The sequence below is a fragment of the Synechococcus sp. W55.2 genome (assembly GCF_047461635.1).
GTDB lineage: Bacteria > Cyanobacteriota > Cyanobacteriia > Thermostichales > Thermostichaceae > Thermostichus.
In genome coordinates, this window is the sequence record NZ_JANSHM010000001.1 from 1 (window position 1) to 111,149 (window position 111,149).

At 58.4% G+C, this 111,149-nt stretch carries 110 protein-coding genes, 2 tRNA genes and 1 other RNA gene (1 of these 113 running past the window's edge); 68 read left to right on the plus strand and 45 right to left on the minus strand.

The window, feature by feature from the left end:
* Nucleotides 1–258: 258 nt before the first annotated feature.
* The 3 genes from NW828_RS00005 to cobU are packed head-to-tail and all read right to left on the minus strand — an operon-like array spanning nucleotide 259 to nucleotide 1,872.
* Nucleotides 259–816, minus strand: a complete 558-nt coding sequence (locus NW828_RS00005; RefSeq protein ID WP_414380791.1) for a hypothetical protein — start codon at nucleotides 814–816, stop codon at nucleotides 259–261.
* Complete coding sequence (locus tag NW828_RS00010; RefSeq protein WP_011432033.1) at nucleotides 798–1,277, minus strand: CRR6 family NdhI maturation factor; 480 nt, start codon at nucleotides 1,275–1,277, stop codon at nucleotides 798–800. Before NW828_RS00010 ends, NW828_RS00005 begins: the two co-directional genes overlap by 19 nt.
* Before the next feature lie 37 nt (nucleotides 1,278–1,314).
* Nucleotides 1,315–1,872 (minus strand): bifunctional adenosylcobinamide kinase/adenosylcobinamide-phosphate guanylyltransferase, encoded by a 558-nt coding sequence (gene cobU / locus NW828_RS00015; RefSeq protein WP_414331153.1) that lies wholly within the window; start codon nucleotides 1,870–1,872, stop codon nucleotides 1,315–1,317.
* A 79-nt stretch (nucleotides 1,873–1,951) separates the two neighbouring features.
* Between cobU and NW828_RS00020 the strand changes: the two genes are divergently transcribed.
* From NW828_RS00020 to NW828_RS00035, 4 genes are all read left to right on the plus strand, one after another.
* Nucleotides 1,952–2,230, plus strand: a complete 279-nt coding sequence (locus tag NW828_RS00020; protein ID WP_414380792.1) for a hypothetical protein — start codon at nucleotides 1,952–1,954, stop codon at nucleotides 2,228–2,230.
* A gap of 57 nt (nucleotides 2,231–2,287) precedes the next feature.
* Nucleotides 2,288–3,091 carry a hypothetical protein gene (locus NW828_RS00025; protein ID WP_414380793.1) on the plus strand — a complete coding sequence of 268 codons (804 nt, stop codon included), beginning with the start codon at nucleotides 2,288–2,290 and terminating at the stop codon, nucleotides 3,089–3,091.
* A 103-nt stretch (nucleotides 3,092–3,194) separates the two neighbouring features.
* Complete coding sequence (locus NW828_RS00030) at nucleotides 3,195–4,412, plus strand: RNA-guided endonuclease InsQ/TnpB family protein (protein ID WP_414380872.1); 1,218 nt, start codon at nucleotides 3,195–3,197, stop codon at nucleotides 4,410–4,412.
* 67 nt (nucleotides 4,413–4,479) lie between these two features.
* Nucleotides 4,480–4,680: a hypothetical protein gene (locus NW828_RS00035; RefSeq protein WP_414380794.1), complete on the plus strand. Its 201-nt coding sequence runs from the start codon at nucleotides 4,480–4,482 to the stop codon at nucleotides 4,678–4,680.
* Between the two features lie 97 nt (nucleotides 4,681–4,777).
* On the opposite strand, the gene NW828_RS00040 is transcribed toward NW828_RS00035, so the two are convergent.
* Nucleotides 4,778–5,506 (minus strand): SDR family oxidoreductase, encoded by a 729-nt coding sequence (locus NW828_RS00040; RefSeq protein ID WP_414380795.1) that lies wholly within the window; start codon nucleotides 5,504–5,506, stop codon nucleotides 4,778–4,780.
* An 84-nt stretch (nucleotides 5,507–5,590) separates the two neighbouring features.
* Nucleotides 5,591–6,826 carry an anion transporter gene (locus NW828_RS00045; RefSeq protein ID WP_414380796.1) on the minus strand — a complete coding sequence of 412 codons (1,236 nt, stop codon included), beginning with the start codon at nucleotides 6,824–6,826 and terminating at the stop codon, nucleotides 5,591–5,593.
* Nucleotides 6,827–7,127: 301 nt separating this feature from the next.
* Between NW828_RS00045 and thrB the strand changes: the two genes are divergently transcribed.
* Nucleotides 7,128–8,054, plus strand: a complete 927-nt coding sequence (thrB, locus tag NW828_RS00050; RefSeq protein WP_011433497.1) for a homoserine kinase — start codon at nucleotides 7,128–7,130, stop codon at nucleotides 8,052–8,054.
* A gap of 24 nt (nucleotides 8,055–8,078) precedes the next feature.
* Here thrB and NW828_RS00055 read toward each other — a convergent pair whose 3' ends face one another.
* Genes NW828_RS00055 through eda form a run of 3 tightly spaced genes read right to left on the minus strand, consistent with a single transcriptional unit; the run spans nucleotide 8,079 to nucleotide 9,838 of the window.
* A complete protein-coding gene (locus NW828_RS00055) occupies nucleotides 8,079–8,624 on the minus strand; it encodes a diacylglycerol kinase family protein (protein ID WP_414329599.1) in 546 nt (181 codons plus the stop codon).
* Nucleotides 8,608–9,099, minus strand: coding sequence for an rRNA maturation RNase YbeY (gene ybeY, locus NW828_RS00060; RefSeq protein ID WP_414380797.1), 492 nt, complete (start codon nucleotides 9,097–9,099; stop codon nucleotides 8,608–8,610). Before ybeY ends, NW828_RS00055 begins: the two co-directional genes overlap by 17 nt.
* 25 nt (nucleotides 9,100–9,124) lie before the next feature.
* Nucleotides 9,125–9,838 (minus strand): bifunctional 4-hydroxy-2-oxoglutarate aldolase/2-dehydro-3-deoxy-phosphogluconate aldolase, encoded by a 714-nt coding sequence (eda, locus tag NW828_RS00065; RefSeq protein WP_414380798.1) that lies wholly within the window; start codon nucleotides 9,836–9,838, stop codon nucleotides 9,125–9,127.
* 686 nt (nucleotides 9,839–10,524) lie between these two features.
* On the opposite strand from eda, the gene NW828_RS00070 reads away from it, so the two are divergent.
* Entirely contained in the window at nucleotides 10,525–11,640 is a 1,116-nt protein-coding gene (locus tag NW828_RS00070; protein ID WP_414380799.1) for a murein hydrolase activator EnvC family protein, read from the plus strand.
* Here the strand turns inward: NW828_RS00070 and NW828_RS00075 are convergent.
* Entirely contained in the window at nucleotides 11,631–12,281 is a 651-nt protein-coding gene (locus tag NW828_RS00075) for an ABC transporter ATP-binding protein (protein ID WP_011433492.1), read from the minus strand. The two genes, NW828_RS00070 and NW828_RS00075, sit on opposite strands and share 10 nt — an antisense overlap.
* 168 nt (nucleotides 12,282–12,449) lie before the next feature.
* On the opposite strand from NW828_RS00075, the gene NW828_RS00080 reads away from it, so the two are divergent.
* The 5 genes from NW828_RS00080 (at nucleotide 12,450) to NW828_RS00100 (ending at nucleotide 17,484) form a co-directional block, all read left to right on the plus strand.
* Nucleotides 12,450–12,632 carry a DUF3285 domain-containing protein gene (locus NW828_RS00080; protein WP_414352125.1) on the plus strand — a complete coding sequence of 61 codons (183 nt, stop codon included), beginning with the start codon at nucleotides 12,450–12,452 and terminating at the stop codon, nucleotides 12,630–12,632.
* 226 nt (nucleotides 12,633–12,858) lie between these two features.
* A complete protein-coding gene (locus tag NW828_RS00085; RefSeq protein ID WP_414380800.1) occupies nucleotides 12,859–14,016 on the plus strand; it encodes a histidine kinase in 1,158 nt (385 codons plus the stop codon).
* A 580-nt stretch (nucleotides 14,017–14,596) separates the two neighbouring features.
* Nucleotides 14,597–15,697 (plus strand): serine hydrolase, encoded by a 1,101-nt coding sequence (locus NW828_RS00090; RefSeq protein WP_414380801.1) that lies wholly within the window; start codon nucleotides 14,597–14,599, stop codon nucleotides 15,695–15,697.
* A 129-nt stretch (nucleotides 15,698–15,826) separates the two neighbouring features.
* Nucleotides 15,827–17,233, plus strand: coding sequence for an NAD-dependent succinate-semialdehyde dehydrogenase (locus tag NW828_RS00095; RefSeq protein ID WP_414380802.1), 1,407 nt, complete (start codon nucleotides 15,827–15,829; stop codon nucleotides 17,231–17,233).
* Nucleotides 17,233–17,484 carry an RNA-binding S4 domain-containing protein gene (locus NW828_RS00100; RefSeq protein WP_414347935.1) on the plus strand — a complete coding sequence of 84 codons (252 nt, stop codon included), beginning with the start codon at nucleotides 17,233–17,235 and terminating at the stop codon, nucleotides 17,482–17,484. Before NW828_RS00095 ends, NW828_RS00100 begins: the two co-directional genes overlap by 1 nt.
* Before the next feature lie 5 nt (nucleotides 17,485–17,489).
* Here NW828_RS00100 and NW828_RS00105 read toward each other — a convergent pair whose 3' ends face one another.
* From NW828_RS00105 to NW828_RS00115, 3 genes are all read right to left on the minus strand, one after another.
* The gene (locus NW828_RS00105; RefSeq protein WP_414380803.1) at nucleotides 17,490–18,017 is read right to left on the minus strand and encodes a hypothetical protein; all 528 of its coding nucleotides are present in this window, start codon (nucleotides 18,015–18,017) and stop codon (nucleotides 17,490–17,492) included.
* A gap of 9 nt (nucleotides 18,018–18,026) precedes the next feature.
* Entirely contained in the window at nucleotides 18,027–18,413 is a 387-nt protein-coding gene (locus NW828_RS00110) for a plastocyanin/azurin family copper-binding protein (RefSeq protein ID WP_414380804.1), read from the minus strand.
* A 234-nt stretch (nucleotides 18,414–18,647) separates the two neighbouring features.
* Nucleotides 18,648–19,313: a DUF4439 domain-containing protein gene (locus NW828_RS00115; RefSeq protein WP_414380805.1), complete on the minus strand. Its 666-nt coding sequence runs from the start codon at nucleotides 19,311–19,313 to the stop codon at nucleotides 18,648–18,650.
* Between the two features lie 247 nt (nucleotides 19,314–19,560).
* Here NW828_RS00115 and NW828_RS00120 point away from each other — a divergent pair, with 247 nt between their 5' ends.
* From NW828_RS00120 to NW828_RS00160, 9 genes are all read left to right on the plus strand, one after another.
* Nucleotides 19,561–20,310, plus strand: coding sequence for a WecB/TagA/CpsF family glycosyltransferase (locus NW828_RS00120; protein WP_011433483.1), 750 nt, complete (start codon nucleotides 19,561–19,563; stop codon nucleotides 20,308–20,310).
* 40 nt (nucleotides 20,311–20,350) lie between these two features.
* A complete protein-coding gene (locus tag NW828_RS00125) occupies nucleotides 20,351–21,190 on the plus strand; it encodes a cell division ATP-binding protein FtsE (RefSeq protein WP_238376738.1) in 840 nt (279 codons plus the stop codon).
* A gap of 93 nt (nucleotides 21,191–21,283) precedes the next feature.
* The gene (locus tag NW828_RS00130; protein ID WP_414380806.1) at nucleotides 21,284–22,195 is read left to right on the plus strand and encodes a cell division protein FtsX; all 912 of its coding nucleotides are present in this window, start codon (nucleotides 21,284–21,286) and stop codon (nucleotides 22,193–22,195) included.
* A 61-nt stretch (nucleotides 22,196–22,256) separates the two neighbouring features.
* Nucleotides 22,257–22,859 carry a hypothetical protein gene (locus NW828_RS00135; RefSeq protein WP_414380807.1) on the plus strand — a complete coding sequence of 201 codons (603 nt, stop codon included), beginning with the start codon at nucleotides 22,257–22,259 and terminating at the stop codon, nucleotides 22,857–22,859.
* Between the two features lie 57 nt (nucleotides 22,860–22,916).
* Nucleotides 22,917–24,101, plus strand: a complete 1,185-nt coding sequence (locus NW828_RS00140; protein ID WP_414380808.1) for a pyridoxal phosphate-dependent aminotransferase — start codon at nucleotides 22,917–22,919, stop codon at nucleotides 24,099–24,101.
* Between the two features lie 124 nt (nucleotides 24,102–24,225).
* Nucleotides 24,226–25,026: a ParA family protein gene (locus NW828_RS00145; protein ID WP_414351212.1), complete on the plus strand. Its 801-nt coding sequence runs from the start codon at nucleotides 24,226–24,228 to the stop codon at nucleotides 25,024–25,026.
* A 1-nt stretch (nucleotide 25,027) separates the two neighbouring features.
* Nucleotides 25,028–25,861 (plus strand): hypothetical protein, encoded by an 834-nt coding sequence (locus tag NW828_RS00150; protein ID WP_414380809.1) that lies wholly within the window; start codon nucleotides 25,028–25,030, stop codon nucleotides 25,859–25,861.
* A gap of 294 nt (nucleotides 25,862–26,155) precedes the next feature.
* Nucleotides 26,156–27,781 carry a peptide chain release factor 3 gene (locus NW828_RS00155; protein ID WP_414380810.1) on the plus strand — a complete coding sequence of 542 codons (1,626 nt, stop codon included), beginning with the start codon at nucleotides 26,156–26,158 and terminating at the stop codon, nucleotides 27,779–27,781.
* Between the two features lie 176 nt (nucleotides 27,782–27,957).
* Nucleotides 27,958–29,178 (plus strand): aminotransferase class V-fold PLP-dependent enzyme, encoded by a 1,221-nt coding sequence (locus NW828_RS00160; protein WP_414380811.1) that lies wholly within the window; start codon nucleotides 27,958–27,960, stop codon nucleotides 29,176–29,178.
* A 422-nt stretch (nucleotides 29,179–29,600) separates the two neighbouring features.
* Here NW828_RS00160 and NW828_RS00165 read toward each other — a convergent pair whose 3' ends face one another.
* Nucleotides 29,601–30,596, minus strand: coding sequence for a hypothetical protein (locus NW828_RS00165; protein WP_414380812.1), 996 nt, complete (start codon nucleotides 30,594–30,596; stop codon nucleotides 29,601–29,603).
* 321 nt (nucleotides 30,597–30,917) lie between these two features.
* On the opposite strand from NW828_RS00165, the gene NW828_RS00170 reads away from it, so the two are divergent.
* Entirely contained in the window at nucleotides 30,918–31,931 is a 1,014-nt protein-coding gene (locus NW828_RS00170) for an ATP-binding cassette domain-containing protein (protein ID WP_414380813.1), read from the plus strand.
* A gap of 127 nt (nucleotides 31,932–32,058) precedes the next feature.
* Nucleotides 32,059–32,913, plus strand: coding sequence for an ABC transporter permease (locus NW828_RS00175; RefSeq protein ID WP_414380814.1), 855 nt, complete (start codon nucleotides 32,059–32,061; stop codon nucleotides 32,911–32,913).
* 24 nt (nucleotides 32,914–32,937) lie between these two features.
* Here NW828_RS00175 and NW828_RS00180 read toward each other — a convergent pair whose 3' ends face one another.
* On the minus strand, nucleotides 32,938–33,153 hold the full coding sequence (locus tag NW828_RS00180) for a hypothetical protein (protein ID WP_011433464.1): 216 nt from the start codon (nucleotides 33,151–33,153) through the stop codon (nucleotides 32,938–32,940).
* Between the two features lie 116 nt (nucleotides 33,154–33,269).
* On the opposite strand from NW828_RS00180, the gene NW828_RS00185 reads away from it, so the two are divergent.
* From NW828_RS00185 to NW828_RS00200, 4 genes are all read left to right on the plus strand, one after another.
* Nucleotides 33,270–33,920, plus strand: coding sequence for a class I SAM-dependent methyltransferase (locus tag NW828_RS00185; RefSeq protein WP_011433463.1), 651 nt, complete (start codon nucleotides 33,270–33,272; stop codon nucleotides 33,918–33,920).
* Between the two features lie 114 nt (nucleotides 33,921–34,034).
* On the plus strand, nucleotides 34,035–35,057 hold the full coding sequence (gene thiL / locus NW828_RS00190; protein WP_414380815.1) for a thiamine-phosphate kinase: 1,023 nt from the start codon (nucleotides 34,035–34,037) through the stop codon (nucleotides 35,055–35,057).
* A 201-nt stretch (nucleotides 35,058–35,258) separates the two neighbouring features.
* Nucleotides 35,259–35,852, plus strand: coding sequence for a hypothetical protein (locus NW828_RS00195; protein WP_414356811.1), 594 nt, complete (start codon nucleotides 35,259–35,261; stop codon nucleotides 35,850–35,852).
* Between the two features lie 89 nt (nucleotides 35,853–35,941).
* Nucleotides 35,942–37,465 (plus strand): S10 family peptidase, encoded by a 1,524-nt coding sequence (locus NW828_RS00200; protein ID WP_414380816.1) that lies wholly within the window; start codon nucleotides 35,942–35,944, stop codon nucleotides 37,463–37,465.
* A 370-nt stretch (nucleotides 37,466–37,835) separates the two neighbouring features.
* Here NW828_RS00200 and NW828_RS00205 read toward each other — a convergent pair whose 3' ends face one another.
* On the minus strand, nucleotides 37,836–39,806 hold the full coding sequence (locus tag NW828_RS00205) for a protein kinase domain-containing protein (protein WP_414380817.1): 1,971 nt from the start codon (nucleotides 39,804–39,806) through the stop codon (nucleotides 37,836–37,838).
* Between the two features lie 141 nt (nucleotides 39,807–39,947).
* Here NW828_RS00205 and NW828_RS00210 point away from each other — a divergent pair, with 141 nt between their 5' ends.
* Nucleotides 39,948–40,829, plus strand: coding sequence for an inositol monophosphatase family protein (locus NW828_RS00210; protein ID WP_414380818.1), 882 nt, complete (start codon nucleotides 39,948–39,950; stop codon nucleotides 40,827–40,829).
* Here the strand turns inward: NW828_RS00210 and NW828_RS00215 are convergent.
* Both NW828_RS00215 and hemE read right to left on the minus strand, forming a co-directional pair.
* Nucleotides 40,784–41,767, minus strand: a complete 984-nt coding sequence (locus NW828_RS00215) for a glycosyltransferase family 2 protein (protein WP_011433457.1) — start codon at nucleotides 41,765–41,767, stop codon at nucleotides 40,784–40,786. The genes NW828_RS00210 and NW828_RS00215 overlap by 46 nt on opposite strands.
* 82 nt (nucleotides 41,768–41,849) lie before the next feature.
* Entirely contained in the window at nucleotides 41,850–42,950 is a 1,101-nt protein-coding gene (hemE, locus tag NW828_RS00220; protein ID WP_414380819.1) for a uroporphyrinogen decarboxylase, read from the minus strand.
* 243 nt (nucleotides 42,951–43,193) lie between these two features.
* Here hemE and crtE point away from each other — a divergent pair, with 243 nt between their 5' ends.
* The 4 genes from crtE to NW828_RS00240 are packed head-to-tail and all read left to right on the plus strand — an operon-like array spanning nucleotide 43,194 to nucleotide 46,168.
* Entirely contained in the window at nucleotides 43,194–44,087 is an 894-nt protein-coding gene (gene crtE / locus NW828_RS00225) for a geranylgeranyl diphosphate synthase CrtE (RefSeq protein WP_414380820.1), read from the plus strand.
* A gap of 49 nt (nucleotides 44,088–44,136) precedes the next feature.
* Nucleotides 44,137–44,619 (plus strand): divergent PAP2 family protein, encoded by a 483-nt coding sequence (locus NW828_RS00230; RefSeq protein ID WP_414328881.1) that lies wholly within the window; start codon nucleotides 44,137–44,139, stop codon nucleotides 44,617–44,619.
* A gap of 13 nt (nucleotides 44,620–44,632) precedes the next feature.
* A complete protein-coding gene (locus tag NW828_RS00235; RefSeq protein WP_414380821.1) occupies nucleotides 44,633–45,280 on the plus strand; it encodes a hypothetical protein in 648 nt (215 codons plus the stop codon).
* Between the two features lie 45 nt (nucleotides 45,281–45,325).
* Entirely contained in the window at nucleotides 45,326–46,168 is an 843-nt protein-coding gene (locus NW828_RS00240) for a SirB1 family protein (RefSeq protein ID WP_414350903.1), read from the plus strand.
* Between the two features lie 89 nt (nucleotides 46,169–46,257).
* On the opposite strand, the gene NW828_RS00245 is transcribed toward NW828_RS00240, so the two are convergent.
* Both NW828_RS00245 and NW828_RS00250 read right to left on the minus strand, forming a co-directional pair.
* On the minus strand, nucleotides 46,258–46,440 hold the full coding sequence (locus tag NW828_RS00245) for a hypothetical protein (RefSeq protein ID WP_414342619.1): 183 nt from the start codon (nucleotides 46,438–46,440) through the stop codon (nucleotides 46,258–46,260).
* A gap of 200 nt (nucleotides 46,441–46,640) precedes the next feature.
* Nucleotides 46,641–47,696, minus strand: coding sequence for a TauD/TfdA family dioxygenase (locus tag NW828_RS00250; RefSeq protein WP_414380822.1), 1,056 nt, complete (start codon nucleotides 47,694–47,696; stop codon nucleotides 46,641–46,643).
* A gap of 212 nt (nucleotides 47,697–47,908) precedes the next feature.
* On the opposite strand from NW828_RS00250, the gene NW828_RS00255 reads away from it, so the two are divergent.
* The 3 genes from NW828_RS00255 (at nucleotide 47,909) to NW828_RS00265 (ending at nucleotide 50,608) form a co-directional block, all read left to right on the plus strand.
* Entirely contained in the window at nucleotides 47,909–48,502 is a 594-nt protein-coding gene (locus NW828_RS00255; RefSeq protein ID WP_414380823.1) for an IS607 family transposase, read from the plus strand.
* Nucleotides 48,390–49,589 carry an RNA-guided endonuclease InsQ/TnpB family protein gene (locus NW828_RS00260; protein ID WP_414380873.1) on the plus strand — a complete coding sequence of 400 codons (1,200 nt, stop codon included), beginning with the start codon at nucleotides 48,390–48,392 and terminating at the stop codon, nucleotides 49,587–49,589. Before NW828_RS00255 ends, NW828_RS00260 begins: the two co-directional genes overlap by 113 nt.
* A 188-nt stretch (nucleotides 49,590–49,777) precedes the next feature.
* Nucleotides 49,778–50,608: a DUF1350 family protein gene (locus NW828_RS00265; protein ID WP_414380824.1), complete on the plus strand. Its 831-nt coding sequence runs from the start codon at nucleotides 49,778–49,780 to the stop codon at nucleotides 50,606–50,608.
* A 315-nt stretch (nucleotides 50,609–50,923) separates the two neighbouring features.
* Here the strand turns inward: NW828_RS00265 and NW828_RS00270 are convergent, their stop codons facing one another.
* Nucleotides 50,924–51,172, minus strand: coding sequence for a hypothetical protein (locus NW828_RS00270; RefSeq protein WP_011433446.1), 249 nt, complete (start codon nucleotides 51,170–51,172; stop codon nucleotides 50,924–50,926).
* A gap of 82 nt (nucleotides 51,173–51,254) precedes the next feature.
* Here NW828_RS00270 and NW828_RS00275 point away from each other — a divergent pair, with 82 nt between their 5' ends.
* Both NW828_RS00275 and NW828_RS00280 read left to right on the plus strand, forming a co-directional pair.
* Nucleotides 51,255–51,635: an Npun_F0494 family protein gene (locus NW828_RS00275; protein ID WP_414380825.1), complete on the plus strand. Its 381-nt coding sequence runs from the start codon at nucleotides 51,255–51,257 to the stop codon at nucleotides 51,633–51,635.
* Between the two features lie 49 nt (nucleotides 51,636–51,684).
* Nucleotides 51,685–51,924, plus strand: coding sequence for a hypothetical protein (locus NW828_RS00280; protein WP_148202739.1), 240 nt, complete (start codon nucleotides 51,685–51,687; stop codon nucleotides 51,922–51,924).
* 114 nt (nucleotides 51,925–52,038) lie between these two features.
* Here NW828_RS00280 and NW828_RS00285 read toward each other — a convergent pair whose 3' ends face one another.
* The 3 genes from NW828_RS00285 to NW828_RS00295 all read right to left on the minus strand — a co-directional run bounded on the left by NW828_RS00285 (nucleotide 52,039) and on the right by NW828_RS00295 (nucleotide 55,031).
* A complete protein-coding gene (locus tag NW828_RS00285) occupies nucleotides 52,039–53,070 on the minus strand; it encodes a hypothetical protein (RefSeq protein ID WP_414380826.1) in 1,032 nt (343 codons plus the stop codon).
* 357 nt (nucleotides 53,071–53,427) lie between these two features.
* Nucleotides 53,428–54,540: a bifunctional diaminohydroxyphosphoribosylaminopyrimidine deaminase/5-amino-6-(5-phosphoribosylamino)uracil reductase RibD gene (ribD, locus tag NW828_RS00290; RefSeq protein ID WP_414380827.1), complete on the minus strand. Its 1,113-nt coding sequence runs from the start codon at nucleotides 54,538–54,540 to the stop codon at nucleotides 53,428–53,430.
* A gap of 26 nt (nucleotides 54,541–54,566) precedes the next feature.
* Nucleotides 54,567–55,031 carry a hypothetical protein gene (locus NW828_RS00295; protein ID WP_414380828.1) on the minus strand — a complete coding sequence of 155 codons (465 nt, stop codon included), beginning with the start codon at nucleotides 55,029–55,031 and terminating at the stop codon, nucleotides 54,567–54,569.
* A 362-nt stretch (nucleotides 55,032–55,393) separates the two neighbouring features.
* Here NW828_RS00295 and ppc point away from each other — a divergent pair, with 362 nt between their 5' ends.
* The gene (gene ppc, locus NW828_RS00300) at nucleotides 55,394–58,330 is read left to right on the plus strand and encodes a phosphoenolpyruvate carboxylase (RefSeq protein ID WP_414380829.1); all 2,937 of its coding nucleotides are present in this window, start codon (nucleotides 55,394–55,396) and stop codon (nucleotides 58,328–58,330) included.
* A gap of 62 nt (nucleotides 58,331–58,392) precedes the next feature.
* On the opposite strand, the gene NW828_RS00305 is transcribed toward ppc, so the two are convergent.
* Nucleotides 58,393–59,193 (minus strand): Ycf66 family protein, encoded by an 801-nt coding sequence (locus NW828_RS00305; protein WP_414380830.1) that lies wholly within the window; start codon nucleotides 59,191–59,193, stop codon nucleotides 58,393–58,395.
* Between the two features lie 181 nt (nucleotides 59,194–59,374).
* Here NW828_RS00305 and NW828_RS00310 point away from each other — a divergent pair, with 181 nt between their 5' ends.
* Nucleotides 59,375–59,776 (plus strand): hypothetical protein, encoded by a 402-nt coding sequence (locus tag NW828_RS00310; protein ID WP_414380831.1) that lies wholly within the window; start codon nucleotides 59,375–59,377, stop codon nucleotides 59,774–59,776.
* A gap of 341 nt (nucleotides 59,777–60,117) precedes the next feature.
* Here the strand turns inward: NW828_RS00310 and aroH are convergent, their stop codons facing one another.
* The 7 genes from aroH to NW828_RS00345 all read right to left on the minus strand — a co-directional run bounded on the left by aroH (nucleotide 60,118) and on the right by NW828_RS00345 (nucleotide 64,823).
* Entirely contained in the window at nucleotides 60,118–60,492 is a 375-nt protein-coding gene (gene aroH / locus NW828_RS00315; RefSeq protein WP_414380832.1) for a chorismate mutase, read from the minus strand.
* 103 nt (nucleotides 60,493–60,595) lie between these two features.
* Complete coding sequence (locus tag NW828_RS00320; protein ID WP_414380833.1) at nucleotides 60,596–61,282, minus strand: V4R domain-containing protein; 687 nt, start codon at nucleotides 61,280–61,282, stop codon at nucleotides 60,596–60,598.
* Nucleotides 61,283–61,336: 54 nt separating this feature from the next.
* A complete protein-coding gene (locus tag NW828_RS00325; RefSeq protein ID WP_414380834.1) occupies nucleotides 61,337–62,662 on the minus strand; it encodes an RNA-guided endonuclease InsQ/TnpB family protein in 1,326 nt (441 codons plus the stop codon).
* A 192-nt stretch (nucleotides 62,663–62,854) separates the two neighbouring features.
* On the minus strand, nucleotides 62,855–63,313 hold the full coding sequence (locus tag NW828_RS00330) for a hypothetical protein (protein ID WP_041436599.1): 459 nt from the start codon (nucleotides 63,311–63,313) through the stop codon (nucleotides 62,855–62,857).
* Between the two features lie 36 nt (nucleotides 63,314–63,349).
* Nucleotides 63,350–63,601 carry a hypothetical protein gene (locus tag NW828_RS00335; protein ID WP_414330906.1) on the minus strand — a complete coding sequence of 84 codons (252 nt, stop codon included), beginning with the start codon at nucleotides 63,599–63,601 and terminating at the stop codon, nucleotides 63,350–63,352.
* Nucleotides 63,598–64,281, minus strand: coding sequence for a V4R domain-containing protein (locus tag NW828_RS00340; protein WP_414380835.1), 684 nt, complete (start codon nucleotides 64,279–64,281; stop codon nucleotides 63,598–63,600). Before NW828_RS00340 ends, NW828_RS00335 begins: the two co-directional genes overlap by 4 nt.
* Nucleotides 64,282–64,604: 323 nt before the next feature.
* Complete coding sequence (locus NW828_RS00345) at nucleotides 64,605–64,823, minus strand: Hfq-related RNA-binding protein (protein ID WP_041437389.1); 219 nt, start codon at nucleotides 64,821–64,823, stop codon at nucleotides 64,605–64,607.
* A 406-nt stretch (nucleotides 64,824–65,229) separates the two neighbouring features.
* On the opposite strand from NW828_RS00345, the gene gvpA reads away from it, so the two are divergent.
* The 6 genes from gvpA (at nucleotide 65,230) to msrP (ending at nucleotide 69,870) form a co-directional block, all read left to right on the plus strand.
* On the plus strand, nucleotides 65,230–65,448 hold the full coding sequence (gene gvpA / locus NW828_RS00350; RefSeq protein WP_011429717.1) for a gas vesicle structural protein GvpA: 219 nt from the start codon (nucleotides 65,230–65,232) through the stop codon (nucleotides 65,446–65,448).
* Between the two features lie 289 nt (nucleotides 65,449–65,737).
* Complete coding sequence (gvpC, locus tag NW828_RS00355) at nucleotides 65,738–66,754, plus strand: gas vesicle protein GvpC (RefSeq protein ID WP_414380836.1); 1,017 nt, start codon at nucleotides 65,738–65,740, stop codon at nucleotides 66,752–66,754.
* 79 nt (nucleotides 66,755–66,833) lie between these two features.
* Nucleotides 66,834–67,718, plus strand: a complete 885-nt coding sequence (gene gvpN, locus NW828_RS00360) for a gas vesicle protein GvpN (RefSeq protein WP_414356144.1) — start codon at nucleotides 66,834–66,836, stop codon at nucleotides 67,716–67,718.
* 41 nt (nucleotides 67,719–67,759) lie between these two features.
* A complete protein-coding gene (locus tag NW828_RS00365; protein WP_011433425.1) occupies nucleotides 67,760–68,095 on the plus strand; it encodes a gas vesicle protein in 336 nt (111 codons plus the stop codon).
* A 74-nt stretch (nucleotides 68,096–68,169) separates the two neighbouring features.
* Complete coding sequence (locus NW828_RS00370; protein ID WP_011433424.1) at nucleotides 68,170–68,589, plus strand: LptA/OstA family protein; 420 nt, start codon at nucleotides 68,170–68,172, stop codon at nucleotides 68,587–68,589.
* 324 nt (nucleotides 68,590–68,913) lie between these two features.
* The gene (msrP, locus tag NW828_RS00375) at nucleotides 68,914–69,870 is read left to right on the plus strand and encodes a protein-methionine-sulfoxide reductase catalytic subunit MsrP (RefSeq protein ID WP_414380837.1); all 957 of its coding nucleotides are present in this window, start codon (nucleotides 68,914–68,916) and stop codon (nucleotides 69,868–69,870) included.
* 17 nt (nucleotides 69,871–69,887) lie between these two features.
* On the opposite strand, the gene NW828_RS00380 is transcribed toward msrP, so the two are convergent.
* From NW828_RS00380 to cysS, 5 genes are all read right to left on the minus strand, one after another.
* A tRNA-Arg gene (locus NW828_RS00380) sits at nucleotides 69,888–69,961 on the minus strand.
* A gap of 12 nt (nucleotides 69,962–69,973) precedes the next feature.
* Nucleotides 69,974–70,615 carry a ribonuclease HII gene (locus NW828_RS00385; protein ID WP_414380838.1) on the minus strand — a complete coding sequence of 214 codons (642 nt, stop codon included), beginning with the start codon at nucleotides 70,613–70,615 and terminating at the stop codon, nucleotides 69,974–69,976.
* A gap of 35 nt (nucleotides 70,616–70,650) precedes the next feature.
* Entirely contained in the window at nucleotides 70,651–72,822 is a 2,172-nt protein-coding gene (locus NW828_RS00390; RefSeq protein ID WP_414380839.1) for an Rne/Rng family ribonuclease, read from the minus strand.
* A 766-nt stretch (nucleotides 72,823–73,588) separates the two neighbouring features.
* The gene (locus NW828_RS00395) at nucleotides 73,589–76,252 is read right to left on the minus strand and encodes a TIGR03960 family B12-binding radical SAM protein (RefSeq protein ID WP_414380840.1); all 2,664 of its coding nucleotides are present in this window, start codon (nucleotides 76,250–76,252) and stop codon (nucleotides 73,589–73,591) included.
* 152 nt (nucleotides 76,253–76,404) lie between these two features.
* Nucleotides 76,405–77,988, minus strand: coding sequence for a cysteine--tRNA ligase (cysS, locus tag NW828_RS00400; RefSeq protein WP_414380841.1), 1,584 nt, complete (start codon nucleotides 77,986–77,988; stop codon nucleotides 76,405–76,407).
* Between the two features lie 340 nt (nucleotides 77,989–78,328).
* On the opposite strand from cysS, the gene NW828_RS00405 reads away from it, so the two are divergent.
* From NW828_RS00405 to NW828_RS00420, 4 genes are all read left to right on the plus strand, one after another.
* On the plus strand, nucleotides 78,329–80,011 hold the full coding sequence (locus NW828_RS00405; RefSeq protein ID WP_414380842.1) for a LysM peptidoglycan-binding domain-containing protein: 1,683 nt from the start codon (nucleotides 78,329–78,331) through the stop codon (nucleotides 80,009–80,011).
* Between the two features lie 92 nt (nucleotides 80,012–80,103).
* Nucleotides 80,104–81,429: an FIST N-terminal domain-containing protein gene (locus NW828_RS00410; protein WP_011433416.1), complete on the plus strand. Its 1,326-nt coding sequence runs from the start codon at nucleotides 80,104–80,106 to the stop codon at nucleotides 81,427–81,429.
* A gap of 81 nt (nucleotides 81,430–81,510) precedes the next feature.
* Nucleotides 81,511–83,043 carry a leucyl aminopeptidase gene (locus tag NW828_RS00415; protein ID WP_414356823.1) on the plus strand — a complete coding sequence of 511 codons (1,533 nt, stop codon included), beginning with the start codon at nucleotides 81,511–81,513 and terminating at the stop codon, nucleotides 83,041–83,043.
* 202 nt (nucleotides 83,044–83,245) lie between these two features.
* Nucleotides 83,246–84,115 (plus strand): DnaJ domain-containing protein, encoded by an 870-nt coding sequence (locus NW828_RS00420; RefSeq protein WP_414380843.1) that lies wholly within the window; start codon nucleotides 83,246–83,248, stop codon nucleotides 84,113–84,115.
* Nucleotides 84,116–84,218: 103 nt separating this feature from the next.
* On the opposite strand, the gene NW828_RS00425 is transcribed toward NW828_RS00420, so the two are convergent.
* The 3 genes from NW828_RS00425 to NW828_RS00435 all read right to left on the minus strand — a co-directional run bounded on the left by NW828_RS00425 (nucleotide 84,219) and on the right by NW828_RS00435 (nucleotide 87,453).
* Nucleotides 84,219–85,742, minus strand: a complete 1,524-nt coding sequence (locus tag NW828_RS00425) for an AAA family ATPase (protein ID WP_414380874.1) — start codon at nucleotides 85,740–85,742, stop codon at nucleotides 84,219–84,221.
* A gap of 219 nt (nucleotides 85,743–85,961) precedes the next feature.
* Nucleotides 85,962–87,008, minus strand: a complete 1,047-nt coding sequence (locus NW828_RS00430) for a thiamine phosphate synthase (RefSeq protein WP_414380844.1) — start codon at nucleotides 87,006–87,008, stop codon at nucleotides 85,962–85,964.
* 145 nt (nucleotides 87,009–87,153) lie between these two features.
* A complete protein-coding gene (locus NW828_RS00435; protein ID WP_414380845.1) occupies nucleotides 87,154–87,453 on the minus strand; it encodes a hypothetical protein in 300 nt (99 codons plus the stop codon).
* Between the two features lie 68 nt (nucleotides 87,454–87,521).
* On the opposite strand from NW828_RS00435, the gene NW828_RS00440 reads away from it, so the two are divergent.
* The 7 genes from NW828_RS00440 (at nucleotide 87,522) to NW828_RS00470 (ending at nucleotide 95,597) form a co-directional block, all read left to right on the plus strand.
* Nucleotides 87,522–88,772: a lipid-A-disaccharide synthase-related protein gene (locus tag NW828_RS00440; RefSeq protein WP_414380846.1), complete on the plus strand. Its 1,251-nt coding sequence runs from the start codon at nucleotides 87,522–87,524 to the stop codon at nucleotides 88,770–88,772.
* A gap of 98 nt (nucleotides 88,773–88,870) precedes the next feature.
* Nucleotides 88,871–90,724 (plus strand): NAD(P)H-quinone oxidoreductase subunit F, encoded by a 1,854-nt coding sequence (locus tag NW828_RS00445; RefSeq protein WP_414380847.1) that lies wholly within the window; start codon nucleotides 88,871–88,873, stop codon nucleotides 90,722–90,724.
* Nucleotides 90,725–90,736: 12 nt separating this feature from the next.
* On the plus strand, nucleotides 90,737–92,245 hold the full coding sequence (locus NW828_RS00450) for an NADH-quinone oxidoreductase subunit M (RefSeq protein ID WP_414380848.1): 1,509 nt from the start codon (nucleotides 90,737–90,739) through the stop codon (nucleotides 92,243–92,245).
* Nucleotides 92,246–92,296: 51 nt separating this feature from the next.
* Complete coding sequence (locus tag NW828_RS00455; protein WP_414380849.1) at nucleotides 92,297–93,478, plus strand: CO2 hydration protein; 1,182 nt, start codon at nucleotides 92,297–92,299, stop codon at nucleotides 93,476–93,478.
* 82 nt (nucleotides 93,479–93,560) lie between these two features.
* Nucleotides 93,561–93,632, plus strand: a tRNA-Cys gene (locus NW828_RS00460).
* Between the two features lie 34 nt (nucleotides 93,633–93,666).
* On the plus strand, nucleotides 93,667–94,830 hold the full coding sequence (locus tag NW828_RS00465) for a pyridoxal-phosphate-dependent aminotransferase family protein (RefSeq protein ID WP_414380850.1): 1,164 nt from the start codon (nucleotides 93,667–93,669) through the stop codon (nucleotides 94,828–94,830).
* A 98-nt stretch (nucleotides 94,831–94,928) separates the two neighbouring features.
* Nucleotides 94,929–95,597, plus strand: a complete 669-nt coding sequence (locus NW828_RS00470; protein ID WP_414380851.1) for a PHP domain-containing protein — start codon at nucleotides 94,929–94,931, stop codon at nucleotides 95,595–95,597.
* Between the two features lie 23 nt (nucleotides 95,598–95,620).
* Here NW828_RS00470 and NW828_RS00475 read toward each other — a convergent pair whose 3' ends face one another.
* The gene (locus NW828_RS00475; RefSeq protein ID WP_414380852.1) at nucleotides 95,621–96,670 is read right to left on the minus strand and encodes a potassium channel family protein; all 1,050 of its coding nucleotides are present in this window, start codon (nucleotides 96,668–96,670) and stop codon (nucleotides 95,621–95,623) included.
* Between the two features lie 88 nt (nucleotides 96,671–96,758).
* Between NW828_RS00475 and NW828_RS00480 the strand changes: the two genes are divergently transcribed.
* Nucleotides 96,759–96,971 (plus strand): DUF2997 domain-containing protein, encoded by a 213-nt coding sequence (locus tag NW828_RS00480; protein ID WP_414344087.1) that lies wholly within the window; start codon nucleotides 96,759–96,761, stop codon nucleotides 96,969–96,971.
* A 36-nt stretch (nucleotides 96,972–97,007) separates the two neighbouring features.
* Here NW828_RS00480 and NW828_RS00485 read toward each other — a convergent pair whose 3' ends face one another.
* Both NW828_RS00485 and petE read right to left on the minus strand, forming a co-directional pair.
* A complete protein-coding gene (locus NW828_RS00485; RefSeq protein ID WP_414380853.1) occupies nucleotides 97,008–97,238 on the minus strand; it encodes a hypothetical protein in 231 nt (76 codons plus the stop codon).
* 183 nt (nucleotides 97,239–97,421) lie between these two features.
* Nucleotides 97,422–97,832, minus strand: a complete 411-nt coding sequence (gene petE, locus NW828_RS00490; RefSeq protein WP_011433401.1) for a plastocyanin — start codon at nucleotides 97,830–97,832, stop codon at nucleotides 97,422–97,424.
* A gap of 1,609 nt (nucleotides 97,833–99,441) precedes the next feature.
* On the opposite strand from petE, the gene NW828_RS00495 reads away from it, so the two are divergent.
* From NW828_RS00495 to NW828_RS00550, 12 genes are all read left to right on the plus strand, one after another.
* Nucleotides 99,442–99,846: a hypothetical protein gene (locus NW828_RS00495; RefSeq protein WP_414380854.1), complete on the plus strand. Its 405-nt coding sequence runs from the start codon at nucleotides 99,442–99,444 to the stop codon at nucleotides 99,844–99,846.
* A 129-nt stretch (nucleotides 99,847–99,975) separates the two neighbouring features.
* Nucleotides 99,976–100,194 carry an NAD(P)H-quinone oxidoreductase subunit O gene (locus NW828_RS00500; RefSeq protein ID WP_011433398.1) on the plus strand — a complete coding sequence of 73 codons (219 nt, stop codon included), beginning with the start codon at nucleotides 99,976–99,978 and terminating at the stop codon, nucleotides 100,192–100,194.
* Nucleotides 100,195–100,251: 57 nt separating this feature from the next.
* The gene (locus NW828_RS00505) at nucleotides 100,252–101,079 is read left to right on the plus strand and encodes a cell division protein FtsQ/DivIB (RefSeq protein ID WP_414380855.1); all 828 of its coding nucleotides are present in this window, start codon (nucleotides 100,252–100,254) and stop codon (nucleotides 101,077–101,079) included.
* A 7-nt stretch (nucleotides 101,080–101,086) separates the two neighbouring features.
* On the plus strand, nucleotides 101,087–101,812 hold the full coding sequence (locus tag NW828_RS00510; protein WP_414343792.1) for an energy-coupling factor ABC transporter ATP-binding protein: 726 nt from the start codon (nucleotides 101,087–101,089) through the stop codon (nucleotides 101,810–101,812).
* Between the two features lie 510 nt (nucleotides 101,813–102,322).
* Nucleotides 102,323–102,631 (plus strand): carbon dioxide-concentrating mechanism protein CcmK, encoded by a 309-nt coding sequence (locus NW828_RS00515; RefSeq protein ID WP_011430450.1) that lies wholly within the window; start codon nucleotides 102,323–102,325, stop codon nucleotides 102,629–102,631.
* Nucleotides 102,632–102,702: 71 nt separating this feature from the next.
* A complete protein-coding gene (locus NW828_RS00520; RefSeq protein WP_011433395.1) occupies nucleotides 102,703–103,044 on the plus strand; it encodes a carbon dioxide-concentrating mechanism protein CcmK in 342 nt (113 codons plus the stop codon).
* Nucleotides 103,044–103,343: a EutN/CcmL family microcompartment protein gene (locus tag NW828_RS00525; protein WP_011433394.1), complete on the plus strand. Its 300-nt coding sequence runs from the start codon at nucleotides 103,044–103,046 to the stop codon at nucleotides 103,341–103,343. The genes NW828_RS00520 and NW828_RS00525 overlap by 1 nt, the downstream gene beginning before the upstream one ends.
* Nucleotides 103,344–103,414: 71 nt before the next feature.
* Entirely contained in the window at nucleotides 103,415–105,376 is a 1,962-nt protein-coding gene (locus NW828_RS00530; RefSeq protein ID WP_414380856.1) for a ribulose bisphosphate carboxylase small subunit, read from the plus strand.
* Between the two features lie 66 nt (nucleotides 105,377–105,442).
* A complete protein-coding gene (locus NW828_RS00535) occupies nucleotides 105,443–106,108 on the plus strand; it encodes a hypothetical protein (protein ID WP_414380857.1) in 666 nt (221 codons plus the stop codon).
* A gap of 26 nt (nucleotides 106,109–106,134) precedes the next feature.
* A complete protein-coding gene (locus tag NW828_RS00540; RefSeq protein ID WP_414329208.1) occupies nucleotides 106,135–106,857 on the plus strand; it encodes a carbon dioxide-concentrating mechanism protein CcmK in 723 nt (240 codons plus the stop codon).
* Nucleotides 106,858–106,929: 72 nt separating this feature from the next.
* Nucleotides 106,930–107,027, plus strand: an RNA gene (gene ffs, locus NW828_RS00545) — signal recognition particle sRNA small type.
* Nucleotides 107,028–107,089: 62 nt separating this feature from the next.
* Nucleotides 107,090–107,506 carry a hypothetical protein gene (locus tag NW828_RS00550; protein ID WP_414380858.1) on the plus strand — a complete coding sequence of 139 codons (417 nt, stop codon included), beginning with the start codon at nucleotides 107,090–107,092 and terminating at the stop codon, nucleotides 107,504–107,506.
* A 207-nt stretch (nucleotides 107,507–107,713) separates the two neighbouring features.
* Here NW828_RS00550 and serS read toward each other — a convergent pair whose 3' ends face one another.
* The 3 genes from serS to NW828_RS00565 all read right to left on the minus strand — a co-directional run.
* The gene (gene serS, locus NW828_RS00555) at nucleotides 107,714–109,021 is read right to left on the minus strand and encodes a serine--tRNA ligase (RefSeq protein ID WP_414380859.1); all 1,308 of its coding nucleotides are present in this window, start codon (nucleotides 109,019–109,021) and stop codon (nucleotides 107,714–107,716) included.
* A gap of 34 nt (nucleotides 109,022–109,055) precedes the next feature.
* Entirely contained in the window at nucleotides 109,056–110,048 is a 993-nt protein-coding gene (gene ilvC, locus NW828_RS00560) for a ketol-acid reductoisomerase (protein ID WP_414380860.1), read from the minus strand.
* Between the two features lie 63 nt (nucleotides 110,049–110,111).
* Nucleotides 110,112–111,149, minus strand: partial view of a glycosyltransferase gene (locus NW828_RS00565; RefSeq protein WP_414380861.1) — the 3' portion only. It continues 444 nt past the right edge of the window; only the last 1,038 of its 1,482 coding nucleotides appear in the window; its start codon lies beyond the right edge, outside the window — the gene reads right to left on this strand; it ends in the stop codon at nucleotides 110,112–110,114.

Genomic DNA, 111,149 nt, shown 5'->3' on the forward strand with positions numbered 1-111,149 from the left:
GTGCTGAACCGGGCGAACCTGGGGATGGAAGTGATGCACGAGCGGAATGCGCACAACTTCCCGCTGGATTTGGCGGCAGTGGAGGTAGCGCCTGCGGTGCGTGGCTGATGGCCTGACCTGACGCTTCAACAGCATTGGTGGATCCCCCAGCTTGGTCTGGGGGATTTTTTTGTGGTTTCCCTAGCAACAAGAATGAAGTTTCGCCTACCCTCCAAGTGAAGAGGAACGGTTCGAGCCGCAGGGATCAGTGGGTGGCGCTCAGTTCCTTGGTTGGGCAGCATTGCAGAGCAGCAGGGCATCTGGATCCCAAAGGATCTGCCCATCAAGAGCCATTCTCCCCAACACCGGCATTCCTACTTGGGCTTCCAGGCGTGGGATCAAAGCTGCATCCAGCTCTGCCAAAGCCTGGGGATCCCCAGTTTCGGGCAGGGATCCAATCAGCACCCACCCCAAACCGCAGGCCTTGGCTTGGCGCAACAGGGCGGCAAAAGCGGCAGCTTGGCTCAGGGCGGCCTCCCGTTGCAACGTCAACAGCAAGCTAAACCCCCACGCATGGGCTAGATCGGCCCAAGTTTGGCCTGGCCCCAGGGGATCGGCAACGCTGCCCGGCAAAACCAGTAGGGGATCTTTTTCTCCTGCCCACTCGGAGATTTGTTGCCAGAGGGCCTTTAGCTGAGCTTCCGAAGGGTTGGGATCCACTCTGAGCCGGCCCCAAGGGCGTTGAACCACCTGCTGCCAAGCGTCGGCCACTGCCGTAGCTCCTGGGATCCCCGGCCAGGTGTTGGCCACCATCACCTTCATGGCTCTGCCTCCCATAGGGCGAGAAACTCCGGCTGGATCTCGAAGCCAAACACCAAAGCCATATCCCGCAGCATGGAGACGGATCCCAGGTTCTGCTGCTTAAACCACCGCATCAACACAAAGATCTTCTGATAGACAAAGATCTCCAACGCTTCTGGGTTGTAAACAATACCCTCCCGAGGGTTGAATTGGTGGGGCACCATCATAGCCGCGTAACGGGCGAGTTCTCCTTGGCGCCAATTGAGAAAGTAGGGCATCCAGGGGTAGACTGTATCCCAACGAATAAACCACAGGCGCACCTCCGGGATCTCGGACAGCTCCCGTGGATCCTCAGGGCTGCGCGGCCAATCGATGGCGCATTGCACCTGCTGGGCAGCACGCACGGGATCGGCCATCAAGGTTTTCACCAGCTCATGGCCGGGGGTGAGATCCAGAGTTTGAATGGCCTTGGCAGGAAGGTAGAGGGTAATCGGCACGGCAACACAGCTATCTGGCTTGCAAATGCAGCTTATCTCAGCTCTGCTCTGTCTTGCTCGCCACCGGGATCCCTAGACGGGTGAGATCCAGGGCAAAACCTGCCGTTACCAAAAACACTTGGTCGGCCAGGGGAGCCAGCCTTTGGGTCAGTTCCCCCATCCGATCCCGAAACCGCCGCCCCAGTGGGTAAGCGGGCACCACCCCCCAGCCCACTTCTTCAGACACCAGGAGGATCTCCCCTCTATGGCTTTGCAAGGTTGCCAAGAAGGATTGCACCAAGGGATCCCATTCTGAAGAGGGACAGTCTAGGCCCTGCGCCACCCATCCCCCCAGCGAATCCACCAGCGCACAACAGGGCTGGGGCAACTTTTGCAGTTCCGCCCCCAAGTCCCTCCCGGTTTCCCAAGTCTGCCAACTGGAAGGCCGCCGTTGCCGGTGCTGTTGAACGCGCTCTGCCCATTCTGGATCCGTCTTGGGATCGGGTTTCGGCCCGGTAGCCAGGTAGATAACCGGCAAGCCCGAAGCCGCAGCCAAACCCTCTGCCAGCCGGCTTTTGCCAGAGCGCACAGGGCCACAGATCAGCACAATCGCCATTGGGTAGAATGGAAATCCACTGAAGTTTGAGATTAACCTAACAACAGCGCACTTGAACTTCAGGCTCAAAAGCTCGACCATGACAGATCCCAAGCCAATATCTCCGCCTGAACAAAAGGCTGCTTCGGCCTCTTTTCGATCTGCTCAACCGCTCTGGCTCAGCCTAGCGCTGGGGATCACCACTGCTCCCGTTTTGTTGGGCTTGGTCTTGGCAGATCGGGCCGGGAAATGGCTGGGATCCCTGAGCTGGGAAGATCCGGGTTGGTGGCTGGGGGAGCGGCTGCCCAACTTAGACAGCGCCCCGCTACAGGCCCATGAGCAACAACGCAAAAACTTTGCCCCGGTCGAGAACCCCTAGCTTCTCTGTCACTTTCGTATCATAGGAAAGCGAACTAGCAGCAGGAGTTAACAGCCTTTGCGTAGACCGGCCAAACCGTCTCAGGAGTTCACCTCCACATTCTCGGGGGTGCTGTTTTGGACGAGCGCATTTCTCTTCACAACGGTGTTGAGCGCTTGCTTGGGCTACCTATTTGGCCAGCGAGCCCTATCCGGGGTTTCTTCTCCTGTCACCGGCTCCGGTCAGGCTTCTCGCTCCCGCGAAGTTCGGGATCCCCGCACTGTGCCCTTGCTGAACGAGGCTGAGGTAATTGCAGCAGCCGAAGCCAGCCTTCGTCCGTCCCCAACTCCCACCCCCCTCTTTACCCCAGCACCCACGCCGGTTGCAACTCCCACTCCAACACCCACCCCCAGATTGTCTCCTGAATTGGCGGCGGCCCCGTCGCCAACTCCTCGCCCCGCCACTCCATCTCCTCCACCTCCCCGTCCGCGTCAGCAGGACGGAGTTCCTGCCCCGCCGGCGCCCACACCACCTCCGCCCCCCCTACCAATTGCCGCCAGTGGACAGGTCTCTATGCAGGTGCTTTCGGTTCGTCGCGAGGGAAGCCAAGTGGTTCTGAATGTAGCTATGCAAAACAACTCGGCAGAGACGGTGCGCTTTCTCTATAGCTTCCTGAACATTACTGACGACAATGGACGGTCAATCAACGCGCTCACCCAGGGTTTGCCGGGGGAGCTGCCCCCCAATAGCCAAGTCTTCCAGGGAACCATCCGCATCCCAGCCTCGAGCCTAGCCGGATCCCGATCCCTGTCCCTGAGTTTGGCTGATTACCCCAGCCGCCGCCACCGAGTGGGAGCCAGTGGGATCCCAGTGCCGCCGTAACACCCCTCTTCCTTTAGCTTCAGCTAGAAATCGCAGGAGCCCCGCACTGTACCCGTAGGGTCAGTGCCGGGAGGAATGCGCTTTGATGAAGTACAATGAACTTATGACCCAAGTCCTGACCGTATCCTGCAAGCTCAAGGCGTCCCAGTCGCAAGCCGCAAAGTTGGATGCGACAATGGATGCCTTTGTGCAGGCGTTGAACTGGGTCAACCAGAACACGCCGGAGAAGATCGTCAACGCAGTCAAACTCCAATCCCTTTGCTACTACGAGATTCGAGCCCGGTTTGGCTTGTCCAGTAACTTGGCAAGGACTACGTCCCGCTTACGCGACCAACAGGTGTGCAGACGGGTAGCGGGTTCCCGCAAAGTGGCTAAGCAGAAAAAGCGTCCCGTCAAGGAGTTTAAGAGCGGCTTTGTTACCTACGACGCTCGCATCTTTTCGTTCCGTCAAAAAGACTGGACGGTGTCGCTGACCACGGTGGAAGGGAGAGAACGCTTTGAACTGGCCATTGGCAACTACCAGCGTGGGATGCTGGCTGGTTCCAACCCAAAAGCTGCCACCCTGGTCAAGCGCAAAGATGGCTCCTACTACATCCAGATTTGCGTAGAGGAAAAAACACCCAAACAACAAGATACCGACAAGGTGATCGGGGTGGACTTGGGGAGGACGGATATTGCCCATACGTCAGACGGGGACAATTGGAATGGACAGCAGTTGAACAGAGTCCGCGACCGCTACTCCAAGCTGAGGGCGGTACTCCAACGCAAAGCCAGTAAGGGCACACGCAGTTCGCGGCGTAGATGCAGAGAACTGTTGCAACGGCTGTCTGGCAAGGAGAGGCGCTTTCAGGCGTGGGTCAATCATCGCATCTCCAAAGCTATTGTCTCTAGGGCAAAGGTCACAAACAGCGCTATTGCTCTGGAAGACCTGACAGGGATCCGGGAAAGGGTCAATCAACAACCCCGCAGCAAAGCCGAGCGGCGTAGGACCAACAGTTGGGCGTTCTACCAACTACGCCAGTTTCTGGAGTACAAGGCGAGGGTTGCAGGGGTTTCTCTGGTTCTTGTGCCGCCTGCTTACACGTCGCAGACCTGTCACAAGTGTTTACACATCCATCCCGATCCTGCGCAATCCTACCGCAGTGGTAAGTCGTTCAAGTGTGGGCACTGTGGATGGGAAGGGGATGCGGATTTGAATGGTGCGAATGTGATTGCGCTCTTGGGGGCTGTCGTAAACCAGCCTAGAGGTTCGGGCCTGTTTTGTTCTCTGGTAGAGCAGAGCAGGCTCAGGGCTACTGAAAGCCCGCTCCGTACCGCTTAGCGGTCGGAGCCGGGTAGTTTACTGGGGCTATCGTCGTCGCGCTCGCAGCACCGAGATCCTGCAAAAGTTGACAGAGGCTTACCCCAGCCGGCGGCGGGCTACCCTTCTCTGGCAGCATCTTCATCAGCAGTTTGGGCCGGCGTTGCTTGCTTCTGTGCCGGACGAATGGCTAGGACGGTTGGTGGGGGTGTCGGGAGATCTGATCCAACGTTGCCGCCAAGAAATGAGGATCCCTGCTGGCGCTTTGGGCTGCAGAGAGCAAGATTGAGACGGGGGGAGCCCAAGAGAGAAACTCGAGCGCTTGTTTCACCAAAAGACAAGCTGCTGCCGCCTCAACCCCAGCAAAAGGACGGCAAAACACTTGGTCAAAGGAATTGGTGGCTTTCCGGCTGCAACACTATCTCGCTCGGTACAGCACCAGCGGGCGCTGTAAGGGCAAAGCAGATGGCTTCCGCAGCCGTGGCAGGGCTGAGCATCTTGTCTCGTTGCACCTTCAGGCTGATGGGATCCCAGAAGGGTGAGTCGATGCCCCCGAAGTAAAACAGCGTAAATCTGACCCCAAAGCGCTTCAGCTCATCGGCCATGCACTTGCTAAACCCGACCACCCCAAACTTGGCCGCACAGTAAGCAGAGGCCATCGCCATGGGATGACGTCCAAGGACGCCGGGAAAATTGAGGATGTGGCCGGATTTTTGCTCCCGCATGGGGTTGGCAGCCAGTTGGCTGGTGTAGAAGCTGCCCTTCAGGTTGACCGCCAGCATTCGCTCCAGGTCTGCGGGGGTTAGCTGGTGAGCAGGCTTCAGGATCCCGGCCCCGGCCAGGTTAATCAGCACGTCAATGCGCCCATGCTTTTGCACCGTTTGGTTGACCAGTGCCTCTACCTGGGCATAGTCCGTCACATCAGTGGGGATCCCCAATCCAGAGGCAGCCCCCAAAGAGGCTGATTTCTCCACCAGAGCTCGCAGGGGCTCTTCTCGCCGAGCGGCCAACACCAGATGGGATCCGGCCTGAGCCAGCATGGGCACCAGGACGCTGCCGATACCCCCTGTTGCCCCTGTGATCAAAATAACTGCCTGCGATAGCGGAGAAGACACGTTACGTTTCTTAAACTCTTTTTCCCATCATACACAGGGATCCCGACAAGCCAGTCACAGCCCCACTGGATCCCTCGACAGAGGTCATCTGAGCGGTGGAGAAGACAGGAAAGGCTGGTACAGCCACAACCCACTGAACCCCAGGGTTAGGAGAGTGAGGGGCAGGCCAAAGCGCAGATGTTCTCCAAACGAGAGCACGTAGCCTTTTTTGGCCGCTGCCTCGACTGTGATCAGATTGGCCACCGCCCCAAATAGTGTCAAATTGCCTGCCAAAGTGGAGCCAGCAGCCAGCAACAGCCAAGCGGTGGTCTCCTGTCGGGGCAGGAACGATTGCAGCAACAGCACTGCCGGCACATTGGAGATGAGGTTGGATAAAACGGCCACACTACTCAGCAGGGCAAGAGGGGATCCCGCCAGACTCTCCGCCAAGGATCCCAAGCTCATCCCCCAAGCAGTGACCAGCTCTCCCGTTGCCCGCGTCAGGATAAATAGCCCGGAAAACATCACCAGCAGATTCCAGTCCACCTGCTCCAAAAATCGCTCTGGCTTCAGCCTACGGGTAATCAACAACAGGGCCGCCGCCACCAAAGCCGATTCTGCCAAGGGAAGTCCGGCTACAAAGGCCACAAACAGCCCCCCCGTAATCACCACGCTCTTGCGCAACAGGGGCGGATAGAGCCGCAGCGGTAGCCAAGGCACCTGGGCAAAGGGTTTCAACGAGCGCACCTCAGGGTAGTACAGCCACAGCAACCCCACTTCCAGCAGCAGCCCTACCACGGCAATGGGGGTCATCTGGGCAGCAAACTCCAGATAGCCGATCCCAGAGAAGGAGCCGATCAGGATATTCTGCGGGTTGCCGCTCAGGGTGGCGACGGATCCCAGGTTGGTGGCTGCCGCCAAGCCCAGCAGATAGGGAATCGGGTTTAACCCCAGCACCGTTGTGACCTGCAAAGTCAGGGGAGTAAACACCAGCGCCAGCGTGTCGTTGAGCAGGAAAGCCGAGAGCAGCCCGCTGCCGAACACCAGCATGATCAACAGACCAAAGGGGCTGCGGCTCACCCGAATCAAGCCCAGCAAAGCCAACTGAAAAGCCCCCCCATAGGACAAGCTGGCATTTACCACCATCATGCTCAGGAGAAACACAATCGTGGTCGGGTCAATGGCTTCCCAAGCCTGCCGTAGCGACAAGGTCCCCAAGCCAATCAACAGGGCGGATCCCACCAGGGCGATGGTGGCCCGGTTCATACGCAACCTAGGCAGGGATCCCAGTCCCAACCCGACATAGCTCAAACCCAACACCAACCAAGACAGCCCCTGCACCCCCCGATCCCTCCCGCACTTCTTTCAGGATCCCTGATGGGTTCAGCCAATGGCAAAGGCTGGAGTTGAAACAGGCCCAACATTCCCGATACTCAATGAAGTCACAAATAAGTCACAAGAACCAATCATGGTCAGAAACCTTTCGGGATAGTCCAAAAGCTCCGCTGGATCAGCGCGTTTGCCTCGGCGAGCTGCAGACCGAGCAGAGGTGGCGAGAATATCCAAGGTCTGGCCATCGTTCGTAGGATAATGGGAGCCCGCAGACATTGAGTTACCCACCGTTCACTGAGGAGTTGTCCCCTTGGTCAAAGAACGCGTAGAGGTCATCGTCCCGGCCACCACCGCCAATTTGGGGCCAGGGTTCGACTGCATCGGTGCAGCCCTAGAGCTCTACAATCACTTCTATTTTCGCGAGATCCCTTCCGGCCTCAGCATCCACTACCGCGGCAGCGACCACATCAGCCAGAGCAAGGACAACCTGGTGTACCGGGCTTTTTGCCGCGCCTTTGAGTTGCTGAGTAAGCCTGTGCCGGGGGTAGAAATCGAAATTACCCTCAACGTGCCCCTGGCGCGGGGGTTGGGCAGTTCTGCCACCGCCATTGTCGGCGGCTTACTGGGGGCCAATGCCATTGGAGCACTCAACTTAGCTCCCGAAACCCTTCTACAACTGGCTATTGCCTTGGAGGGCCACCCAGACAATGTGGTGCCCGCCCTGCAGGGCAGTTGTCAGCTTTGTGTGCAGGGACAGCAGGGGCAATGGGTGTTTTGTCCCGTGGAGTGGCATGAGAGCATTGGCATCCTGGCCGTAGTGCCCAACTTTAAGCTTTCCACCCAAGCGGCCCGCGAGATCCTGCCCAAATCCGTCAGCTTGGCGGATGCGGTTTTTTCCAGCAGCCATCTGGGCCTGCTCATTCGCAGCTTGCAGTCGGGGCGGGTGGACTGGCTGAAGGTGGCTCTGCAGGATCGGCTGCACCAGCCGGCGCGTATGGAGCTGATCACTGGGTTCAAAACGGTTCAAGCTGCAGCCATGGCTGCCGGAGCCTATGGGGTGGTGATCAGCGGAGCCGGCCCCACTCTTCTGGCCCTCTGTGCTCCCGAGAATCGGGAACGGGTGGGATCCGCGATGGTCAGCGCTTGGGCGCAGTTGGATATTGAAGCGGAGGCCAAACTGCTCAACCTGGACCGGCAGGGAGGACGGGTGGTGATCCACTCCCAGCCGTCTGGATAGGAAACTCCCTCTCCAGTCGGGGAGCTACCCTGCTGCCGGGAAGCCATCTTGCAGCAGCAACACCAAGGGCGGAAGAAATAGCCAAGCCGCCACCATCAAGGACGCCACTGCCGCCATCAACACCGCTGCCGCCGCGCAATCTTTGGCGATCTCGGCCAGGAGATGGTACTTGCTGCCCAGGGTGAGATCCACCACTGCTTCCAGAGCGGTATTCACCAGCTCCAGCGCCATCACCAAACCGCTGGTTAGGCTAATCACGGCCATTTCCAGGGCGCTCAGCTGCAGGCCCAGCCCAAGGCCAAAGGCCATCACCGCCATCACCATGTGAATGCGCAAGTTGCGCTGGGTGCGGATGGCATAGACCAAGCCCTTGCCCGCGTAGTAGAAACTTTTGCCCAAGTTGTCGGCCACTTGCCAAGAGGGGGGGCGTCGCCAGGGATCCCTTCCCAAAGGCTCGGCACTGGCTGCCCGATCCGCCTCAGATGGCTGCGCTGGGTCTCTGGAATGGACGCGCCGCCGGAACACCGCCAGGCGAGAACGCTCCGGCAACCGACTAGGGCTGTTGGCCATGGGCCACCTCCCCATCCAGTTGGATGGCGGCAAGCAACTGTCGCTGTTGCTGCAACATGCGCTGCAGGGACAGTTCATCTGGGTGATCCCACCCCAGCAGATGGAGCAACCCGTGGCTGGCCAACCAGGCCAACTCTTGCGAGAGACGATGCCCCTGCGCTTTGGCCTGTGCGCGGGCGGTGGGCACCGAAATCACAATATCCCCCAGTAGGCGTACCCCCGTTATGTCTTGGATCCCAAAGGGGGCAAGCATCTCCTGTGCGGCAAAGGCCAGCACGTCGGTAGGCTCGTCGAGGTGGCGAAACTCGCGGTTGAGCTGGCGGATGTGCTCATCGGAAGTGAGGCAAAGGCTGAGCTCGCATGGCTCCTGGACTCCCAGCTCTTTCAGCCAGATCTCAAACCAATGACGCCAAGTGGCTTCTTCAACCGGGCTGGGGAGGTTGAATTGCAGATAGAGATCTAGAGATCCATCCATGCGGGCCTCACTCACACCACGCCCCCTATTCTACTAGTTTGCCCGGATTGGGCCAGGTTTTGTTTCTCTGCTCCGCAAGCTGCTGCAGCACCTGTCGCAGTCGATTCTCCAACAGATGGCAGCCTGAGTCCAAATCCTCTGTCGGGAACAGATCCCCGGCAACGCCGACCGCCCAGGCCCCTGCTTGCAGGTATTCCGCTGCCTTGGCCAAGGTGACTCCCCCGGTGGGGATCAACGGCAGGGATCCCAGCACCGATTGTAGATGGCGCAGGTAGCGGGATCCCCCCATGCTCTCCACCGGAAACACCTTTACTGCCGTTGCCCCCGCCTGCCACGCCCTCCAGATCTCGCTGGGGGTGAGGGCACCGGGCACGATGGGCAGCCCCACCTCCCGACCCCAGCGGATAACTTGCTCATCGGTTAAGGGGCAAACGCAAAACTGGGCTCCTGCCTGCCAAGCCTGCTCCGCCACCTGCCGATCGAGAACAGTGCCCACCCCTATCCAACACTGCGGGTGGTCTTGTCGCAGTTGGGCAATCAGCTCCAGATATTGGGGAACTTGCGTGGTGATTTCAATGTGGCGGATCCCGGCTCGGATGGCCAGCATGGCTCCCTCGAGAGCTTGGGCTGGGCTGGCCCAGAGGCGGATCACGGCAATCAGCGGCTGCTGCCACAGATGGAGTAACCAGGGGTGCTGTGACCCTTTTCTGAAACTGCACTCAGCATCCTCGAATGCCATCTGTAGGAAAATACCCGCTCAGTGTTTTGCAGTTGCTTGGGTTTAGCTTAAGTTTAATTGCAATCCAAAAACGAAAAAGTCAGCCTGCCAATGAAATAATGACAAACCATAAAGCCTAAACGTCTTTTCTTTCAAGGGAAAGCCTAGCAGATGACTCAGGAACAAGCAAAGCCGGTGTTTTATAGGGGCAACTGTTTGCGCGTTCGTGGCCTTTGCCGGAGTGTTTGCTTTTCCCAGCTTTTCACGGCGTTGCTGGTTCCTGCTCTGGCCTTGTTGTCTCCCTAACCGGTGCTGAACTCAGCAGAGAAGAGGAGGAAGATTCCTCAAACCAAAGGTGCCGCAAGGTATCCCGTCTGTATGAGGCAACTTTTTGGTTGGCCTTCTAAGCGTGAGGTTTGCCAGCAGGTGAGCGGCCAGTTTATCGTCATTTCCTAGTTTTTCTAGTCCGTTGAGGTTGCTGCCGCTTGAGTTGCATGCCGTCAGGCCTGTGGGATCCGGAGGTGGAGTCGCTACTGTCTGGCTCTTCTGTTGCTGTTCGGAGTAGCCCTAAATAGCCAGCTCAGGCCCGATTCAGATCCGTGGGGATCTTTGTATCCTTAGGGTCGATGGGTCAGTCGCAGAGGGTGTGAGGAGTGACGAGTCTCAGTCGTGGGGCACACAGGCTAAAAGGGTGGATAGCGCTCGGATTGCTCACCCTCTTGCTGCTGTGGGGGGGTGCCCCGTCTCAGGCGCAGAATGTCAACCAATTGCAACAGCGGCAGCAGCAGATCCAGCAACAAATCCAGAGCACTCAGCGCCGCTTGGGAGAACTGCGCCAAGCAGAAGAAGAAGCCCGCCGCCGCATGGGATCCCTGCAGCAAAACCTTCGACAGACCGAATCCAGCCTTCGCGACAATCAGTATCGTCTGGAACAAGCCCAGAAAGCCCTGGAGCAAGCTCAAAGGGAGCTGCAGGAGCTGGAAGACCGCCTGAGACGGCAGCAACAGGGCACGGCGGCCCGTTTGCGCTACATGCAGCGACAGGGGGCCGAACATTGGTGGGCTTTGCTGCTCACCAGCCGTGACTTGAACGAGTTTTTCGACCGCCGCCACCAACTGCAACTGTTGATCGAGGCGGATCGGCAGTTGATCCAAGAGCTGCAAGCAATGGCCAAGGAGGTGGATCAACAGCGCATTGCTCTGGAGATGCAGCGCAACGAGATCTCTTTGATTTTGCAGGAGCTGGCCGCCCAGAAGAACCAACTGCAGCAGCAGGCGGTCGCCCAAGAGCAGCTGTTGAGCCGCTTGGCCAACGAACGCGCGGCCTATGAAGCAGCCCAACGGCGGCTGGAAGCCGATTCCCAACAGTTGACTCTCCTCATCCAGCAACTGATCGCCCAGCAGGCCCAACAGCAGGGGGGCAGGGATCCCGTTCAAGGGACGGGCCGATTCATCGCTCCGGTGCGCGGGCCGATCACCAGTGGCTTTGGCTGGCGGGTTCACCCCATCTACCGCAGTCGCCGCTTTCATGCGGGGATCGATTTTGGTGTGCCCACCGGCACTGCGGTGAGAGCCTCCGACCGGGGCACCGTCATCTACGCCGGCTGGTACGGCGGCTATGGCTACACGGTGATTGTGAATCACGGGGGCGGCATCACCACCCTGTACGCCCACAACAGCCGCGTTGCCGTTGGGGTAGGCCAGCAGGTACAGCGGGGGCAAGCAATTGCTGCTTCCGGCTCCACCGGCCTCTCCACCGGGCCCCATGTTCACTTTGAAGTGCGCGTCAACGGCCAACCGGTGGATCCCCGCCGCTACCTGTGAAGCAAAGCCTCCGTCGGCAACAGCTTCAGGGATCCCGCCTGCAATGTCCACCGCACATCGGCAATGGAGGACAGCTCTTCCGGGTCGTGGGAAACCACCAACACCGTCCAGGTGGACTTTAGCCGAGCCAACAGCTCGATCAACTGCCGTCGCACCGACCAATCCAATCCTGCCGTCGGCTCATCCAGCAACAGCAAAAACGGGCCACGGATCAACTGGACGGCCAGGGCCAAGCGCCGCTGTTGCCCGCCGCTGAGGCGGTTTGGGGAGGTATGTAGAGGGATCCCTTCCAATCCCACCTGTCTGAGGGCGTTTTCGATCTCTTTTCTCTGTAGCTCTGGATAACCAAAGCGCATTTCCTCCAGCACCGTCAAGCCGCAAAAGTGGCGCTCTGGAAACTGAAACACCAACCCCGCCATGCTGCGCAAGCGGTTGGGGGAAAGTTCTGCCCCTCCCCAGGTAATCCGTCCTTGGGTGGGCCGCGCCAAGCCAGCCAAAATCTCCAGCAGGGTGCTCTTGCCCGCCCCACTTTTGCCCACGATCAGCCCCAACTGGTTCAGGCCCAACTCAAAGGAAAGATCGTTGAGAATGGGCTGGGAAACGCCTGCCGGATGGTAGGAAAGATGCTGAACTTGCAACATGGGGGGCAAAAGAGGGGGATGCTGTCGTTATTTTGGCACCGGAAGATCCCCGCGCGACAGCTATGGCCCTTCTTCAGCGGGAAGGTCGAAGCTTGGGAAACACCTCTATCGGGAGGAGCAGATTAAGCTAGCCTGAAGGTAGGGTAAATTATCGCTCTGGTTATCCTGATGGCGCAGCCTTCTTCTGCAGATTCTCCTTCGGTTGGGGCGGGATCCCCCCCCCAGCTGAGTTACACCCGCCTGGCCATGCGCAACATGGTGCGCAAAGGCAAGACTTCCCTGCTTCACTTCACCCTGACAGCGGTGGGGTTGGTGGCCCTGCTGGTGGGGCTGGCCTACCTGTTTCACTAAGTTCTGTTAAGTTCCGTGGGCGGGTTCTGGCCATACTCTCCTGCGGCTGTTCCTCGGCCGGGAAAGATACACGCTGAGGGGTCTTTCTTGTTACACTCCATGTCCCTTTTTAAGCTTTTCCCAAGGTTAGTGTTAGGAAGGAACAAGCAGCAATGGCTCCTACGGTTCGAGCGCACGGCAATCCCGGCTGCTGAAACGCCAACCTTTGGCTTTTGGATTTTGGCCTATGCAAACTTCGCCAGACCTCACCTCCGCTCGTTCTGTCATTCGCCTGCTGTTGTTTGCCAAGAGTCGAGCTGTCGTTGCCGAACTTGAGGAACATCTGCGCCAGCACATCCAGGGGTTGCCCGGCCAATACCCTGCCCAACTGGAAGTGGTGCCGCTGGAGGAGCACCCCTACCTGGCGGAGCATTACAAGCTGGTAGTGACCCCGGCTCTGGTCAAGGCTGAACCCTTGCCTGCTCAGGTTTTGGCAGGCGAAGACTTGGCGACGCAGTTGGAAGTGTGGTGGCCCCGTTGGCAAGGCCAGGCGGCTTTGGCTTCCCATGGACCTACGGTCCGCTTCCGCGAACAAGAGGGGGCAGGACGGCATCCCACCTCCCCTCCAACCACTGAGGCACTGTTGCAAATGTCGGAAGAGGTGTTTTTGCTGCGGCAGGAGCGGGCCCAATTGCGGGAGCAGTTGGACTTCAAAGATCGCGTTCTGGCCATGCTGGTGCATGATTTGCGCAGTCCCCTGACGGCCACGGCTCTGGCGGTCGAAACCCTGCAGCAGGGGCGCGAGGGATCCCTGGACAAAGCGCTGGAACGGCAGTTGTTCGACCATGCCCGCCAGCAACTGCGCAAGATGGACAGCATGATCACCGATATCCTGGAGTCGGCCCGCGGCGCTGCCTCGGAGCTGAGAATTCGAGCCGTAGAAACCCAGTTGCCCACTCTGTGTCAGTCGGTGATCGAGGAGCTGTGGCCGCGCATTCAAGGCAAGCGGCTGCAGTTTCAAGCGGATATTCCCGTGGATCTGCCCTCCGTTCACGTGGATCCCGACAAGATCCGCCAAGTTCTGTTCAACCTGCTGGACAACGCCATCAAGTACACCCCCGCCGAGGGATCCATCCGCCTCGATGTCCTCCATCGCACCAGCCAAAAGGTGCAGGTGACCGTCAGCGATACTGGCCCTGGGATCCCGGAAGCCGACCAAGAGAGCATCTTCTCCGATTCTGTCCGTCTGTCCCGGGATCAACAGCAGGAGGGCTATGGCATCGGCCTTTCCCTCTGCCGACGGATCGTGCGCGCTCACTACGGCCAGATTTGGGTGGAGTCTTCCTTGGGCAAAGGCAGCAGCTTTCATTTCACTTTGCCCGTGTATCGGCTCTGCAAGGGCTAGCCGGGAGCTGGCTCCCCATGGGTGTGGGTGTGAGCCCCCTCAGAGAGAACAGATCTGACGGTTTTCCTGGACTTGGCAAAAGCGCTCCGCGCCGCTTCCGCGACTATTCCCAGCCCCTCTTCCAGAGGGAAAGGGGGGTCACGGATCAACCTAAGTTTTTAAAACGACTCCGAGTGGATGCTCTGGCAACAGGGACTCATCCTGCCTTTGGCGGGGTTGTTGCTAGGCTTCGTGTCGCGAGGACGGTTTGATGGGCGTTTTGCAATCTAGGTCAGGGCAGGTTGGCCAATTTGTGGGTTTAATGTGGGTTTAATTAAGCCAAGCTCACCGGAGTGGAGTCGGTGAAACTGCCAGCAGTGTCTGTCAGAAGTATGGTGTTAAGGCAATCGTTCTTATGACCAGAGCAAGGGAGAGGAAAGGCACCGATCCATCCGCGCTAGCGGGCCGTAGGCCTTTGCGAGAGAAGTCTCGGGATCCCCGCCGCCCCTCACAACCTGCCAAGGATACCGTCCCACCTCCGGCGGAGTCAAAGCTGCGAACGGGATCTGGTCGCCTGCTTCCTGCCCCCAGGGGATCCCTATTGGTTTCCCGTCCTCAACCGCTGCGTCTTGCCCGCCAGAAAGCCATTGCTCGTCTGCGCCAACGGGCTGCCCGGCCTCGCCGCTTGAGACGTTCTCCCTCTCTCGGGCAAGTGTTGCTCAGGGGATTAAGCTTAAGTCTCATCCTGGGCCTGACGATGGCGGGCCTCTCGCAACTGCTGCAATCGACCACCGCTGGCCGGATAGAACAGGCCACGACGCAGCTTGGGGATCCTCCCCCGCCGGCATTGCCAAGTGACATTCTGCGGGGAGAAGCGATCCCGGCTTTGCAGGAGCGCTTGGCCGCTTTGGCCGACCAACCGGGCTTGACGGCAGGGGCTCTGTTCTGGGAGGTGGAAACCGGCGCCTTTGCTGGGGTTAGGCCGGATCAGGCTTTTCCTGCCGCCAGCGTGATCAAGATCCCCATTCTCTTGGCTTTTTTCCAGGCTGTGGAAACCGGACAGGTGCGGCTGGATGAACAGCTCACTCTGCGGGAAGATCTCAAGGGAGGGGGAGCTGGTGTGTTGCAAACCCGACCCCTCGGATCCCAGGTTTCTGCTTTGGAAGCGGCCACCCTGATGATCACCCTCAGCGACAACTTCGCCACCAATCTGATCATCGATCGCCTGGGTGGACAGGAGGCTCTCAACCAAAAATTTCGCCAGTGGGGGCTACAACACACGCAAATTTCATGGTGGCTACCGGATCTGGAGGGCACCAACACCAGCAGCCCGCGCGACATGGTTTGGCTGCTCAGCCAGGTGGAACAGGGGCGCATGCTCAGCCGCCGCAGCCGCGACCGTTTTCTGGACATTCTCTGGCGGACCCAACGGCCCTCCTATTTCCGGCCCAACTTGGGTCAAGAGGTGCGCATTGCCCACAAAACGGGAACCTTGAGCTCCGTGGTGGGGGATGCTGGGATCCTGGATTTACCCAACGGGCGGCGCTATGTGGCGGCGGTGTGGGTGAAGCGAGAAACCCCCAACGACCCCAGAGCTGAAGAGCTGATCGCCAGCCTGTCGCAAGCAGCCTACGAGTTCTGGTCTGCTCCTGGATCCGCCCCGCCATCCCGAACAGACACCACCGGCAGCCCGCAACCCTGAGTCCCCCACTCCGCAAATCTTTCCATATTGCTACGCAACGCTTACGCGAACGCAGTAGCAGTGCGGAGCACTATTCCAGGCAGAGCACAAATGCCAGAGTGGAGAAACAGGCGTTGAGGGAAAACGATATTGCTACGCAACGCTTACGCGAAGGGGCACCTGGTCAGCATCAACCCCACCACCGGAGAGGAATTGGCTCGCTACCCCGTTTTCGACGCTGGGCAGATCCAAAGCTGTATCGCCCAAGCCCACGAGCGGTTTCAGAGCTATCGTCGGATCCCGTTTGCTCAGCGATCCGCCTGGCTGAAGCGGGTGGCAGGGATCCTGGAGGAGCGCAAAGCGGAGTTTGGCCGCCTAATCAGCCTGGAGATGGGCAAAACCTTGGCCTCTGCCGTTGCGGAAGTGGAAAAATCCGCTTGGGTTTGTCGCTACTATGCCGAGGAGGCAGAGGGATTCTTGGCCGAGCGCTCCATATTGCTACGCAACGCTTACGCGAACGCCAGCGATGCCAGCCGCAGCGGGATCCGCTACCAGCCGCTGGGGGTGATTTTGGCAGTGATGCCCTGGAACTTTCCCTTTTGGCAGGTGTTTCGCTGTGCCGCCCCGGCCCTGATGGCGGGCAATACCCTTCTGCTCAAACATGCTTCCAACGTGCCCCAATCGGCTTTGACCCTGGAGCGGATCTTTCAGGAGGCGGGATTTCCGCCAGGGGTCTTTCAAACCCTGCTGATCACAGCAGCCCAGGTGGCAGAGGTGGTGGCGGATGAACGGGTGCGGGGGGCCGCCCTCACCGGCAGCGAAGCCGCCGGCTCCAGCCTGGCCCGTTTGGCCGGTCAACATCTGAAAAAAACGGTGTTGGAACTGGGAGGGAGCGATCCCTTCATCGTGCTGCCCAGCGCCGATCTGGAGGCAGCAGTCGCCACAGCGGTCACGGCCCGTCTGATCAACAACGGCCAATCCTGCATTGCCGCCAAACGATTTATCCTACACAGGGCTATCGCCGAACCTTTCACGGCTGCCATGACGGAGCGATTTCGCCAGCTCAAGGTGGGGGATCCCTTGGATCCGCAAACCGATGTGGGGCCTCTGGCTACTGCCAGCATTCTGCAAGAGGTGGATGGACAGGTGCAGGCTTTGGTGCAGGCGGGGGCCAAAGTTCACATCGGTGGCTCCCCCTGGGGAGGGAATTTTTACCCGCCCACAATCCTGAGCGACATCCCCCCGGATCATCCGGTGGCCCACCAGGAGGTGTTCGGGCCGGTGGCGCTGCTGTTCACCGTCCCGGATGTGTCGGCAGCCATTGAGCTGGCCAACAACACGCCCTTTGGCCTGGGTGCCAGCGCCTGGACAACCGATCCAGAGGAACAAGAGCGCCTGCTGGAGGAGCTGGAGGCGGGATCCGTGTTCATCAATGGCATGGTCAAGTCCGACCCGCGCCTTCCCTTCGGCGGCATCAAACGCTCAGGGTATGGACGGGAACTGAGCCGGGAAGGGATCCTGGAATTTGTAAATGTCAAAACCATTTGGGTGAAGTGATGGCGGAGACTCCTCAAAGGGATCCCCAGCCGGCGACGGATCCTGTAATCAAGCTGGATCAATTCCTCAAGCTGGCGGGGGTTGTTCCCACCGGCGGGCAGGCCAAGCAGCTCATCCAAGCGGGGCAAGTGCGGGTGAATGGCGAGGTGGAAACCCGGCGGGGACGCAAGCTGCGCCCTGGGGATGAAGTGGCCGTGGGAGGTGGAGTTTGGCGAGTGCGCCTGGATAAGACCCCAAAGTCAGATCAGTGAACGGGTCAGTGCAACCGGATCAAAAGAAGCATGGCCAAGGCCCCGATTCCCCCTGCCACCGCAAACTGCCACTCCAGCCCCCACAGCAGGCAGGCAACTCCGGCCAGGATCTGGATCCCACCGGTGATCCAGTAGGGGAGGCGCGGCGGATCCACCAAGCCGTTGAGCCAGTGACCCAGCCCCATTTGCCACAGCCAAAACACCCCCAGGTATGGGCTCAAAGCTGCCAAAGGGGTACGCCCGACAGAGGGCAGCACCGAGAGGATCATGCCCTGGGCGATCACCAACGTCCACACCAAACCCACAAAGTAGAGGTGGGCCAGTCCGGCTGTTCGAAACTCCGGCAAGCTAGTCTGCCGCACCATGTAGCCCAACCCAATCAGGGAAATCACCAGCCACAGCCAGTTGATGTTGGCCTCTTGGTGAAACTGGGTGGCAGCAAACCCAATCCCCAAAAGGACGGCCCAAACCAGGTACACCCGCCGACAAATGTTCCAGAAGGGAAGAGGGGATCCCAGGGGTTCCATTTGCATGGCCTTCACCTAATCGACGACGACAATGCGGCCCACCATGCTGGGGTGGATATCGCAGAAATATTCCTGGATCCCAGCTACTTCGAACACCACCGCTTTGCTCTCGTTGCGACTTAGCCGTCCCGTCCCTTGAAACTGCGCTCCCTCCACAGGAGTAGCCGTGTGGGGGGTGGAATCCAGGTTGGTGAAGGTCACCTTGCCCCCCCGCTTGAGGGTAACCTCCGAGGGCAGGTATTGAAACCCCCGAATGATTACCTCTGCTGCCGCCGTTGCTTCGACAGGGTCCCGCCCCGCAACAGAGCTGGCTTGTCGCCACCGATCCACGGCCAAGATGGCCCCCGCATTGAGCAGGGATCCCAGCCCACTGAGCAACAGCAACCGCCGCGTCATTGGCATAGGGCTTTCTCCACACAGGTTAGGAAGCGAAAAAAAGCTGAGGCGTTCAGAAGAAGGCGATTGCGACAGCGGTGTGGAACACCTTGACCTCCAAAGAACCTCCAAAGATCTCCAAACCCCAAGATCCTACAGAGGACGTTGGAAGGCTTTGGAGATCAGCGCCGGTGGGGGTTCTACACCTTGCTGTCGCCGGGGGTTGGCGGCTTTAGCTGGAAGTCATCGCCGGCAGGGGCTTTACACCTTCAGGATCCAGCGCTCCCGACTCTCGGCGCTGACAAAGGGGGCAGGCACCACCAGAATGCTGGGATCAAGGCTGTGGAACACGGCCCGGATTGCAGTGGCATGGGCAACTTCGTTGGGGCCAATGGTGCTGGCGGCAGCCACCAGGTCTTTGTTGGAAAGCTGGGTAAACGCGTCGTTGTAAGCCAAGGCTGCATCGAACTCCAGAGCCAGGGCCAGCTTGGCAATGTTGGCATCGGAGTCGAGATTGCCTTCTTTGTTGTCGATGTAGGTGGAAAGGTCGTAGCTATCCCGGGCCCGAGAGGGGATCCCCCCCAGTTGCCGCACGGCGCCCGCCAGCAGATCCCGGTGCTGTTCGTGATCCTTCAGGTTCTTGGTGGCCACTTCCAACACGATCTTGCCCACCTCAGTATTGCTCAACTTGCCGGCAGCGGTTTTGTAGGCCCAGATTGCCTGCTGTTCCAAGTCAATGGCCGCGTTGAGGATGGCGATGTCGGCAGTGTTGGACTGGGCGGCACCGGGCAGGGTGCGCAATCCAATTGCTCCACCTACGCCCGCCAGCAAACCAGCCAACAACAAGCTGCGGCGGGAGGTTGCAGGGCTGGGATCCCATTCGGCGGCCAATTGAGGCAGAGCGAAGGGAGTCTTCGAAGTTTTCATCTCAAGTCTCCTGTCTCGAAAGATGGCAACCAACCTTCAGGGGCTTGCTCTGGGTCGGGCAATTCCCTCTGGCCTGGTCTGATGGAGATACGCCGTGGATGCCGCCGCGGATGCCTGAGGGAAGAGATTTTCGTGGTCAAATAGCCATGAAATGCCTCCTCGAACTCCCCTCTCCCTCTGGGAGAAGGTCCGGGCTATCTTAAAAGCGTGTCCAACGGCTCCAGTGGGGGCCAGCATTCGGTCGGTAGTGTCGTTATCCATCCATGCGATTCTGGGCGTGAACCTGCACCTTGCTCTGCCGGAGGCCAGCCTACAGAGCTACGCCACCTGGATTGAGGCGCGTATTCGGGAGGGTCAGGGCGCTCAGGTGGTTACCTGCAACCCGGAAATGATCATGCAGGCGCAGCGGGATCTGGCCTTTGCCCAGGTGCTGCAAGCGGCGGAGCTGGTGATCCCCGATGGCATTGGGGTGGTGTGGGCCCTGCGGCGGCAGGGGATCCGCGTCCAGCGGGTGCCGGGGATCGAGCTGGCAGAAACCCTGATCCCGTTGGCGGCAGAACGGGGGTGGCGCTTGGCCCTGGTGGGGGGAAGGCCGGAAGTCAACCGGGCAGCAATTCGATATTGGCAAGCCCAGTGTCCTGCTTTGGCCCTCTGGGGCTACCACGGCTACTTCTCTAGCGAGGAAGAAAAAGAGCTTCTGCAAGCTCTCCAGGAATTTCGACCGCAACTGGTGTGGGTGGGGCTGGGATCCCCGCGGCAGGAGCTGTGGATCCAAAAGTGGCGTCCCCTTTTGCCCCAAGCCATCTGGATGGGGGTGGGGGGCAGCTTGGACATTTGGGCCGGCCAAAAACGGCGAGCGCCCCGTTGGTGGCGTGACCATCACCTGGAATGGTTGTATCGTCTCTATCAGGAACCCTGGCGCTGGCGACGCATGTTAGCTCTGCCCAGCTTTGTCTGGCGAGTGCTGTGGGATCCCTCTTCTCGTTTGCGCCCCTAGTCTGCCGGCGCTCTCTCCCTCCTCTGTCTAGGCGCTTACTATGGTGATCGGTCAGCACATCGGCTATCCTCCTCGCTTACACCGTTGGGCGGGTACGGCTCCGACCCCTCATCCCCCTGCCCCAGCCCATCCAGAGGCCACCCTGGGCTTTTACAGCAGCACCCAATCCGGATCCCTGCAAGCCCCGGCCAGCATGGTGTCCTTGCGGGGCGTGAGCAAGGTCTTTCCCAACGGCAACTTAATTTTTCAGGATGTGAACTTGGAGGTGCGCCGCGGCGAGTTTGTGTTCGTAACTGGGGTCTCCGGGGCGGGCAAGTCCACCCTGCTGCGGCTACTCTACGGGGCGGAACAGGCCACCGAGGGCACGGTCATCGTCGATCAAGTCTGTCTCTTTTCTTCTGAAGGGCGGCGGCGACCCTACCGCATCCCACCGCGTCCGCTGGCCATGTTGCGGCGGCGCTTGGGGGTGGTTTTCCAAGATTATCGCCTTCTGGCCAACCGCACCCTGGCAGAAAATGTGGCCTTCGTGCTGCGCGCCCAAGGGCTGTCCCCCGCAGAAATCCGCCGTCGCATCGGGCCGACCCTAAAGATGGTGGGGCTGACCGAAAAGCGAGATCACTTTCCCCATGAGCTTTCGGGGGGGGAACAGCAGCGCCTTAGCCTGGCCCGTGCCATTGTCAACATGCCGGTGCTGCTGCTGGCGGACGAGCCAACAGGAAACCTAGATCCGGAAAACTCCCTCTTGGTTCTCCAGATTTTGGAGCGGCTCAATTCCTTTGGGGTGACCGTCATCATGACCAGCCACGACCCCTATCTGGTGGAGCGGGCCGGCCACCGGGTGGTGCGCATGGAGGGAGGGCGCCTGTATGATCTGCGCTGAGGGCTGCCGGGATCCCTATTTTGCTCTCCACAGGCTCTGTTGAGCTCCAGGGGGCAAGGGTCTGAGCCCATTGATTGTTGGATGGAGAACAGCATGCAATCTCTCTCCCGATTTCTCAATAAAATCCGCTATCTCCTACAGGAGACTTTTTTGGGGTTGCGGCGGGGGGGCTGGCTGAACTGGGCCGCTGTGAGCACCCTGCTGGTGTTGCTGTTCTTGGTGGGGATCGGCGTTGAGCTGTCCTGGGGCGTGGATGCCACGGTGCAGTCGCTGGGAGGACAACTGGAGATCTCCGTCTACCTGGAGCCGGAACGGCAGGGGGTGGAGCTGCAACCTCAGGTCGCCCAACTGCCTCATGTGGCCGAGGTGAAGGTCATCACCAAAGACCAGGCTTGGCGCAACCTTTTGCTGGAAATGGGGATCCAAGACGAGGCGGCCATGGAAACCCAGTTGGGGGAGAACCCCTTGGTGGATGCTCTGCGGGTTAAGGCGGATTCCACCGAAGCCTTGGGGGAAGTGGCGGAGCAGATTCGCCAACTGGAAGGGGTGGATGAGGTCTACTACGGCGACCGCATTGTGGAGCAACTGGCCCAGCTCCAGGACCTGCTGCGGCTGGGATCCCTGACCATTACCGGCGTGTTGGCCCTGACAGCGGTGGCGGTCATCACCACCACCATTCGCCTCATCGTCATGGCGCGGCGGCGGGAGATCGAGGTGATGCAATTGGTGGGGGCGACGGCAGCCTGGATTTACTTGCCCTTTATTTTGCAAGGGTGCCTGTTTGGGGTGATCAGCGCAGTGGGAGCTTGGGGATTGGTCTTGGGATCCCAGCAGTTGCTGCAGGAGCTGCTGGAGCAGTTGATTGCCTTGCCCTTTCTCAAGGTGATGCAGGCAGATCGCAGCCAACTGGAGTTTTGGTTCTTGCCGTCAATGTTATTGGGGATGGGGGTTTTTCTGGGCACCACCAGCAGCTTGATCGCGGTGCGCAAGTCGGCAGGGCGCTGAGCTGGAGGCGATGCTGAGGAAAGCCCTGGATATTCCAATCTGAGGATCGCCATAGGATAAGATGATGGACTCTACTTCCCTGGCTTTCCAAGATCTGGCCGCCATGAACCCATTGCCTCCTCCCGCCCACCCTTACCAATTCCGCGCTTTGGGCCTAGTTAAGGGATCCCTGAAATCGATCCCCAAGACTTATGCACAGGCAATTTTGGTTGCCTCTGACGGAGCAGAATATCCGGCTACCCCCGGACGCGCCGAGCTTCTCGGCCCCTTCGAGCACTGCATCAAGAGCGGCCATACCTACTGGTACTACGTGCAGCCGCAGCCGCGTTCAGGGGGGGCTTTGGGCTTGAGCATCATCCGCATCCTGGCCCTGCCGGAAGAGGAGCAAGACCCAGAGTGGGAAGAAGAACCGTTTTTGCCTGCCCCTGAGGACACAGAGGAAGGCTTTAACATCCGCGGCATTGTCGAGCCCCACGATGGCTTTGTTGAGGTGACCGTGCGGCGCAAGCCCCAGGGAACCAAGCAATTTGCTCCTCTGCAATTGCGCTTGGAAGGGTTCTTGCCCGGAGCTGTGGCGGGCGAGTTTTGGGATCTGTTGGCAGAGCGAGAGGGCAACAAACTGCTGTTGGTGGATGGTACCCGCCTGTTGACCGCAGTAGCCTAGCTATCTAGATTGGCCCTGCTTGAGAACCTTAAAATAAAACAAAGAGCTTCCCAACCGATGGTGTCTGCTGCCGGCTTGTCCCAACGGGTCGCCCATCTATCCCCTTCCCCCACGCTATCCATTTCGGCTCTGGCTAAAGCCATGCAGGCAGAGGGGCTGGATGTGTGTAGCTTGAGCGCAGGCGAGCCGGATTTCGATACACCTGACCACATTCGGGCCGCGGCCATCCGTGCTCTGGAAGATGGCAAAACCCGCTACGGCCCCACCGCTGGGATCCCCGCCCTTCGCCAAGCAGTGGCCGATAAGCTGCGGCAGGAAAACGGCCTGGAGTTCAGCCACGACCAAATCCTGATCAGCAACGGCGGCAAGCAAACCCTGTTTAACCTGGCCATGGTGCTGCTGGATCCCGGCGATGAAGTGATCCTGCCTGTTCCCTACTGGGTCAGCTACCCCGAAATTGCGGCTTTGGCAGGGGCAAAGGTTGTGCGGGTGCAGACGGAAGAGGCCCAGGGGTTCAAGCTCACCGCCGAGCAATTGCGCCAGGCCCTCACCCCCCGCAGCAAGCTGCTGATTCTCAACTCACCGGCCAACCCTACCGGAGCCGTTTACCACCAGCACGAGCTGGCAGCTCTGGCAGAGGTGATCCTCTCGGCCCCCAACCTGTACGTGATCTGCGACGAGATCTACGAAAAGCTGGTCTACGGACAGGCCCGCCACATCAGCCTGGGATCCCTTTGCCCTGACTTGATGCCGCGCCTGATTCTCAGCAGTGGCTTTGCCAAAGCCTACGCCATGACCGGCTGGCGGGTGGGCTACTTGGCCGGGCCCAAGCCCATCATCGAGGCAGCCATCAACCTGCAAAGCCACAGCACCTCCAATGTGTGTACCTTCGCCCAGTACGGTGCTCTGGAAGCCCTGACCAGCCCCCTATCGGCAGCAGCTGTGGAAAAAATGCGCCAAGAATTCTGGCAGCGGCGAGATCTGATGCTGGACGGGATCCGCACCTTGCCGGGGGTGACTTGCCCGGAGCCAGAAGGTGCATTTTATGTGTTTGTCAACATCGGCCAAACCGGGTTAAGTTCGGTGGAGTTTTGCCGGCAGCTGCTCAAGGAACACCACGTGGCTGCTGTGCCGGGGGTAGCCTTTGGGGCAGATTCCTACATTCGCCTTTCCTATGCTGCCGATCGCACCACCCTCGAAAAAGGGCTGCAGCGGCTGCACCGGTTTGTGGCTTCCCTCTGAGGATTGAAAAGAGCGGATGGATCCCCGCAGGCCATCCCCAGTGGCGGAATCCCCATTAGAGGTGTGAACACCATTGCTTAACCCTAGCTATAGTGTTAGGGGATGGGCTACGAGGGGATAACTCATGTCTGGCAGAACGGCGCTTGTCATCACCGTTGCCTGTTTGAGTGGGGGATCCGGAAAGACCACAGCCGCCCTCAACTTGGCCATCATGCTGGCCGAGCATGGCAAGACGCTGGCTGTTGACTTTGACCCACAGGGCAACCTGAGCCAGTGGATGGGCTGGACGGATCTGTCGGAGTCGGCCACCATTGCCGAGACGATTTTGCCGGGGGCGGATCGGGTTCACATTCGGGAGATTATCCGTCCGCCGTTGAATGAGGATCGCCAGGAGCGGCTGTGGTTGGCCCCCAGCGATTACAGTCTCTCGCGGGCTATGGATGCGATCGTGATGGAGCCGGGGCGGGAGCTGTTTTTGAAGCGGGCTTTGCGACCGATTTTGCCGGAGTATGACTTTTTGGTCATCGACAGCCCCCCCTCGAAAGGGTTGCTCACCTACAACAGCATTCTCAGCGCCGATCTGCTGGTGGTGCCGACGGAATGTACCCAAAAGGGGGTGATGGGGGCCCTAAGTACCCTGGTGCTGTTGAAAGAATTGGAAGAGCTGGATTTTCATGTGCCCAAGTTTTTGGGGGTGCTCCCCACACGGGAACAGTGGGTGGGCAACAACCGCACCAAAATGTCGCGGGCCGCGGTGGAAGCCTTGGCGGAAATGATGCAAGGGATCCCCATTTTCACGCCGGTGCGGCAAAGTACGGTCGTTCAGCAAACCAACAGCATGGGCTGGTCGTTGGCGGAGGCAGGGGAAGATCTCCTGGCCCAACCTTATCGCGAGATCCTCAAGGCTGTGCTGGAGGCCCGCTAACATGGCTACTGCCAAGAAGCCTCCCAAAAAAAAATTGCCCACCGGCCCCACCAAGGCGGATCTGCTCTCGCGCATGGGGGTGAATAAGCAGCCAGAGCCGATGGAACCTGCACCTACGGCTGCCGATGGCGTTGAGGCTCCGCACCGTCCAGAGGACAACAGGGGGACGGATTCCCTGGATCTGCCTCACCCTGCGGCATTAGATGTTGAGCCCGATCCATCTGCCGCCGCCTCGTCCCCTCTGTGCCAGGTTGCCACAACCCCACCAGAGGCAGGACGGATGCCTCTCCTGGCCAGTGTGCTCTCCACACCTGAAGCTCCTTCTCGGGATGCGGATCCCTTGTCCAACTTGTCGCCCGCTCCGGTCGAGGTGGAAAGGGTTGTCTCCCCACCCCAGGTCAGTCTGGCCAAATGGGCCAATACTTCGCTGCCAACTGAAAAGCCAGCCGAGCTTTTGCCCCCTGCTACTGCTTGCACCGACAATGGGGTTCGCCGCAATGGCACCCCCAATGGGCAGGGTGCCCAGTCGGATCCCCGCGAGGCTCTGGATGCACAACTGGGCCTGCAAAAGCTTACCCTCAAATGGTCTGCCGAGAGGGTAGAAAAGCTGGGATCCCTGGAAAGCGCCACCGGGCTACCGGGCGAGATTTTGCTGGAAGTCCTGCTGGATCATTGGGAACAATTGCCCAAGCCCTTGCAGCAAGATTGCCTCCTGCAAGCCCACCGCATTCGCGTCGAGCGGCTGGTGATCAGCCAAAACTTCACCATTGCCACGATTGAGCAACTGCTCTTCACGTCAGCGTTGCGCAACAACAACGAGCAGCATCTGCTTTGAGTTCTGGCCGGTTGGCCTGGGAAATTCCCCCTCAAGATCTCCGCCAGTATGCCAGACAACAGGGATCCCTGTTCCTGTGCTAGGGTCAAAATGGTTCTGTTGGCTTTTCGCGCTTTTCGGCCTGTGCTCTCTCCCCCTCGCTACCTGGCGGCAACCCAACCTCATTATTCTCAAGCGTATTTCCCACTGATTTTCTATTTTTTCCTTCTCCGTATTTCTCCCATCCTTTAGGGGACAACATCGCGGCCGAATCTTCTTTAAGGCGACCAGGTTGTAGTGGAGCGGCAACAGTTGATGAAAGAACTTGATTTGGCCAAAGCTGTAGAGCAACGGCGCACCTTTGCCATTATTTCCCATCCCGATGCGGGGAAGACCACCCTCACCGAAAAGCTGCTGTTGTACGGGGGGGCCATTCAAGAAGCGGGAGCTGTGAAGGCCCGTCGGGCGCAAAAGCGGGCCACTTCCGACTGGATGGAACTGGAAAAGCAGCGGGGTATTTCCATCACCTCTACCGTCCTGCAATTTGATTACCGCAACATTCGTCTCAATCTGCTGGATACTCCCGGCCACCAGGACTTCAGCGAAGACACCTATCGCACCCTGGCAGCGGCTGACAATGCCGTGATGCTGGAAGATGCCGGCAAAGGGTTGGAAACCCAGACCCGCAAGCTGTTTGAAGTGTGTCAGATGCGGGGGCTGCCGATTTTTACCTTTATCAACAAGATGGATCGCCCAAGTCGGGATCCCTTGGAGCTGATGGATGAAATTGAGACAGAACTGGGCCTCAAGCCCTATCCTGTCAACTGGCCAATTGGCTCAGGCGAGCGGTTTACTGCGCTATTTGACCGTCGGACTCAGGAGTTTCATTTCTTTGAGCGGGTATCTGGGGGGCGGCTAAAAGTTCAAGATACCGTTATTAAACTTGGGGATCCACAAATTGAGGAGTTGATCGACAAAGACTTGTATTACCGATTCAAGGAAGAGCTGGAACTGCTGGATGGTCTCATGCCCACCTTGGATCTAAAACAAGTGCATTCCGGCAAACAAACCCCGGTCTTTTTCGGCAGTGCCATGACCAATTTTGGGGTGGAGCTTTTCCTCAATGCATTTTTGGAGTATTCCTTACCGCCAATGCCTCACGAGAGCACTGCTGGGCTAATCCCGCCCGAACATCCTGAGTTTACGGGCTTTGTCTTTAAGCTGCAGGCCAACATGGATCCCCGCCATCGGGATCGCGTCGCTTTTGTACGCATCTGCTCCGGCAAGTTTGAGAAGGATATGGTGGTCAACCATGCCCGACTCAATCGTTCGATCCGTCTATCCTATCCCCAGAAGTTGTTTGCTCAAGAGCGCATCTCCATCGACGAAGCTTACCCTGGGGATGTGATCGGCCTGAATAATCCCGGCATCTTCACGATTGGAGATACTATCTACACCGGCCCGAAATTGCGCTACGCCGGGATCCCCAGCTTTTCTCCTGAGCTGTTTGCCTACTTGAAAAATCCCAATCCTTCTAAGTTTAAGCAGTTCCAGAAGGGGGTAGCGGAACTGCGGGAAGAAGGAGCTGTGCAAATCATGTACTCTATCGACGATTCCAAACGGGATCCGATTGTGGCAGCGGTGGGCCAATTGCAGTTTGAGGTTTTGCAGTATCGCCTTGAAAGTGAATACAACGTCGAAACCCGACTGGAGATGTTGCCCTACACCCTGGCCCGCTGGGTCGAGAATGGCTGGAAGGCGCTGGAGAATATTCCCAGCTTGTTTAACACCCTAGTTGTTAAAGACATTCAAGACAGGCCCGTTCTTCTGTTTAAGAACGAGTGGACTTTACAGCAATTTGCTGCCAGCAACCCTAAAATCAAGCTCAGCAAAATTGCCCCTATCTCGGATCTCGGCCCAGAATTGGGTGACGGCCAATAGATCAACCTAAGAGAATCCGTCTCAAAGAGCCTTAGGTTCTGACATTCAGTCGAGATGCCATCGGTCTCCACAGTAGCTGTGTTGACATTCTTGGATTTCTGAGCAAACCCCTCACACAGATCGCAGCAATTCCCCCATCTTTTTCCTGCATCGTCCAGGGACAGAGGGAGTGAACCATGCCTTTCTTCTCCAACCTGGGATCCGATTCTCCCCACTTTGGCGCTGCCCTCAGTGCTTGTGCGCCACTTTGCGAACGCTCCTTGTGGGGACTGGATCCGCAAGCCGTTTTTTTGAATCACGGCTCCTACGGCGCGACCCCGAAAAAGGTGTTGCAGGCCCAGAGTGTATGGCGGGAACGCCTTGAGGCTCAGCCGGTGCAGTTTATGGGAGAGGAACTTCCTCGAGCCTTGCGGGCGGCGGCAGCAGAACTGGCCCATTTCGTCGGGGCCGAACCCGAAAATTTGGTGTTTGTGGAAAATGCCACCAGCGGGGTCAATGCCGTTTTGCGCTCGCTGCGGTTCCGGCCAGAGGATCAGATCGCCTGCACCAATCACGGTTACGGGGCCGTTCGTCAGGCATTGCAGTACATCTGTGCCCAGTGGGGAGCCATCCCAGTTGAGGCGCAGATCCCTTTCCCCATTGCGGGGCCAGAGCAGGTTATCGCGGCCTTCGAGGCCATCCTCACTCCCCAAACTCGCCTGGCGGTGTTGGATCACCTCACCTCGCCTACGGCTCTGATCTACCCCCTGCCTGAGCTGATCGGCCTCTGTCGGGAGCGCGGGATCCCGGTTTTGGTGGATGGCGCCCATGCCCCCGGAGTTCTCCCCTTGGAGTTGGAAAAGCTAGGAGCCGATTGGTACACCGGCAATGCCCACAAGTGGCTGTTTGCCCCGAAAGGCTGTGCCTTTTTGTGGGTGGCCCCCTATCGACAGGCCCAAACTCATCCTACGGTGATCTCCCACGGCTATGGGCAAGGGTTCACAGCGGAGTTCGACTGGGTGGGCACACGGGATCCCAGCGCTTGGTTGGCCATTTCAGCAGCCCTGGCGTTTATCCAAGGGGTGGGACTGGACAACATCCGTCAGCACAACCACACTCTGCTGCTGCAGGCGCGGCAGTTGCTCTTGGAGGCTCTTGAGGGGATCCCGCCCGCCCCCGAAAAGATGTTGGGCTTTATGGCCACCCTACCCTTGCCGCCATTTTGGCAGCAGTGGATCCCTGAGCTGCCTCTTGGGGAGCGCGCCCGTCGCCTGCACGATTACCTGTGGCACACGTACCGCATTGAGGTTCCGATCATCCCCTTCGCCGGGCAGCTTTGGGTACGCATCTCGGCCCAGGTCTACAACCGTTTGGCAGAGTACGAACAGTTGGCGCTGGCCTTGCAGCATCTGCCCTGAGGTTTTGTCGGTTGAGCCGCTTTCACGACATTGCAAGTATAGTTGCTTCGCACACCAGTAAAACGATTCCAGATCTATGGTCAATTCAGTTGAGGATGAGATGACGTTACAGGTAGGATGGCATGCCAGTAGACCTCAGAAAGAAGCCTTGACCTAAGAGAGAGTCGTAGGGCATGTCCAGGAAGGGAGCAGACCCACAGACGTACAAAGCCGGTCATACAGCGGAAGGGAAGGGTATGGGAGTCGGTAAAAGCAGCGCGGAACGCTTGGGGAGCGTCTCAATCTAGTTTGAAGCGACCGCAGTGCTTTCAAGAGGGCAAGGATGCATGCAGATGGAGGAACTTCTGTTGATGAAGTGACAAGGCCTGCTTTTGCAAGTCGGACTATTCTACTGGCCAGTGTCTCATTGCTATTTGAATTGACTATCTGAAAAAGTCAGAAAACGTATCCCGCAGATCCGAAAGCCGATCGTTGAAGCAAGTCAGCCGATCCCCTGCGGAGTTCACCAGCGTCAGATCTGCCCGACCGGTTGCCCCTTCGGATCCCAGTAGAGGAACGCTCATGCGGCTGGGATCCGTGGGATTCTGGGAAACGCGGATGACGGCTCGATCGCGGTTAAATTGATAAGCCTCGGCCACATAGCGGATGGGCTCGCTCAAGGTGGGATCCACCGGCAGCCCTGGGGCCGGCAGGAGATCCACCAGCTCGGTGAACGTGCCACTCCGCAGGCCCACCACGGCAGCAGCTCCCAACTGGTTACAAATGGCAATGAGAACCGGCTCTTGGGCAGTGGCGGTGAGGTTGGCCAAGGTAACCGTGACCGTGGCGCGGCTGGCTGCCGGCGGGTAGGTGACCTCAAAGGTGCGGGCAAAGGCATTGCCCAGCTCGTCGCGGGCGCGAAAGCGAAGCTGCCCGGTGTAGGGCAGGATGGAAGAAAAGTAGATGCCAAAGCGGTCGCTGGGACTCCGTCCGGGGATATTGGCCTGTCCGGGGACATAGGCAAGGGCAGCCCGGCTTTGCCACTGATTGGGCGGGGTGTAGGGCAGCAGCGGGCCACTGGTGAAGTTGGGGGGTTCTTTGGGGGGCAGATCCGGCTGGCCATCTCTGTTCAAATCCAGGCCATTGCCCAAAAAGGCCACCGAGCGCTGTAAGAGGATGGGGCGGTTTTGGTTATCCAGAGGGGGATTCCGCCTCTCTGCCAGCCCGGCGTTGTCCACATAGACATTGAGGGGGCGATTTAGGATTTGGTTATCCCGTTGCCGCCGCATGTTGAACTGTAGGTAAGGCCCCACTGCGCCCGCTGCCGGGGATCCCCCTGTAATTTCAAAATCATCTGCCCGCAGAAAGACATTTTCCAGTGGGCCCAGGGGAGTGGTTCCCTCGCCGCAACCGACCAAGCTGAGCGCCAAGAGCGCCAAAGTTATATAAGCTACAGCAGGGCAACCTTTTGCGGTGGGGGAATCCGAGCCCCCACAAGAGGCACGCTTTGGCTTCAGCATTCATCTCCTCTCCACAGATCCACAACAAACACCTTGGCGAGGGTTCGACCCAACCGGACTAGGTTGAAGGATGGGCAGGGATCCCCCACCGGATTCGCCTGAACCACTATACCGTGAGCCTCGGTTCAGCTCCCACCATCCCTAGGGGGTTGGCGGCAAGGGGCAAGAAATGGGGGCGATCGCCACCCCTCATCTTCTGTAGAGGCTTGATAGCCTAGAGGGAGCGAGATGTGGATACCCATGTCAGATACTCCTGCGGTCTTGGTAGAGCAACTTCAAAAGCGCTACGGATCCACAGTGGCCGTGGCGGACGTCTCGTTTCAGGTGGAACCCGGCCAGATCTACGGCATTCTCGGCCCCAATGGGGCCGGCAAGACCACCACTTTGCATTGCCTTTGCACCTTGCTTCGTCCCGATGCGGGCCGGATAGAGGTGTACGGGATCCCGGCCAGCGAAAACCCCAAAGCGGTACGAGAAAAACTGGGGTTTGTCGCCCAAGAGGTGGCCTTGGATAAGGTGCTGACCGGGCGAGAATTGTTGCAGTTGCAGGCCGACCTCTACCACCTGCCGCGCCCCCTGGCCCAAGAGCGAATCGCTGCCGTCCTGGAGCTGCTGGGGCTGACCGACCGCGCCGACCAGCGCATCGGTACCTACTCCGGCGGGCTGCGCAAACGCTTGGATCTGGCGGCAGGACTGCTCCATCAACCCCAGGTGCTGGTCTTGGACGAGCCCACGGTGGGCCTGGACATTCCCAGTCGGCTGGCCATCTGGGATTTTTTGCGCCAACTCAAGAACACAGGGATCACAGTGGTGCTCAGCAGCCACTACCTGGAGGAGATCGACCTGCTGGCGGATCGGGTGGCCATCATCGACCGGGGCAAGGTGATTGCCGAGGGAACCCCCGAGGAGCTGAAAACCCGCGTCGGCGGCGAGCGCATCACCGTCAAGCTGCAGGAATTTGCCCCGGCGGAACTGGCCCAACGGGGTGCCCAACTGCTGGGATCCCTGCCCTTTGTCCAGAAGGTGGTGATCAACAGCGCCCAGGGCAACGCCCTGAACCTGGTGGTGCAGCGGAATGGAGAGGATCCCCTCAGCCAGATCCGCGCTCACTTGCAAGCTCATGGGCTAGAGGTGTTCAGCAGCACCCAGTCTCGTCCCAGCTTGGATGATGTGTATTTGGCGGCAACCGGGCAAACCCTGATGGACGCGGAGCTGGCCGCTGCCGAGGCCAATCTGGGCAAAAAGAAAAAGTAACTTCATCACCTCATGCTCGAGCCCTATTGATCCCTATACAAATGATCCCTATACAAAGGCACATCGAGGTATTTGGTAGATGGATTTGGAATGGATTGATTGATCGCAACCCTACAGGAGCTTTGGTATGAACTCTGCCTCTTCCTCGGTTCAACCCAACCCGATCCCCCTTCTGACGGCTGATTTTTGGCAGGAGACCTTTGCCCTCACCCGCCGCTTGTTTATCCAACTGCAGCGTCGCCCCACAACCTTGCTGGCCGGCATTATCCAGCCGTTGCTCTGGCTGATTCTATTTGGAGCCTTGTTTCAGAATGCTCCTGCCGGCATTTTCGGGGCCGGACAAAACTACACCCAGTTTTTGGGGGCGGGAGTCATCGTGTTTACGGCTTTTGGTGGAGCCTTGAATGCCGGGGTGCCGGTGATTTTCGACCGAGAATTTGGCTTTTTGAACCGGTTGTTGGTGGCTCCCCTCACCTCTCGTTTTTCCATTGTTCTTGCTTCTAGCCTGTTTATCGTCAGCTTGGCGTTGCTGCAGACGGCGGTGATTGTGGGGGCAGATTACGCCCTTGGGGCCGGGATCCCCGACGGGCCAGGCTTGGCGGTGGTGGCCCTGATCGTGGGCCTGTTGGTCTTGGGCTTTACGGCGCTGAGCTTGGGCTTGGCCTTTGCCATGCCGGGGCACCAGCAATTGCTGGCTTTCATCTTTTTGGTCAACTTGCCCCTGATCTTTTCCAGCACGGCCTTGGCTCCCCTGAGCTTTATGCCCACCTGGCTGCGTTGGGTGGCCAGCCTCAACCCCCTCACTTTTGCCATCGAGCCCATTCGCCATGTCTACCGCAGCGATAGCTGGAGCTGGGCCGATGTGGTGCTGCAGGCTCCCTGGGGCGATCTCACCCTGGCGGGATCCCTGGGCCTTTTGACGGGGTTTGTGGGGGTGTCGGTTCTACTGGTGCAGGGGGTGTTGCGCAAAAGCTTGGCCTGAGCATCTCTGCCCAGGCTGTGCCGCTCAAAGCCACTGGCGGGAAACGGACTTCTCCATAGCTGCCTGTGCCCGCTGCACCAGAGCCAGGGGGCTGTCCTGGGCTGGGGAAACGCTGAGAGAAGGAGTAAGGCTGCGAGCCTGCAGAGCCATGTGGAGCTGCAGTTCGGTTACGTACTCCCGCAGGCCAAAGTTAGACCCAGAAGAAGAAGGAGCCGCTGAAGAGGGGTGAGACACAGACATCACGGCAAAGAGTCCTTCGCGAAATGGCCACTGTTGCTCTGCTAAGGTATCACGCCCACCCCTTTTCCGAAGCTTCCAAAATGTTAGCTTTGATTAAGATTTGCAACCGTTTGGCCATGGTGGTGCTCAAGGATTGGCAGCGCTCCAAGTTGGATCCCAGCGACGATGCCCTCTTTTACAGCTATCCTCGCTTCGTGACTCATGTGGATTCTGGCTTCATCGGCCAGCTCACCGATCTGTACCGCGAGCATCTGCGGCCCCAGACCCGCATTCTCGATCTGATGAGCAGTTGGGTCTCCCATTTGCCACCTGAGATGGAGTTTGCCCATGTGGAGGGGCATGGGATGAACCCTGAGGAACTGGCGGCCAACCCCCGGCTGGATCACTTCTTCATCCAAAACTTGAACCAAAACCCAAGTCTGCCCTTCCCTGATCAATCCTTCGACGCGGTGCTAAACACGGTCTCGGTGCAATATCTGCAGCAGCCAGAGCAGGTGTTTGCCGAGGTGTATCGCATCCTAAAGCCCCAGGGCCTCTTCATCGTCAGCTTCTCCAATCGCATGTTTTTCCAGAAGGCGATCCAGGCTTGGCGGGACAACTCTGAGGCGGGGCGAGTGGAGTTGGTCAGGCGCTATTTTGAGTCGGTGCCGGGGTTTGCGGTGGTGAAGGTGATCCAGCGGCCTGCCCCTATGGGTTGGCTGGGCTTTTGGGCAGGCGGAGGCGGGGATCCCTTCTATGCCCTAATTGGACAGCGGACGGCGGGGTAGAATTCTCCAGCTTGCCTGTGGCGTGCAGGCGGGATCCTTGGAAATATCCAACAAGACTCCAGCATCCACCAGATCTTGCAGCTGTGTTATCCTCGCTACCCTCAGAGGTCTGTCTTGTTCTCCGGTCTTTCTGACAGTTCTTCCCCACAAAACGGCAATCCTTCCCCCCTACCCATCTCGGCAATTGGGGAGGCAGGGCTGCTGCAGATCGTGCAGCGCTACTGTCCGGCCCAGGTGGTGGGAGACGATGCGGCGGTGTTAGCTGCTCCGGAGGGGCAGTTGGTGGTGACAACCGATGTGTTGGTGGAGGGAGTTCACTTCAGCGATTTGACGACCCCGGCCCATGCGGTGGGCTGGCGCGCGGTGGCCGCCAATCTATCGGATCTGGCCGCGATGGGATCCCGTCCGCAGGCGTTGGTGGTGGGTTTGGGCTTGCCGGGATCCACGCCGGTCGCTTGGGTGGAGGAGCTTTATCAAGGGATGCGGGACTGTTGCGCCCGCTGGGAATGCCAACTGGTGGGAGGGGATCTGTGTCGGTCGCCGCATCGATTTGTGGCAATCACGGCCCTGGGATCGGTGCAGCCGGGGCGGGCTATTCAGCGCAGACGGGCTCAACCCGGCGATTGGCTGGTGGTAACAGGGCCCCACGGAGATGCGCGGGCAGGCTTGGAGCTGCTTCTCCATCCTGAACAGGGATCCTCAGCCACGGCAGCCGAGCGCGAGCAGTTGATCAGGGCTCACCAATACCCACGCCCGCGCCTGGATCTGGTGCCCCTCTTGGAAGGGATCCCGGATCCCTTGCGCATTGCCGGCATGGATACCAGCGATGGTTTGGCAGATGCCCTGGTGCAGGTGTGTCAGGCCAGCGGGGTGGCGGCGAGGATCGAGGTGGAGCGGATCCCGATTTCAGAAGCTTTGCGGCAGGCTTTTCCGGCCCAAGCCTGGGAGTGGGCGCTCTATGGAGGCGAAGATTTTGAGCTGCTCCTCAGTGCCGAGGTGTCGGTGGCCAAGCATCTGTTGGAAAGATTGCCGGGGGCCGTTTGGATTGGAGAAGTGACAGGCTGGGATCCGCAGGGAACCGTCTGGCTGAAGGACGGGCAAGCCCTCAGCCGTCAACAAGCCTTCCAGCATTTCTGAGAGAAGTTGTGCTGCAGGATGGCCACCCAAACTGCCAACAGTTGAAAACAAATCGACTTGTGGGAGAAAACAAGCCCTAGGAAGGATTCGATAACCTAGAAGTGGAGAGAAGCTGAGACAAGGAAGCAAATTGACTTGGAATAGCTTCAGGCAACTGCTCAGAACTCGGCAGAACTTGGAGAAGCATTGGAGACTCTACTCATGAAAGCTATCTTAACAGCAGCCATTCTTGGCCTGGCCGGGATCCCTGCGTTGGCCCCCTTGCCCAGTTCGGCTCAGCCGCTTTTTGAATTGGGTGCCTACCGCCTTGAGCAGGGGACGATTATCCCGGTCGGCAGCCTGAGTAGCGAAGGGCCGCAATACTTTTATCCCGACACCGTCTATCCCCTGGAAGTGGCCGTTACTCAGAACATTTTTGACAGCCAGGGGCGCTTGGTGATCCCGGCGGGTAGCCGCATTTTTGGACAGATGGAACCTGCACCGGGCGGATCCCGCTTTGTCGGTACTTCTATTGTTCTCGGCGGTCGTACCTACAGCCTACGGGCTTCCTCCAACATCCTCCACGACGAAAAGGATCCCCGTCAGTATTCGGCTGAGGCCATTGCTCAAGATGCAGCCATTGGGGCAGCCGCAGGGGCCATTTTGGGGGCGATCACGGGCGGAGTCTCGGTGGGCAATGTCTTAGGAGGCGCCGTGACTGGAGTGGTGGTGGGCAATGTTACCGCTCCCCAGGTGGTGGTGCTGCGCCCCGGCCAATCTTTCAATCTAACTTTGGAAGCTCCGCTGACTTTGTGAGGTGCCGTTTGGAGATTCCTCTGGGAGTGTTGAGGGTCGGCGACTTGTGATTCACTGGGGATCAAGTTGCCGATCCCTGTTTTCATTTCATGGCTACTGAATCCAAGCCCACTTCCCCCCTCTCCTCCACCGAGCACAGGTTTACGGCTGGAGAGGAGAGCTTCACCTACCAAGCGCTGGCCGGTTGGCAGACCCTTTTTCAGCGGGAAAAACCGGTGGCCGAGATCTTTCACGTCGCCTATCTGAAGCAAGACTCTGCTGCCCAGCACCGCCCTCTCACTTTTGTGTTCAACGGTGGGCCTGGGGCAGCCTCTGCCTACCTGCACATGGGAGCGCTGGGGCCCAAACGGATTTGCTTCGGGCCCAATGGCAGTTTGCCTCCCTCTCCGGTGCGGCTGGTGGACAATGCCGAAAGCTGGCTGCCCTTTTCCGACCTGGTCTTTGTCGATCCGGTGGGGACGGGGTTCAGCCGCGCCCTGCCCAAGGATTCTCAAGACCCCAAAGATTCCCGGGAGAAATCCGATCCGGCATCCAAGCCCCCTCAGCCGGATGCTAAGGCGGAGGAGCCTCCTAAGGAATCGCCTTTCTGGGATGTGGAGCGGGATTTGCAATCCTTGGGAGAATTCATTCAGGGCTTTCTTTCCCGATACAAACGCTGGCTCTCCCCCATTTTCATTGCCGGCGAGAGTTACGGTGGGTTTCGGGTGGCGCGGCTGGCCAAGGAGCTGCAATCCAAGTTTGGCGTAGGCTTGTCGGGGGCCATTCTCATCTCGCCTGCACTTGAGTTTGGGTTGCTGGAGACCAACGATTACAACCTCAGCACCTGGGCAGCCCTTTTCCCTTCCTATGTGGCCACAGCAGCCCATCATGGACGGTGTGGCTGGGGGGAGGATTTGCAGATCCTGCTGCCCAAAGCAGAACGCTTTGCCCGACAACGTCTGCTGCCCCTCTTGGCTATGGGGGAGGCAATGCCAGAGGCAGAACGGCAAGCGGTGTATCAGGAGATGGCGGCAGGGATCGGCTTATCTCCAGAGTATGTGGCCCACAAAGGCGGGCGGATCGATATCGCCAGTTTTGCCCGCGAGCTGTTGCGGTCGCAGCGACTGGTGCTGGGGCTCTACGATGCTTCTGTAACCACGGTGGATCCCTTTCCGGATCGGCCTACCTTCGAGGGATCCGATCCCACCTTGGATGGGATCGATCGCCTGTTCACGGCAGCCATCAACAGCCACTTGCGAGAGACCTTGCAGGTGGAAACGGAGTTGACCTATCACCTACTGAACCTGGAGGTGTTCAAGTCCTGGCGGTTCACCCCAAAAGGAGAGTTGAAGCAAGGATTCATCGGGGCAATGGACGAGCTGCGCAGCAGCATGGCCCTCAACCCCCACATGCGGGTGAGCATTCATCATGGCTTTTACGACCTGGTCACGCCCTACTTTGCCTCGAATCACCTGGTGGATTTGATGAAGTTGGATCCGCGGTTGAAGGCCAACCTCACCCTACGTCATTATCGCGGCGGACACATGTTCTACACCTGGGATCCCTCGCGATTGGAGTGGTTTACAGAAATGCGTGAGTTTTACTCGAAAACAGCTTCCAGCTCAGAGTCATAACATACTCGCCGGGCGAGGATTCTGGTTCCTGGTTTTGCAGCAGCACTTATAGTCAATTCAAATGGCAATGAGACACTAGCCGGTGCAATAGCTCCGCTAGAAAGTTCCTCTATAGCGTGCATCCTTGCCCTCTTGAAATTTAGGCCAGGACAGTGGCCCACACCCAAAACGTTGCATGCACAGGGCCATAGGGCTTTTCTCAATAGCTCAAACGACCCTACTCCCTACAACCAGTCGCGTAGCTCTGAGCTGGGGATCTCACGGCGCTCCCCGGTAACCGTGAGAAAAATCGTGAGAAAAATAATGAGCGGTTTTGATTCCTGTCTTTCCCTCTTCTTGAGAGAGAGAACTCAGATGGGATCCCTGGGGCCTAAGAGGCTTGTTGTTGATTTTGAACAGTAGGGATCCGGCGCAAATTCAAAAGCACCATTGCGCTGAGGGGGCGCGTGTTGGCCAGTAGCCCCACGATCAGCAGCAGCCAACTGTTCAAGGTAGTATTGTCCAGCAGCCAACCCATCAACAGAGCCGATCCTGCCCCTTCGGCAACTGCCGCCAAGAGCCAAGCCCGGCCACCTTTCCAGCCCTGAGACCACAAGGCCCATTGCAGCCCACCGACGCCAACCCCCACCAGCAAACCGCGCAGCGCATCTCCCATCGCCCGCAAGACATTTTGGAGCCAGGGATCCGTCGGGTTAAAAGCAGAGGTTGCCACCCCCACCTGGGGAGCGAGGAAATCCGCCGCCGCCCAACCCAAAGCCGTGGCCAGCAGAGTTGCAGCCACCCATCCCACAGAAACCTGCCGCCGCAACACCGCCCACTGTAGCAGCCCCATCAGCAAGCCAAGGCCGGCTCCAGCCACCGCTTCTTGTAGTGATCCCAAAGCCGCCAGCAGAGGCGCTGATGCCCCCAGCCCCAGGTAGCCGATCCCAGCCGCCCCCCAATTGGCCAAGAGCCAACTCAACGCCAACCCTTTGCCCAGGCGGGGTGCATTCAGGGGTGCATCCAACAGATGAGAGCCGGACTTGCTGTTGACATGTTCCTGCCCAACCTTCTGTTCCACCTCGCGCAGTCCCTGTTCCGCTGAAGGGTTACCCGGTTCCAGCCGCAGCACCCCTTGATAGTCCATCTGGGCAAGGCCCCAATGCCCCTGTCGTTGGTGGGCCAGACCGCGGTAGAGATAGTAGCGGGCTTCGTTGGGGGCGCTCTGGATCAGCTCATTGAGCAGATGGACGGCCATCTTGTACTCGCCTGCCTCGATCAGACTGACCGCCTGCTGGAGCTTTTCTTCCTCAACTGGGGCAGTTCGGGGCTGTTGGGAAGTCGGCTGGCCAAATCCGGTCGGGATCCGCGGGGGGCGAACACCTTGAGGTGAACGAGAGGAATTTGAGGGGACGAACGGGGCAGGAGGGGCGATCTTGTTTCCATAGACAGCCTGTAGCTGCTGGCTGAGCCCTTCCATGTTGGCCGGGCGGAGGGCAGGGTCTTTCTCTAGGCACTGGAGGATGACCCTCTCCAGAGCAGCAGGGATGGGGTGGGCTAGCTTGTGGTCTTGGAAGGGGCGGGGCTTTTGAAAGTTGTGGACGTGGTACCAGCCTTGCAAGGTGTCGGTATCCGGCTCGAAGGGCAACGCACCAGTTAACAGCTCGTACAGCACCACCCCCAGGGAATAGATGTCGGAGCGGCCATCCAGCTTTTCTCCGCGCATTTGCTCGGGCGAGGCATAGACCATCGTGCCCAAAAAATAGCCCGTCTGCGTCAGGCCACGAGAGGTCTCCCCCATGAGCTTGGAAATGCCGAAGTCCAGGATCTTGACCCGCTCTTTCCCATCGGGCCCTTTCTGCACAAAGATGTTGCTGGGTTTAATGTCGCGGTGGATGACGCCGCGAATGGAGTGCTTGCCCAGATCCATCTGAAAGTTGTGGGCGTGGTGCAGGGCAGAGCAAATTTGCAGAGCTAAGTTCACCACTCGCTCTGGGTGCAAGGGGCCTTCCCGAGCCAGCACATAGTCCAACCCCTGGCCGCTGTAGGGTTTGGCATTCAGGTACTCCATCACCAGATAGGGCTGGTTTTGGTACAGGCCGTAAGAGCGCACCTGCACGATGTTGGGGTGCTCGCCCAACAGAGCGCTGACCCTGGCCTCATCCATGAAGCGTTGCTGCAGTTGCTGGTAGTACTCTGGGCCCATGTCCGGGGGCGGCGGGCGCAACAACTTGACGGCCACCAGCTCGTCATTGAGCTGGGTATCCACCGCCTCGAACACATTGCCGTAGCCACCCTCGCTGATGTGGCGGGTCAGCCGGTAGCGGTTGCCAATCAGTTGTCCAATCAGGCGCTGGTTCATGGAGGAGGGTGGCCAGCTGGGGAGTTTACCTATGATTTGATTCTATTCAGCTTATGGGCCTAGAACCTGCTTGTGAGGGATCCGCTGCCATTGCGACCCCTTTTCCACCCCAAAAGCCAGGGATCCCGCTAGGATTGGGGCATGAGTGCTCCTTCTGCAACTGCTGCTCTATCCCCTTTCTGGCTGGAGGTTACCGAGTTTGCCCTGCAGGCCACGGCTAGCGTGGGATCCCAGCTCTTGGCAGACTTTGGCCAGGCCCACCCTACGGTTCGCGCCAGCGGGACGGAGTCCTTAAAAGCCGACGGCAGCTTGGTAACCTCTTCTGACCAGTGGGCGGATCGCGCTTTTCAAGGGGCCATTGCCGCTGCCTACCCCGATCACGGTTATCTGAGCGAGGAATCCAACCACATTTTTCCCGAGAAGGAGTGGTGTTGGGTAGTGGATCCTTTGGATGGCACCACCAATTTTGCCCGTGGGATCCCCATTTGGGGCAGCTCCTTGGCTTTGCTGCATTGGGGCGTGCCGGTGTTTGGCTGTGTCCATCTGCCGCCCATCCGCCAGACTTTTTACGGTTATTGGCCTCGGTTTCCTGGGGATGCAGCAGCAGGAGCTTTTCTCACCCGCCACGACCGGGATCCCGCCTGTCCCCAGCCAATCTGTCCTAGCACCGCCTCACCCGGCCCCAACCAATTGTTCAATTTCTGTTCCCGCAGCAGCCATTGGATTAGCCCGCAATTCCCTTGCAAAGCGCGGATGTTGGGGGGCGCTGCCTACAACCTGCTGGCGGTGGCCGGTGGCAGCCTTTTGGGGGCGGTAGAACGCTCGCCCAAGATCTGGGATGTGGCGGCAGTGTGGGCCATTGTCAAGGGGGCCGGCGCCGTTTGGGAACCCCTGAGCTGTGCCGATCCGGATCCCGGCCAGCCTCTCATTCCCGGCAAGGATTATGGCCGACTCACTTACCCCGCCCTGGTGGCAGCTCAAGCCGAGTGGATCCCCTTATTTCGCGCCTTCATCGCTCTGTAGCTTTCGTAAACGGCCTGCACGTTGTACCAGTTGAGGAAAAAAATCCGGCACAGCTCCAAGGCCAACTGCGAGCGGCCATGCCGGATCAACCAGCGCAGCAGCGGTTCCACCCGCTTCTCGTTCAGCCAGCCCCCCAGGGATAAAAGGCCCCACAGGAATTGGTGCAGGGGCGTCAGTTGGATCATCAGGCGCACGGCCCAGGTGGGGTGTTTTTGGTAAAAGAGAATGCCCATGCGGCCCCGCTGCCGTTCCCGCTCAATCAATCCTGGGATCTGCTGCAGCTCAAAGGGCGGATGCCAGTGGTAGCCGGTGGCCTGGGGGCACTTGACCAGGCGCAGGCCCAAACGTTTTAGCCGCACCCCCAGCTCCAGGTCTTCCCAGCCGTAGAGGTGAAACCGCTCGTCAAAGGGGCCGGCGGGGGTTTCGCAGGCCAGCTCCAACCAATGGCGGGCAATGGCCACGTTGCCGGTGGCGAAAAAGGCTGCCGAAAAATCGGTGGGCTTGAAGGGTTCGGAGCGGGGATCCTGAAAATTGCTCGTGTTGATCACCCGCCCGTAGGTGAAGACCTTGGCCTCGTGGGGGGAGCGGGGATCCCCTGTAACGCCGTGCCGCCGCAGCATCTGGGCGTGGCTGGCCAAGAAGTGATCCACCACCACCAGGTCGCTGTCGATAAAGACGATGAGGGATCCCTGGGCGTGGCGAAACCCCAGGTTGCGGGCAGCGGCGGGGCCGCGGTGCTCCTGCTGCAACAGTTTCCACTGGGGCAAGCCAACGGGGTTGTTCTGCAGCCATTCCACTGTGCCATCGGTGGAGCCATCGTCCACCACCACCACCTCGTAGCCCTCGTAGGGGCCGGGCTGCTGCTGCGCCAGGGCCCGCAGACACTGCTCCAAAATGGGACGGCGGTTGTAGGTGGGAATGATGACGCTGATGTACACCGGGGATCCCTAGGGATGGCTGTACAGCCCTTGAGCAAAAACACCTCAGGGAAGAGGGGTTCCCACTGCCTGTTGGGTTGGGCTAGAGGGCTTTTAGGAGCTCTGCCGACTGGCGCACCGTCTCGAAAAAGTAATGGACATTGGCCTCTGGAGTGCTTTGGTGAATGCCGTGGCCCAGGTTCATGATATGCCCACGGGATCCGGCTTTTCGAATCACCTCTAGGGTGCGCTGCCGGATGAACTCCGGGGATCCCAGCAACACCATTGGATCCAGATTGCCCTGCACCGCTAGGGATCCCAGGCGAGCCCTGGCCTCTGCCATGTCGCTCATCCAATCGAGGCTGAACACGTCGATGCCGGCTTTGCCCACCCGCTCCAGCAAAGCGGCGCTGCCGTTGATGTAGAGGATCAGTGGCACCTGCGGATAGCGAGCTTTCACCTGATCCACAATTTGCTTTTGGTAGGGCAAGGCCCAACACTCGTAATCGGCTGGGCTGAGCTGTCCGGCCCAAGTATCGAACAACTGCACCACCTGGGCGCCGCACTCGATCTGGTAGATCACGTAGCGGGCAATGCTGTCGGCCAGCTTGCTCAGCAACTGATGCAGCAATTGCGGCTGTGTAAAGGCCAAGCTTTTGATGTGGGCGTAATCTTTGGAGCTGCGCCCTTCCACGGCATAGCAGGCCAGAGTCCAGGGGGAGCCGACAAATCCCAGCAGCGTCGCTTTTCCTTCCACCTCGCGGCGCAGGGTGCTGAGAATGGTCTTGATGAAAGGCAGACTTTCTTCCGGTTCCAGGAGGCGAATGCGCTCAATTTGGGCTTGCGAACGAATCGGCGGGTCGATGATTGGCCCCTGATGCTCCACCAGCTCAAAGGGGATGCCCATGCCCTCAAGGGGGGTGAGGATATCGCTGAACAGGATCACTCCATCAGGGGCAAAGGCCCGAAACGGTTGCAACGAGATCTCGACGGCCAGCTCCGGGATCTCGCAGCGCTGCTTAAAGGTGTACTTGCTTTGCAGCTCGCGGTAGGCCGCCATGTAGCGACCCGCCTGGCGCATCATCCAAACTGGAGGGCGATCCAGCACTTCCCCTCGGGCCGCCCGCAGCAAACGGTCACCCAAGTGCTCCGCACCGCTGGCGGTGGAGGAGGTGGCGCTGAGCTGAACAGGCGAGTGGGACATAGGAGGGCAATCCGGCTAAAGATCCTTATGAATCCTGACATTGTGGCGACAGCAACCGCAAGTTGGCGGCTCAGGATCCCTGCAGTTTCTTCATCGGCTGCAACTTGCTGTTACTTCTTACCCTTTTGGCCTCTGGGCTGGGATCCCCAATTAAAGTGGACATGAGATAATGACACCTGACAAGTCTGTTGAAGAACGGCTCGACAAGGATCCCCCCATTGCCGAGTTGAGAGGAAACCCCGCTTGGTTGCCCAAACCTTTAACCTGAAAGCCTACCTGAGCCAGCGTCAGCAACAGGTGGAAGAAGCTCTCTCTGCAGCTTTGGTTCCCGCCTATCCGGAGCGCATTTACGAGGCGATGCGCTACAGCCTATTGGCAGGGGGGAAGCGCCTCAGGCCGATCCTTTGTCTGGCTGCCTGCGAGTTGGCCGGCGGCACTGTGGAGCAGGCTCTGCCTACCGCCTGTGCCCTGGAAATGATCCACACCATGTCGTTGATCCATGACGATCTGCCGGCCATGGACAATGACGACTTTCGCCGCGGCAAACCCACCAACCACAAGGTGTTCGGCGAAGACATTGCCATCTTGGCGGGAGATGCCCTGCTGGCCTTTGCCTTTGAGCACATTGCTAGCCAAACTCAGGGGGTACCGCCGCAGTTGGTGTTACAGGTGATCGCCCGCATTGGCCATGCTGTGGCGGCAACCGGTTTGGTGGGGGGACAGGTGGTGGATCTGGAGTCGGAGGGCAAGGCCATTTCCCTGGAAACTTTGGAGTACATTCACAGCCACAAAACCGGCGCTCTATTGGAAGTCTCGGTGGTTTCGGGAGGGATCCTGGCGGGGGGAGATGAGGAGCTGCTGGCCCACCTGAGCCGCTACGCCCGCGATATTGGCTTGGCCTTTCAGATTGTGGACGACATTTTGGACATCACCGCCACCAGCGAGCAACTGGGCAAAACGGCAGGAAAGGATCAAGCTGCCGCCAAAGCCACCTATCCCAGCTTGTTGGGCCTAGAGGCCTCCCGGCAAAAAGCCGAGGAGCTGATTCAATCGGCCAAGGAAGCGTTGCGCCCCTATGGATCGCGGGCAGAGCCGCTGTTGGCCCTGGCGGACTTCATCACTCGCCGTCAGCATTAGGGCAGGACAAGAGGACAAGTTAGATGGGATCCCTGGAGACCCTGCTCGCATGTCTGTGCTGGAGAGCCGTATGCTGCAACAGTTGATGGCCAATCATGTCCTCTGGGTTGCTTTGCTGGCCAGTGTGTTGGCCCAAGCCATCAAGCTGATCCTTTCCTATGTGCGGTCAGGCAAGGTTAACCTGCGAGTCTTGGTAGAAACTGGGGGGATGCCCAGCTCCCACGCAGCGTTGGTGACGGCTTTGTCCATTGGGGTGGGGATGCAGGAAGGCTGGGACAGCCTGCTGTTTGCCGCGACGGTGGTTTTCGCATTGGTGGTGATGTACGATGCCGCGGGGATCCGCCAAGCCGCTGGAAAACAGGCGCGGGTGCTGAATCGCCTCCTGGAAGAATGGTTTGAAGAAAAGGGCGCCGACCGTTTTCCAGAACCCTACCTGAAAGAATTGCTGGGCCACACTCCCGTTCAGGTCATGGCCGGCGCGGCTTTGGGGGCAGCCTGTATTACATTGTCGTTTGCCCTGGGAGTAAACTGAGAGCCATTGGGGCATGCTAAGGCAGAAGTACCGCGGGGTGGTCATGGCTTCCAGTTCTCAACCTCGTCCGATCCAACGTTGCCCTTCCTGTGGCAAGCCGATCCCAGCCTACCGGTTCAAGTCTCCCTACTGCGACCACTGCGGTTGGCGGGCGGCTCCGGCAGCGCAAACCCCTCAAAAAGGTGGATCCCTGGGCCAGAAAATCGCAGCTCAGGTAAACGGGATCGGATCCCAAGGTCAACGCTTCAAGGTGCCCCCTCTGCTGCAGCCGCTTCTGAACTTCAACTTTTATCTCTATCTGCTCTGGGGGATCAGCCCTCTGTTTCCGCTGGTGGTGGATCGACCTCTTTTGGCCGAATCCAATTATCTGCTACTGATCCCGCTTTTGGTGAGCTGGGGGCTGCTTTATTTGGCGGTGCGAGATCTGCCGCTGCCGGACGATTTGCGGCTGCCGCGCCTGTTGTTGGATGTATCGTTCATCCTGCTGCCCTTCTTCCAGAAAATTAATGTGTCCAAAGCCCCCAACCGACCCTATTGGAATGCTCTGCTGATTTGGGTGATCGGGATCCTGCTGCTTGCCGCTTTGCGGCTTTGGAGCTTTAGCCTGCTCCTGACGGCGGTGACCTTGCTGTTGACCAGCTTTTGCACGCTGCTGTTCTAACCGAGATCCTTGCAAAGAACCTCAATATTTAATATTTAACATTTCATGAGCATTCCTGCTGCCCGTCAACGCTTTGCCCTTGAAATCCAATCGGAGCCCATCGATCTGGGTCGGGCGGCCCTCTGGATTGCCCAAGAAGCCTATCCCGATCTGGAGGTGGAAGAGTATGTGGCCGCTCTGGATGAGATGGCTGCAGAGGTGCAAGAGCGCCTTCCCCCGGAGCGTTATCCCCTGCGGGTCATCAAGATCTTGAATCACTATCTCTTTGAGGATCTAGGCTTTCGTGGCAATCGCGAAGATTATTACGACCCACGCAACAGCTTTTTGAACGAAGTGATCGATCGGCGCACCGGGATCCCGATTACGCTGTCGCTGATCTATCTAGAGCTGGCGCGGCGGATCGATTTTCCCATGGCAGGAGTGGGCATGCCCGGCCACTTTTTAATCCGGCCCCTGTTTGCAGGCGCCGAGATTTTTGTGGATCCCTTTCAGCAGGGGGAGATTTTATTTCCAGAAGATTGTCAAGAGCTTTTGTCGCAAATCTACGGGCCTGGGATCCCTTTCCAAGAACACCACCTACGCCCCACCCCTCCCCGCCTGATCTTGGTACGCTTGCTCAACAACCTCAAGCAAATTTATCTGAGCCGCGCCGAACTGGAACCCGCTTTGGCAGCAGCGGAACGGATCTTGTTGTTGATCCCTGAATCCTTGCCCCACCTAAGGGATCGCGGGCTGTTGTATTATCAGTTGGGCCGTTGGCAGCAAGCCTGCCAGGATCTCAAGCGCTACTTAAAACAGGCGCCTTTCCACCCCGAGATCAATCGCTCTGATGAGCATTTAATCCGGGAAATTGTCGAGAGATTGGAATCTCATCCCGACTCATGCTAGGAGCATGCACAATTGCTCTCAGTTGTGCGTTGTGTAAGTGTGTAAGTTTTGAGCAAGATCTGCCGTCGTTTGCAAGCAAGGCTAGGTTTCTAGCAGGGATCGGAAGCAGCCCTTACCTCTTGGCGCAAAATGGCTTCCACCAGCTTATCTAAAGCCTCTAGATCAGATAGATCATAGTTTTTTTCCCAGAGGATTTGGTTAATGCTGGACTCCTGCTGCAGAGTTAAAACCGAAGATTGTAAAACCTCATCGATGATCTGGCGAATGCTCATCTTAACCTCGCAATCGTGAGAAGAATTGATGGCTTTGGCTCATAAGCCTAGAATGCTGGAAACGCTCTGCGATAGCCATCGTGAGGATCACGTATTTTGACATCAGAATCTGGGGCGACTCATCCAAACCCTTTCGGGGAAATCGCCAATAGTACTTTTACGGACTTGAGCTATGGATGGCGCTGAAGTCTGCGAACTTCTCAGGATCTTCTGAGACAGACCTGCTCCCCATTGAGGGCAGCTTGGGCTTCATCATCTGTTGCGAAGGCGGTGCGAATGATGCGCTCACCGGGATGGCGATCCCCTGCCGAAAGGCCGAGATCCCGCACCACAAATGAGCGCTGGATCCAGCGGTCGAAGCCATCGTAGCGGGGAGAGAAGGCAGTCCGTCCGTGAACGGTGCGGCGATTGTCAATACAGAGCAGATCCCCTGTTTCCAGCTTGATGCCTCGGTAGACAGCGTGGATTCCCTTCCTCAGGGCTTCTAGAGCCAGACTGGCTTCGGGGGTGAGCCCCACCATCAGGTCTTCGTCGTAGTTCCAGAAGGGATCCTCTCGACGGCCATACAGCACCGGCAAAATGGGTCCATTGATCAGGGCTTGCCGGTTGCCGAAGGAGTAGTCGATGCCAGTGCGATACAGGGGTTCAAACAGCAGCTCCCGCTCTCGCTCTCCTAGCAGAGGCAGGACATGACGGATGCTGGCGTAGGTGGTTTCCGCCACACGATCATGGTCGGGGCGCAGGCAAAACAGCAGCAAAAACTCTGGTGAGTAGGGATGAAAAACCGTCTCGCGGTGAAACTGTAGCCGAGTGCGGGATCCCTCGGAAGATTGCACCTCTTCGCTGCCGGGAGTAGGCACCAAGTTTTGAAACAGATCCCCGTTCTTTTCTTGAATGTAGGAGACCAAATGCCCCAAGCGGCTGCCGATCATCGCCAAGCAGCGTTCGCTGACAAAAGTGGTTTTCTCCTCAGAGCGCTGCGCCAGAGCCGGTGTGCGGGTATGGTCAAGTCCGGGATCCACGGGCAAACCCCGCAGCAGCAGGATCCCTTCCGAATTGGAATACAACTGAAACTCCAGCAAGGCCCGCCGCAAATGTCGGGGCAGCTCATCTGCCCGCATCTCGCAGTCCAGGAGAAATTCTTCTGTTTCCCGATAGGGATCGGGCCCAGGTGCCAAAAACAGGTTTATCGTCTTTTCATCAAAGCCCCGACAATCGATCAGCAGGCATCCTTTTGCAAGCTGTGAAGTCTTCATCACGATCCCTCACCACCCACTGCCCTAGTCATAGCAGCCGCAGCAACTTTTGGGCAGGGATCCTACACTCAAAACCCAATCTCGGCGAGTGTAGCGCACTACCCTTCGGTGCTAGAACCTCAGTCTGAGGCGGGGCAGAGCATGACTCTAGTCAATGATATACTGGACTATACTGAAAGTAATGCACAGTATGTTCAGTATGACTGCTTGGTATGGCTAGGTATGTAAAGCCGAGAGAAGCGGCGGATTATTTTGGGGTATGCCTCCACACCTTGAGGCGATGGGAACAGAAAGGTTGGATCAAGGCAATACGTACACCATCTGGTAGGGCAAGAAGGTATGACCTTGATAGCTACGTCAAAACGCCCAGAAAGGCCAAACGAGTCGTTTTGTACGCCCGAGTTAGCAGTCGAGAGCAGAAGCCAGACTTGGAGAGACAGATTGCAAGGCTGGTTAACCTCTATCCTGGAGCCGAAGTGGTCGGAGAGGTTGGCGGCGGTCTCAACTTCAAAAGACCGAAGCTCCTTGCCTTATTGGAACGAGTTCGTGCGGGAGATGTCGGAACAATTGTGGTCGCTCATCGGGATCGGCTCTGCCGGTTTGGATTTGAGTTCGTTGAGTGGTACTGCCGTCAATACGGGTGCGAGGTCTTGGTTCTCGATGACGATCACCTTTCTCCACAACAGGAATTGGTTGAGGATATCCTCACCATCCTGCACTGCTTCAGTAGTCGGCTCTACGGACTCAGAAAATATCGGGCTGCAATCGAGAAAGATACGGATTTATCCGGAACCAGCGCTGGCTAAGGTTTGGAAGCGGTGGCAGGCAGCGTGCCGGTACTGCTACAACCAAGCGATTGCCTATCAACGCCAGCATGGTGCTCCAAGAACGGCCAGAAAGCTACGGGACATCATCCTGCATTCCGACTTGCCCCAGTGGGTAAAGGACGTCCCCTGCCACATCAAGCAGAACGCGGTCGTCGAGGCGTGGCTGGCGTTTCACCGGAGCAAAGACGCGAGGTTTCGCAGTGTGCGGGACAGGTCGCATACACTGCAATTCAACGCCGGCAACTTTCGCAATGGGACGTGGTATCCGAAACTCACCCGAGGCCTGGTGTTTCGTGCATCCGAGGAGATACCCAAAGAATGGGCACGCGGAACTGAGTTAATGCGGGTGAAAGATAGATGGTACGCCATCTTTCCTGAGACTGTGAACGAGCAGTGTTCGTTAGCAAAGGGGGTGATTGCACTTGACCCTGGAGTAAGAAGCTTCTTTACAGGGTTTGATGGAGCAGGTTTTGTAGATATCGCCAAGGGGGACTTCGGCAGAATCACTCGGCTGTGCTACCACCTAGACAATCTACAGTCTAGGCTGAGCAAAGCACCGAGACTCAAGCGTAGGCGAATGCGGCAAGCGGCGTTTCGTCTGCGGGAGAAAATCAGGAACTTGGTGGACGAGTGCCATCGCCAGGTAGCGGCATTCCTAACGGATAACTACCGATTGATATTCCTCCCCACTTTCGAGTCAGTCAAGATGGTTGCCAAGGCAGGGAGGAAGTTTGGTAACAAGACAGCAAGGGCGATGCTCACCTGGGCGCACTATCGGTTCAAGCAGTTCCTGAAATTTCAAGCTAAAAAGAAAAACGTGGTTGTCGTGGAAGTATCGGAAGCGTACACCAGCAAAACCTGTACTAAGTGTGGGCATATCCACACGAAGTTAGGGGGTGCGAAGGTGTTCAGATGCCCCAAGTGCAACCATAGGCTACCACGAGATTGGCAAGGCGCTCTGGGTGTAATGCTCAGGGCTTTGCGGGATACCGCCTTTCTGTTCAGTAATGGGCAGAATGCTATCGCTGCACCGTTGAGCAGTAATGCTCAGCAGTGTTCAGCGTAAATGTATCAGTTTTGCCTGCTGCATCAGAAGTTAACTGGGGATCCCCATGTCTGGGCAAGATGTCCATTAGGATGAGTTCCAGGGGCTGGCCAGCGTGGGGAACCGGCGTAAAGTGGGCAAAGTGGGATCTGCCGAGCGCTGGGTTATGGGGAAAGCTTCAACAAACTCGCAGGCGAGGTTGCAACACCATGGCACCAACTTGGCAAACGGATGGGCATACTTGGTTCCTTCTGCCCCCTCAACCCCGCGCTGTCGTTCACTTTCTGGGTGGAGCTTTTGTGGGAGCTGCCCCGCAAGTGTTCTACAGCCGCCTGCTGGAAGAACTGGCCCGTATGGGCATGGCCGTTGTTGCCACCCCCTACACCACCGATATCGATCACGCCCAACTGGCGCTCAACGCAGCCCAATCTTTGCACAGAAGCCTGCAAAGCAAGGGTTTGCTGGAGTTGCCCCTGTTTGGTTTGGGTCATAGCCTGGGCTGTAAGTTGCAGATCCTCTCTTGTCTAGCCGTTCCTTCTCTGGGATCCCGTCGGCGAGGCAATATTTTTCTGGCCTACAGCAATGCCGGGCTAGATCGGGCTTTGCCATTGCTGCGGCTGTTGGCTCAAGCTTGGCCTCAACAACAGCTTGCCGATCTGTGGCGGATGTGGATGGGATCCTCCTCGCCACCTGTGAATCTGTGGTTGGAGTTCGAGCCTTCCCCGACAGAAACCAACCGCTTAATTGAGGAGCAGTATCCGGTTAGACACAACCTGCTTGTGGAATTTCGACAGGATGATATTGACGACATTCCTCTGCTCTACCAACAGCTTTGCCGCAAGTATCAAGGCCACACCGAGTGGCAGCATCTCGAGGGGGATCACCTCACTCCACTGGGTTTTAGCTACCCTTTCCAAGTCGGGGAGGAGTTCAGCCCCATCGATGCTTTTGGACAGTTGATCTACCAGAACCTACTGGCCCCCAACCACCAAATGATCCGAAGCATCCGAGCCTGGCTGGCAACCCAATTGGCCCATTGACATTCTTCCCACGGCTCAAGTCAACGGATTTTTTCACAGCTTGCAGGATTTCTCCCGCTCACTGTTGGCAAGCGGGCGGCAGGTCTTGCTACTCCATCCTTGCGGATGCAGGAGGATGCCATAACCCCAGATACTTTGGCCTTCCATTTCAAACTAGATTGAAACACTCCCTAAGCGTTCTCCGCTGCCGCCCTACCCCCAGCAAGAGAGGGGAGCTAGATGGAAATGTTTCATTCCGGCTTAAAACGACTATAAAAGCTGCGTCACAACCTCGCTAGCGGAGCTACTGCATTGGTGTAGCTCATGACCGCCCATTTACTGATCAAGCCAGCTCAAATCGGAGAGCAGATCTTGAGAGTAGGAAGAGGGGGACTGCGCTTGCAGATGAAACAACATCTGAAGGGTATCGCTCATCAGAAAGTAACAGGTCAAGACGCCGCCGGCAGCCACAGCCACCAGTGTCCCTGCCAACATGCGCGAGAACTCCTGACTCTGAAAAGCCTGCTCCATCAAGCGCAGCGCCCAGAATCCCAGGAGGACAACAATGGCAAGGATGATCAACATATCGTAATTTATTGTAACAAGCCTGCTGCTCAACGGCCATTGACAGAATTGAATAAGAACATAAGGACTCCCCTTGTCCCTCATGCTCCATGACTCTGAGTCAGTGTACAGAAGGGCTTGGCGTGCCTGGATTTGCAGCCCTTTTCGGTTGCCCTTGCTGCAGGCCATGAGCACAAAAGGGATCCCACCAGCGAAGATTGCAGGTTGGGCCGGCGTTCAAGCGGGCTACAGCCGACGCCCGTTATCGGAAATGCGGGTGGATCAGGAGCTGATGTGGCTGATTCAGGTAGGGCTGTTGCGACGGGAAGTGGATGGGCAGGGGATCACCGACCGGTACCGTCTGGCACCTCTGGGTCGGCAGTTGCTGCAAGATCTGGAGAGGGATGAAGCTTTTGCCGGGATCTCGGCAAGCTGGGCAGACCGCCTGCGCAATAGGCTGACCCGCTGGCGGCTGCTCCCCTGAGGATCCCCTACACTGGATCCAACTTTCAACGCCGCTCTCGAGGGGGGATATGGTACGGCCAAGGTTGATGCGTGTGCCCGGATCCCTGGCACTCCAACGTCCACTCCAAACCTCTTTGCAGCGGCGCAGCCAAGCAATTAACCGGCGCAGCAAGTCTATCTACCGCAAAACCCGCTCCCTCTACCGACGCAACTTGCCCCTTTATCTGCGCAATTTGCTGTTGCAATACCGCACCAGCCTTATCTACAACCTCAAAGCCAGGCCTGTCAGCAGAACCCGTCGAGGATAGCAAGCCCCCCTCTGGATCCCAGCACAACAGTCTTCACCCCGTCGGAGTTGGTGATGGAGATTGTCCACCCCCAAGCCTGTGTAACCCCGTAGGAGGGGTACTTCTTGCAGGAGACTATTGGATTGTGAAGCGGCCAACTCCCACCTTCTCGCCGTTGACATGAATCTCGACGCGGTAGCGGCCGGTGTAGGGTTGGCTGAAGCTCAGAAAGCCTCGCACGGTATCGGCCAAGGGATCCCAGGGAACATCGAGCTTGCGGATTAGTTGCTCGCCCCCAGCTTCTCCGCCCTCGTAGTACCAGAGCATCTCCACCTTGGCGTTGGCAGGAAGGTTGCCCACCGGCAAGATGGCCCAGATCAAGGTGTCAGTGGTCTTGAACTCGGTTGTGGCCTCGCCAGGGCTGCCGTCCCCCCGACCTCGGTACAGGCCGATTGTCTTCAGCCCCGCCTCTTTGGGGGTTCCTTGGCTGTAGGCACGGGCATCCGCCTGCGCTTCCTGACCTAGGCGATCCAGCTCAGCCAGCAAATCTTCCTGCTGCTTCAGGGCATCGGTTGCTTCCTGCAGCCACCGGGCGATCTGCAGCTCTGCGGTTGGGGCTTCCGAAACCGGGGAAGAAGGCTGTGCAATCGCCCCGCTGAGGTTGCGAATGGGAAAACCCTGAGCTGTCCCCACCTCGCTGCCCAGTAAGTTCAGCCAGCGGCTTCGCACTTCGGACGTCATCTCTGGCTTTGCGGCATAGGCAATGCGCACACTGCCGCTTGGGCCTCGGGTGATCCGGCCAATCTCATGTTCCTCAACTCCACTCACCGTCCCACGGCAACCAGCACTGCGGAACTCGTAGAGCACATCTTCTTCGCTCTCCCGATGAAACTCCCAAGTCGTTTGGGGACAGTTGGCCAGGAGGTTGTCCCGCATGTGGTTGGCGAGAAAGCGCGGCGATCCCTCGACATGAACGTCCATGACGGAGAGCATCTCTCTCCAAGAGGCCAAGCTCTCTCCGGGCCGTGTGAGAAGGGTTAGAGTAACCCCTTCTAGGACTTGATGATCGGCGAAAACCCACTCCCCTGGATCCCCCTCGATGACGACGTTTCCCGATGGGCTGAGGAAAGCGGATGCAAACAGCAGGCTGGCAAAAAGATTCAACACAATGCCCTTCCTTATCCTGGGATTTGTACTTGAAAATGAGATAGGACGACTTTCAAGCCGCTCACTGGGCAAGCAAAGAAGGGCTGGACAAAGAGGCTAGAGTCTTCGTCGTTGCCGTTTGCAAGGCTCACCTCAGGAAAATCTCGATAGATCCCTACAGCTTGATTTTGCTGACCTTACCAAAACGTCAATTGACCCCCCCAAAATATTGACCAGCCTAGCACAATTGAGCTCAATTCTGAACCCCACTTTGCAGAAATGCCGTGTTTTTCTGATGAGTATATCCATTTACATTGAACAGATATCAGCCTGTTCGTTCAGAAACCTGAAGCTCCCTGTATGGCAATCGAAAGCTGGTCACTTTAGTAGGTTACTGTGGCCAACTGAAGAGGAGATCTTTCCGATGATCAACCAGTTATCCCCCAAGGTCTCCAGCCGCGGCTCCACCAGTTGCCAGCTTTGGTTTACATCAGGGATCCCCTCCCCTGCTACCGGGGTTGGCGCAGCGGCTCCGCCTAGGATCTTGGGAGCGATGAAGGCGGCTACTTTCTGGATCGCCCCATCTTTGAGGGCTGCCCAGGCCAGCGTGCCCCCGCATTCCCAGAGGGCACTCAGACACCCCCGCTGAAAGAGCACCTGTGCCGCCCGCGAGGGGGTTACTTGGGGCAGATGCAGCAGCTCCACCCCCTGCTTGGCCAGGGATCCCCAGAGGGGATGGATCTTTGGGGCTTCCGTGATCACCAATGTCGGCGCTTCTTCCACCTGCCACAGATGGGCAGAAGGGGGCAGGTTCAGAGAACGGCTGAGAACAACCCGCAACGGCTGGGATCCCTGCAACTCCGCCAGACGACAGGTGAGGCGCGGATTATCCTGCCAAACGGTTCGGGATCCCACAATCACCGCATCGTGCCAGGCCCGCTGTTGGTGTACCCACTGCCGCGCCGGAGAGTTGCTGATCCAGCGGCTGTGGCCGGTGGCGGCGGCGCTCTTGCCATCCAGGGTCATGGCGTATTTCAGCAGGCCGAAACACTGTTGCCGCACAATGGCGAAGGCAAACCCCTCGTTCAGCTCCTGGCACTCCCGCTCCAGCACTCCCACCGTCACGTCGATCCCCGCCTCCTGCAGGCGTCGGATCCCTTTGCCAGCCACCAAGGGATTGGGATCCTGCATCCCCACCACCACCCGCCGGATCCCGGCAGCTAGGATGGCCTCGGTACAGGGAGGGGTACGGCCATAGTGGTTGCAGGGCTCCAGGTTGACGTAGAGCGTTGCCCCTCTGGCCAGGGATCCCGCCTGTTGCAGAGCCAACACCTCGGCATGGGGCTGCCCTGCCCCCGGATGAACGCCTTCCCCCACCACCCGATCCTCCTGCACGATCACGCAGCCCACCCGCGGATTGGGAGAGGGACGCTGAGGTGTGGAACGGGCCAGGGATAGACACCGTTCCATCCACTGCTGATCCGAAATCATAAAATGGGCATCCGCTCCAGAGCGGCTCAAGCCGGTGACAAGGCTGCCAACTTGCGGTTGAAAGCTGCAATTGCCTTGGATTCTAGCTCTGCCACCTGCAATGCGTAGTCGCGGGCGCGGGCCTTTTGTTCGTTGCTGACAATCTCTCCTGAACGCAGGCGATCCAACAAATCGAAGGGATCCAACACCTCATCCATCGGGAAGCGGCCCAGATGAATCATGATCGGCAGGCATATTCTTCGCCAAGAATTCAGAGCGGAAGTGAGCGTGGGTGATTCCCTCTCTCCCAGCTTGAGGGTGGGACGAGCCTTGCGGCCAACCACCACCTGGCGATGGGTCTCGATCACTGCTCTGGCCCGATCCAGATCTTGATTTTTCCAATCCACAGCCAGCCTGAGGCGGTGGGCGATGAAATCCGCAGTGGCGATGTAGAGCAGAGAAGGATCAAAGCATAAGCCCGCGTCTGGGCAGTTGACACCACCGTTGCACAAAACGCCGGGAAGGTGAGCCCCGCCTCCACCACCGTGGTCACCCCTGAGCGGATCCCCGCCTCATCCGCCGGCAGACAAAAATCCCCCACCGACGTGAAAACCCAGTTGCCCGATTTTGTCCAATCCCTGGTCGGGATCCAGCAGATGTGCGTTGATAAACAGGGTGGCAGCCACCAGAACTCCTGCCAACAAGGCGTTAGACCGGTATTGCGGCAAGGTAAAACACTTTTTTCTTGCAATTTGTAGGCTCAACTACAAAATCCGACGCGGAGAAGACCGCAATCTGAGCGTGATACCTGCTACATCTGCCGTTTCGACAAACAGGCTCTAATATTGGGATGGTTATTCTAGGAGCTGCCTTCATGACCTCTTCCCCCCACCTGACCGCTGCAGAGGGGGCAGCGGGTTCTGCCAACGGGCTGAAGGAGGCATCCCTGTTTGGGGAACGGGATCCCTTGGCCCATTCCCTTCAAGTCAACGAAGCCTTCAACCGCAGGAACAACCTGTTGAACCGTCGCCTGCAATTGGTGGAAGAACTCTGGGAATCGGTGATCCTGCAGGAGTGCGGTCAGTCTCTGGTGGATCTGTTGCAGCGACTGCGTTCCATGTGTTCCCCAGAAGGACAAGCCCTGGAGTACCCGATCCCAGAGGTACTACAAATTATCGAGTACCTCAGCCTCGACGCCACCATCCAAACGGCACGGGCCTTTGCCCTCTTCTTCCAGTTGATCAACATTGTTGAACAGCACTACGAACGGGCAGAAGACTCGGACATGCGCATGGTGGATAGCCAACAACGTACCGTGCGAGAAAACGAAAAATTTGAACGGCTGTTCCCTTACCTGCGGGCTCAAGGGGTGCCGCCGGGCCTACTGCGCAGATTGCTGGAGCAGTTGCACATTCGCATGGTCTTTACCGCCCACCCCACCGAGATCGTCCGCCACACCATCCGCGAGAAGCAACGAGCTTTCTCTCGCCTGCTCGGCCAACTGGATTGGGCAGAACAAACCCAGCCTTTGCAGGCCCAGATGATAAAAGAACAGATGGCGGAAGAAGTTTTGCTTTGGTGGCGCACCGACGAGTTGCATCAGTCCAAGCCGACTGTTTTGAACGAAGTCGATTACACTTTGCACTATTTTGAAGAGGTGTTGTTTCAGGCCATCCCCCTGCTGCACGAGTACCTCAGCCGCAGCCTGAAAAAAGCTTTTCCCAGCGTCGAGCCACCGCCGGCAGGATTTTGCAACTTCGGCTCGTGGGTAGGCGGGGATCGGGATGGCAACCCTTCCGTCACCGCCGATGTTACCTGGCAAACGGCTCGCTATCAGCGCAACCTCATCCTGGGCAAGTACATCGAATCGGTGAAGGCTCTCACCAAAACCCTGAGCATTTCCCTGCACTGGGGGGATGTGGACAGCCAACTGCTGGATGCCCTTGAGCAGGATCACCGCCTCATGCCCGAGGTTTACGAATCGTTTTCGCTGCAATACCGCCAAGAGCCCTACCGCCTCAAGCTCAGCTACATTCAGCGGCGGCTGGAGTTAACGCGGGAGCGCAATCGCAACTTGGCCGACTCCGCTTGTTTGCCCACCCCTCCCCCCGTGGACAACGCCTATGCCAACGCAGAAGAATTTCTGGCCGACTTGCAGCTTATCCAGAAAAGCTTGAAAAACAGCGGCCTTTCCTGCCGTCAGTTGGATCATCTCATTCAACAGGTACAGGTGTTTGGCTTTCACCTGGCCCATCTGGATATCCGCCAAGACAGCAGCTACCACGAAGCCGCTCTCACGGAGATTTTCGAGTACCTGCGCATTTTGCCGCGCCCCTACAGCGAGATGACGGAAGAGGAAAAAACCGCCTTTCTCCTGCAGGAGCTGCAAACCCGTCGGCCTCTGATACCTTTGGAGATTGCCTTTTCCGATAAGACAGCAGAGCTGATCGCCACCTTTCGCACCCTGCGCCGCATGCAGCAGGAATTCGGCTTGGCCATTTGCCAAACCTATGTGATCAGCATGAGCCGCCAGTTGAGCGACCTGTTGGAGGTGCTGCTGATGGCCAAGGAGGTGGGTCTCTACGATCCCATTAGCGGTCGCGGATCCCTGGCGGTGGTGCCGCTGTTTGAGACCGTCGAAGACCTGAAGCGGGCCCCGGAAGTTTTGCGGCAGTTGCTGGAGATCCCTTTCTATCGCCAGTACTTGGCTCAGCAGGGGAATCTACAGGAGGTGATGCTGGGCTACTCCGATAGCAACAAAGATTCCGGCTTTTTGAGCAGCAACTGGGAGATTTACAAGGCTCAACAACGCCTGCAGACGGTGGCCGAATCCTACGGGGTGAAGCTGCAGATCTTCCATGGCCGGGGCGGTTCGGTGGGCCGTGGAGGGGGCCCGGCTTACGAGGCCATCTTGGCTCAGCCAGGGCGCAGTGTGGGGGGCCGCATCAAAATTACCGAACAGGGAGAGGTGTTGGCCTCCAAGTATTCCCTCCAGGATCTGGCCATTTTTAACCTGGAAACCGTCACCAGCGCCGTGATCCAGGCCAGCCTACTGCGCACCTACCCCAACGATCTGCACGAGTGGTCGCGCCTGATGGAATCCTTGGCGGAGCGCTCCCGGCAGGTGTACCGTAACCTGGTCTACGAGCAGGAGGGCTTTGTGGAGTTTTTCCACGAGGTCACCCCCATTGAAGAGATCAGCCAACTGCAGATCAGCTCCCGTCCCGCCCGCCGCAGCGGTAGCCAAAAAGACATCGGATCCCTGCGGGCCATTCCCTGGGTATTCAGTTGGACGCAAAGCCGCTTTCTCTTGCCGGCCTGGTATGGGGTTGGCACCGCCCTACAAGAATACGTGGCCAGGGGCGAGCACAACCTCAACCACCTGCAGCACCTCTATCGCGAATGGCCTTTCTTCCGCATGGTGATCTCCAAAGTGGAGATGACTCTGGCCAAAGTGGATCTGCAAATAGCGCGTCACTACGTGCGGGAGATGAGCTCTCCAGAGCGTCTAGAGCGGGCGATGGAGCTGTTTGAGTGTATTGCCCAAGAAATGCACCGTACTCGCACAATAGTGTTGCAGATTACGGGCCACAGGGAACTGTTGGAGAACGACCCTTATTTGAAGCGCTCGGTGCAGTTGCGCAACCGCTCTATTGTGCCCTTGGGCTTTATTCAAGTCTCTCTCCTCAAGCGCCTGCGGGAGCGTCAGGGATCCCGCACCGGACGAACACGCTACGACCGAGCTGAACTTCTGCGTGGAGCTTTACTTACCATTAACGGCATTGCCGCCGGGATGCGCAACACAGGCTGAGGGATCCGACTAATTGACCCTGGCGCTGCTTCTATCAAGTTCAGATCGGCATTGAGAGCCTATCAGAACAGATCGTCATCATACTCTTCTGGCTCCACCTCTACTGGCTCTACTTCGACAACGCGGCGGGAAGGACGGCGGGGGGGTTCATCTGCGTAGCTTTCCCCTTGGTCTTGGGGCAACCGTGGGGGACGGCGACGAGTAGCTGTACCTGTGCTGCGCTCTTCCTGCACATCCACATCCTCTGGATACTCTTCGGTGGCAGGACGACGGGGGCGGCGGGCCTCTGGCGGCGGTGCTGGTTCATCGTAGTCCGTATCCTGACGCGGGCGGACCCCTGGCTCCTCGTAATACTCATCCCCTTCGGGTCGGCGGCGGGGACGCACACGGGTATCGCTGGTCAGTTGGGGCCGCGGGCGACGGCTCGGCTCTGCGCTGCCTTCGGGAATGGAGCGGGTGGAGGAGGTGTCGCGAATACGGGATCCCTCGGCTCGAGTGGAAACCGTGCGTCCTTGGGCATAGCCGCCCGGTGGATAGGTGCGGACAAAGCCTTGCCGCCGAGTAGTCGGACGAGCCCCGCCCACCTGCCGTGCCTTTTCACTCAAGAGGATGCGCAAACGGAAGGTTTCGATGGCAAACCAGCCGGCCATCACCGCCAGCAACACCTGCGCAAAGAACAGCAACGGGATGAGCCGCTGACCTTCCAAGAGCAAGCAGACGGAATAGATCAGGCCCATCGTGGCAAAAATCACGTCGTACTCAGCGGAGGCCTCGCGCTTGATGAACCGAACCGCGAAGATGGCTCCACTGGCAATCGCCACCAGCGCTGCCATCAAAAAGTAGGGGCTTTGGGTGAGAAACATGCCAGGGATCCCTAAACGATGAAGACGGGAGAGCGTTGAGCCTTATCCATTCCACAGCCGATCCTAGCATTGATCCTCCTGGTGGCACGGACAACAAAACCCAGGTTTGGGTGTAGGGACGGGATCCCTCTTCAATAAAAGGGATCGGTGCTAAAATCGGCAGCATCTTCCTGCATGTTCCATGCTGTATCTGGCACGGGTACACAAAAAAAGTCTCTTCGGCCAGGGGGAGCTGCAGCTCTTGGCCCGGCAGGCCGAGGACGGGGTTTGGATGCCGCTGCGCAAGCCAGAAGGGGTCACCTGCAAAGAGGTTGGCCCTTACAACATTGGGGTGTTGCTGCTGGTTGAGCTTTCGGAAGAGCGGCAGGTACGGCGGGTGGAAGAGGCAGCCATGAAGCTGGTGGAGATGTTGCACAACCTATCCCGAACCCACAGTCTGGTGGATCTGTCGGAGATTGAAAGCTGGCGGCAATCCTTGACTCGGCAAAGCCAAGAGCTGAGCCGTCGCGAAGCAGAGGTGGCCGCTCGCCAAGAGCAACTGCAACAGTGGGAAAACCGTCTGCGAGAAAAACTATCCTCCTGAGTTCTCAAACTATAGTTGTTTCGGGTTAGGGTGAGATGCCTGGGCTATCTCGCCCCTTACAGTCAACATTGGGTCATGGGTTTAGTGTCCTGGTTTGAATCGAAATGACCATACTCTTGGGCTAAGTGCATCTGTGAGTGAATCCAGATCAAGGCGGCTGGGATCGCCAAATCCGTAGTTATTAAGACCTGAATCAACTTGGGTTGAGACATTCTCTTCCCCCAAAATAAGCAGGGAAAAACCAGAATCGATTGCGCTCCCTATTGCCCAAGGCGATAGGTTGTCCCGTTGCTGTTCGATTGCTGTGGCTACGCTGCCGTATTGGTGCTGTACGACCTCAATCAAACTGCGCTGAGATCCGGCCTTAGCTCGCGGGCACCTCGCAGATAAACATGCTGCATGTCCGCTTGAGCAAGTGGAGTATTCAACTGGATCAAAACCCGAATGCAACGGGGTAAGTCGCCGCTCACCTCCATCTGTTGCACATCCAACAGAGGCACCGACTCCCAACCGGGGCGACGACGAGCAAACTGAGCGGGAAAAGCTGCATTTAAATCAGGGGTAACGGAAAAAATAACGCTGACTAGTTCAGCCGGATCGAGGGCGTTGCGGTGCTCTAGCGTATCCAGCAGCTCAGCCACCGCCGCGCCAATGGCCTCGGCACTGTTTGTAGGTACGGTGATGGCTCCCCGAATTGCTCTGACTCGCCACCCCAATGGCCACACCCTCGCGCGCTTGAGCTCGCCTTGCTTCCAGAAAATTATACAGACTCATCCCTGTTGGGATCCCATCCCTCTGGAGGAAACCGGCTCCTGTCACCTATCTGGGTTGCAGGAGCTTTTCCAGGATCTGCTCGTGGCTGAGGCCGGAGTCCACCCAGGCTTCTCCCTCTTTGAGGCGGGCAGCAGCGGTTACGACAAACAAATTGCTCTTCGCTCCCAAAGCCTCGCTGGCGGTTTGCACGCAGAGCAAATCCTGGCCGGTTAGCTGGCTAAACCAGGTGGCCAACAGCCCTGCCTCCAGAAAGCCCATCGGCCGCTTGAAATGGGGAGGCGTGACGGCAGCGAAGGGGGAATTGCGAATCGACACCACCAGGACTCCCTGATCTTTGTAAGTCCAGTCGATCTCGATCAATCCCCAGCCATGAGCTTTCCAGGCTTGTCTCAGACTTTGCAGAAAGGTGCCCATCTCTAGCTCGGCCAAAGGCTTCTGGTAGTAGTCGGAGAGTTCTTGGGCAAAACGGCGGAAAAACTCCTTGCCCCACATCCGACCACAGTTGCGCAACACCAAACGAGCAGCCTGGCCGGTCTCGTATTCCAGGCCCGTGTAGATGCCCCGCAGCAATGCCTCTGGAAGAGCCAAGAGACGCTCACCGTGGCGACTTTCCAGCAAGCCCGATTCCAAATCGCTTCGCAGATAGGCGCTGGGTGCATAGTAGTTGGCCAAAACAGGTGTATAGGGATCAAAGGTGACTGAGCCATTGGAGATAGAGCTAGTGCCGGTCATAAGGGATCCCCTGGTTATCAAATCCGATCAGGAAAGTCGTTATTGGGCTATGAACTACCCCACCGCATAGGCGGATGGGGTTTCTGATGCCCCATCCCCTTGACGGCAGGATTTTAGTCTCTTCCTCTGCCCCAGTTGCTTCATAGCCCCGCAGGACTTTGAAGTAGTGCTGAGACATCCAAGACTCACGAGGCTGGTTCCCAACCCCGGTTGCCGATTAGTGGCAACGTTGTACATCACCATCACCGAACCCCGATCCCTCGGTACCTCAAACCCACAAGCCGAGCAGACATGATAGCGGTTGCTCAAGTCCGCCCACTCCTTGTGAACTGCCCCGCACTTGGGACAGCGTTGCGAGGGCTTGAGGGTTTGCGTAGGAAACATGAGAACTAAACCACCTTTCTGCTCGATTTTGTAGGTAATCATCTGGTTCAATGTACCGAACCCCACCGACAGAATAGACTTGTTTAGCCCTGCCTTGCGCTTCCCACCCTTGCGGGTCATCCCTTTGACATGCAGCTTCTCCGTTACGCCGACGTCATAACGACAAGCTATCTCTGACGTAACTTTGTGTTGCCAGTCTTTGCGCTGACGAGCAACCTTTGCTTGCAGTTGCGCTTCCCGCCGGTGGATTTTCTTCCACCTTCTGGAAGCCTTGACACCCTTCTTCGGAGCACGCTTTCTCCGCTTCAGTCTGGCGACCTTGCGAATTCTCGCCTCGAGGTTCTGAGTAAAACGGGGATTAGTAATCTCCCGAAACTCCGCCCCGTCAAACAACGTCAGGGCGGTCTCTGTACCCAGGTCATAGGCAACGATGGACTCATATCGCAAATCCGACTGCGACCCAAACTTAGGCTCTGGTATGGCAACCGCAACCGTAAACGAAGCGAACCACTGCCGCCGGGACGGCTTGTAGACGATAGTCAGCGTTGTTGGCACGCCCCAATGCTTGGCTTGACCGCGCATTTTCAGGGTAATGCCCAAGTCATTGAGCGTTACTGTGCCATGCTTTCCCGTGCTGTTGACCTTCCACCCCGACCGGGCAGGATACGTCCAGCCCGAATACCGGCGAATGGACTTGAACCTCGGCTTCCTACTCAGTCCTCGAAAGAACCGTTGGTAAGCATAATCCACCCGCTTGACGGTGGCTTGCAGGGCTTGGGAGTTCAGTTGGGCAAACTCCACCCACACCTGCTTGAATTCGGGGAGTAGGTTCTGCTGTTCCAGGTAGGTCACCGTTCGGCGGTGGAGCTTGTACTCGGTTTCCCGATGGCTGACACAGGCGTTGTAGAGGTAGCAGTGCAGACGACGGGCCTCGAACAAAGCCTTTTCCTGAGCTTTGCTGGGATACAGTCGAAAGGTCTGCCTTCTGGTTGCCATATGCGTTATCCTACCCCCACCTGTCCTAGTTCTGAGTGCTCCACAAATCCAGTGGCGCTATCCATCCCCACCCTACAGAGGGTGGGGAATTCCGCGCGTTTTGTTAACTGCAACGACACCTAAGTTTCGGGCTAGCTGAGATAGAGCGCTTTGGCGATATAAGCAAAAGCAAAAACTCAATCTGAAACAGCACTAAAACAGCAAGGCCACCTGTACCTGGGTGATTAAGGGGCGGATAAACTCCAACTCTCCAGGGGCCAGATGGTCTCTCAGCTCCTGCTGGAAAATCCGATAGGCAACCTCATAAACCCTCTGCAGCCCGTACAGGCGCACCTCTTCTTCCATCCACTCGAGCAGCCGCTCCTTCAGGAGGTTTTCGTCCTGCAGCAACATGGCCATAGCGCTGTGACGCAGCAGCAACAGCAGGTGTCGCCGGCACAGATCCAACACTTGGGGAGAAAGGTCGGGCATCTCCTTTTGCAGGGCATCTAGGGTTTTGCTCACCACCTGGCTCTCCCGTTCCCGCAAAACTCGGTACACATGTTGTCGTTTTGGCCAGCCGAGAACATAGGCCTTCAGATGCTCCAGCTCCTCTGGCTTGAGGTAGCGGGCTTCCGACTCGATCAGCATCTGCTCCAAGGGGCTTACCATCTCGCTTCTTCCGGATGTCAGTGGGTGCTAGGAGACTCAAAACAAGCTGAACAGATCTGCCAAGGTGATCTGTTCTTCTGCCGGCTCGGGTTCTGGTGCTGCCGACAGGGATCCCAGAGAATGCGCGGCCAAACTCAGGGGATCCCCCGCCCAGGGGATGGAACCAAAATGCTCCCGCACTTGCAGAAAAGGCATTGGCAGAGAGCGCATCTGTAGGGGGCGGTTATCCCAATTTAGACGGGCAAAAAAGCTCTGCACCGAATCCTCTAAAGTAATCTTCCAGGTCATGCCTTAGCTACTCCCTGGCCTGAACGCAATTTTTGGGCAATTTCGCTGGCACTGGCCCCTTCGTTTAGCCAGAAGGCAGCCGCATCGATGCGATCTTTGCTGCCGAGCAAAAACTTGCAGTAGCTTTCTCCCATGGAGTAGCACTGGATCTCGATGCAGTTCAGTTGCCGTTCCACCATGGTGCTAAAAAAGCCGGCAAACAATCCGGCGTAAAGATGACAGACAGGTTTGCCCACATCCCCCAGGGTGCGGGCCACGGCGGAGTCAAAGAGGTTGATGAAAATAAACCCTTGCCGCCGACTCTCGGTTTCTACCTCCCAGCGCCCCCATCCTTGGGAGGTCAGAGGCCACCACCAGGTTTCCAAGAGAAACATGAGATTACTCTGCTTGGGGTGGCGCCGATATTCCTCCTCAAACCAGCGGGAAAAATGGACAGCATCGTTGCGTCCCCACTCTTGACCGATGGTGTACATCAGAGAAGCTGAGGCATCTCCCACTTCTTCTTCCAGGCCCTGCTGCAAGCCCAGAATAAAGTCTTCGCTCACCAAGACATTGCGGGCACCCGTCCAGTCCACAAGGGATCCCTGGGAGAGATTAAAGCGGAAAAAGTCTTCGCGGCTGTAGTGGTTATGCCGTTGGGCGGCGGGCTGAAGCGGTATCTCAATGGGGGAGGTCGTCATGGTTGGGTGAGGAGAGATCAGATTTTTTAACACTCCTTATCATACCCTTCTTAATTGGCATTTTTACCAAAAAACTGGGTCTAAAGCCTCGTCCTCAAGGCCTACGGCCCGCTGACGCAGTTGCAACAGCGTTGCGGAGCAATGGGGGACGGCTTTGGGATAGACTCAGGGCGACGGCAGGGTAGTCAACCGCTCCAAAAACCCAGCAGGAGTGGGTCAACTGGAGAAAACTGCCCTCAGAGGGAGACAGAAAAGCCCTGAGTTGTTGTAAAGATTTATTCAAAAATTGGGAAGAAGAGCTGTACAGGGATCCGGAGCAGTACTTAAGACTGAGGCCTGACCTTGATGAAAGCAATGGCAGACCGCCACAGCAGCGACTCCCGCCCCTCGGCATCGGCTAAACAGAGGCAATCGGGATCCTGCCAGCGCAACTGGCCGACGAAGACATCTCCGGTATTGAGTTTGACCTCGAGGGTTTCCCGATCCTTGATGACCTTCTGCAGGCGACGCACGCTCGGGATCCCGGTGTTGAAATCGGTCACGACAGCCCTATCAGCCAGCGAGAAACGGTATGTCAGCAAGCCCACTGCCCCCAGTATAGGGGATCCCTGCCGCTTCCCACTGCCCCTCCACCACACTTCCACAACTTGGGCTCAAAACTCGCCCTCATCTTTGCCCATTTTTTCTGCTGGCGAGTACTATGTAGGGGGGATGGCGCTTAGAAAAGCGGTAAACCTTTCGAGTTCGCCGTCTTTTTTAAGCGAATCTACGGGTGTTCTCCCCGAAAAAAGCCAGCACAATAGGGCTAGGGTGATAGAGGGTGCGGCTGTCGCCCTAGGGAAGGTGAATCCTCAGCTGGGATCCCTTCTACATGCCATTTTGCCGCCGAGTTGTCTGTCCTTTTCAACCCTCATCAGTATCAGCAGTATCAGTGCAGGAGAGATCGTTATGGCAGTAGAGAAAGTGAACTCCTCGTCCAGCTTGGCCGAAGTGATCGATCGCATCTTGGATAAAGGTATCGTGGTCGATGCCTGGGTGCGGGTTTCTTTGGTTGGGATCGAGCTGTTGGCCATTGAAGCCCGCGTCGTTGTGGCTTCTGTGGAAACCTACCTGAAGTACGCTGAGGCTGTGGGTCTGACGGCTACTGCTGCTGCTCCTGCCGTCTAAATCTGCCTAACCAAAATCACTCAACCAAGGAAAGTGCCCACAACCCTCTCGCCTTGAGCATCGCAATGGTTGGATGAGTTATGCTCTCTGGGCGGAGGGGTAGGAAGCCAGCTGTCGGAAAGCGAGGCAGGGATCCACCGCCGGTCTCTGCCTTGCTTCTGCGGGTTTTGTTCGAGGATTGAGTCTTGCAGCCGCACTGAGCTACAGGTTGGCAGTGCCATCGAGTTGGGAACAGGCAGAGAAGCTGTATCCACCCAAGCATTGAAAACGACGTGAGGGATTGGAGATCATGAGTTTGCAGGAACAATGGGCCATAGCTCGCAGCCGGCGGGTGACTCAAAACCGAAGTTTGTTAAGCCGATCCCGGCAGCAGCGCCTAGAGCAGCACCAAGCCCTGATGGTTGAGCTGGGGCAGCGCCGCCAGCAACGACAAGAAGCAATACGGCACCAGACGGAGCAAACCCGCAGCCAATTGCAGAAACTGAGGCAGGAGCGGGCTGTGAGGCGATCCCTGGACGAATGCTCCCGTTCGGAAGCGGCGGCTCAGCGGGCCAAGTCGGTGGCAGAGAGTCTGGCTCGCCTGGAGCAGGAACGAGCTGCTCAATCGGAAGTCAGCCGGCAGCAATTGCAGGCTTTCCGGGCTAACTTGACTGCGGCTGTGGAGCATTTGCTGAGCACCTATACGCAGGCTCGGCAGGCGATGGCCGGCGAAACTCAGCAAGCGCGGCAGTCTTTTTGCGCCGATTTGCGGCAGTGGGTACAGGCTCTCCGGCAAATGGCTCGACAGGAGCTGGCTCAGATGGCTCAGGAACAGCAAGCCCAGGCCCAGGCCCTGCGGGGATCCCTGGCCACTTTCCGGGCGGAGTTGCATAAGCAGGTGTGGGGCAATGGGATCCCTGACCTCATCCCAGAACCTGAAGTCTCCACTTCCAGTGCAAGCTCTAACAGTGCCGTTGCGACTGCCGGTGAGACTGCTTCCGACTCAACGCCTGTAGCCGAAGGTCAAACCCCGGTGGAGCCGTCCGCCCCGGTCTCTGTTTCCCAACCCCCAGGGGGTTTGACAACGCTCGAACCCCCTGAAGTTCCGCCTACCGTTGAGAAACAGGTGGATCCCATCCTTGACTATGTCAACAAGTATGTGAGTGATCTACAAGCGCAGGATCCCAACTTGACCCTGCTGCAGGTAATTGGGGATCGGGAACGGGTGCGGGATTTGTTGGCCCGCGGCGCGGTGGATCTGGGGGTGGATCCCTCGGAAATCTTGGTCACGTTGCGGCGCATGGTGTCGGGGACGGTCGCAGTTTAGTTGTGCCGAGCGCAGGAAGAACATCCGGGCTATAGTCAAGGCAAAGGAGTCTAGGGCAGCAAAGAGGTTGAGTATCTCCATGGCCACGGTTCTGCAGGCGCGTCCCCGCCAGTTCGTGAACACCCCCTACATTGAGCGGATTACCCGCCGCGCTTTGCGCTATTTGCAATCGGGCTTTGCGGTGCATTTGCGGGGGCCTTCGGGTACAGGCAAAACCACTTTGGCGATGCATCTGGCCAGCCTGCTGGGCCGCCCCATCATGCTGATCTATGGGGATGACCGCTTCGATTCTTCCGACCTCATCGGGGGGCGCACCGGTTTTACCCATCGGCGGGTGGTGGACAACTTCATTCACTCGGTGGTGAAGACGGAGGAGGATGTGCAGCAGCGCTGGGTGGATGCCCGCCTCACCTTGGCTTGCCGAGAGGGGTTTACCCTCATCTACGACGAGTTCAATCGCTCCCGCCCTGAGGCCAACAATGCTCTCCTGAGTGCCTTGGAGGAGAGGCTGCTGGTGTTGCCGCCGGACAGCAACCGCTCGGAATATCTGCGGGTGCATCCCCAGTTCCGGGCCATTTTTACCTCTAACCCGGAGGAATATACCGGGGTTCACAAGGCCCAAGATGCGCTGCTGGATCGGATGATCACCATCGATATGGGGGAGCCGGACATCGAGACCGAAAAGGAGATTCTCACCTCGCGAATAGGCTTATCCGGCCCCGACGCCCTCAAGATCGTCCACATTGTGCGGGCTTTTCGCCGCAAGTTGGATCTGACGCGCCACCCCAGCCTGCGCAGTTGTTTGATGATCGGGCGCATTGTCAAGGAACATGAGCTGGCAGTTAGCAAAGAGAATGCCGATTTTCGCGCTTTGTGTGCGGATGTGCTGTTGCCGCGAGCCGGCAAGCGCTATGAAGAGGGATCCCAGCTGCTGAATTATCTGCTAGACCAACTGCCTGGCTGAGTCTTTTGCCTGTTGGTACGCTTTGGAGGTCGATTAACCCTGTGCCGATTAGCTCTCAACCCTTGACCACGGCTACTCATGGCTCCTCGCTGGCCGATGTGCTGGAGCGGGTACTGGATAAGGGCATTGTGATCGCCGGAGACATCACCGTTTCGGTGGGCAATGTGGAGTTGCTGAATGTGCGCATTCGCCTGCTGATTTCTTCGGTGGATAAGGCCAAGGAGATCGGCATCAATTGGTGGGAATCGGATCCCTATCTCAACAGCCAGGCGCGGGAGCTGCTGGAAGCCAACCGACAGCTCATGCAGCGCGTTGCCGAATTGGAAAGACAGCTTGCCCAAGCTCTGCCCCAGGGGGGAAAGGGAACGGACCCATAGGCTGCCCCCCGCCATTGTGACCTGGATTGACGGGCTAGACTGGCTGCTGTGGTGGTTTGACGGGGTGATGGGGCATGGCTTTGGAGATGGCGTTTGACCGGAAGGGTTGGCAGCGGCTAGGGACGCTGGGCTGGGCTGTGGGTGTGGTGCTGGCCCTTGGAATCCCGGCTTGGGGTCAGAATCCCCGTGCCATCAGCATCAGCGCTGATGTTCAGGAGGCCAACGCCAACACAGGGGTTTTTACGGCCATTGGCAATGTCACCCTCAGTTTTCCTGCCGAGCGGCTTACGGCCCGCGCCCAAAGAGCTGTGTATTACAGCCAGGAGCAACGCATTGAGCTGGAGGGCCAGGTCATCATCAACCAAGGGGAGAATCAGTTGCAAGCGGAGAAAGTCATTTACCACATCGACAAGGGCACCATCCAGGCAGTGCCATCGGCAGGGCGGCAAGTGGAGTCCATCTACGTTTTGCCGGAGCCCAGCTCAAGTCCTTAGCTGATCCCCACACTTTTTTCCAGCAGCACGGACTCAGCCAACACGGCTATACCGTGATTTCGTCACCGATCATCCCAGCCTGCAGGGTTTCCCTCACCCCCAACCCCTCTCTCAAAAGGAGAGGGGAGCCAGGGACAGACATAACAAATCGTTTCATTGCTGTTTGAAATGACTACATTTGAAATGACTACACATGGGGCAGCGCTGGAAACGAGCTCGGGGAATGTCGGCTTAGATCCGTTTAGGATGTAGTAATTCATTTAGGATGTAGTAGTTCGGGCGGCAGACTTTTTCCCTGACTCTGAATCAAAGGATGGCTGATGGATGTTCGGGATCCGAGTTCCTCACCCCTGGCAACGAGAGGCACAGGTCACTCCAGAAGAGATGTTTTTCAGCCGGCGGCAATTTCTAGCGCAACTGGGATCCGTTGGGGTGGGAGCCAGTTTTTCTATTTTTGGGTTTGGCAGCAGGGGATCCGCTCCCTCGGTAGAACGAGAGCTGACGGGGATCCCACTCAACCCCCACTTTTCGGATGTGGGCAGGCCCGTCACCGAGGAGATTGTAGCTGCTCGTTACAACAACTTTTACGAGTTTGGCTCCGGAAAGCGCGTCTGGCGGGCTGCACAGGCTTTGCCCACGGATCCCTGGACTGTCGAGATTACCGGGCTGGTGCGGCATCCTCAGCGGTTGGGCCTGGAAGATCTGTTTAACTTCCCCCTCGAAGAGCGCATCTATCGCTTTCGCTGTGTGGAAGCCTGGGCGATGGTGGTGCCGTGGTTGGGCTTTCCGATGCGGCTGTTGCTGGAACGGGCGGATCCTTTGCCGACGGCTCGATTTGTCCGCTTCACTTCCTTTTACGATCCGGAAATTATGCCTGGCCCAATCTGGCCCCCCAACTTGCCTTGGCCCTACACGGAAGGGTTGCGGATCGAGGAAATGGCCAACGAGTTGGCCTTTTTTGCCCTCGGCGTTTATGGCAAGCCGTTGCCCAAACAGCACGGAGCGCCAATTCGCATGGTAGTTCCCTGGAAGTATGGCTTTAAGGGGGGAAAATCCATCGTCAAAATCGAGTTTTTGGCCCGTCAACCCTCCACGTTTTGGAATACCCTCGCCCCTGAGGAGTATGGATTTGAGGCCAATGTGGATCCTAGGGTGCCCCACCCCCGCTGGTCACAGGAGCAGGAAGTCTTGATCGGTTTCGGATCCCGTTCCCAGTGGCAAATCGTTCCCACGTTGCCCTACAACGGGTACGGAGAGTATGTTGCCCACTTATATGGCTGAACTTATATGCCTGAAGACGCCCACGAAAGGATTCGAACCTCCGACACCTGGGACCGGAACCCAGTGCTCTAGTCCACTGAGCTACGTGGGCAATGCAACTGCGTTAACCATCATATCTGCTGACTTTCAGTTCTGCCAAGGGGGCAAAGCTGCGGCGGTGCTGCGGGGTGGGCCCCAAGTTCTGCAACGCCAGTCGGTGCTCCCGCGTGCCATAGCCAACGTTGGTGCGCCAGCCGTAGCCGGGGTACTGCCGATCCCAGCTCTGCATCAAGGCATCTCGCCAGACTTTGGCCACAACTGAAGCGGCGGCAATGGAGAGGCTGATTTGATCCCCCTTGACCAGCGCCGTTTGCCGGGATCCCAGCTCGGCCAGCGGCAATCCATCCAGCAAAATGTGTTCGATTCGATCCAACTTGGCCAAAGCCCGCTGCATGGCTAGCACCGTGGCCTGGCGAATGTTGAGCCGGTCGATCTCAGCAGCAGAGGCACTGCCAACGCCCACAGCCAAAGCCACCTGCCGAATCCGTTCCGCCCATTGAGCGCGTTGCTGCGGACGCAGTTGTTTGGAATCCCTCACTCCCTCCAGTTCTTTGGGATCCATCTGGGCCGGCAAAATTACCGCCGCCGCCACCACTGGCCCAGCCAGGGCTCCCCGCCCCACCTCATCCACCCCCGCCACCCGCAGGATCCCCTGCTGCCAAAGGGATCCCTCCCAGATCAAACTCGGCCTTGCCCGCTCCACCATACTCCCATGCCTGCCCCTGGGCTTGAGAGCAGCGCCTAACTGCTGCGGGAGCGCCGTCGCCTGGAGGCTGCTGGAGATTGCTGGGCAGGGCTGATCCCCAGTTCCGCGGCTGGCTCGGCCAAGCTGCTCTGCACTGCTGACGGGAACGATTCAGCAGAGGAGATTTCGGGTTCCGAGGGTTCGGGTGGAGAAACGGTATCCAGCGGCTCCTTCTCCTGCAAGGCATCCGGTTCGGGCGCCAACTCCTCCGCCTGAGAAGTTGCCTCAGTCTCCATCCTGGGCGGACTTTCCGCCTCTAGAGTTCCCGGCAGAACCACCCTAACCGCCGTGTCTCGGCCCCAAGGCGGCGGCTGGTCAAGGAGCAACAGCGGCGACAGCCCCAGCTCCGAGTAGACCCGTTGTTGTAACGGGGTCATCTCCACGGTGACGGTTTGCCGTACCGGAGCCGGACGGCCTTCTGAGGACTCCGTCCCGCTGGCGCGAACGGTGCGGGCTGGGGAAGTGTGATCTTTGCGTGAGGCGGATTCTGCCTCTTCCCCAGGGCCAGAACGGCGGGGTTCTTGACGCTTTAGGTCTGCTCCGCCCCCTGGCAGTTGCATCGGCTCTGGGGCTTCCTCTTCTACAGGAGTATCCAGGCTCCGGGCAACGAGGCGCTGGCCAGTGCGGGGATCCCCCCAGTCTTCACGGGGACGCTTGCGTCCCGTTTCAACCCGTGGCTCTTCCTCCAGATCGTCTGAAGTCGTAAAGGGATCCGGGCTGGGGCGTCGTTGTCCGGGGGCAGAGCGCGACCGCCGCAGCAGCGCACGGCTATCGCCTCGAGACAGCCCATCGCTCCCCACTCGCAGGCGTGCCCGTTGGGGGTTGCCATCGCGGGGCAGGATCGGGCCGGCCTCTTCCTCATCCCCTCCTTCCGCCTCGGTGGGTAGCGTTACCGTCAGGCCGCTTTCTATTGTTAACAGATGCCCTGGCTCGGCCCCGGGCAAGCGGGCTAGGATCCCCAGCCCCTCACAGGTGGGGCAAGAACAGCCGAAGATCTCGTAAAGGCTTTGCCCCTGCCGTTTGCGGGTGAGCTCCACCAGCCCCAATTCCGACAGTTGGACCACCTGTGGGCGAGCTTTGTCGCTGGAGAGGGCCTTGTTAAAATGCTCCAAAACCAGCAACTGGTCGCGGCGGGAATCCATATCGATGAAGTCCACCACAATCACACCGGCAATGTTGCGCAGCCTCAATTGGCGGGCAATCTCGGTAGCCGCCTCACAGTTTGTCCACAGCACTGTCTCCCGAGAAGTGGCCGATTGGGTGAAGGAGCCCGAGTTAACATCAATTACCGTCAGGGCCTCGGTGGGCTCGATGATGATGTAGCCACCAGAGGGCAGATCCACCCGTGGCCGCAGCGCCTGCCGAATAACCGCGTTGACCCGAAAATACTCCAGAATGGGGGTGGGCTCGCGGTGGGCATCGACAACGACACCAGGGGGCATTTGGCCCTTGTTCCAGCCCTGCAGATAGCTACGGACTCGCTTCGCTCCTGCCGCAGAGTCGGTCACAATACGGTTCACATCGTCGGAGTAAACATCCCGCAGCACCCGCTGAATAAAGTCGTCATCCCGGTTGAGTAGCCCCGGCCCCCGTGCTGCCTGATACTGCTGTTGAATATCTTCCCAGAGTTTCTTCAATTGCTCCAGGTCGTCGATCATCGCTTCTTCGGACACACCTTCCGCTTCGGTGCGCACCAGCAGGCCCATCTGCGGGGGCTTAATCAAAATGGCCAGCGACTTCAAACGGTTGCGTTCTTCTCGATCCTCGATGCGGCGGGACAGATGAACGCCTTTTCCGTAGGGTCGCAACACCAAATACCGCCCTGGAAAGGCCAAATCTCCGGTAAGCCTTGGCCCTTTGTTGCCGGTAGGCTCTTTCATCACCTGTACCAGCACCTTTTGCTGCGGCAAGACCAGCTCAGAAATCGAGGCATGACTTCGCTTGAGGCGCAGCGGGCCCAGGTCGCTGACGTGGATAAACCCATTGCGCTCTGCAGGGCCGATGTTGACGAAAGCGGCATCGATGCTGGGCAGAACGTTCTCGATGATTCCGACGTAAACGTCTCCCACTTGGTGAGCGCCGCTGGCGACGATCAGCTCCTGCACTTGATCTTCGGCGAAGACGGCTGCCACTCGATGTTGCTCGGCAATGACAATCTGCCTGGGCATTAACTTCCCTCCCCGCCCCAAGGGCACGCGGTTACGGGTTGAACCCTCATTCTGGCGAGGTGTTGTCCTTTTGCTGGGATCTGCTCAAGTTTCTTTAACCAGGATCGAGTCGTCATGGGGCTGTCCATTACCCTCAGCTCTGCTTTGACGCTTGGCTTTGTTTCCTCTCCAATGGGTGAGGTGAGTTTAAGTGCATGTGAACTACCCAATGCTGGCTCTGGTGGGTACAGCGGGGGGCTTCTGCTGATTGGAAGGAAAACTCATCGGATGGGATGAATGGATTCGGTGAGGTTTGCATGGAGATTCATGGATGGGCTCAATCGATAGGCTCAGGGAGCAAGACGGCTCCGCCTCGGGAGATCGAACGCTGGCCCATTGCAGAACCCCAGTTGTGCGGCCCAGCCTGTTCGCGAAAGCGTCGCGTAGCGATAGTCCACAACAAGACAGGGTTTGCGCGCGGAAAGAAGCACCTTCTCAGGGTAAAATTTTCTGGTTAGATCTGGGCTAGGTCGAAGAGGCACACTTTTCTGTTGCACCTATCGACTCGACCCCATCACGCCTGTTACCTGCCCTGGGTACTGAGTTAAGAGTGTCTCCATTCCAGAATCCGGCCCAGCTTTTGCCTGCTGCTCACCCCGCCCTTGGTCAAGTTGATGCTTGGCGAGCCCCACAGCGGCAGGAGCCAGCAATAGCAGCATTATAGCGCTTGTGGGATCCCTCAGCCCAGACAGACCCTTAGCCCTTGGGTTGCTCCCAGAGGAAGTGCTCAATCTGGATCGGCTAGGGGGTTCTCCCACAACAGGCGCAGCCGCTTTGCCGTCTGTAGTGTCCAGTGGGGCAACCCCAATGACTCGGCCATTTGAACCAGATGGGTGGGCCGCAGGTAGGCACCGTCGTTGCGGCAACTGCCCCGGTAAAGGAGGCAAGCGCTGCCCTCGGGGGTCAGGCCCTGAAACTCTAGGTAGTAAAGCAGGGCGCGGGCATTGAAGGGAGAGGACTTGCCAGACTTGGAGGTTTTTTCAATCCAGATTTCCTGCGCGTCTAGGATCTGGGTGACCCAGGCAGGCCAAGAGGACTCCGTCCCGCTGCCGTGAACGGCTTTGGGCAACTCGCAGCTCACCGTGAGCTGATATTCGGCGGCGTAAACGGCTGCGGTGGCCGAGGGATCCCGAAGGCTAATTTCTTGGACGGCTTGGATGGGGATCTCCGGGGGCAGCTGTTCGCTCAGAAGGGCGCGCAGTTTCTCAGGCGTCAGAGGACCTTCAGGCCGATCCAGCAGCTCCAGATCCAGGATTTCGCCATAGCCTTCCTGGCCAATGGGCAGAGCGTTGGCGTTGGCCAGGCGGGGCATGGGGTGGTAGCCGCCGCTGAAGGCCAGAGGTAACCCCGCTCGCCGACAGGCCCGTTCCCACAGGCGCATGAGATCCAGGTGGCCCAGCCAGCGCAGATCCCCGGTTTTGCCGTAGGTGATGCGGAAACGCTGGGCAGGTGGCTCCGGCTCCAGGGGATCCGGGGTGGGGGTGGGTTTGCTCTGCAGGGGTGGGACGGGTGGGGGCGGGATGACGATGTTGTGGCCGAAGCCGGGGCCGCAAATGCCGCAGGCGGAACAGCCCTCGAAGGAGCAGTCTTCCACAGTGAGGGCTTCCAGGGCGCGGCGGTAGTCTTTTTGCAGCCATTTCTTGTCAATGCCGGTATCGATGTGATCCCAGGGCAAGGGATCCTCCAGGCCCAGTTCGCGGATGGGGAGACGGGCGCAGAGGGCGACCGGGTCGGCACTGAGATCCACGGCTTCGCCGCAGTAGGCCCTCACCCAGGCAGCGTAGGCGGCGTCGATGTTTTCCCACCAGGCGTCCATGCCGGCCCCAGCCCGCCAGGCCCGCTCGATCATCTGTCCCAGGGAGCGATCCCCTTTGCCAATAAAGTCTTCCAGGATGCTGAAGCGGATGTCGGTGAAGTGGGCTTTGACGCCCCGCAGCCGCCGCAGCTCCTTCTGCAGCAGGGCCTGCTTCCGCTGCACGTCGGCGTAGTCCACCCGGTGCCACTGGAAGGGGGTGTGGGGCTTGGGGGTGAAGTTGGAGAGGGTGAGGGTAAATTCCACCCGCTTGCGGCCTACCGCAGCGCATTCTCGCTGCAACCTCTCGACGGTGCGGGCGATCCCCAGGACATCGGCGTCGGTCTCGCCGGGCAGGCCAATCATGAAATAGAGCTTGATTTTGTCCCAGCCCTCTTGGACGGCGGTGCGAATGCCGCGAATCAAGTCGGCATCAGTAAGGCCCTTGTTGATGATGTCCCGCAGCCGTTGCGTGCCAGCTTCGGGGGCAAAGGTGAGGCCGGAGCGGCGGGATCCCTTCATGATGGCGGCAATTTGCTCATCAAAACGATCCACCCGCTGGCTGGGCAGGGAGAGGGCGACGTGCTCCCCGAGCAGACGGTTGTGCAGCTCCGCCCCCACCGCTGGCAGGGAGAGGTAGTCGGAGCAGCTAAGGGAGGAGAGGGAAAATTCGCTGTAGCCGGTCTTGCGCAAGCCCTGCACCACAGCCTCCACCACTGCTTCCGGATCCACATCCCGCGCTGGGCGGGTAAGCATTCCCGGCTGGCAAAATCGGCAGCCCCGTGTGCAGCCCCGCCGCACTTCCATCACCAGGCGGTCGTGGACGGTTTCCACCAAAGGCACCAGGCCGACGGAGTATTGGGGTTGAGGCAGGGCCACCCGACGGCGGATGCGCTCCGGCACCCCAGGCACAATGGGTCGAGGCGGGATCCCCTCGTAAAACTGGGGCACGTACACCCCCGGCACCTGGGCCAGCTCCAGCAAGACCTCTCGGCGGGGCTTGGACAGGGATCCGGCCAGCACTTGGCCAATTTCCGGCAGCACCTCTTCCCCATCTCCGAAGACGAAGAAATCGAAAAAGTCGGCAAAGGGCTCCGGGTTGGAAGTGGCGGTTGGCCCACCGGCAAAGATCAGAGGGCACTCTTCCGGGGTGAAGGGTTGCCGTTCCGACCACCTGAGCGGGATCCCGGCCAGATCCAGCATCTCCAGAATGTTGGTGCCCCCCAGCTCGTAGGCCAGGCTGAAGCCGATGATATGGAAAGCGCGCAGAGGACGGCGGGATTCCACGGCAAAGAGGGGGATCCCCAACTGCCGCAGGCGGGCAGCCAGATCCGGGCCTGGCAAGTAGGTGCGGTCACACAGTTGATCCGGCTGGGCGTTGAGGATGTTGTAAAGGATGAGGTGGCCTAGGTTGGAAGCTCCCACCTCGTACAACTCTGGATAGCTCAGCACCCAACGCACCCGTGCCGAATCCCAAGGACGGTGGACGGCGCCAAACTCTTTGCCCAAGTAGCGGGCTGGCCGCTGAATCTCAGGGGTGAGCAGGCGATCCAGATCGATGGGACTCAGATCAGTTTGCGCGGTAGCTGGAGAAAGCATTGAGATCCGCCGAGACGTTGACACAGTCACTGATCTGACTCTAGCCGAACTTTTCCAGCAACCCAAACGAAGGGAGAAGCACTTTGCCCCTCTGAGCCCCTAGGTTACAGCCACATCCATTTTGAATGAGCCCGAGGAATGCTCCTCAACCCCTATTCTCGCAGCCAACGGGTGGTGCCATCTTTTTGATCGATGAGGGTGATGCCGAAGGCTTTCAACTGATCCCGAATGCGATCGGCTTCGGCAAAGTTTTTGGCCTTGCGGGCTGCCGAGCGCTGCGCGATCAGCTCCTCGATTTTTTTAAAGTTAAGTTCCCCATTTGTAGCTGCTTCTTTGGATCCCTCGAATTCAGAGAATGAGGGCCAACAGAATCCCAAAGTAGCCAAAATCTCCAGCAAGGCAGCGCTTTTTTGTTTGAGGGCCTGGGGCTCCAGATGGGTTTGGCCTTGATGGGTGAACAGGTTGTGTTCTCGGGTGAGTTCTTTGGCCAATTCAAAGGCGATAGCCAGCGCTTCAGGGGTGCCAAAATCATCGTCCATAGCAGCTTGAAAGGCTTGCATGGCCTCAGCATCAGGGGATCCCTTTTCTTCTTTGCAGAAGTGCTGGGCACAGTGGATCCCTTTCTGGAGGGTTTCCCAGCCACGGCTAGCCGCCTGCATGGCTGCCTCGGTGAGATCTATGGGGCTACGGTAGTGGGTCTGCAACAGAAACAGCCGCAAGGCCATGGGGTGATAGACGGCGAGGGCCTGTCGCAGGGTGGTGAAGTTGCCCAAAGATTTGGACATTTTCTCGCCGTTGATGTTGAGAAAACCGTTGTGCATCCAGTACTTGGCCATCGGCTTGCCGGTGATTGGCTCCGATTGGGCCAGCTCATTTTCGTGGTGGGGGAAAATCAAATCTGCCCCGCCGGCGTGAATGTCGATGTGATCTCCCAGGGTCTCCCGCACCATGGCGGAACATTCGATGTGCCAGCCCGGTCGCCCCCAACCCCAAGGGGAGGCAAACCCCGGCTCAGAAGGGGGGGCCGCTTTCCAAAGGGCAAAGTCGAAGGGATCCTGTTTCTCAGCTCCTTCTTCTCCTACCCGGCCACTGGCTCCCGCCTCCATCTCCTCCAGTTTTCGACCGGATAGCTGGCCGTAATCCGGGAACTTGCGGACAGAGTAGTAAACAGAGTACTGAACAGAGGCGGGGGTCTCTGGCTGGTGTCCCGCTTGCAGGAGGGAAGACGGGTCGGTCTGGTGTCGAATCGGATCCCGTACCCGGTAGGCAAAGCCTTTGAGCTCCAAAGATTGGATCAACTGGAACATGGCTTGCAGCGATTGCGTTGCCCTCGGGTAGAGATCGGCCCGCTTGATGTTCAGGCGATCCATGTCCTGGAAATATTCGGCGATGAAGCGCTCCGCCACCGCTTGCATGGATTCGCCACGTTCCAACGCCCGCTTGAGGATCTTGTCGTCCACATCGGTAAAATTCTGCACATACTTCACTCGGTAGCCGCGCCACTCCAAGTAGCGACGCACCATGTCCCAAACCACGTAGGTACGCGCATGGCCGAGGTGGCAGAGGTCGTAAACCGTTACACCACAGACATACATCCGCACCAGGGGCTTCTCCTCCGCAACTGGAGCTGCAGATCCCTGGGAATTGCCGACGGAAACGGATTGAGATCCACCTGCTGCCAGCGGCTGAAACACTTCCTTGCGGCGAGTCAATGTGTTATAGACAACCAAATCCATGGGTATCCCTAGTTTGTAGTTTCAGCTACAGCAAAACAGGCTTTGTCTTCCAAAAAAAGACGATGGCGCACTTTGTCTTGAATCGGATGAGGCTCGACAAAATCTCAACGGGTCAAGGGCTGGAACCATTGTGAGGCAAGCATTGTGGCTGAAATTACCTGCCAAGACTTGTCTAGATTTGTTAACTACGGTACTCTAACCTGAGTGCGAGCCAGCCTGTTCATTAGCGAGCTCCACCCCGGCTTGAGTCACCCCTGGGGTGCTCGGTGCCAAGGGGCTTATGCGCCTCATTTTGACATCTTCTTCTCTTGCACTCTAGTGTCAGCCTGTTGGTGTGAGGATGCCTTTAAAACCCACTTTCCCCAATCCCCAAAACGGGGAGCTGGATTTCCGCGGTGCTGCCGTGAGCACCCTTTCCCCCCCACCCCCAAAGGGCTCGGCAGGGATCCCTTCAGAACAGTCCTGGACTTCTGCGGATTCATCTGCCGAGGAAGCCTATCTTCTGGAGTGGGCTCCAGCCCCTCTCTCTGGGCGGTCGAAGCCAAGATGGGTTGGTTTGGCCCTCTCTCTCAGCTTAACGGGCCTGGTATGGCTTCTGAAGCTGGAGGCGGATCCCTGCGCAGAAGCTGGGGAAGAGCAGCTGCCGGCCACCCCCAGGTGCCCAACCGAGCCTGAGACAGCCCATCCAGAGCCGGGGGATTCTGCTCCTGCGCGTCGGGGATATCCGGCTTGGGCCACTGGTCTTTTGCTGATGCTGGGCTTGGCCGGAGTCGCTACCCTACAGCAGCGACAGTTGAATCGCCCCCTGTCTCCGGCGGTAGAGCCGATCCCACCCTCTGTGCATACGCTATCTGGCGCTCTGCAGCAAAACTACGAGCGGAAAAAGGAGCAGCTGCGCCAAGCCTTCGCAGAAGGGCGAATCCCGACAGGAGAAGGGCCCAGAGGCATTCTGGAGCATGAAATTCAGCCGGGGGAAACCCTCTGGCAACTGACCCAGATGTATCAGCTCGACGCGGCTGCCATCACCGTCTCCAATGGTATTCAGGCCAGTACTGAGCTGAAGCCGGGGCAAGTTCTCCTCATCCCCAGCCAGCCGGGATTGATCTACACCGTCAAGCAGGGAGACACACTGGAGGACATTGCCAACCGCTACCGAGTTCCCCAGCAGCGGATCATCGAAGCGACTCCCCTGGAGCGCCCGGAATATCTGCGCATTGGCCAACGCCTGCTCATCCCCGGCGATGTGGGCGAGTTGATCCAGTGTCAGAAGGAGATGATCGCTGCCCAGAAAGCTCGCGAAGAGGAAGAGCGCCGCCAGCAAGAGGAGGAAGCCCAACGCCAAGCCGAAGCCCAAGCTCGATTACAGGCGGAGCAGCAACGCCGGGCCCAGCAAATGGAACAAGAACGGCAGGCCCTCTTGGCCGGTGGATCCCTGACCCACACAGTTGGAGCCGGTGACACCATCGAACGGATCGCCGCCCGCTATGGGGTAACTCAGCGATCCATTATTCAAGCCAACAACTTGCGCAATCCCCACTGGCTGCGCATTGGCCAACGCCTTACGATTCCGGCGCCGGGTACGCAGCCCACCCCAGCTCCCGCCCGACAGGCTCCGCCAGCGCCCCCTCCAGCCCCTCCCCAGGTTCGCAGCAGTGGGTTTGTCTGGCCGGTCTCCGGGCAAATCACCTCTGGCTTTGGCTACCGTCGCGGTCGCCTTCATGCAGGGGTAGATATTCCTGGCCCCGTGGGATCCCCCATTGTAGCCGTTCAGGAGGGAGTGGTGATCTTCGCGGGGAATGCTGGGGATGGCTACGGCAATCGAGTGGACATTCGCCATCCCAACGGAATTGTTACTCGCTATGCCCACGGCCATCAGATTTACGTTTCCACAGGCCAGTACGTGCAGCAGGGGCAGACAATCATGAGCCGCGGCAGCACTGGCTGGAGCACAGGGCCGCATCTGCACTTTGAAGTCCGCCCCGGCGGGGGCGCGCCTGTGGATCCCCGGCCCTATCTGCCCTGATCCTGTCCCAAAGCGAGACTACACAGAACAGCCAGCCTGGCCATAAATTGCTAGCCTAAAGACAGCAAACTCCAGACCGTAGGAACACGCCGATGCAGTGGGTGAACGCGCTCTCCCAGCTCCCTTCCCTAGAAGCGGCTCTGCGGCAGGTGGTGGAGGAAGCCAAGGCCAAGCTTCAGGCGGCCCAGCTGAAAAGTGCCTTGAGTCGGCAGGTGCAGACGGTGGGATCCGGCAGCTTGCCGGGGCTGCTGACAGGGTATGTTCCCTCTCAGCCTCTGCGGCCCAACCTGGGGGTTTTGTTTGTGTCGGCGGCCTTTGCCAGCGAATACATCCGGGTGTTGCCATTGCTGTCGGGGCTGCTGGAGGTGGACGTTTTGATCGGCTGCTCCGGGGGTGGCATTGTGGGTGGCGGGCATGAAATTGAGGATGGCCCGGCTCTCTCCTTGTCTTTGGCGGTCATGCCGGAGGTGGTGCTGCATCCTTTTCATCTGCGGGGGAACCAATTGCCAGACTTGGATGCGGCTCCTTCTGCCTGGGTCGATTGTGTTGGGGTTTCGCCGCAGAGCAAGCCTCATTTTCTGCTCTTGGCCGATGGATTTTCCTCTGGCATCTCAGAGTTGCTGCAGGGGTTGGATTTCGCCTATCCGGGATCAGTCAAAGTGGGGGGATTGGCCAGTGGGGGCCGCGGCCCTCGGGGCAATGCTCTGTTTTTGCTGGATGCGCGTACCCTCACACCTCGGCGGGAGCTGTATCGAGAGGGCACAGTGGGGCTAGCGCTCTACGGCAATGTGGTGCTGGATGCAGTGGTGGCCCAGGGGTGTCGCCCCATTGGGGATCCCTTGCGGGTGACGGAAGCAGAGGGGAATGTGATTCTTGGCTTGGAGGGTCGCCCTCCTCTAGCGGTTTTGCAGGACTTGGCAGAGCGGCTCAGTCCCGTGGATCAGCGATTGGCCCGCCACTCTCTCTTCATCGGCCTGCTGATGGATGAGTTCAAGTCGGAGCCGACGCCGGGAGATTTCCTCATTCGCGTAATCTTGGGCGTTGATCCGCGCGTGGGGGCGCTGGCCATCGGGGATCAGGTGCGCCCTGGCCAGACGGTGCAATTTCATCTGCGGGATGCCCAGACTTCGGCAGAAGATCTGCGTTGGGCCCTCAGCCGCTATTGTGCCGAGCGCAACTTGAGGCAAAGCCCCTCTCAACCGAGGCCGGAGCCTTGTGGGGCGTTGATGTTCTCCTGTTTGGGGCGAGGCAAGGGCCTGTACGGCACTCCCGATTTTGACTCGCAACGGTTTCGGGAATTGCTTGGAGAGCTGCCCTTGGGGGGGTTCTTTTGCAATGGTGAGATCGGCCCCGTTGGGGGATCCACCTTTTTACACGGCTACACTTCCTGCTTCGGGATCTTCCGGCCCGCCCACTAGAGGGGGGATCCCTTGCCCTAAGAGCCGGCAAAATTAGATAAACTGAGGATCTGCTGTCAACAGCTTGGTCAAGGGTTTCTCATGCAGCTTCATCTTAGCGAGCCGCCACTCACTCAAGGGGAATGTGCCCTGGTCTATTGCTTTGCCGCTTCCGGCGGGAATGGCCGCTTTCCTCTGCCCCCTGAGATCGCCTCTTGGGATGAAAAGGCGTGGTCAGGGCTGGTGGCGGAAACCGTTCAGGAGCAGGGGTTTCAGGGGAAGCCGAATAGCAGTGTTGCCCTGCGCCTGACAGGAGAGATCCGCAAACTGGTGTTGGTGGGATTGGGGGATCCCGCGGCCCTAACGCTAGAAGCCCTACGACGGGCCACAGCCAACGGCCTGCGCCAGGCTCACAGCTTAAAAGCCAAGCAGGTGATGCTGTCTTTGCCGGAGACGGGGTTGGATCGGGTGCGTGGGGTTCAGGCGGTGGCCGAAGCCTGCCTACTGGTGGCGCACCGGGACAATCGGTTTAAATCTTCAGCCAAAGGGGAAGAGGAAAACAGCTTTTCTGTGCAGGAAGTAACTCTCTTGGTGCCGGGGTTGGCCCAGGCTCGCCCCGATTACGAAGTCGCGCTGCAGCGGGCCATTGAGATGGCGGCAGGAACCATCTTGGCTCGGGAATTGGTGGCTGCCCCCGCCAACATTGTTACTCCTCTTGCCCTGGCCGATACCGCCCGCCAACTGGCCCAGGAATATGGTCTAGAGGTGGAGATTTTGGGACAGGAAGAATGCGAGGCTCTGGGGATGGGGGCTTTTTTGGGTGTGGCCAAAGCCTCTGACCTGCCGCCCCAGTTCATTCACCTCACCTACAAGCCGCCACAAGGGGATCCTGTTACCAAATTGGCCCTGGTGGGCAAGGGGCTGACCTTTGATTCCGGTGGGCTGAACATCAAAACCGACTCCCGCAGCATCGCCATGATGAAAACCGACATGGGGGGAGCAGCGGCAGTTTTGGGAGCTGCACGGGCCCTAGCCGCCCTCAAGCCGCAAGTGGAGCTGCACTTCATCGTCGCTGCCACGGAAAACATGATCAGCGGCCATGCCATCCACCCAGGGGATATCCTCACCGCTTCTAACCAGAAGACCATTGAGGTCAACAACACCGATGCAGAAGGCCGCCTCACCTTGGCAGATGCCCTGGTGTTTGCGGAAAAGCTGGGCGTTGATGCCATCCTCGATCTGGCTACCCTGACCGGTGCTTGTGTGATTGCTCTGGGGGAAGAAATTGCCGGCTTGTTCACCCCAGATGAGACGCTGGCCCAGGAGCTACAGCAGGCTGCCAATCTCTCCGGCGAAAAAATCTGGCGCCTGCCGCTGGAGGAAGGCTACTTCGAGGGTCTCAGCTCCATTGTGGCCGACATGAAAAACACTGGTCCCCGCTCAGGGGGATCCATCACCGCTGCCCTGTTCCTGAAGCAGTTTGTGGAGAAAACCCCTTGGGCCCACCTGGATATAGCAGGCCCCGTTTGGACAGAGAAGGATGCAGGCTACAACAATAAAGGGGCCACCGGTTATGGGGTGCGCACCCTGGTGGAGTGGGTCTTGGCGCGGCAAGCCGCAGCAGCTTGCTCATAACCCCGCCTTTCTGGACGTTGGGCCTTGAAAAAGCATCTACTGAGGGAGGAGCCAAGGGCTGCTTGGCTGGAGCTGTCCGATCCCTAAAATAGGCTTAAAAAAGAGTCTAGGTATTGAGTAGCACTTTGCAAGGCTTCCCCTCAGGGAATAGGATCCCCGCATCAAAGTAGCTGGCACAAGGCCCCCTGCGCCGGATCCTCCCATGAAAGACCTTTACCGCGAGCTGGAATTACAGCCCAATGCAACTCTAGAAGAAATTAAAGAGAGCTACAGGCGGCTTGCCAAAGAATACCATCCCGATAAACTTCACCCAGATACACCTGTTAAGGGGCGGCAGTACATTGAGGAAAAGTTTAAGTCTATTCAGGAAGCATACTCGGTCCTGAGTGATCCTGTGAAGCGAAAAGCCTATGACTCCCAAAGGCTTTCCCAGACTTCGCCCACAAAAGGGAGCGGGTATGACCAAGACTTAAAAGCAGAACGCGGTTACAGCACACAAGATGGCAAACCTTGGCCCTTTGACTTCGACAAGATAAAGGAAGCTGCAGAAGAGATAGAACGTCGTAAGAAAAACATCGAGGCCAACTATAACCAAAGAGTAGAGCAAGTTAAGTCTGAGTTAAGGAGAAACTTGATCTCTATCGGAATAAAACAAGAGGAAGCTAAAATTGATCATGCCTTTGCCACCAAAAGTGACACTATACTGGGTGCCCTCTCGCTTTTAGTCCTGAGCTTGTTCATTGGTGCCTTAAGTAGCTCAATCGGGCTTGTGCTCTTTCTAATCTCAGTTATTAGTCTTTTTATGGCCATTTTTGATAAAGGATATAGCAAGTCGCAAGTTGAGAGCGCTAAGAAGCTACAGGAAGAGGCAAAATCAGTAATAGCCCAGATAGAGAACCAGATAGAGAAAGATAGGAACTCGAAGCTTTCCCAGCTTGAGCTTCACTGTAGAAGTAGGATCGATCATTTTAAAGCTGTCCCTATCGAATCTATATCCCCATTTTATAAGTGGGCTGAGTGGGGAGGATCAGCTATTTTTGCTAACCGCAATAAAGGAAAGGGCAGATGCTGAAAGCCTAAAAGAAAACTTGAAGATAGCGGCTGGAGTTGCTGTGGGTATTGGCATACTAGCCGCCTTATTTGGGCTGGGAGGTGGATTTCACCCATTCTGAATCTCAAGAAGAGGCAAAACACTGCTTCATCTCCTGCAGCACCTGGGCATCTTGAGAGGCCGTTCTCGCGCCCGCTTGAGCAGCCCAGCACTTAAGACTCTCGATTTGGTCGCGGGCAATCGAGGCCAAAGGCACGGTTTCGCGGATGGCCTGCAGGATATCCTCTTGGGTAAAGTCCCGCCGAGTGCTGCTGCCACTGCCCCCAAAGGCGTTGTACATGGCATCTACGATGGCTTGCTCGATCTCGGCCCCGCTGAAGTCCTGAGCTGTGGCTGCCAAGGCTTCCAGGTCGAACTCCCGCAGGCGGCTGGGGCGCAACCGCTGCAAATGCACCCGGAAGATCTCTTTGCGCTCAGCGTGGGTGGGCAGGTTCAAGAAGAAAATCTCGTCAAAGCGGCCCTTGCGCAACAGCTCTGGCGGCAGCAGCGGCACGTTGTTGGCAGTGGCCACAATGAAAACGGGGCTGGTTTTCTCCTGCATCCAGGTAATCAGGCTGCCAAACACCCGGCGGCTGGTACCAGAATCTCCATCGGCACTGCTGGTGATGTTGCCAAAGGCTTTGTCGATCTCGTCGATCCAAAGCACGCAGGGGGCCATCGCCTCCGCCAGTTGGATCATCTGCCGCACCCGGCTTTCCGACTCGCCAACGATGCCGGCAAACAGACGCCCAGCATCCAACCTCAGCAGGGGCAACCGCCACTCATTGGCGATGGTCTTGGCGGAGAGGGATTTGCCGGTGCCCTGGATCCCGACCAGCAGCACGCCCTTGGGGTTGGGCAGGCCATAGCGACGCGCCTCTTCGGTAAAGGCTTCCTGGCGCACCCGCACCCAGGCCTTGAGGTTATCCAGGCCCCCCACACTTTTGAGGGTCTCGCGGGCGGTGAAAAACTCCAGGATGCCGGTTTGGCGGATGGCCTGCTTTTTCTCCTCTAGCACCAGGTCGATATCGGCTTCGTTGACCTCCTGCTTGGCGGCCAAAGCGCGGGCCAAAACGCGGCGGATACGTTCTCGGCTCAGTCCCTGACAAGCTTTGACCAGTTGCTCGCGGGCCAGAGGGGTAAGCTTGAGTTTATCTGGGGCCACGTAGAGCTGGATGAGGCGGCTGATCTCTTCGCTATTGGGCAGGGGAATATCGACGACGGTGACCTCCTCTGCCAGGTCGCTGGGCACTTCCAGGGTGTGGCTGAGCAGGATCAGCATCTTGCGGGTGCGTTTTAGCTCGCGGCTGAGGTTTTTCAGCTCCCGGATGATGGGAGCGTTTTTGTCGCTGCTGGCGTTGCGCAACACAAAGTGCAGATCCCGCAGCACAAACAGGGTGTCCTCGTTGGGGGCAGAGCGCCACACCCGCCCCAGAGCTGCCATGATGGAGCCCCGATCCTCGCCTGTATCTTGCCAGCCCCGCACCAAGTCCCAGAACAACAATTGCCGCGGTGGGTCTGTCCGTCTGGCTACTTGGGTTAGCACGGCATCGGCAGGCTCTTCTTCTGGAGAGACCAAGTAAACCAGGGGGTAGCGGGCCCGGATCATCAAATCCAGCTCTGTCACCAGCCCTGCTTGCAGCTCCGCCGGGATCTCGACCAGGGCAGGATCCCTGCTGTCTGGATTTGTTTTTCTTGCGGCTTCTGTCATCGCCTCTGGAGTTTAGAACATCCTTACTTCATCTTCCTCTCACTTGTTCAGAAACCATTTGGATTGGAACAGCCAATAAGCAGCAAAATGCTCACGGTTGAGCTTCACGGTTGATCTTTAGGATAGGGCAGGGATCCCTTGCAGTTCGGCCAGCATGGTGCGGGCTGTCTGGGTGGGATCTGCAGCTTCCATCAAAGCCCGCACCACAGCTACACGGGTGGCCCCAGCTCGACGCACCTCGGGCAGGTTGTGGGGATCGATGCCGCCGATGGCAAACCAGGGCAGGTGGGCTTTCTCGGCAGCCAGGCGCACGTACTCCAGGCCGGCAGGGGGTTTCTCCGCTTTGGTGGGGGTGGGGTAAACGGGGCCGACGCCAATGTAGTCCACGTCGCTGTTCAGGGCTTGGGCCAGCTCTTCGGCGTTGGTGGTGGACAGGCCAATGAGCCGCTGGGATCCCAGCAGTTGTCGGGCTTCAGCCACCGGCAGATCCGTCTGGCCCAGGTGTACCCCATCTGCCTGGCTGACCAGAGCCAAGTCCACCCGGTCGTTGACGATCATCAGCGCCTGGTAGCGGTCGCACAGCTGCCGCAGCTGTTTGAGATCCCGCAGCATCTCGCCGTCGGGAAGGTTTTTGCGGCGATATTGCACCAGGGTCACCCCGCCCCGCAGGGATTTTTCCACCACCTCTAGCCAGTGGGGCACAGGGCTGGTCACCAAATAAAGATGGGCTGCCAGGAGACGCTGCCGCAGGGATCCGCCCAGCAGTTCACTTTCCAAGACGTAGAGCCGATAGCGCATGTCTTTGGCCAGCTTGGCCAGGCCAGGGGCCACCCAGTGGTGGGATTCGGCCAACTTGCCGTATTCTTCTAACACCCGCAGGGCTTCTTGCACACGGCTGCAATTGGCTTGCAAGAGGTGGCGGAGATCCCGCCGTTGCTCCTCTTGGGGGTGGGAGATCTGGGTGCCTGGATCGGCGGGGGTATCGCGGGCCAAACGCAGGGGATCGCTGTGCCAGCGGGCTAGGGCTTGGCGCATGGCCTTGCATTCGGCAGAGAGCTCTCCCTCTTCCAGGCCGAAACGAAACCATTCTTCCAATACCCGTAGTCCTTCACGAGCTCGATCGAGGTTGGCATCCAGAATACGGGCGACGGCCTGGGGTTTCATGTTCCCTATACGTGGGAAGAGAGTTGCTTAATTTTTACCAAAAAAATGCGCCTAAAGCCCCGTCCTACCCTTAGCCGGAAGCAAGTCAGTAGGGTGGAGAGTAGTCAATTCACTGTAAATCGGAATGGTTTCCCTGAGGCTGTCCTTAGCCCTGAGGAGAAAGAGGGTGATGCCATAAGGCGTTAAGAAAGGCTTGCTGCGGCGTGTGTCCCCAGGCGAAGGCCCGTGGGCCGGCCCCTTCCGGCAAGTAGGCCCAAGCATAGCGCTCGCAGGCGGGAAAGTAGCGGATCTCCCACCAAGTTCCCCCTACAGGCACATCTTTCACTGCCCGCAAGAAAGGGCCGCGATGGCGGGCGAGGCGCTCTTCTATAAAGTAGGGGCCTTCCAGCTGAAGGGCTTCTACCGCTGCAATAAGCTCGGCTCGTTGTCGCTCATTTCGGATCATCTCCCGGGTTCCCCTCTTGGATTGGCTCTATTCTATGAGGAGATTTCTGGTGAGCTGGGGGATCCCTCTTGATTCAGCCCAGATTGCGCCTACGGCAAGCTGTGGAAACCCAATGGAATCCAACGAATCCACCGCAGGTGCTGTGTCTGAGCAATGGACACGGGGAAGATGAGGTGGGCAGTCGCCTTGCTGTTGCCCTAGTCCAACTGGGGATCCCGGTGCAAGCCTTGCCGATTGTGGGAGAAGGGACAGCCTACCAACGCCAAGGGATCCCCCTGCTGCCCATTGCCCAGGTGATGCCGTCGGGGGGGTTTATTTATCAGGATTGGCGGCAGTTGTGGCGGGATTTGCGGGCCGGTTTGCTGGGGCTGACGGGGCGGCAATTGGCGTTGGTTCGGCGGGCAGCAGCCCAGAGGAACCTGGTGCTGGCCGTGGGGGATATTGTGCCCTTGCTGATGGCATGGTGGAGTGGGATCCCCTACGCCTTTGTGGGCACGGCCAAGTCGGACTATTACTGGCGAGATGAACGGGGGCCCTACCGACGCCCCTGGATCCCTTTTGGGCAGCCGATTTCCGATTACCTGCCCTGGGAGCGCTGGCTGATGGCCCACCGACGCTGCCTGGGTTCTTTTTTGCGGGATGAGCTGACGGCTACAGCTTTGCAAAAACGGGGCCTAAGGGCCTTTTACCTGGGCAACCCGATGATGGATGGCCTAGAGCCACGCGGGACATTGCCTTTGGATCCCCACCGACCGGCCTTGCTGCTCTTGCCCGGATCCCGTCCGCCGGAAGCCTATCGCAACTGGGCTCTGATGATGCAGGTGGTGGAGCGGCTCCCAAAGGAGCTGCAAGTCTATGCTGCCCTCAGCCCCAACCTGGAGCGAGACCCGCTTCAGGCTTGGATCCCATCTCAGCGCAGCGATGTGCTTCTGGTTTGGGGGGACTTCGGGGCCTGTGCCCAACGAGCAACAGTGGTGCTGGCCATGGCGGGAACGGCTACCGAGCAATGTGTAGGCTTGGGAAAACCGGTGGTAACCCTGCCGGGAGAAGGGCCCCAGTTTACCCCGCGCTTTGCTGAAGCGCAGACCCGTCTTTTGGGATCCGCCGTCCACCTGACCTCAGTGGAGCAGGCTCCCGCCGTGGTTGGCCGGATTCTGGAACGCCTGGCCGCCGATCCCAACTACGCGGCTGAGTTGCAGGCCCATGGACGCCGCCGCATGGGATCCCCAGGGGCCGCCCGGCGCATTGCCGCTCAACTTCGAGATTGGCTCAAGCCATCCGGCCCGGTTTTGGAACCGTTCGAGCCAGACACATTGTGAGCCAGACACATTGTGAAATATATTGTGAAATGGGGAGCAGGTCGTTAAAAGGCCCGACTTATTGCTGTTAAGTTTAGTTTTCCGTTTTTAAGTATTTGATGGCCTTGAACCTTCTTTTGGGGTTGGAGAGCAGTTGGTGGATCCCTTGCTATGGGTGGGCGGGAGCAGCTTTGGCCATTCCCTGGGCAACGGGGTGGGTCAAGGGCAGTGGCCCGCGCCCGGCAGCTTACCTCAACATCCTTCTGACTTTTGCCGCCTTTGCCCATGGCCTTTGGCTGTTGCGGCAGGTTTGGGGTCGGGATCCCCAGATCCTGAACTACCTCTGGTTTCGGGTGGCCGATTTGGATTTGACTCTGTCTTTGGAGATCTCGCCCCTGACAATGGGGGCCGTCGTCTGGATCAGCGGTTTGAGCTTGCTGGCCCAGATCTATGCGCTGGGGTATTTGGATAGGGACTGGGGCCTGGGTCGCTTTGCCGCCCTGATGGGCTTTTTCGAGGGGGGAATGACAGGGATCGCCCTCAGCGACTCGCTGTTTTTCAGCTATGCCCTGCTGGAGATGCTCACCCTTTCCACCTATTTGCTGGTGGGCTTTTGGTACGCCCAGCCTCTGGTGGTGACGGCGGCGCGGGATGCGTTTTTAACCAAGCGGGTAGGGGATCTGTTGCTGCTGATGGGGGTGGTGGCAATTTCCAACTTTTCTGGGGCCTTGACCTTTTCCGGCCTGCGGGACTGGGCGGCTACGACTAGCTTGGATCCCACCTGGGCAGCTTGGATGGGCTTGGCCTTGATGGCGGGGCCCTTGGGCAAATGCGCCCAGTTTCCGCTGCACCTGTGGCTGGACGAGGCGATGGAAGCGCCCAACCCGGCTTCGATTTTGCGCAATTCGGCAGTGGTGGCCTGCGGAGCTTTTGTGCTGATTAAGCTGCAACCGCTACTGGCCCTGTCGCCGATTACGAATGGGGTCTTGGTGGCCATCGGCACGATCACAGCCCTGGGCGGATCCCTGGTGGCCTTGGCGCAAATTGACCTCAAGCGCACCTTTTCCTATTCCACCAGCGCCTACTTGGGGTTGGTGTTTATGGCAGTGGGGATGCAGCAGCCGGATTTGGCCCTGGAGCTGCTGCTCATGCACGGCTTGGCTAAGGCGCTGCTGTTTATGGGGGTGGGATCCCTCATCTACACCACCTCTACCCAAGATTTGACAGAGCTGGGGGGCCTGCGCAGCCGCATGCCGGCCACGGTGGCCGCTTTTGCCGTGGGATCCCTGGGGATGGTGGCTCTGCTGCCCCTAGGGTGCTTTTGGACGCTGACCCGCCTGGCGCTGGTCTACAGCGGGGTGCAGCCGGCCCTGGTGAGGGTGCTGCTGCTGGTGAATGGGCTGACGGCTCTCAACCTGGCGCGGGTGTTTGGCCTGGTCTTTTTGGGATCCCCTCAACCCAAAACCCGCCGGGCCCCTGAGGTGGGCTGGCTGATGGCTCTGCCCATGGGCATCCTGACGGTGCAAACCTTGCTCATGCCCTGGCTGTTGGGGCGCTGGGGGCTCTATCCCGACTGGAACCCGCAGCTGAGGTGGATGGCGACTCTGCTGACGGCTGCTGGGCTGGTGGGGGCAGCCATTGGCGGCTGGCTGTACTGGGGGGACCAACGGAGGGTATATCTGCCCTGGCCGGAGTTGCAGGATCTGCTGGCCCACGACTTTTACACGGGGCACCTCTACCAAGCCCTGGTGGTGCAACCGGTCAGCGCCCTCTCCCGCGGATTGGAGTGGCTGGATCGCAACGGAGTGGACGGCTTGGTGAACGGGGTGAGCCTGGCCTTTTTCTTCAGCGGCGAAGCCCTCAAGTACACCCTGTCGGGGCGGATGCAACTCTATGTGCTGGTGATTGTCATCGGGATGGTGTTGGTTACAGCTTGGCTACTGCGTTCGCCCCATTTGGGGTTGGCCTATTGATGGGAGAGAGCCATGTTGAGCCTTTTGATTGGGATCCCGTTGTTGGGGAGCATCTTGATTGGGTTGATTCCCGAGCAGGCGGGGAAGGGCTTGCACCGGGCTTTGGCCTTGGGGTTTGGGTGGGTTTTGTTTGGCCTGAGCGCGGGGCTGTTGCTGATCTTTGACCCCCACCTTGGATCCCTGCAATTGGCGGAAAGGATGGCCTGGATCCCCCAGTTGGGCTTGGTTTATGAGGTGGGAGTGGATGGGATCTCTCTGCCTTTGGTGGTAATGACCGGGCTGCTGGTGCTGATGGCCATTTGGGCCAGCGGCCAGGTGGAGCGGCCCCGCCTCTACTACAGCTTGGTGCTCATGCTGGCGGCAGCGGTGGCCGGAGCTTTTTTGGCTCAGAATTTGCTGCTGTTTTTCCTGTTCTATGAAGTGGAGCTGATCCCGCTGTATTTGCTCATCGCCATCTGGGGAGGGCCGCGCCGCACCTATGCCGCCACCAAGTTTTTGGTTTACACCGCTCTGTCGGGGATCCTCCTCTTGATTGGCTTTTTCGGCCTCAGTTGGCTGAGCGATGCCCACAGCTTTACCTACACCGTCCTGCAGGCCCACCCTTTACCTCGGCTGTCGCAGATCCTTTTGCTCATTCCCATTCTGCTGGGCCTGGCCATCAAGATCCCCTTGGTGCCCTTCCACACCTGGTTGCCGGATGCCCATGTGGAGGCTTCCACCCCCATTTCCGTGTTGCTGGCGGGTTTGCTTTTGAAGTTGGGCACCTACGGCCTGGTGCGCTTTGGCCTGCAGCTCTTGCCGGATGCCTGGGATCAAGCCGGGCCTTGGCTGGCCGGTTGGGCGGTGGTTAACGTGCTCTATGGATCCCTGAACGCCTTGGTGCAGCAGGATATGAAAAAGCTGGTGGCCTACAGCTCCATTGCCCACATGGGCTACATCCTCTTGGCTGTAGCAGCAGCCACTCCCCTCTCCCTGGTGGGATCCATCTTTCAGATGGTCAGCCATGGCCTCATTTCCTCGCTGCTGTTTCTTCTGGTGGGAGCCGTCTATGCCAACACCGGCACACGGGATCTCAAGCTGCTGCGGGGATTGCTCAACTCGGAGCGGGGCTTACCGCTTATTGGCAGCTTGATGGTGCTAGGGGTGATGGCCAGTGGCGGCACACCGGGCATGGTGGGCTTTATAGCTGAGTTCACCCTCTTTCGGGGCAGCTTTGCCGTCTTTCCCCTGCAAACGCTCCTGTGCATGGTGGGGACGGGATTGACGGCGGCCTATTTTCTGCTGATGGTGAACCGTGTCTTTTTTGGGCGCCTCTCGCAAGTGGCCATAGCCATGCAACGCCACGCCACTGAAGAGCGCCTGCCTGCTGTTGTTTTGGCAACGCTGGTGGTGTTACTGGGCCTGCAGCCTAGCTGGGCAACCCGCTGGGTGGAGTCCACCACCTTGGCCTTGGCCAAGGCTAACATAGCTGGTGTTGCAGGACTGGTCACTGCCTTTCAGTTTGGGTTGTCTTCCTTTTGATTGTCTTCCTTTTGATGATTTGATGAGATCGACGGAGTTTCTTTTGCTCCCATGACTGCCACTCTTGCTCCTGCTCCTTCCTGCTTCTTTCTGGCCGGCTTATCTCCTCTGGAGCAACTGCAACTGGCTCCCATTGTCCAGCGCCTAGAGGCAGGGGGAGCCCTTGTGCCGGATGCCCCTGCCAATCGCCTAGAGGTCATTGGCATCCTGCATAGCTACGGCGAGGTGCTGGATGCCTATTCGCGCAATTTGATCTTTATTGCCGACCACCAATTTTTGGAGCTTTTTCCGGCGTTCAAGTATTTCAACGGCGAGATTACCCTGGGCAAATGGCTGCGCTACCTGTGGCATGACCGCATCAACTACGAGTTTGCCGAATACTGCATGAAGGCCATGCTCTGGCATGGGGGAGGGGGGCTAGACCGCTACCTGGATACCCCTGAATTTGTCGAGCGGGCCAAGAGAGCCATCCGGGCCAAAATCCGCTTCAATCCCTTCTTGCAGGGCTTGGGGATCTTGTTTCCCGACTTTGCTCTAGAACAGGTGCGCATGCTGGCTATGTACAGCGGCTTGGGCCAGTTTTGGCGGGTGATGAGCGATATTTTCCTGGCGCTGGCCAAGCGCTCTGAGACAGAACCCCACCTCACCATCCCCGAGGTAGTGGCCCACATTCAGCAAGGGCTGGTGGCCGCCGCCGACAAACCCATCGCCTATGCTCCCTGCATCTGGGGCCGGCGCTATGAGATCATTCCTCTCTCAGCAGGCCTGACCTTCCTGCCGGATACGGCCATCCCTTATGTGGAGGCGGTGTTTTTCCGCTCTTTTCCCTTTATGGGCACGGTTTCCTACAACGCCCAGGCCCACCAGATCCCGGCTGAGCAGGCTGACTTTGCCTACGGCGCCCTCTACGCCGACCCACTGCCGGTAGGCAGCGCTGGGATCCCGCCTACCCTGTTGATGCAGGATATGATGCGCCACCTGCCCCCCTACTTGCGAGAACACTACCGCCGCCAGCCTCGCGGGGATGATGACCTGCGGGTGAAAATCTGCCTTAGCTTCCAAAAGGCCATGTTCTGTGTTACCACTGCCGCCCTGCGGGCTCTTGCCCCTTTTCCTCTGGAAACTCAGGATCCCCAGCAGCAGTTGGCCAACCGCAAGTTTCTGGCTCCTTGGCTGCAGCGCCTGCTGGGATCCCGTCTGTTAAAGGTGCAGGAAGAAAGGGTTGAGGCCTAGCTGAGCTGGGAACTGCTACTTTTGGTTACTGGAAGGGGGATCCCCTTTTCGGATACAATGTCTGCGCCCAGTTGAGCAATGGGGTGGCGTAGCCAAGTGGTAAGGCAGAGGTCTGCAAAACCTCTATGCGCCAGTTCGAATCTGGCCGCCACCTTTTAAACCTTACTTGCATCCCAAGCAGGGCAAGCATGAAAGACAAGCTGATATTGATGATCCCCGGCCCCACTCCCGTTCCCGAGAGTGCTCTGCTGGCGATGGCACGAGGGCCCATCGAGCACCGCAGCAAAGAGTTCACCGCCATTTTGGAAGAGGTCACCGATGGGTTGCGCTGGCTGCACCAAACCACCTCCGATGTGTTTGTCTTTTCCGCCAGTGGCACTGGTGCCATGGAAGCCGGGATCCTCAACACCCTCAGCCCTGGGGATCGGGTTTTGGTGGGGGTGAACGGCAAGTTTGGGGAGCGCTGGGCGGAAATGTCCGAGCAGTTTGGCCTTCAGTGTGAGCGGGTGGAAACCCCCTGGGGGATCCCTTACCCCGTCGAGATCTTCCAAGAAAAGCTGGCTGCCGACCGGGAAAAAACCATCAAAGCCGTCATCCTCACCCACTCGGAGACTTCCAGCGGCGTAGCCAACGATGTCCAAGCCATTGCTGCTGCTGCCCGCGAGCACGGGGAAGCCCTCGTCCTGGTGGATGGGGTCACCAGCGTGGGGGCAATGCCGGTGTTAATGGACGAATGGGGCTTGGATGTGGTGGCCTCGGGATCCCAGAAGGGCTATATGATCCCACCAGGGCTGGGATTTGTGGCCGTCAGCCCGCGGGCCATGGCCGCTACGGAGCGCTCTAGGTTTCCCAAGTACTACTGGAGCTTTAAGCTGGCGCAAAAGGCCCTGCGCCAAGGCACCACTCCCTTTACACCGGCGGTGAACCTGTTTTACGCCCTGCAGGTTACCCTGCGCATGATGCGCGCAGAAGGGTTGGAAGCCATCTACCGGCGTCATGCCAAGCTGGCCCAGGCCACCCGTGCTGGCGTCAAGGCTCTGGGGCTAAAGCTCTTGGTTGATCCAGAGTCAGCGGCCAGTCCTTCGGTAACAGCTGTACTCGCTCCCGAAGGGATCAACGCTGACACCATCCGCAGCACCTTGAAGAAACACTTCGACATCGCCCTTGCCGCTGGACAAGACCACCTCAAGGGCAAAATCTTCCGCATTGGCCATTTGGGCTTTGTGAGTGACCGCGATGTGCTGATGACCTTGGCTGCTCTGGAGTCAGCTTTACACACCGTGGGCTACAGCGACTTCACCCCAGGGGCGGGAACTCGCGCCGCCGAGGAAGTATTGGCCCACGGCTTCTGAGCCCCCAGCTCAGTAGTCTTTGACCCATAGCACTGACCCTTGCCCCTGGCTACAATGGGGGGACATGCTTAATAAAACTTCAGAACCCAAGGGTGGCTATGGTTGTCAGCTTGGAACGGGATCCCTGCGTGGTGCCTTCTGCTGGGGAGTTGCGGCAGGTGCTACAGGGGGTTGGCCCTCGTTCTTGTCCCTTGCAGTACAACTTTCACCTACACACTCGTTGTTCGGATGGGCAGATGGATCCCGTGGATCTGGCGGAGCAGGCGCGCCGGCACGGCCTCAAGGGCCTAGCCATCACCGATCACCACACCCTGAAGGGCTACGAGCGAGCACGCACCCACTTGGATCGTCCCGACGACCCCATCCTGTGGCCGGGGATCGAGATCACAGCCAACCTGTTGGGCTGTGAAGTGCATATTCTGGGCTACGGCTTCGATCCCACCGATAGCGTCCTGGATCCCTTTGCCCAAGGGGAGCAGGTTCCCGGCTTGCCCGCCGCCGACGCGATCCAGGCCATTCAAGCGGCAGGAGGCTTGGCGGTGTTGGCCCATCCCTTTCGCTATTGCCTGCCTGCAGAGAAAATTGTCCCAGCAGCAGCGGAGTTGGGAATAGATGGCCTTGAGGTCTACTACGCCTACAAAAACCCGGAGATTTGGATCCCTAGCCCAGAAGTGACGGAGAAAGCGGAAGAGTTGGCCGAGGCCTACGGACTTTTGAAAACCTGCGGCACCGACTCTCACGGCCCCAGTATCCTGAGGCGGATTTGAGCCAGGCTACCCAGAACAAGCTGCTACGGGCGTGGATAGAGCAGCTGACCAAGCCGGCGCAACTGCTCTGCGGTGCCCATGCACAACAGCAGATCCCCCGGCTGCAACAGGGTTTCTCCGCTGGGGCCACCAATCAACTGGCCATCCGCCCGTCGAATCGCCACCACCAAAGCTCCAGATCGGTTGCGCAAATCGGCTTTCCGTAGGGTTTGCCCGACATAAGGACATTCTTGGGCTGCCAGCTCGTACTCCTCTAGGTAAAAAGTGCGATCCCGACCGACAAGGATGCCATCCACAAAGTCCACAACCCGAGGACGCAGGGCAGCCGCCGCCATGCGTTTTCCGCCCGTGATGTAGGGAGAAATGGCATGGGCAACGCCCGCCCGCTGCAGTTTTTGCAAAGCCTCCTCCGTATTGGCGCGGGCAATGGTGCGAATGCGGGGGTTCAAGGTGCGGGCCGACAAGACCACGTAGAGGTTCTCGGCATCGGAAGACAGGGCGGCAATCAGCCCCTCCGCCTGTTGCACCCGCGCTTCGAGCAAAGTGGCATCTAGAGTACTATCCCCCTGGAGAGCCACATATCCCAGCTCTTGAGCCACCTGAATGGCCTCGGCAGACTGATCGATCACCAAAAATGGCACCCCTTCTGCTCGAAACTCTTGGGCCACCTGCCGGCCAATGCGCCCGAAACCGCAAATGATGTAGTGGTTGTTCAGCGCTTCCATCTGTTTCTTCCATTTCCGTTGCCGGATCCCTTCCTGAAAATGTCCCTGGATGAGGGCCTCTGTAAAGCGATTCACCATGAAGCCGATGCTCAAGACCCCCATCAGGATCAAGGCCACCGTAAATAAACGCCCCCGCTCCCCCAGCGGCTCCACCTCCATAAAGCCAACAGTGGTCAGGGTGATGATGGTCATGTAAAAAGCTTCCACCCACGGCCACTGCTCCACCCCGTGGTACCAGAGGGTGCCGATCAGCACCACACACACCAATGCCCCCACACCCAAGCCGAGGTCTCGCCGGATCCCGGGATCCCTTTTGGCAGCCTGGAAGGGGGGACGAGCAGAAGCCATAGAGCCCAGCCAGATCTAGCCCAGGAAAAGGAAGCAAGAACTAGAATGGGGAAGAACCCGTTGTTGTTCGGTAACAAGCGGAGTGCCGATGCCTGAATACATCAAGGTGGAATATCGGATCGACAAAAACGGACAGGTTACCGAGACCGTACTGAATGGTTCTGGCTCCAGTTGTACCCTAGCTACCGCCGGCTTGGAATCGGCGCTCGGAGCCGTGCAGAAACGGGAGCTCTTGCCGGAGTTTCACCAACTGACTGAAATCGAGAGGGAGTCAGAAGTCTCTTTGAAGCAAACCCGCTGACTCTATATCCATTTGCCTAGGGTTCTCACCATCTTCTCACTTTTTCTTTTTGCTCCCCTTTCCGGCCGTATTGCCGGCTCGTGCCGCTCCAACCGCAGCCTGAAACAGCCAAACAGCCAATGGAGCAGCGACAACCAAGATGATACTGGTGGTGCCGACGCCAAAATCCGGCTCGCCAGAAGCCAACTCGAAAATTGAGCCAACAGCAGCAATGGCGCTGAGGCAGGAAACGGCCAAGAGCAGGTAACCTTTAACGCTGGTGGTCATAGAGAACCCGTTTGAGAACTACACTTGCGCAGTACAGGGCAAGCCGGTCGAATGCGTATTCATTCGCCAAAAAGCCCTCCCACTCCTGAGAGGGCTACCTTTCATGCTAAGAGCAGGGATCCCTGTCCAGCAAGGCAAAACCAAAAGTGGGATCCCTAGAAGTTCAGCACTTGGGGTGTGGATTTAGCCGTTCACGATGATCTTGCCGACCATTCCGGCCCCACGGTGGGGCGTGCAGTAGTAGGTGTACTCACCTGGAGGAACATCAACAAAAGCCGACTCCACCACCTGCTTAGGAGCAGTGAGCAGTGCCTTGTGGGAGAGTTTGGCCGCCAAAGCCGCATCTCCACCGGGCACCTTGTCGAAGACAACATTGTGGGGGTAGACCTTGTTGTTCACCCACTGAACGGTATCCCCTTGGTTGATGGTGAGAGAAGGCGGATCGTAGACCAACTGGGCCTTGTCAGATCCCATTTTGACAATGTAGGTCTCGGCAGCAGCAGGGTTGGACAAGAACGCCACAGCCAACCCCCCAACCACAAGGCTGAGCAGGATGAGCTGCAAACGCTTCACCAGGTTGAAAACTAGAGACATGGATTCCTCTCAAAACGCAACAGCAGTTATCCCAGACTTTGCGGCTCCGTTGTTCCCTTCCAGGTAGTGAAGAGAACCCAGCCAGGCGGAGGGACAGCAGGGACAGTTGGATTCCCAATGTTCATTATAAGGGGGCTCATCCCAAAATAGAGCATGCCCACCTATGGAGCGGTAGCATCCGTTCTTTAACAGAAGGCCACAGCAGACCGAACCCGTCAAACAACAGAACTCTCTCGCGGGTCTATGGCAACACTTCTGCTGGGCAACCCGATGCGGCTGGATCCCCGGCCAGTTGGGGCAGGATGTTTTGGCGGCTGGTGAGCGTGCGCAGGTGACCGAGAGCCAGTTTTCCGGGTCGTCCTCATCTCTACCCAAAAGTGCTTCGCAAAGTTTCGCAAAGTAGAGATTCTTTTTCCGTGGGATCCCTTAAAGTCCAAGAGTGTCTTGCCTAACAAATCCGTAGGGTTGTCGATGCACAAGAAGGGCAAATCATCCTAATCTCAAAGAGCAGGTTCTTGGATGCTGCTGGCCGGTATTCCTTTGAGATTCCTCAATAACATCACCTGAAAGTCAGTTGGTTGTTCAGCCCTCACCAAAATAGGGAGTCTGTTAAGATGAGCGTACAGCGTTCACCCGTAGTTGGTCCAAGCAAGAGTCGGCTTGCAACAAGTTTAGAATCGACGGATCAGCGGCTTAACATTCAAATCTTGGCCCGGTGTATTGGCACTGCCTTGAACCTGGGCGCTCCTCTCAGGGTTGAAGTGCACTACACCTCACAAGCTCGGTAGCAAGGTTTTCTTGGCAGGCCGCTCTAGGGGCACAGCTGCTACTATGGTTTGTGCTTGCCTGGGGCTAGAGTGATTTTTGGGCTTCTTATTTCGTTGTATGTCCGTATAGTCACTGCTGGCTGGAACAGCACACCTGAGGTCTCTCTAGAAGAGAGGAGCTGGGCATAAGCCGACGATTTTAGTCTGGCTGGATTGAGACAACTCTATTCACTACATCATCACATCACTACATCATCACATAGTCATTTCAAGTTAGATTAAGACACTTTACTAATTGCTACGCAGTGCCGTCCAAACGCTCTGCGCCGCTTCCGCAACCACCCCCAACCCCTCTCCCATAGGGAGAGAGGAGCTAGGAAGCAACACAACGGAAAAGTCTCCTTCCTGCTTAAAGTGTGCTTAAAGTGATTGTATTTAGCAATGCGCAATGCAGCTTCTGTGGGGCAGGGATCCCGTTCGTCCAAAGCCTTAGGGCTGAAAAACCTGCAGGTCATATTAAACTGCGTGCGGAGTCTACAGAGCTAGTTCTGAACAATCCCCTGGATGATGGCTTCCGTAAGGCGGTCTAATCCTCCCAGGTCAGCTCTCTCGTTTTGGGAAAAGGGGTGAGGACAGTCGCCCAGCAGGCCGGAGAGCAGGGGAACTCAAACTGGTCAGAGCAGCCACAAGCACTTGGCCCAGAAAACCTTCTGCCAAGGGGGCACGGCGCTCTCAGTTGGCTTAACATTATTTCATGACTGGGCTTGGCCTTCACCTTGTCGAGGGCAGCTGGCCCGCCCAGGGTTCGGCTCAACTTCCTTCCCATTGCAGGCAAAACGACCATGGTAGGCATCTTCAGGCGCTTGTTCGGCTGGCGTGGTCAAGCTGCGGCCACGTCCTCACCGGAAACTTTTGCTAAACCAACCCCTACGAAAGAGAGGAAAGACAATACTTTTTTTCTCGACCCAGATGAAGCCAAAACCCTTGGCAACATTGAGTACATGCGCACCCCCAGGATCGTGAAGCACACCTTCCAGGATTTCGGCAGTAAGGAGAAGGTGGAGGTGGTGGAGCAGGTCTCTTCCCTCGGTAAAGTTAAGTTGTCCGCAGAGGCAGCCAAAACTCCTGAAACCGCTTCTGAGCAGGGGTCTTCCATTTCAAGCAGCAGCGGAGTAAGCCCACGCCGTCAAGGGGGATCGGACATGGATACCTTCCGCAATATGGCCCGCAGCCTAAAACGCAAATAAGCCAAACTCAGGTTGATCCCTGTCAGAGCCAACCAGAGGCTGGATCCCAGCTTTCCTCTTCGCAGCAGCGACAGGCGTGATACAACTGCTATCGAACCGGCTAATCTGCGACTGAACTGAGGAGGAGCAATGGCGATTAAGCGAGGCACCTTGGTGCGGGCTATCCGCGAGAAACTGGAGGGTAGCTTAGAAGCGCAGGCAAGCGATCCTTTTATTCCCAACTACGTTTTCGAGACCCCCGGAGAAGTCGTGGATATCAAAGGTGACTACCTGCAGATTAAGTTTGGGGCTGTTCCCACCCCTACGGTTTGGCTGCGGGCGGATCAGGTTCAGGAGATGGCGGGTTGAGTAGAAGCACGGAATGTTCCCCATCTGCATACCCCGTGATGGGGTGAAGGGGGATCCATGGCACTCCTGGCTGCTCCCAACCGTGAACAAATCCTGCAGCGTAGGCAGCTTTTGCGTCGGCAACGGCGCAGCCGATTCTGGCAGGGATCCTGGCGCCTGACCGGTTCGATGACCCTCTTGGCGCTGCTGGTGCTGGGCCTACGGCAGCCCCACTGGCAAATTCGTCAGCCAGAACAGATTCAGGTAAAGGGTGCCCACTGGGTCGATCCCGCCTGGATACGGGCACAATTGCCCCTGCAGTATCCCCTCAACATTTGGCAGGTGCAACCGGCTGTTTTGGAAAGGGCTTTGCTGGGATCCCCGACCCGCCCCTCTCCCATCGAAAGCGTCCAGGTGCAGCGACGGCTGCTGCCGGTGGGGGTAATCGTCCAGGTGCGAGAACGGCAACCTGTGGCGCGGGCGCGATGGGGCGACCAGATGGGCTGGGTGGATGTCCAGGGCAACTGGCTGTCTCCCGATCCCTACCGTTCCCCCAAGTCTTGGCCTGAGCTGGAGCTGCTGGGCTGGGAGAACCACACCCCAGACCAATGGGCGCTGTTGCTCAAGGCTTTGCAGCAATCCGAAATCCAGATTAGGGCAGTGGATTGGCAATCTGGAGCGGGGATCACCCTGCATACTGAGCTGGGCAACGTCTACCTGGGGCCGATTTCCGACCGCTTGCCCTTGCAAATTCAGACCCTCAACCAAATGCGGGATCTGCGCCGCTACTGCGAGTGTACGCCCGACGACATCGTCCAGATTGACCTCACCAGCCCCAGTGTGCCCACCTTGCAACTTACCCCCACGGCCACCCAGGAGCGCTGGAAAGACGTGCGGATGCCCTAGCTTTGCTATGAACCCGGTGCCGGCGGTGGAGGTGAACCAATTGTGGACAGCTTATCCCGGTCATCCGCCGGTGCTGCAAGGGCTGGATCTACGGGTCGAGGTTGGGCAACATCTGGGGGTGATCGGCCCCAATGGCGCGGGCAAAACCACTCTGTTCCTCACCCTCTGCGGCCTGTTGCCCCCCTGCTCCGGCCAGGTGAGTTTGTTTGGCCAGCCACTGCGGCCCGGCCAGTTTCGCCCTGAGGTGGGGTTGGTGTTTCAGGATCCCAACGACCAACTGTTTGCCCCATCGGTGGCCGAAGATGTGGCCTTCGGACTGCGCAATTTGGCCCGTCCTGAGGCGGAGATTGCGGCTGCCGTTCAGGCCGCCCTGCAGATGACCGGCACCCTCCATTTGGCCGATCGTCCCCCTCATCACCTCTCTGGTGGGGAAAAGCGCATGGTTGCCATTGCCGGGATCCTGGCGATGCAGCCCCAGTTGGTGCTCTACGATGAGCCGACGGCCAACCTCGATTTGCGAGCCCGGCGCCGGTTGATAGTTTTTTTGCAGCAGGCTGCCCACACTTTTCTGCTGGCTTCCCACGATCTGGAGCTGATCCTGGAGGTGTGCGATCAGGTCATCCTGTTGGATCAAGGTCGGATCTGGGCCCAGGGATCCCCAGCCCACCTGATGGGCCGAGCCGACCTCATGGAAGCCCACGGCCTGGAAGTGCCCCCCTCGCTGCGCCGATAACGACAAAAGTTGAAAAGATATCAAGAATTATTTTTAAGCTGACAACATTTTTGCCTCTCTTAATAAAAAGCTATCGTGCTAATTAAAAATATTGATTTTCGTCCAGGATTGAGTGGGGATATCATTTTGTTAAGTCGGGGATCCCTTCTCTGAGCTGTCCTAGTCAATTTTGTATGATCGATTTTGTACAAGAAAGATGTGGACTTAGCTCAGAGTTGGCAGCTTTGCCCGCCTGAGTGACAGTTGCGGTTAACCCTGATGGCTCCTACAACCTGTTCTGACTTCAGTCGGAGGTCTGTGGCTCAGAGCCTTCTCTCCTCAGAGGGGGGTCTCTGGTGGCTGGGGTAGGTGTCGCCGGGAAAAGCTGTCAATCGAGATTTGGGCAGAGGATCTCTCTGATGAAATCGAAAGGAGATTGCATGAGCGAACCCAATAAGCGAGATCAATTTGCCTTGTTGCTGGGTTCGACAGCGTTCAGGAACTGAGTGTGTTCAAAAGTGGAGAGTTGATATGCCTATTGCAGTTGGAATGATCGAAACCCGCGGGTTCCCGGCAGTGGTGGAAGCTGCCGACGCCATGGTCAAGGCAGCCCGCGTTACCCTGGTGGGTTACGAGAAAATCGGCAGCGGTCGGGTCACCGTGATCGTTCGGGGGGATGTCTCGGAGGTGCAAGCTTCGGTAGCCGCCGGTTTGGAGTCTGCCAAGCGGGTGAGCGGGGGTGAGATTCTCTCCCACCACATCATTGCCCGTCCCCACGAGAACCTGGAGTTTGTGTTGCCCATCCGCTATACCGAGGCGGTAGAGCAGTTCCGCACCTAGTCCCCACTTCAGTAAAGTTCGCACCCCAGAAAGTTCGCACCCCACTTTCACTTTCAGCGTAAGGAGTACCTATGGCTATTGCAGTTGGAATGATCGAAACCCTGGGCTTCCCGGCAGTGGTAGAAGCTGCCGACGCCATGGTCAAGGCAGCCCGCGTTACCCTGGTGGGTTACGAGAAAATCAGCAGCGGTCGGGTCACCGTGATCGTGCGGGGGGATGTCTCGGAGGTGCAAGCCTCGGTGGCTGCCGGCATTGACTCGGTGAAGCGGGTGAACGGCGGCCAGTTGTTGTCTTGGCACATTATCGCCCGTCCCCACGAGAACCTGGAGTACGTGTTGCCCATTCGCTACACCGAGGATGTGGCTCAGTTCCGCGAAGGGGTCAATGCCATCCGTCCCTTCACCCGTCCCTGATGCGTATTGCCATTGTGCGGGGCACCGTCACCAGCACTCAAAAGGATCCCAGCTTGACGGGCGTGAAGTTTTTGTTGGTGCAGTACGTCGATCTCGAGGGCCAGCCGCAACCCGATTACGCTGTGGCTGCCGATCCGGTGGGGGCCGGCATTGACGAGTGGGTGCTGGTTAGCCAAGGCAGTGCCGCTCGCCAGCCGCAAGGAAACCAGACTCGCCCGCTGGATGCAGTGGTGATGGCGATTATCGATACGGTCAGCGTTGGCGGTCGCTCTCTCTACAACAAGCGCGATCAACGCTAGCTGGGATCCCTTCCCTTCTCATCTCTCTTGCTGCCCTTGTCCGCCCTACTGCGTTCTAGAGGCTCACGGTTATGCCTGCTCACACCTATGCTGCACCGCCAACGCCCTGGTCTCGCCGACTGGCGGAGCCCAAGATCGATCCCACAGCCTACGTGCATTCTTTCTCCAACCTCATTGGGGATGTGCGGGTGGAAGCGGAGGTGCTGATCGCCCCGGGAACTTCCATTCGCGCTGACGAGGGATCCCCCTTCCACATCGGCGCCAGATCCAACATTCAGGATGGGGTGGTCATCCACGGCCTGGAACAGGGGCGGGTGATAGGAGAAGACGGCCAGCCCTACTCCGTTTGGATTGGCAGAAACACTTCCATTGCCCACATGGCTCTGATCCACGGGCCGGCCTACGTGGGCAACGACTGCTTTATTGGCTTCCGCTCGACGGTGTTCAACGCTCGGGTTGGGGATGGCTGCATCATCATGTTGCATTGCCTGATCCAGGATGTGGAGATCCCCCCAGGCAAGTACGTGCCTTCTGGATCCATCATCACCACCCAGGCCGAGGCCGACCGGCTGCCCGACGTCCAGGATAGCGATGCCAAGTTTGCCCAACACGTGATCGGCATCAACCAAGCCCTGCGAGAGGGCTACCAGTGCAGCGAAAACCTCGTCTGTATCGCTCCCATCCGCAACGAACTGCAGCGCACCTCTAACTCAACGGCTACGGAGACGGCACCCATGACTCATTCTTCCCATCGCGGCAATGGCCGGAACGGCGGCGGATCCCCTCTCAAGCCGGAGGTGGTGGAGCAAATTCGTGCCCTGTTGGCCCAAGGCTATCGCGTGGGGCTAGAGTATGCCGATGCTCGCCGCTTCAAAACCTCTTCCTGGCAAAGCGAAAGCCCAATCGCCAGCACCCACGAGGCGGAGGTGGTGCGATCGCTGGGGGCCATCCTGGCGGAGCACCAGGGAGAATATGTGCGCCTACTGGGGATCGATCCCAAGGCTAAACGGCGGGTGCTGGAGCAAATCATCCAAACCCCCGATGGGCCGGCGCTGGTCTCTGGGATGCCCAGCCGCGTCTCGGCAGCCGCTGCTCCGGGTTCTGGGGCGGTCGGCTCTCGCTCTGGCTCAGGGCTGGAGGAGGAGATCCGGACTTTGTTGGCGCAGGGGTATCGCGTTGGCCTGGAGGTGGCTGATGCCCGCCGCTACCGCACCTCTTCTTGGCAGACCTTGAGCAATTTGAGCGGTCAGCCGCAGGAGATCCTGGCCGCTGTTCAGGCTGCCCTAGCAGAGCACCAGGGAGAATATGTGCGCCTGTTGGGGATCGATCCCAAAGGCAAACGGCGGGTGCTGGAGAAGGTCATTCAAACCCCGCAAGGCCAGGTGAGCAGCAGTCCTGCAGGAACCGGCGTGGTGGCAGATACGGCTCCTGCGGCAGGGGGCAGTGCCGGCCTGGATCTGGAGGTGCAGGAGGAGGTGCATCGGCTGCTGGCTCGGGGCTATCGCATCGGCTACGAATATGCCGACGAGCGCCGCTTCAAAACCTCTTCCTGGCAGAGTGGGCCGGCCATTCGCGCCACCCGCGGGCCAGAGGTGTTGGCTAAGCTGACGGCTGCCCTGGCGGAGCACCAGGGAGAATATGTGCGCCTGCTGGGGATCGATCCCAAAGGCAAACGGCGGGTCTATGAGCGCATAATCCAAACCCCTAGCGGAAAATCTGCTGCTGCTGCCGCGGCTCCTGCTTCTGCCCCCAAGGGATCCCTTTCTGGCACCCGCCTCAGCGCCGAGGTGGTGGCTCAGGTGCAGCAGTTGCTCAGCCAAGGCTACCGCATCGGCACCGAACATGCGGACAAGCGCCGTTTTCGCACCTCTTCTTGGCAAAGCTGTAGCCCCATCGAGGCCACCCAAGTGCCCCAAGTGGTGGCGGCTCTAGAAGCCTGCCTGGCGGAACACCAGGGAGAATACGTTCGCCTGCTGGGGATCGATCCCAAGGCCAAACGGCGAGTGCTGGAGCAGATCATCCAAACCCCTTGAGGGATCCCAGCTTTTTTTGACCTCTGTTGGTTCAAGTCCAACCCCCCAGCGATGAGGAGCACCCTGTTGGCCTCTACTTTGCCCAACTCCATGACGCTCCGCGCCTTGCCTGGCCAGAACGACGAAACTCGCTATTTTGTCAGTGGTGAGGTACAGGTGGAAGCCGGGGCGGGGATTGGGGCAGGGGTGCTGCTGCGGGCTAACCCCGGCTGTCGGATCTACATCGAGCGCGGCGTGTGTATTGGCATGGGATCCGTCCTGCACGCCTGTGGGGGATCCCTCATCGTGGAGGCGGGCGCAACCTTGGGAATGGGGGTGCTGGTGATCGGGCAGGGCACCATCGGCAAAAATGCCTGCATCGGCTCGGAAACCACGGTGCTGAATTGTTCGGTGCTCAGCCAAGCGGTTATTCCCCCCGGCTCGCTGATCGGGGATCCCACCTATGGTTTCGATCTCCAGGAGGCGGGCGGCAGCAAGCCCATCCCGGCAGAGCCCTCGCCGGCGGCAGTGGAAATGGCTCCAGAGATGTCGCCTGAGCCGTCTCCCCCACCCAGTTCTCCGGTGGCCAATGTTGAAAAGCAAACCCGCCGTTGGCACCAAGAAAAATCCGACTCCCCAGAGACCAAAACCCATAAGCTCAATGGGATCCCTGGCCATTGGGAATTGGATCGCCTCTTGAGCAAGATTTATCCCCATCGACAGGTGCTCTCCTCTGGGGATAGCCGGCTCTAATGGCTAAACTGGCGTGAGTAGTTAGGATGCCGATGTCAACCTCCCTGGGCCTGATTCAGACGCGCAGCTTTCCGGTCATCGTGCGCATTGCCGACGCTATGACCAAGTCGGCAGGCGTGACGCTGATCGGCTTTGAGAAAACCTCGGGGGGCTACTGCACAGCCATTGTGCGGGGGGGAATTGCCGATGTGCGCATTGCCATTGAGGAGGGCATTGAGCTGGCCCGCCAGTTTGACCAAGAGGAGATCTCCAGTTTGGTGATCCCGCGCCCCCTGCCCAACTTGGAAGTGGTACTGCCGATCAGCAGCAAGCTGTCTCAACTGGCACAAAACCGCGGCTACAGCCGCCTCAGTAACTTGGCCGTGGGCCTGCTGGAAACTCGCGGCTTCCCGGCAATGGTGGGAGCTGCCGATGTCATGCTCAAAACCGCGGATGTCCAACTGGCGGCCTACGAGACCATTGGGGATGGCCTATGTACGGCCATTATCCGCGGTACAGTGGCCAACGTGGCCATTGCCATCGATGCCGGCATGTACGAAGCAGAGCGCATTGGGGAATTGCACGCGGTGGCAGTGATCCCCCGCCCTCTGGACGAACTGGAGCAAGCGCTGCCCGTGGCCAGTTGTTTTGTTGCTCAACCGGTTACCCTGCCGGTAACCCTTCCTCAAGTTCAGGAACAGGAGGTGCAGCGCAGCGATACAGCCGTAGAGCGGATCCCTGTTTATCTGGAGCCGCCTGAAACTCCCTAGCCCCCTGAGAAACCCATCTGTTGCCCAAGAAAGCCGAGCAGGGCAGAACGGAAAAATGCTAGGCTACTGAAAGACCTGGGTCCGTGCAGCTCCGACGCCCAAACCGTGTCAGGATCGGAAGATAGCAGCACCACGGGATGCTCTGAGCAGGCGCGTCAACCCGGGTCGCCCTTTGCAGCCCTACTTCTCTCTGCTGGGTTCTCTCCTCCTTGCCCTAGCAGCGCATTACACTATGTCCGAAACAGACAATCCCCTCGCCAACTGGGCTCAAAAAGCCTTTTACTTCGGCATGGGTTTGGCGGCTGTGGCGGCGGATAATGCTGCCAAGGTGGCCAGCAAAGCGGGTATCCGTCTGATGGAGTTGCGCAAGCAGGCGCAAGCTTTGGTGGACGAGCTGGTGGAGCGGGGGGCGATGACCGCTGAAGAGGCGCGGGCTTACATGGATGCCATCGCCGCCAACGCCAACCGCAAGGGAGAAGACAGACAAACTGCCGGTCCCCGCAAGATCACCATTGATGACATTAGCGATACCGAGGGCGAGGCAGGCACGGCCATCGAACTTTCAGAAGCGGCCCGTTTGCGCCAGAAGATCGCCGAATTGCAAGCTGAGTTGGATCGCATCAAGGGCAAATCCCAAGCGAAAGGATAGCCCAATAGGAAAATGGATTTGAAGACTACCTGTATGTGAGACTATGTGAGACGTCTCCCTGAGGCGTCAGGGATCCTCATCCTTGTAGAGCGAGGAGCAGGTCAAGCTGATTCATTTCCAAACTGCAGAAAAGATAAGGGCGTCTGCCGGGTGGGCAGGAGCGTCTCAATTCAATCGAGTCTCAATCAAACTGGGTTGAGTTTGAGATCAGACAGCAGGAATGAGGATCCCGTCTTCCGAGAGAAACCGGGAGCTGAGAAAGGGACGCAGCGCCTTGGGAATGCGAATCGAGCCATCCGGCTGTTGGTGATTTTCCAGCAGGGCAGCCAGAGAGCGCCCCACCGCCAAGCCAGATCCGTTCAGGGTGTGGACAAACTGGGTGCCTTTCTGGCCGGCTTCTTTGTAGCGCAGGTTAGCACGGCGGGCCTGAAAGTCCCAGCAGTTGGAGCAACTGGAGATCTCGCGGTATTGATTTTGGGAGGGGAACCACACCTCCAAGTCAAAGCAGCGGGCTGCCGCAAAGCCCAAATCGCCGCTACACAGCTCCACCACCCGGTAGGGCAGCTCCAGCATCTGTAAGATGGCCTCGGCATCCTGCACCAGCTTCTCGTGTTCGGCTTCCGATTGATCTGGGCGAGTGACCTTGACCAGCTCCACTTTTTGAAACTGGTGCAACCGGATCAGCCCCTTGGTGTCGCGGCCATAGCTGCCCGCCTCACGGCGAAAACAAGGGGTGTAAGCACAGAAGTAAAGAGGGAGGGACTCCGCAGGGATTACCTCATCCCGGTACAGATTGGTAAGGGGAACTTCCGCCGTCGGGATCAGCCACAGGTCGTCATCAGCACAGCGAAAACTATCTTCGGCGAACTTGGGCAATTGCCCCGTCCCCTGTAAAGCAGCGCTGTTGACCAAAAAGGGCGGGATCACCTCGGTGTAGCCGGCTGCAACGTGGCGCTCCAGCATCATGGCAATCAAGGCCCGTTCCAGGGCCGCGCCCGCCCCTACCATAGCCACAAAGCGGCTTTGGGCCACTTTGACCGCACGGCCAATCTCCAGCAACCCCAGTTTTTCGGCAATCTCGTCATGGGGAAGGACAGGATGGGCCGGCTTTAGCTCCTCACCCCAGCGGCGCACCTCTACATTGTCGGCCTCATCTCGGCCAACCGGCACGCTGGGCAGGGGCAAATTGGGCAGGGTAAGCAGCCGAGCACGAATCTCCTCTTCCAGCTCCCGTTCCTGCTGCTCCAGTTGGGCAATCTCGGCCTTGAGATCCACCCCCCGCTGCCGCAGGGCCGCCACTTCGGGGCCTTGGGGATCCGCCCCCTGGCGGAGGATCTCGCCGACTTTTTTGCCGAGGCTGTTGCTTTCGGCCTGCAGGGATCCCTTGCGGGCCTCCAACTGCCGCCGCTCCCGATCCAACTGCAGGATCCCATCCAGATCGACTGTGGCCCGGCGGTTTTGCAGGGCTTGGCGTACCTGTTCAGGGCGATCCCGCAGCAGCTTCAGATCCAGCACAGAGATGGTCTACCCTCAGCTCCAGATATCCGACCTATTTCTTTAGCCAGCTAAACATGGCCCGCAGCTCCCTGCCCACCTGTTCAATGGGGTGTTCGGCCTCGCGGCGCCGCATCGCAGTAAGCCCTGGCTTGCCGGCCTGATTTTCCAAGACAAATTCACGGGCAAATTGGCCGCTTTGGATCTCGGCGAGGATGCGTTTCATCTCGGCGCGGGTTTGCTCCGTGATGATGCGGGGGCCACGGGTGTAGTCGCCGTATTCTGCCGTGTTGGAGATGCTGTGGCGCATTTTCTCCAGGCCGCCCTCGACGATGAGATCCACAATCAGCTTCACCTCATGCAGGCACTCGAAGTAGGCCAGTTCCGGCTGGTAGCCCGCTTCCACCAAGGTTTCAAACCCCGCTTTGATCAGAGCCGTCAGCCCACCGCAGAGCACCACCTGCTCGCCAAAGAGGTCGGTTTCGGTCTCTTCCCGGAAGGTGGTTTCCAAAACGCCGGCCCGCGTGCCACCGATGGCTTTGGCATAGGCCATGGCCCGCTCCCGTGCCATTCCCGAGGCATCTTGATAGACGGCAAACAGGCAGGGCACCCCTTCCCCCGCTTGGTAGGTGCGCCGCACCAAGTGCCCAGGGCCTTTGGGGGCAACCATGATGACATCCACATCCGCCGGCGGCTGGATCTGCCCGAAGTGAATGTTGAAGCCGTGGGCAAAGAGGAGCACGTTCCCCGGCTGCAGGTGGGGACGGATTTCGCCCTGGAAAACGGCCTTTTGCACTTCATCGGGCAGCAAAACCATTACCCAATCGGCGGCAGCGGCAGCATCCGCCACCGTTTTGACCATTAAGCCGTCTTGCTCGGCTTTGGGCCAGGAAGGGCTGCCAGGGTAAAGGCCAACGATGACCTGGACACCGCTATCGCGCAAATTGAGGGCGTGGGCGTGGCCTTGGCTGCCATAGCCGATGATGGCAACGGTTTTATCGGCCAAAGGCTCCAGGTTGGCGTCGGTGTCGTAGTAGAGGCGGGCCATGGTCGAGCAGGGCGTGAGCAGGTGCTTGACTAGGATAGCAGGATTGGATCCAACTTGCTGACCTCAAGCGCCGTGATGAACAGTTTTCACCCACCTTAGGCGCTTGGGCTGTACACACATGCGAGCGGTTGTGGCGATCATAACCGGCAGCCAGTGGAGCATGTAGACCAAGCCCAGGGCGGTGTGCCACCAAAGTCGCCGTCCGCGCAAGCCCTCCACCTGGCGTAGCCCCCGGTAAAAAGCCACCGTCAGGCAGCCCATCACCAGAGCGTTCAAGGGGAGCAGCACCGAGGAGTGGCCCGTCAACAGCACCCAGAGGGTATCGGGAACCAAGGCCATCGGCAGCAAGTACTGAGAAATAAAGAAGGCCCAGAGATCTACTGTTTTGGCCATCCCCATGCGGCGACTGAGGATCCCTGGCCAGTAGTCGAGATAGCGCTGGTAGCCCCCTTCCGCCCAGCGGCAGCGCTGGTGCCAGAGACTTTTCCAAGAGGTGACCCCTTCTTCGACGATGGCCGGCTCCGTCAGAAAGGCGATATCTACGCCCGCCAGGTGCAGCTTGAAGGTGAGATCCAGGTCGTCAGTTAGGGTGCTCTCATTCCAGCCGCCGCACTTTTCCAAGACATCTCGCCGCACCAGTTGGCCATTGCCGCGTAGCTCGCCAATGCCCCTCACGGCCACGCGCTGCTGCTGAAAATAAGCGTCGGAGGCCATTTCCGCCACCTGCCCCAAAGTCCAGAAGTTGACCTTGGGGTTGCTCAGGGCCTTGCGCACCTGTACAGCCCCTACCATCCGTCTGCCAAAACGGCTGCGCAGGCTGCTCACTTGAACAAACAAGGGTAGAGTGCGGGCAAGAAAATCCGAGGGCACCACAGCATCGGCATCGCAGACCAGGATGATCTCCCCTTGAGTCAGGGGCAGTACCTCGTTGAGGGCACCGGACTTACCCCCGCCCCGCCCCGGCTGCCGCCGGTAAACCCGCAGATGCGGGATCCGCTTTTGGGCTTCCCGCAGAACTTCAGGGGTGGCATCGCTGCTGTTGTCGTCGATGGCCCACAGCTCCAGATGGCTGGTGGGGTAACGGAGCTGGGTCAAGCTGTG

Excerpts from the sequence above, each read along its gene's own strand:
- NW828_RS00005 (WP_414380791.1), bottom strand. The coding sequence starts at position 816 with ATGGGAGGCAGAGCCATGAAGGTGATGGTGGCCAACACCTGGCCGGGG.
- cobU (WP_414331153.1), bottom strand. The coding sequence starts at position 1,872 with ATGGCGATTGTGCTGATCTGTGGCCCTGTGCGCTCTGGCAAAAGCCGG.
- NW828_RS00020 (WP_414380792.1), top strand. The coding sequence starts at position 1,952 with ATGACAGATCCCAAGCCAATATCTCCGCCTGAACAAAAGGCTGCTTCG.
- NW828_RS00030 (WP_414380872.1), top strand. The coding sequence starts at position 3,195 with ATGACCCAAGTCCTGACCGTATCCTGCAAGCTCAAGGCGTCCCAGTCG.
- NW828_RS00055 (WP_414329599.1), bottom strand. The coding sequence starts at position 8,624 with ATGGCCAACAGCCCTAGTCGGTTGCCGGAGCGTTCTCGCCTGGCGGTG.
- ybeY (WP_414380797.1), bottom strand. The coding sequence starts at position 9,099 with ATGGATGGATCTCTAGATCTCTATCTGCAATTCAACCTCCCCAGCCCG.
- eda (WP_414380798.1), bottom strand. The coding sequence starts at position 9,838 with ATGGCATTCGAGGATGCTGAGTGCAGTTTCAGAAAAGGGTCACAGCAC.
- NW828_RS00075 (WP_011433492.1), bottom strand. The coding sequence starts at position 12,281 with ATGTTGCAAGTTCAGCATCTTTCCTACCATCCGGCAGGCGTTTCCCAG.
- NW828_RS00080 (WP_414352125.1), top strand. The coding sequence starts at position 12,450 with ATGGCGCAGCCTTCTTCTGCAGATTCTCCTTCGGTTGGGGCGGGATCC.
- NW828_RS00085 (WP_414380800.1), top strand. The coding sequence starts at position 12,859 with ATGCAAACTTCGCCAGACCTCACCTCCGCTCGTTCTGTCATTCGCCTG.
- NW828_RS00100 (WP_414347935.1), top strand. The coding sequence starts at position 17,233 with ATGGCGGAGACTCCTCAAAGGGATCCCCAGCCGGCGACGGATCCTGTA.
- NW828_RS00105 (WP_414380803.1), bottom strand. The coding sequence starts at position 18,017 with ATGCAAATGGAACCCCTGGGATCCCCTCTTCCCTTCTGGAACATTTGT.
- NW828_RS00110 (WP_414380804.1), bottom strand. The coding sequence starts at position 18,413 with ATGCCAATGACGCGGCGGTTGCTGTTGCTCAGTGGGCTGGGATCCCTG.
- NW828_RS00115 (WP_414380805.1), bottom strand. The coding sequence starts at position 19,313 with ATGAAAACTTCGAAGACTCCCTTCGCTCTGCCTCAATTGGCCGCCGAA.
- NW828_RS00125 (WP_238376738.1), top strand. The coding sequence starts at position 20,351 with ATGGTGATCGGTCAGCACATCGGCTATCCTCCTCGCTTACACCGTTGG.
- NW828_RS00130 (WP_414380806.1), top strand. The coding sequence starts at position 21,284 with ATGCAATCTCTCTCCCGATTTCTCAATAAAATCCGCTATCTCCTACAG.
- NW828_RS00135 (WP_414380807.1), top strand. The coding sequence starts at position 22,257 with ATGATGGACTCTACTTCCCTGGCTTTCCAAGATCTGGCCGCCATGAAC.
- NW828_RS00140 (WP_414380808.1), top strand. The coding sequence starts at position 22,917 with ATGGTGTCTGCTGCCGGCTTGTCCCAACGGGTCGCCCATCTATCCCCT.
- NW828_RS00145 (WP_414351212.1), top strand. The coding sequence starts at position 24,226 with ATGTCTGGCAGAACGGCGCTTGTCATCACCGTTGCCTGTTTGAGTGGG.
- NW828_RS00150 (WP_414380809.1), top strand. The coding sequence starts at position 25,028 with ATGGCTACTGCCAAGAAGCCTCCCAAAAAAAAATTGCCCACCGGCCCC.
- NW828_RS00155 (WP_414380810.1), top strand. The coding sequence starts at position 26,156 with ATGAAAGAACTTGATTTGGCCAAAGCTGTAGAGCAACGGCGCACCTTT.
- NW828_RS00160 (WP_414380811.1), top strand. The coding sequence starts at position 27,958 with ATGCCTTTCTTCTCCAACCTGGGATCCGATTCTCCCCACTTTGGCGCT.
- NW828_RS00170 (WP_414380813.1), top strand. The coding sequence starts at position 30,918 with ATGTCAGATACTCCTGCGGTCTTGGTAGAGCAACTTCAAAAGCGCTAC.
- NW828_RS00175 (WP_414380814.1), top strand. The coding sequence starts at position 32,059 with ATGAACTCTGCCTCTTCCTCGGTTCAACCCAACCCGATCCCCCTTCTG.
- NW828_RS00180 (WP_011433464.1), bottom strand. The coding sequence starts at position 33,153 with ATGTCTGTGTCTCACCCCTCTTCAGCGGCTCCTTCTTCTTCTGGGTCT.
- NW828_RS00185 (WP_011433463.1), top strand. The coding sequence starts at position 33,270 with ATGGTGGTGCTCAAGGATTGGCAGCGCTCCAAGTTGGATCCCAGCGAC.
- NW828_RS00195 (WP_414356811.1), top strand. The coding sequence starts at position 35,259 with ATGAAAGCTATCTTAACAGCAGCCATTCTTGGCCTGGCCGGGATCCCT.
- NW828_RS00200 (WP_414380816.1), top strand. The coding sequence starts at position 35,942 with ATGGCTACTGAATCCAAGCCCACTTCCCCCCTCTCCTCCACCGAGCAC.
- NW828_RS00205 (WP_414380817.1), bottom strand. The coding sequence starts at position 39,806 with ATGAACCAGCGCCTGATTGGACAACTGATTGGCAACCGCTACCGGCTG.
- NW828_RS00210 (WP_414380818.1), top strand. The coding sequence starts at position 39,948 with ATGAGTGCTCCTTCTGCAACTGCTGCTCTATCCCCTTTCTGGCTGGAG.
- hemE (WP_414380819.1), bottom strand. The coding sequence starts at position 42,950 with ATGTCCCACTCGCCTGTTCAGCTCAGCGCCACCTCCTCCACCGCCAGC.
- NW828_RS00230 (WP_414328881.1), top strand. The coding sequence starts at position 44,137 with ATGTCTGTGCTGGAGAGCCGTATGCTGCAACAGTTGATGGCCAATCAT.
- NW828_RS00235 (WP_414380821.1), top strand. The coding sequence starts at position 44,633 with ATGCTAAGGCAGAAGTACCGCGGGGTGGTCATGGCTTCCAGTTCTCAA.
- NW828_RS00240 (WP_414350903.1), top strand. The coding sequence starts at position 45,326 with ATGAGCATTCCTGCTGCCCGTCAACGCTTTGCCCTTGAAATCCAATCG.
- NW828_RS00245 (WP_414342619.1), bottom strand. The coding sequence starts at position 46,440 with ATGAGCATTCGCCAGATCATCGATGAGGTTTTACAATCTTCGGTTTTA.
- NW828_RS00250 (WP_414380822.1), bottom strand. The coding sequence starts at position 47,696 with ATGAAGACTTCACAGCTTGCAAAAGGATGCCTGCTGATCGATTGTCGG.
- NW828_RS00255 (WP_414380823.1), top strand. The coding sequence starts at position 47,909 with ATGGCTAGGTATGTAAAGCCGAGAGAAGCGGCGGATTATTTTGGGGTA.
- NW828_RS00265 (WP_414380824.1), top strand. The coding sequence starts at position 49,778 with ATGGCACCAACTTGGCAAACGGATGGGCATACTTGGTTCCTTCTGCCC.
- NW828_RS00270 (WP_011433446.1), bottom strand. The coding sequence starts at position 51,172 with ATGTTGATCATCCTTGCCATTGTTGTCCTCCTGGGATTCTGGGCGCTG.
- NW828_RS00275 (WP_414380825.1), top strand. The coding sequence starts at position 51,255 with ATGCTCCATGACTCTGAGTCAGTGTACAGAAGGGCTTGGCGTGCCTGG.
- NW828_RS00280 (WP_148202739.1), top strand. The coding sequence starts at position 51,685 with ATGGTACGGCCAAGGTTGATGCGTGTGCCCGGATCCCTGGCACTCCAA.
- ribD (WP_414380827.1), bottom strand. The coding sequence starts at position 54,540 with ATGATTTCGGATCAGCAGTGGATGGAACGGTGTCTATCCCTGGCCCGT.
- ppc (WP_414380829.1), top strand. The coding sequence starts at position 55,394 with ATGACCTCTTCCCCCCACCTGACCGCTGCAGAGGGGGCAGCGGGTTCT.
- NW828_RS00305 (WP_414380830.1), bottom strand. The coding sequence starts at position 59,193 with ATGTTTCTCACCCAAAGCCCCTACTTTTTGATGGCAGCGCTGGTGGCG.
- NW828_RS00310 (WP_414380831.1), top strand. The coding sequence starts at position 59,375 with ATGCTGTATCTGGCACGGGTACACAAAAAAAGTCTCTTCGGCCAGGGG.
- NW828_RS00320 (WP_414380833.1), bottom strand. The coding sequence starts at position 61,282 with ATGACCGGCACTAGCTCTATCTCCAATGGCTCAGTCACCTTTGATCCC.
- NW828_RS00325 (WP_414380834.1), bottom strand. The coding sequence starts at position 62,662 with ATGGCAACCAGAAGGCAGACCTTTCGACTGTATCCCAGCAAAGCTCAG.
- NW828_RS00330 (WP_041436599.1), bottom strand. The coding sequence starts at position 63,313 with ATGGTAAGCCCCTTGGAGCAGATGCTGATCGAGTCGGAAGCCCGCTAC.
- NW828_RS00335 (WP_414330906.1), bottom strand. The coding sequence starts at position 63,601 with ATGACCTGGAAGATTACTTTAGAGGATTCGGTGCAGAGCTTTTTTGCC.
- NW828_RS00340 (WP_414380835.1), bottom strand. The coding sequence starts at position 64,281 with ATGACGACCTCCCCCATTGAGATACCGCTTCAGCCCGCCGCCCAACGG.
- gvpA (WP_011429717.1), top strand. The coding sequence starts at position 65,230 with ATGGCAGTAGAGAAAGTGAACTCCTCGTCCAGCTTGGCCGAAGTGATC.
- gvpC (WP_414380836.1), top strand. The coding sequence starts at position 65,738 with ATGAGTTTGCAGGAACAATGGGCCATAGCTCGCAGCCGGCGGGTGACT.
- gvpN (WP_414356144.1), top strand. The coding sequence starts at position 66,834 with ATGGCCACGGTTCTGCAGGCGCGTCCCCGCCAGTTCGTGAACACCCCC.
- NW828_RS00370 (WP_011433424.1), top strand. The coding sequence starts at position 68,170 with ATGGCTTTGGAGATGGCGTTTGACCGGAAGGGTTGGCAGCGGCTAGGG.
- msrP (WP_414380837.1), top strand. The coding sequence starts at position 68,914 with ATGTTCGGGATCCGAGTTCCTCACCCCTGGCAACGAGAGGCACAGGTC.
- NW828_RS00385 (WP_414380838.1), bottom strand. The coding sequence starts at position 70,615 with ATGGTGGAGCGGGCAAGGCCGAGTTTGATCTGGGAGGGATCCCTTTGG.
- NW828_RS00390 (WP_414380839.1), bottom strand. The coding sequence starts at position 72,822 with ATGCCCAGGCAGATTGTCATTGCCGAGCAACATCGAGTGGCAGCCGTC.
- NW828_RS00395 (WP_414380840.1), bottom strand. The coding sequence starts at position 76,252 with ATGCTTTCTCCAGCTACCGCGCAAACTGATCTGAGTCCCATCGATCTG.
- cysS (WP_414380841.1), bottom strand. The coding sequence starts at position 77,988 with ATGGATTTGGTTGTCTATAACACATTGACTCGCCGCAAGGAAGTGTTT.
- NW828_RS00405 (WP_414380842.1), top strand. The coding sequence starts at position 78,329 with ATGCCTTTAAAACCCACTTTCCCCAATCCCCAAAACGGGGAGCTGGAT.
- NW828_RS00410 (WP_011433416.1), top strand. The coding sequence starts at position 80,104 with ATGCAGTGGGTGAACGCGCTCTCCCAGCTCCCTTCCCTAGAAGCGGCT.
- NW828_RS00415 (WP_414356823.1), top strand. The coding sequence starts at position 81,511 with ATGCAGCTTCATCTTAGCGAGCCGCCACTCACTCAAGGGGAATGTGCC.
- NW828_RS00420 (WP_414380843.1), top strand. The coding sequence starts at position 83,246 with ATGAAAGACCTTTACCGCGAGCTGGAATTACAGCCCAATGCAACTCTA.
- NW828_RS00425 (WP_414380874.1), bottom strand. The coding sequence starts at position 85,742 with ATGATCCGGGCCCGCTACCCCCTGGTTTACTTGGTCTCTCCAGAAGAA.
- NW828_RS00430 (WP_414380844.1), bottom strand. The coding sequence starts at position 87,008 with ATGAAACCCCAGGCCGTCGCCCGTATTCTGGATGCCAACCTCGATCGA.
- NW828_RS00435 (WP_414380845.1), bottom strand. The coding sequence starts at position 87,453 with ATGATCCGAAATGAGCGACAACGAGCCGAGCTTATTGCAGCGGTAGAA.
- NW828_RS00445 (WP_414380847.1), top strand. The coding sequence starts at position 88,871 with ATGGCCTTGAACCTTCTTTTGGGGTTGGAGAGCAGTTGGTGGATCCCT.
- NW828_RS00450 (WP_414380848.1), top strand. The coding sequence starts at position 90,737 with ATGTTGAGCCTTTTGATTGGGATCCCGTTGTTGGGGAGCATCTTGATT.
- NW828_RS00455 (WP_414380849.1), top strand. The coding sequence starts at position 92,297 with ATGACTGCCACTCTTGCTCCTGCTCCTTCCTGCTTCTTTCTGGCCGGC.
- NW828_RS00465 (WP_414380850.1), top strand. The coding sequence starts at position 93,667 with ATGAAAGACAAGCTGATATTGATGATCCCCGGCCCCACTCCCGTTCCC.
- NW828_RS00470 (WP_414380851.1), top strand. The coding sequence starts at position 94,929 with ATGGTTGTCAGCTTGGAACGGGATCCCTGCGTGGTGCCTTCTGCTGGG.
- NW828_RS00475 (WP_414380852.1), bottom strand. The coding sequence starts at position 96,670 with ATGGCTTCTGCTCGTCCCCCCTTCCAGGCTGCCAAAAGGGATCCCGGG.
- NW828_RS00480 (WP_414344087.1), top strand. The coding sequence starts at position 96,759 with ATGCCTGAATACATCAAGGTGGAATATCGGATCGACAAAAACGGACAG.
- NW828_RS00485 (WP_414380853.1), bottom strand. The coding sequence starts at position 97,238 with ATGACCACCAGCGTTAAAGGTTACCTGCTCTTGGCCGTTTCCTGCCTC.
- petE (WP_011433401.1), bottom strand. The coding sequence starts at position 97,832 with ATGTCTCTAGTTTTCAACCTGGTGAAGCGTTTGCAGCTCATCCTGCTC.
- NW828_RS00495 (WP_414380854.1), top strand. The coding sequence starts at position 99,442 with ATGGTAGGCATCTTCAGGCGCTTGTTCGGCTGGCGTGGTCAAGCTGCG.
- NW828_RS00500 (WP_011433398.1), top strand. The coding sequence starts at position 99,976 with ATGGCGATTAAGCGAGGCACCTTGGTGCGGGCTATCCGCGAGAAACTG.
- NW828_RS00505 (WP_414380855.1), top strand. The coding sequence starts at position 100,252 with ATGGCACTCCTGGCTGCTCCCAACCGTGAACAAATCCTGCAGCGTAGG.
- NW828_RS00510 (WP_414343792.1), top strand. The coding sequence starts at position 101,087 with ATGAACCCGGTGCCGGCGGTGGAGGTGAACCAATTGTGGACAGCTTAT.
- NW828_RS00515 (WP_011430450.1), top strand. The coding sequence starts at position 102,323 with ATGCCTATTGCAGTTGGAATGATCGAAACCCGCGGGTTCCCGGCAGTG.
- NW828_RS00520 (WP_011433395.1), top strand. The coding sequence starts at position 102,703 with ATGGCTATTGCAGTTGGAATGATCGAAACCCTGGGCTTCCCGGCAGTG.
- NW828_RS00525 (WP_011433394.1), top strand. The coding sequence starts at position 103,044 with ATGCGTATTGCCATTGTGCGGGGCACCGTCACCAGCACTCAAAAGGAT.
- NW828_RS00530 (WP_414380856.1), top strand. The coding sequence starts at position 103,415 with ATGCCTGCTCACACCTATGCTGCACCGCCAACGCCCTGGTCTCGCCGA.
- NW828_RS00540 (WP_414329208.1), top strand. The coding sequence starts at position 106,135 with ATGCCGATGTCAACCTCCCTGGGCCTGATTCAGACGCGCAGCTTTCCG.
- NW828_RS00550 (WP_414380858.1), top strand. The coding sequence starts at position 107,090 with ATGTCCGAAACAGACAATCCCCTCGCCAACTGGGCTCAAAAAGCCTTT.
- ilvC (WP_414380860.1), bottom strand. The coding sequence starts at position 110,048 with ATGGCCCGCCTCTACTACGACACCGACGCCAACCTGGAGCCTTTGGCC.